This is a genomic window from Microvirgula curvata (assembly GCF_054781615.1).
Genome location: NZ_BAAGUB010000035.1, coordinates 1 through 110,003, shown reverse-complemented (window position 1 = coordinate 110,003; position 110,003 = coordinate 1). Strand labels below are relative to the sequence as shown.

At 63.2% G+C, this 110,003-nt stretch carries 116 protein-coding genes and 1 tRNA gene (1 of these 117 running past the window's edge); 31 read left to right on the top strand and 86 right to left on the bottom strand.

What is annotated here, in order from left to right:
• Positions 1 to 431 carry the 3' portion of an inositol monophosphatase family protein gene (locus ACYVG8_RS15475; protein WP_028498105.1) on the top strand. It extends 358 nt beyond the left edge of the window, so 431 of the gene's 789 nt are visible here — the last part of the coding sequence; the start codon falls outside the window, past its left edge; it ends in the stop codon at positions 429 to 431.
• A gap of 53 nt (positions 432 to 484) precedes the next feature.
• Here ACYVG8_RS15475 and ACYVG8_RS15470 read toward each other — a convergent pair whose 3' ends face one another.
• Positions 485 to 1,387 carry a LysR family transcriptional regulator gene (locus ACYVG8_RS15470; protein WP_107888824.1) on the bottom strand — a complete coding sequence of 301 codons (903 nt, stop codon included), beginning with the start codon at positions 1,385 to 1,387 and terminating at the stop codon, positions 485 to 487.
• A gap of 106 nt (positions 1,388 to 1,493) precedes the next feature.
• On the opposite strand from ACYVG8_RS15470, the gene ACYVG8_RS15465 reads away from it, so the two are divergent.
• Positions 1,494 to 2,513: a zinc-binding alcohol dehydrogenase family protein gene (locus ACYVG8_RS15465; RefSeq protein WP_107888825.1), complete on the top strand. Its 1,020-nt coding sequence runs from the start codon at positions 1,494 to 1,496 to the stop codon at positions 2,511 to 2,513.
• Here the strand turns inward: ACYVG8_RS15465 and ACYVG8_RS15460 are convergent.
• Together ACYVG8_RS15460 and ACYVG8_RS15455 are read right to left on the bottom strand one after the other, a co-directional pair.
• Positions 2,510 to 2,698, bottom strand: a complete 189-nt coding sequence (locus tag ACYVG8_RS15460; protein ID WP_460746233.1) for a helix-turn-helix transcriptional regulator — start codon at positions 2,696 to 2,698, stop codon at positions 2,510 to 2,512. The two genes, ACYVG8_RS15465 and ACYVG8_RS15460, sit on opposite strands and share 4 nt — an antisense overlap.
• Complete coding sequence (locus ACYVG8_RS15455) at positions 2,680 to 3,264, bottom strand: AraC family ligand binding domain-containing protein (RefSeq protein ID WP_460746231.1); 585 nt, start codon at positions 3,262 to 3,264, stop codon at positions 2,680 to 2,682. The genes ACYVG8_RS15460 and ACYVG8_RS15455 overlap by 19 nt, the downstream gene beginning before the upstream one ends.
• Positions 3,265 to 3,398: 134 nt before the next feature.
• Here ACYVG8_RS15455 and ACYVG8_RS15450 point away from each other — a divergent pair, with 134 nt between their 5' ends.
• The 5 genes from ACYVG8_RS15450 to ACYVG8_RS15430 all read left to right on the top strand — a co-directional run bounded on the left by ACYVG8_RS15450 (position 3,399) and on the right by ACYVG8_RS15430 (position 8,990).
• Positions 3,399 to 4,610, top strand: coding sequence for an MFS transporter (locus ACYVG8_RS15450; protein WP_036385105.1), 1,212 nt, complete (start codon positions 3,399 to 3,401; stop codon positions 4,608 to 4,610).
• A gap of 184 nt (positions 4,611 to 4,794) precedes the next feature.
• Positions 4,795 to 5,139, top strand: coding sequence for a type II toxin-antitoxin system RelE/ParE family toxin (locus ACYVG8_RS15445; protein ID WP_112691930.1), 345 nt, complete (start codon positions 4,795 to 4,797; stop codon positions 5,137 to 5,139).
• Positions 5,136 to 5,468 carry a helix-turn-helix domain-containing protein gene (locus tag ACYVG8_RS15440; RefSeq protein WP_028498111.1) on the top strand — a complete coding sequence of 111 codons (333 nt, stop codon included), beginning with the start codon at positions 5,136 to 5,138 and terminating at the stop codon, positions 5,466 to 5,468. Before ACYVG8_RS15445 ends, ACYVG8_RS15440 begins: the two co-directional genes overlap by 4 nt.
• 340 nt (positions 5,469 to 5,808) lie before the next feature.
• Complete coding sequence (gene mutS, locus ACYVG8_RS15435; protein WP_107890277.1) at positions 5,809 to 8,343, top strand: DNA mismatch repair protein MutS; 2,535 nt, start codon at positions 5,809 to 5,811, stop codon at positions 8,341 to 8,343.
• Between the two features lie 221 nt (positions 8,344 to 8,564).
• Positions 8,565 to 8,990, top strand: a complete 426-nt coding sequence (locus ACYVG8_RS15430) for a hypothetical protein (RefSeq protein WP_146744998.1) — start codon at positions 8,565 to 8,567, stop codon at positions 8,988 to 8,990.
• Between the two features lie 68 nt (positions 8,991 to 9,058).
• Here ACYVG8_RS15430 and ACYVG8_RS15425 read toward each other — a convergent pair whose 3' ends face one another.
• Positions 9,059 to 9,709 (bottom strand): pseudouridine synthase, encoded by a 651-nt coding sequence (locus tag ACYVG8_RS15425; RefSeq protein WP_460746229.1) that lies wholly within the window; start codon positions 9,707 to 9,709, stop codon positions 9,059 to 9,061.
• Positions 9,710 to 9,783: 74 nt separating this feature from the next.
• Positions 9,784 to 11,595: a bifunctional isocitrate dehydrogenase kinase/phosphatase gene (aceK, locus tag ACYVG8_RS15420; RefSeq protein ID WP_051528643.1), complete on the bottom strand. Its 1,812-nt coding sequence runs from the start codon at positions 11,593 to 11,595 to the stop codon at positions 9,784 to 9,786.
• Between the two features lie 473 nt (positions 11,596 to 12,068).
• On the opposite strand from aceK, the gene icd reads away from it, so the two are divergent.
• Positions 12,069 to 13,313 (top strand): NADP-dependent isocitrate dehydrogenase, encoded by a 1,245-nt coding sequence (gene icd, locus ACYVG8_RS15415; protein WP_028498114.1) that lies wholly within the window; start codon positions 12,069 to 12,071, stop codon positions 13,311 to 13,313.
• Between the two features lie 79 nt (positions 13,314 to 13,392).
• On the opposite strand, the gene ACYVG8_RS15410 is transcribed toward icd, so the two are convergent.
• Entirely contained in the window at positions 13,393 to 14,259 is an 867-nt protein-coding gene (locus ACYVG8_RS15410) for a DMT family transporter (protein WP_281660174.1), read from the bottom strand.
• Positions 14,260 to 14,378: 119 nt separating this feature from the next.
• Between ACYVG8_RS15410 and ACYVG8_RS15405 the strand changes: the two genes are divergently transcribed.
• Positions 14,379 to 15,761 carry an aminotransferase-like domain-containing protein gene (locus tag ACYVG8_RS15405; RefSeq protein ID WP_028498116.1) on the top strand — a complete coding sequence of 461 codons (1,383 nt, stop codon included), beginning with the start codon at positions 14,379 to 14,381 and terminating at the stop codon, positions 15,759 to 15,761.
• A gap of 93 nt (positions 15,762 to 15,854) precedes the next feature.
• Here the strand turns inward: ACYVG8_RS15405 and cspE are convergent, their stop codons facing one another.
• Positions 15,855 to 16,061, bottom strand: coding sequence for a transcription antiterminator/RNA stability regulator CspE (cspE, locus tag ACYVG8_RS15400; RefSeq protein ID WP_028498117.1), 207 nt, complete (start codon positions 16,059 to 16,061; stop codon positions 15,855 to 15,857).
• Between the two features lie 241 nt (positions 16,062 to 16,302).
• On the opposite strand from cspE, the gene clpS reads away from it, so the two are divergent.
• Positions 16,303 to 16,614, top strand: a complete 312-nt coding sequence (clpS, locus tag ACYVG8_RS15395) for an ATP-dependent Clp protease adapter ClpS (protein ID WP_460746225.1) — start codon at positions 16,303 to 16,305, stop codon at positions 16,612 to 16,614.
• Complete coding sequence (clpA, locus tag ACYVG8_RS15390; protein WP_460746223.1) at positions 16,611 to 18,920, top strand: ATP-dependent Clp protease ATP-binding subunit ClpA; 2,310 nt, start codon at positions 16,611 to 16,613, stop codon at positions 18,918 to 18,920. Before clpS ends, clpA begins: the two co-directional genes overlap by 4 nt.
• A 49-nt stretch (positions 18,921 to 18,969) precedes the next feature.
• On the opposite strand, the gene ACYVG8_RS15385 is transcribed toward clpA, so the two are convergent.
• The 6 genes from ACYVG8_RS15385 to ACYVG8_RS15360 form a co-directional block, all read right to left on the bottom strand.
• Positions 18,970 to 19,449: a methylated-DNA--[protein]-cysteine S-methyltransferase gene (locus ACYVG8_RS15385; RefSeq protein ID WP_460746221.1), complete on the bottom strand. Its 480-nt coding sequence runs from the start codon at positions 19,447 to 19,449 to the stop codon at positions 18,970 to 18,972.
• Between the two features lie 105 nt (positions 19,450 to 19,554).
• Entirely contained in the window at positions 19,555 to 19,929 is a 375-nt protein-coding gene (gene rplS / locus ACYVG8_RS15380) for a 50S ribosomal protein L19 (RefSeq protein WP_028498121.1), read from the bottom strand.
• Between the two features lie 2 nt (positions 19,930 to 19,931).
• Positions 19,932 to 20,699, bottom strand: a complete 768-nt coding sequence (gene trmD / locus ACYVG8_RS15375; RefSeq protein ID WP_028498122.1) for a tRNA (guanosine(37)-N1)-methyltransferase TrmD — start codon at positions 20,697 to 20,699, stop codon at positions 19,932 to 19,934.
• Positions 20,699 to 21,205 carry a ribosome maturation factor RimM gene (rimM, locus tag ACYVG8_RS15370; RefSeq protein WP_199489712.1) on the bottom strand — a complete coding sequence of 169 codons (507 nt, stop codon included), beginning with the start codon at positions 21,203 to 21,205 and terminating at the stop codon, positions 20,699 to 20,701. The genes trmD and rimM overlap by 1 nt, the downstream gene beginning before the upstream one ends.
• 52 nt (positions 21,206 to 21,257) lie before the next feature.
• Complete coding sequence (gene rpsP / locus ACYVG8_RS15365) at positions 21,258 to 21,503, bottom strand: 30S ribosomal protein S16 (RefSeq protein ID WP_028498124.1); 246 nt, start codon at positions 21,501 to 21,503, stop codon at positions 21,258 to 21,260.
• 93 nt (positions 21,504 to 21,596) lie between these two features.
• A complete protein-coding gene (locus ACYVG8_RS15360) occupies positions 21,597 to 24,305 on the bottom strand; it encodes a bifunctional acetate--CoA ligase family protein/GNAT family N-acetyltransferase (RefSeq protein ID WP_028498125.1) in 2,709 nt (902 codons plus the stop codon).
• 432 nt (positions 24,306 to 24,737) lie between these two features.
• Between ACYVG8_RS15360 and nadA the strand changes: the two genes are divergently transcribed.
• The 5 genes from nadA to rpoS all read left to right on the top strand — a co-directional run bounded on the left by nadA (position 24,738) and on the right by rpoS (position 29,403).
• The gene (gene nadA / locus ACYVG8_RS15355) at positions 24,738 to 25,661 is read left to right on the top strand and encodes a quinolinate synthase NadA (RefSeq protein ID WP_028498126.1); all 924 of its coding nucleotides are present in this window, start codon (positions 24,738 to 24,740) and stop codon (positions 25,659 to 25,661) included.
• 115 nt (positions 25,662 to 25,776) lie between these two features.
• On the top strand, positions 25,777 to 26,520 hold the full coding sequence (gene surE / locus ACYVG8_RS15350) for a 5'/3'-nucleotidase SurE (RefSeq protein WP_028498127.1): 744 nt from the start codon (positions 25,777 to 25,779) through the stop codon (positions 26,518 to 26,520).
• Positions 26,505 to 27,182, top strand: a complete 678-nt coding sequence (locus ACYVG8_RS15345; RefSeq protein WP_028498128.1) for a protein-L-isoaspartate(D-aspartate) O-methyltransferase — start codon at positions 26,505 to 26,507, stop codon at positions 27,180 to 27,182. Before surE ends, ACYVG8_RS15345 begins: the two co-directional genes overlap by 16 nt.
• Positions 27,183 to 27,345: 163 nt before the next feature.
• On the top strand, positions 27,346 to 28,410 hold the full coding sequence (locus ACYVG8_RS15340; RefSeq protein ID WP_460746218.1) for a peptidoglycan DD-metalloendopeptidase family protein: 1,065 nt from the start codon (positions 27,346 to 27,348) through the stop codon (positions 28,408 to 28,410).
• 51 nt (positions 28,411 to 28,461) lie between these two features.
• The gene (gene rpoS, locus ACYVG8_RS15335; protein WP_028498130.1) at positions 28,462 to 29,403 is read left to right on the top strand and encodes an RNA polymerase sigma factor RpoS; all 942 of its coding nucleotides are present in this window, start codon (positions 28,462 to 28,464) and stop codon (positions 29,401 to 29,403) included.
• Positions 29,404 to 29,493: 90 nt separating this feature from the next.
• Here rpoS and hemB read toward each other — a convergent pair whose 3' ends face one another.
• The 5 genes from hemB to ACYVG8_RS15310 form a co-directional block, all read right to left on the bottom strand.
• Entirely contained in the window at positions 29,494 to 30,504 is a 1,011-nt protein-coding gene (gene hemB / locus ACYVG8_RS15330; protein WP_107888831.1) for a porphobilinogen synthase, read from the bottom strand.
• A gap of 149 nt (positions 30,505 to 30,653) precedes the next feature.
• Positions 30,654 to 32,006, bottom strand: a complete 1,353-nt coding sequence (glmM, locus tag ACYVG8_RS15325) for a phosphoglucosamine mutase (RefSeq protein WP_028498132.1) — start codon at positions 32,004 to 32,006, stop codon at positions 30,654 to 30,656.
• 56 nt (positions 32,007 to 32,062) lie between these two features.
• Positions 32,063 to 32,896: a dihydropteroate synthase gene (gene folP, locus ACYVG8_RS15320; protein WP_107888832.1), complete on the bottom strand. Its 834-nt coding sequence runs from the start codon at positions 32,894 to 32,896 to the stop codon at positions 32,063 to 32,065.
• A 100-nt stretch (positions 32,897 to 32,996) separates the two neighbouring features.
• On the bottom strand, positions 32,997 to 34,904 hold the full coding sequence (ftsH, locus tag ACYVG8_RS15315) for an ATP-dependent zinc metalloprotease FtsH (protein ID WP_028498134.1): 1,908 nt from the start codon (positions 34,902 to 34,904) through the stop codon (positions 32,997 to 32,999).
• A gap of 82 nt (positions 34,905 to 34,986) precedes the next feature.
• Positions 34,987 to 35,604 (bottom strand): RlmE family RNA methyltransferase, encoded by a 618-nt coding sequence (locus tag ACYVG8_RS15310; protein WP_107888833.1) that lies wholly within the window; start codon positions 35,602 to 35,604, stop codon positions 34,987 to 34,989.
• A 38-nt stretch (positions 35,605 to 35,642) separates the two neighbouring features.
• Here ACYVG8_RS15310 and yhbY point away from each other — a divergent pair, with 38 nt between their 5' ends.
• On the top strand, positions 35,643 to 35,963 hold the full coding sequence (yhbY, locus tag ACYVG8_RS15305; RefSeq protein WP_028498136.1) for a ribosome assembly RNA-binding protein YhbY: 321 nt from the start codon (positions 35,643 to 35,645) through the stop codon (positions 35,961 to 35,963).
• A 93-nt stretch (positions 35,964 to 36,056) separates the two neighbouring features.
• Here yhbY and ACYVG8_RS15300 read toward each other — a convergent pair whose 3' ends face one another.
• From ACYVG8_RS15300 to ACYVG8_RS15260, 9 genes are all read right to left on the bottom strand, one after another.
• On the bottom strand, positions 36,057 to 36,497 hold the full coding sequence (locus ACYVG8_RS15300; RefSeq protein WP_051528645.1) for a DUF4149 domain-containing protein: 441 nt from the start codon (positions 36,495 to 36,497) through the stop codon (positions 36,057 to 36,059).
• A gap of 34 nt (positions 36,498 to 36,531) precedes the next feature.
• Positions 36,532 to 37,008, bottom strand: a complete 477-nt coding sequence (gene greA, locus ACYVG8_RS15295; protein ID WP_028498138.1) for a transcription elongation factor GreA — start codon at positions 37,006 to 37,008, stop codon at positions 36,532 to 36,534.
• Positions 37,009 to 37,184: 176 nt separating this feature from the next.
• Entirely contained in the window at positions 37,185 to 40,394 is a 3,210-nt protein-coding gene (carB, locus tag ACYVG8_RS15290; protein WP_028498139.1) for a carbamoyl-phosphate synthase large subunit, read from the bottom strand.
• A gap of 28 nt (positions 40,395 to 40,422) precedes the next feature.
• A complete protein-coding gene (gene leuE / locus ACYVG8_RS15285; RefSeq protein WP_107888835.1) occupies positions 40,423 to 41,079 on the bottom strand; it encodes a leucine efflux protein LeuE in 657 nt (218 codons plus the stop codon).
• Between the two features lie 23 nt (positions 41,080 to 41,102).
• Positions 41,103 to 42,233, bottom strand: a complete 1,131-nt coding sequence (carA, locus tag ACYVG8_RS15280; RefSeq protein ID WP_028498141.1) for a glutamine-hydrolyzing carbamoyl-phosphate synthase small subunit — start codon at positions 42,231 to 42,233, stop codon at positions 41,103 to 41,105.
• A gap of 229 nt (positions 42,234 to 42,462) precedes the next feature.
• Complete coding sequence (locus ACYVG8_RS15275; protein WP_028498142.1) at positions 42,463 to 44,523, bottom strand: LTA synthase family protein; 2,061 nt, start codon at positions 44,521 to 44,523, stop codon at positions 42,463 to 42,465.
• A 281-nt stretch (positions 44,524 to 44,804) separates the two neighbouring features.
• The gene (locus tag ACYVG8_RS15270; protein WP_460746215.1) at positions 44,805 to 46,589 is read right to left on the bottom strand and encodes an acyl-CoA dehydrogenase; all 1,785 of its coding nucleotides are present in this window, start codon (positions 46,587 to 46,589) and stop codon (positions 44,805 to 44,807) included.
• A gap of 169 nt (positions 46,590 to 46,758) precedes the next feature.
• Positions 46,759 to 47,697, bottom strand: a complete 939-nt coding sequence (locus ACYVG8_RS15265; RefSeq protein WP_028498144.1) for an electron transfer flavoprotein subunit alpha/FixB family protein — start codon at positions 47,695 to 47,697, stop codon at positions 46,759 to 46,761.
• A gap of 2 nt (positions 47,698 to 47,699) precedes the next feature.
• Positions 47,700 to 48,449 (bottom strand): electron transfer flavoprotein subunit beta/FixA family protein, encoded by a 750-nt coding sequence (locus ACYVG8_RS15260; protein WP_028498145.1) that lies wholly within the window; start codon positions 48,447 to 48,449, stop codon positions 47,700 to 47,702.
• 214 nt (positions 48,450 to 48,663) lie between these two features.
• Between ACYVG8_RS15260 and ACYVG8_RS15255 the strand changes: the two genes are divergently transcribed.
• A complete protein-coding gene (locus ACYVG8_RS15255) occupies positions 48,664 to 49,080 on the top strand; it encodes a MaoC family dehydratase (protein WP_028498146.1) in 417 nt (138 codons plus the stop codon).
• A gap of 2 nt (positions 49,081 to 49,082) precedes the next feature.
• Entirely contained in the window at positions 49,083 to 49,535 is a 453-nt protein-coding gene (locus ACYVG8_RS15250) for a GNAT family N-acetyltransferase (protein ID WP_107888838.1), read from the top strand.
• A gap of 76 nt (positions 49,536 to 49,611) precedes the next feature.
• Here ACYVG8_RS15250 and ACYVG8_RS15245 read toward each other — a convergent pair whose 3' ends face one another.
• The gene (locus ACYVG8_RS15245; RefSeq protein WP_112691936.1) at positions 49,612 to 51,645 is read right to left on the bottom strand and encodes a M3 family metallopeptidase; all 2,034 of its coding nucleotides are present in this window, start codon (positions 51,643 to 51,645) and stop codon (positions 49,612 to 49,614) included.
• A gap of 92 nt (positions 51,646 to 51,737) precedes the next feature.
• Between ACYVG8_RS15245 and ACYVG8_RS15240 the strand changes: the two genes are divergently transcribed.
• Together ACYVG8_RS15240 and ACYVG8_RS15235 are read left to right on the top strand one after the other, a co-directional pair.
• Complete coding sequence (locus ACYVG8_RS15240; RefSeq protein WP_036385114.1) at positions 51,738 to 52,283, top strand: gamma carbonic anhydrase family protein; 546 nt, start codon at positions 51,738 to 51,740, stop codon at positions 52,281 to 52,283.
• 3 nt (positions 52,284 to 52,286) lie between these two features.
• Positions 52,287 to 52,667, top strand: a complete 381-nt coding sequence (locus ACYVG8_RS15235) for a SirB2 family protein (protein ID WP_028498150.1) — start codon at positions 52,287 to 52,289, stop codon at positions 52,665 to 52,667.
• A gap of 16 nt (positions 52,668 to 52,683) precedes the next feature.
• Here ACYVG8_RS15235 and ACYVG8_RS15230 read toward each other — a convergent pair whose 3' ends face one another.
• From ACYVG8_RS15230 to ACYVG8_RS15215, 4 genes are all read right to left on the bottom strand, one after another.
• Complete coding sequence (locus ACYVG8_RS15230; RefSeq protein ID WP_460746213.1) at positions 52,684 to 54,834, bottom strand: methyl-accepting chemotaxis protein; 2,151 nt, start codon at positions 54,832 to 54,834, stop codon at positions 52,684 to 52,686.
• Positions 54,835 to 54,923: 89 nt separating this feature from the next.
• Entirely contained in the window at positions 54,924 to 55,307 is a 384-nt protein-coding gene (locus ACYVG8_RS15225) for a DUF1987 domain-containing protein (protein ID WP_107888840.1), read from the bottom strand.
• Positions 55,308 to 55,315: 8 nt separating this feature from the next.
• Positions 55,316 to 55,903: a SiaB family protein kinase gene (locus ACYVG8_RS15220; RefSeq protein WP_233495161.1), complete on the bottom strand. Its 588-nt coding sequence runs from the start codon at positions 55,901 to 55,903 to the stop codon at positions 55,316 to 55,318.
• Positions 55,903 to 57,120 (bottom strand): SpoIIE family protein phosphatase, encoded by a 1,218-nt coding sequence (locus ACYVG8_RS15215; RefSeq protein ID WP_460746211.1) that lies wholly within the window; start codon positions 57,118 to 57,120, stop codon positions 55,903 to 55,905. Before ACYVG8_RS15215 ends, ACYVG8_RS15220 begins: the two co-directional genes overlap by 1 nt.
• Before the next feature lie 209 nt (positions 57,121 to 57,329).
• Between ACYVG8_RS15215 and ubiU the strand changes: the two genes are divergently transcribed.
• The 3 genes from ubiU to ubiT are packed head-to-tail and all read left to right on the top strand — an operon-like array spanning position 57,330 to position 59,714.
• Entirely contained in the window at positions 57,330 to 58,337 is a 1,008-nt protein-coding gene (ubiU, locus tag ACYVG8_RS15210; RefSeq protein ID WP_028498155.1) for a ubiquinone anaerobic biosynthesis protein UbiU, read from the top strand.
• Positions 58,338 to 58,375: 38 nt separating this feature from the next.
• Positions 58,376 to 59,275: a U32 family peptidase gene (locus tag ACYVG8_RS15205; RefSeq protein WP_373280109.1), complete on the top strand. Its 900-nt coding sequence runs from the start codon at positions 58,376 to 58,378 to the stop codon at positions 59,273 to 59,275.
• Between the two features lies 1 nt (position 59,276).
• Positions 59,277 to 59,714, top strand: a complete 438-nt coding sequence (gene ubiT / locus ACYVG8_RS15200; RefSeq protein WP_028498157.1) for a ubiquinone anaerobic biosynthesis accessory factor UbiT — start codon at positions 59,277 to 59,279, stop codon at positions 59,712 to 59,714.
• A 64-nt stretch (positions 59,715 to 59,778) separates the two neighbouring features.
• On the opposite strand, the gene ACYVG8_RS15195 is transcribed toward ubiT, so the two are convergent.
• The 7 genes from ACYVG8_RS15195 to miaB all read right to left on the bottom strand — a co-directional run bounded on the left by ACYVG8_RS15195 (position 59,779) and on the right by miaB (position 67,223).
• A complete protein-coding gene (locus ACYVG8_RS15195) occupies positions 59,779 to 61,008 on the bottom strand; it encodes an MFS transporter (RefSeq protein ID WP_107888841.1) in 1,230 nt (409 codons plus the stop codon).
• Positions 61,009 to 61,071: 63 nt separating this feature from the next.
• Positions 61,072 to 61,644: a xanthine phosphoribosyltransferase gene (locus ACYVG8_RS15190; protein ID WP_028498158.1), complete on the bottom strand. Its 573-nt coding sequence runs from the start codon at positions 61,642 to 61,644 to the stop codon at positions 61,072 to 61,074.
• Positions 61,645 to 61,897: 253 nt separating this feature from the next.
• Positions 61,898 to 63,409, bottom strand: a complete 1,512-nt coding sequence (gene lnt / locus ACYVG8_RS15185) for an apolipoprotein N-acyltransferase (protein WP_233495162.1) — start codon at positions 63,407 to 63,409, stop codon at positions 61,898 to 61,900.
• A 94-nt stretch (positions 63,410 to 63,503) separates the two neighbouring features.
• Positions 63,504 to 64,367: an HlyC/CorC family transporter gene (locus ACYVG8_RS15180; RefSeq protein WP_028498159.1), complete on the bottom strand. Its 864-nt coding sequence runs from the start codon at positions 64,365 to 64,367 to the stop codon at positions 63,504 to 63,506.
• Positions 64,368 to 64,376: 9 nt separating this feature from the next.
• Positions 64,377 to 64,874, bottom strand: a complete 498-nt coding sequence (ybeY, locus tag ACYVG8_RS15175; protein WP_281661568.1) for an rRNA maturation RNase YbeY — start codon at positions 64,872 to 64,874, stop codon at positions 64,377 to 64,379.
• Positions 64,871 to 65,851 (bottom strand): PhoH family protein, encoded by a 981-nt coding sequence (locus ACYVG8_RS15170; RefSeq protein ID WP_036385123.1) that lies wholly within the window; start codon positions 65,849 to 65,851, stop codon positions 64,871 to 64,873. The genes ybeY and ACYVG8_RS15170 overlap by 4 nt, the downstream gene beginning before the upstream one ends.
• Before the next feature lie 37 nt (positions 65,852 to 65,888).
• Positions 65,889 to 67,223, bottom strand: a complete 1,335-nt coding sequence (miaB, locus tag ACYVG8_RS15165) for a tRNA (N6-isopentenyl adenosine(37)-C2)-methylthiotransferase MiaB (protein ID WP_028498161.1) — start codon at positions 67,221 to 67,223, stop codon at positions 65,889 to 65,891.
• Positions 67,224 to 67,643: 420 nt separating this feature from the next.
• On the opposite strand from miaB, the gene ACYVG8_RS15160 reads away from it, so the two are divergent.
• From ACYVG8_RS15160 to ACYVG8_RS15150, 3 genes are all read left to right on the top strand, one after another.
• The gene (locus ACYVG8_RS15160; protein WP_199489714.1) at positions 67,644 to 68,894 is read left to right on the top strand and encodes a c-type cytochrome; all 1,251 of its coding nucleotides are present in this window, start codon (positions 67,644 to 67,646) and stop codon (positions 68,892 to 68,894) included.
• A complete protein-coding gene (locus ACYVG8_RS15155; protein ID WP_199489715.1) occupies positions 68,881 to 69,744 on the top strand; it encodes a c-type cytochrome in 864 nt (287 codons plus the stop codon). Before ACYVG8_RS15160 ends, ACYVG8_RS15155 begins: the two co-directional genes overlap by 14 nt.
• Before the next feature lie 193 nt (positions 69,745 to 69,937).
• Entirely contained in the window at positions 69,938 to 71,515 is a 1,578-nt protein-coding gene (locus ACYVG8_RS15150; protein WP_158537387.1) for a methyl-accepting chemotaxis protein, read from the top strand.
• Here the strand turns inward: ACYVG8_RS15150 and ACYVG8_RS15145 are convergent, their stop codons facing one another.
• From ACYVG8_RS15145 to ACYVG8_RS15135, 3 genes are read right to left on the bottom strand one after another with little or no spacing between them, the layout of a single operon-like run.
• Positions 71,516 to 72,949, bottom strand: coding sequence for an HlyD family type I secretion periplasmic adaptor subunit (locus ACYVG8_RS15145; RefSeq protein WP_036385129.1), 1,434 nt, complete (start codon positions 72,947 to 72,949; stop codon positions 71,516 to 71,518). It lies immediately after the preceding gene.
• Positions 72,946 to 75,081 (bottom strand): type I secretion system permease/ATPase, encoded by a 2,136-nt coding sequence (locus tag ACYVG8_RS15140; protein ID WP_028498166.1) that lies wholly within the window; start codon positions 75,079 to 75,081, stop codon positions 72,946 to 72,948. Before ACYVG8_RS15140 ends, ACYVG8_RS15145 begins: the two co-directional genes overlap by 4 nt.
• A 33-nt stretch (positions 75,082 to 75,114) precedes the next feature.
• The gene (locus tag ACYVG8_RS15135; RefSeq protein ID WP_460746208.1) at positions 75,115 to 80,088 is read right to left on the bottom strand and encodes a S8 family serine peptidase; all 4,974 of its coding nucleotides are present in this window, start codon (positions 80,086 to 80,088) and stop codon (positions 75,115 to 75,117) included.
• 377 nt (positions 80,089 to 80,465) lie between these two features.
• Here ACYVG8_RS15135 and ACYVG8_RS15130 point away from each other — a divergent pair, with 377 nt between their 5' ends.
• Positions 80,466 to 81,290, top strand: a complete 825-nt coding sequence (locus tag ACYVG8_RS15130) for a hypothetical protein (protein ID WP_460746206.1) — start codon at positions 80,466 to 80,468, stop codon at positions 81,288 to 81,290.
• A gap of 846 nt (positions 81,291 to 82,136) precedes the next feature.
• Here ACYVG8_RS15130 and ACYVG8_RS15125 read toward each other — a convergent pair.
• From ACYVG8_RS15125 to ACYVG8_RS15080, 10 genes are all read right to left on the bottom strand, one after another.
• The gene (locus ACYVG8_RS15125; RefSeq protein ID WP_460746205.1) at positions 82,137 to 83,489 is read right to left on the bottom strand and encodes a type II secretion system protein GspD; all 1,353 of its coding nucleotides are present in this window, start codon (positions 83,487 to 83,489) and stop codon (positions 82,137 to 82,139) included.
• A complete protein-coding gene (locus tag ACYVG8_RS15120; protein WP_460746204.1) occupies positions 83,489 to 84,544 on the bottom strand; it encodes a zonular occludens toxin family protein in 1,056 nt (351 codons plus the stop codon). The genes ACYVG8_RS15125 and ACYVG8_RS15120 overlap by 1 nt, the downstream gene beginning before the upstream one ends.
• A 4-nt stretch (positions 84,545 to 84,548) precedes the next feature.
• Positions 84,549 to 84,842 (bottom strand): DUF2523 family protein, encoded by a 294-nt coding sequence (locus ACYVG8_RS15115; RefSeq protein ID WP_460746202.1) that lies wholly within the window; start codon positions 84,840 to 84,842, stop codon positions 84,549 to 84,551.
• A 13-nt stretch (positions 84,843 to 84,855) separates the two neighbouring features.
• Positions 84,856 to 86,445 (bottom strand): hypothetical protein, encoded by a 1,590-nt coding sequence (locus ACYVG8_RS15110; protein WP_460746201.1) that lies wholly within the window; start codon positions 86,443 to 86,445, stop codon positions 84,856 to 84,858.
• A 249-nt stretch (positions 86,446 to 86,694) separates the two neighbouring features.
• On the bottom strand, positions 86,695 to 86,907 hold the full coding sequence (locus ACYVG8_RS15105) for a hypothetical protein (RefSeq protein ID WP_460746200.1): 213 nt from the start codon (positions 86,905 to 86,907) through the stop codon (positions 86,695 to 86,697).
• A 47-nt stretch (positions 86,908 to 86,954) separates the two neighbouring features.
• A complete protein-coding gene (locus ACYVG8_RS15100) occupies positions 86,955 to 87,263 on the bottom strand; it encodes a hypothetical protein (RefSeq protein ID WP_460746199.1) in 309 nt (102 codons plus the stop codon).
• Positions 87,256 to 89,052, bottom strand: coding sequence for a replication endonuclease (locus ACYVG8_RS15095; protein ID WP_460746197.1), 1,797 nt, complete (start codon positions 89,050 to 89,052; stop codon positions 87,256 to 87,258). Before ACYVG8_RS15095 ends, ACYVG8_RS15100 begins: the two co-directional genes overlap by 8 nt.
• A gap of 2 nt (positions 89,053 to 89,054) precedes the next feature.
• A complete protein-coding gene (locus ACYVG8_RS15090) occupies positions 89,055 to 89,300 on the bottom strand; it encodes a hypothetical protein (RefSeq protein WP_460746196.1) in 246 nt (81 codons plus the stop codon).
• Positions 89,301 to 89,302: 2 nt separating this feature from the next.
• Positions 89,303 to 89,617 (bottom strand): hypothetical protein, encoded by a 315-nt coding sequence (locus ACYVG8_RS15085; protein ID WP_460746195.1) that lies wholly within the window; start codon positions 89,615 to 89,617, stop codon positions 89,303 to 89,305.
• 30 nt (positions 89,618 to 89,647) lie between these two features.
• Positions 89,648 to 89,872 carry a hypothetical protein gene (locus ACYVG8_RS15080; protein WP_460746193.1) on the bottom strand — a complete coding sequence of 75 codons (225 nt, stop codon included), beginning with the start codon at positions 89,870 to 89,872 and terminating at the stop codon, positions 89,648 to 89,650.
• 82 nt (positions 89,873 to 89,954) lie between these two features.
• Here ACYVG8_RS15080 and ACYVG8_RS15075 point away from each other — a divergent pair, with 82 nt between their 5' ends.
• Positions 89,955 to 90,683, top strand: coding sequence for a hypothetical protein (locus ACYVG8_RS15075; protein ID WP_460746192.1), 729 nt, complete (start codon positions 89,955 to 89,957; stop codon positions 90,681 to 90,683).
• Positions 90,673 to 91,665 (top strand): phage integrase, encoded by a 993-nt coding sequence (locus ACYVG8_RS15070; protein ID WP_460746191.1) that lies wholly within the window; start codon positions 90,673 to 90,675, stop codon positions 91,663 to 91,665. Before ACYVG8_RS15075 ends, ACYVG8_RS15070 begins: the two co-directional genes overlap by 11 nt.
• On the opposite strand, the gene ACYVG8_RS15065 is transcribed toward ACYVG8_RS15070, so the two are convergent.
• The 3 genes from ACYVG8_RS15065 to ACYVG8_RS15055 all read right to left on the bottom strand — a co-directional run bounded on the left by ACYVG8_RS15065 (position 91,662) and on the right by ACYVG8_RS15055 (position 94,036).
• Positions 91,662 to 92,609 carry a hypothetical protein gene (locus ACYVG8_RS15065; protein WP_460746189.1) on the bottom strand — a complete coding sequence of 316 codons (948 nt, stop codon included), beginning with the start codon at positions 92,607 to 92,609 and terminating at the stop codon, positions 91,662 to 91,664. The two genes, ACYVG8_RS15070 and ACYVG8_RS15065, sit on opposite strands and share 4 nt — an antisense overlap.
• A gap of 125 nt (positions 92,610 to 92,734) precedes the next feature.
• Positions 92,735 to 92,811, bottom strand: a tRNA-Met gene (locus ACYVG8_RS15060).
• Positions 92,812 to 92,881: 70 nt separating this feature from the next.
• On the bottom strand, positions 92,882 to 94,036 hold the full coding sequence (locus tag ACYVG8_RS15055) for a class I SAM-dependent methyltransferase (protein WP_460746188.1): 1,155 nt from the start codon (positions 94,034 to 94,036) through the stop codon (positions 92,882 to 92,884).
• A gap of 84 nt (positions 94,037 to 94,120) precedes the next feature.
• Between ACYVG8_RS15055 and ACYVG8_RS15050 the strand changes: the two genes are divergently transcribed.
• Positions 94,121 to 94,867 carry a pteridine reductase gene (locus ACYVG8_RS15050; RefSeq protein ID WP_460746187.1) on the top strand — a complete coding sequence of 249 codons (747 nt, stop codon included), beginning with the start codon at positions 94,121 to 94,123 and terminating at the stop codon, positions 94,865 to 94,867.
• Between the two features lie 36 nt (positions 94,868 to 94,903).
• On the opposite strand, the gene ACYVG8_RS15045 is transcribed toward ACYVG8_RS15050, so the two are convergent.
• The 31 genes from ACYVG8_RS15045 to ACYVG8_RS14895 form a co-directional block, all read right to left on the bottom strand.
• Positions 94,904 to 95,665, bottom strand: coding sequence for a basic amino acid ABC transporter substrate-binding protein (locus tag ACYVG8_RS15045; RefSeq protein ID WP_107888848.1), 762 nt, complete (start codon positions 95,663 to 95,665; stop codon positions 94,904 to 94,906).
• 163 nt (positions 95,666 to 95,828) lie between these two features.
• On the bottom strand, positions 95,829 to 96,224 hold the full coding sequence (gene rplQ, locus ACYVG8_RS15040) for a 50S ribosomal protein L17 (RefSeq protein ID WP_028500440.1): 396 nt from the start codon (positions 96,222 to 96,224) through the stop codon (positions 95,829 to 95,831).
• Between the two features lie 30 nt (positions 96,225 to 96,254).
• Positions 96,255 to 97,238, bottom strand: coding sequence for a DNA-directed RNA polymerase subunit alpha (locus ACYVG8_RS15035; protein WP_028500439.1), 984 nt, complete (start codon positions 97,236 to 97,238; stop codon positions 96,255 to 96,257).
• 22 nt (positions 97,239 to 97,260) lie between these two features.
• A complete protein-coding gene (rpsD, locus tag ACYVG8_RS15030) occupies positions 97,261 to 97,881 on the bottom strand; it encodes a 30S ribosomal protein S4 (RefSeq protein ID WP_028500438.1) in 621 nt (206 codons plus the stop codon).
• Positions 97,882 to 97,901: 20 nt separating this feature from the next.
• Positions 97,902 to 98,294, bottom strand: coding sequence for a 30S ribosomal protein S11 (gene rpsK / locus ACYVG8_RS15025; protein ID WP_028500437.1), 393 nt, complete (start codon positions 98,292 to 98,294; stop codon positions 97,902 to 97,904).
• A 15-nt stretch (positions 98,295 to 98,309) separates the two neighbouring features.
• Positions 98,310 to 98,672, bottom strand: coding sequence for a 30S ribosomal protein S13 (gene rpsM, locus ACYVG8_RS15020; protein WP_028500436.1), 363 nt, complete (start codon positions 98,670 to 98,672; stop codon positions 98,310 to 98,312).
• A 59-nt stretch (positions 98,673 to 98,731) separates the two neighbouring features.
• Positions 98,732 to 98,845, bottom strand: coding sequence for a 50S ribosomal protein L36 (gene rpmJ, locus ACYVG8_RS15015; RefSeq protein WP_084300338.1), 114 nt, complete (start codon positions 98,843 to 98,845; stop codon positions 98,732 to 98,734).
• A gap of 29 nt (positions 98,846 to 98,874) precedes the next feature.
• Positions 98,875 to 99,093 (bottom strand): translation initiation factor IF-1, encoded by a 219-nt coding sequence (gene infA / locus ACYVG8_RS15010; protein ID WP_028500435.1) that lies wholly within the window; start codon positions 99,091 to 99,093, stop codon positions 98,875 to 98,877.
• 18 nt (positions 99,094 to 99,111) lie between these two features.
• On the bottom strand, positions 99,112 to 100,434 hold the full coding sequence (secY, locus tag ACYVG8_RS15005; protein ID WP_028500434.1) for a preprotein translocase subunit SecY: 1,323 nt from the start codon (positions 100,432 to 100,434) through the stop codon (positions 99,112 to 99,114).
• An 18-nt stretch (positions 100,435 to 100,452) separates the two neighbouring features.
• Positions 100,453 to 100,887, bottom strand: coding sequence for a 50S ribosomal protein L15 (gene rplO, locus ACYVG8_RS15000; RefSeq protein WP_028500433.1), 435 nt, complete (start codon positions 100,885 to 100,887; stop codon positions 100,453 to 100,455).
• Position 100,888: 1 nt separating this feature from the next.
• Complete coding sequence (rpmD, locus tag ACYVG8_RS14995; protein ID WP_028500432.1) at positions 100,889 to 101,074, bottom strand: 50S ribosomal protein L30; 186 nt, start codon at positions 101,072 to 101,074, stop codon at positions 100,889 to 100,891.
• Positions 101,071 to 101,586, bottom strand: coding sequence for a 30S ribosomal protein S5 (rpsE, locus tag ACYVG8_RS14990; RefSeq protein WP_028500431.1), 516 nt, complete (start codon positions 101,584 to 101,586; stop codon positions 101,071 to 101,073). Before rpsE ends, rpmD begins: the two co-directional genes overlap by 4 nt.
• A gap of 13 nt (positions 101,587 to 101,599) precedes the next feature.
• The gene (rplR, locus tag ACYVG8_RS14985; RefSeq protein WP_028500430.1) at positions 101,600 to 101,953 is read right to left on the bottom strand and encodes a 50S ribosomal protein L18; all 354 of its coding nucleotides are present in this window, start codon (positions 101,951 to 101,953) and stop codon (positions 101,600 to 101,602) included.
• 13 nt (positions 101,954 to 101,966) lie between these two features.
• Positions 101,967 to 102,500, bottom strand: a complete 534-nt coding sequence (rplF, locus tag ACYVG8_RS14980; protein WP_028500429.1) for a 50S ribosomal protein L6 — start codon at positions 102,498 to 102,500, stop codon at positions 101,967 to 101,969.
• Positions 102,501 to 102,513: 13 nt separating this feature from the next.
• Entirely contained in the window at positions 102,514 to 102,909 is a 396-nt protein-coding gene (rpsH, locus tag ACYVG8_RS14975; protein ID WP_028500428.1) for a 30S ribosomal protein S8, read from the bottom strand.
• A gap of 14 nt (positions 102,910 to 102,923) precedes the next feature.
• Positions 102,924 to 103,229, bottom strand: coding sequence for a 30S ribosomal protein S14 (gene rpsN / locus ACYVG8_RS14970; RefSeq protein ID WP_028500427.1), 306 nt, complete (start codon positions 103,227 to 103,229; stop codon positions 102,924 to 102,926).
• Positions 103,230 to 103,233: 4 nt separating this feature from the next.
• Complete coding sequence (gene rplE / locus ACYVG8_RS14965) at positions 103,234 to 103,776, bottom strand: 50S ribosomal protein L5 (protein WP_028500426.1); 543 nt, start codon at positions 103,774 to 103,776, stop codon at positions 103,234 to 103,236.
• Positions 103,777 to 103,785: 9 nt separating this feature from the next.
• Complete coding sequence (gene rplX, locus ACYVG8_RS14960) at positions 103,786 to 104,106, bottom strand: 50S ribosomal protein L24 (protein ID WP_028500425.1); 321 nt, start codon at positions 104,104 to 104,106, stop codon at positions 103,786 to 103,788.
• Positions 104,107 to 104,118: 12 nt separating this feature from the next.
• The gene (gene rplN, locus ACYVG8_RS14955) at positions 104,119 to 104,487 is read right to left on the bottom strand and encodes a 50S ribosomal protein L14 (protein ID WP_028500424.1); all 369 of its coding nucleotides are present in this window, start codon (positions 104,485 to 104,487) and stop codon (positions 104,119 to 104,121) included.
• 181 nt (positions 104,488 to 104,668) lie between these two features.
• The gene (gene rpsQ, locus ACYVG8_RS14950; protein ID WP_028500423.1) at positions 104,669 to 104,935 is read right to left on the bottom strand and encodes a 30S ribosomal protein S17; all 267 of its coding nucleotides are present in this window, start codon (positions 104,933 to 104,935) and stop codon (positions 104,669 to 104,671) included.
• Between the two features lies 1 nt (position 104,936).
• Entirely contained in the window at positions 104,937 to 105,125 is a 189-nt protein-coding gene (gene rpmC / locus ACYVG8_RS14945; RefSeq protein ID WP_028500422.1) for a 50S ribosomal protein L29, read from the bottom strand.
• Positions 105,126 to 105,542 (bottom strand): 50S ribosomal protein L16, encoded by a 417-nt coding sequence (rplP, locus tag ACYVG8_RS14940; protein ID WP_028500421.1) that lies wholly within the window; start codon positions 105,540 to 105,542, stop codon positions 105,126 to 105,128. It lies immediately after the preceding gene.
• Positions 105,526 to 106,227 (bottom strand): 30S ribosomal protein S3, encoded by a 702-nt coding sequence (gene rpsC, locus ACYVG8_RS14935; RefSeq protein WP_028500420.1) that lies wholly within the window; start codon positions 106,225 to 106,227, stop codon positions 105,526 to 105,528. The genes rplP and rpsC overlap by 17 nt, the downstream gene beginning before the upstream one ends.
• Positions 106,228 to 106,237: 10 nt before the next feature.
• Positions 106,238 to 106,567 carry a 50S ribosomal protein L22 gene (gene rplV, locus ACYVG8_RS14930; RefSeq protein WP_028500419.1) on the bottom strand — a complete coding sequence of 110 codons (330 nt, stop codon included), beginning with the start codon at positions 106,565 to 106,567 and terminating at the stop codon, positions 106,238 to 106,240.
• Positions 106,568 to 106,576: 9 nt separating this feature from the next.
• Positions 106,577 to 106,852 carry a 30S ribosomal protein S19 gene (gene rpsS / locus ACYVG8_RS14925; protein WP_028500418.1) on the bottom strand — a complete coding sequence of 92 codons (276 nt, stop codon included), beginning with the start codon at positions 106,850 to 106,852 and terminating at the stop codon, positions 106,577 to 106,579.
• Positions 106,853 to 106,865: 13 nt separating this feature from the next.
• Complete coding sequence (rplB, locus tag ACYVG8_RS14920; RefSeq protein ID WP_028500417.1) at positions 106,866 to 107,693, bottom strand: 50S ribosomal protein L2; 828 nt, start codon at positions 107,691 to 107,693, stop codon at positions 106,866 to 106,868.
• 10 nt (positions 107,694 to 107,703) lie between these two features.
• Positions 107,704 to 108,000, bottom strand: coding sequence for a 50S ribosomal protein L23 (gene rplW / locus ACYVG8_RS14915; RefSeq protein WP_028500416.1), 297 nt, complete (start codon positions 107,998 to 108,000; stop codon positions 107,704 to 107,706).
• Entirely contained in the window at positions 107,997 to 108,617 is a 621-nt protein-coding gene (gene rplD, locus ACYVG8_RS14910) for a 50S ribosomal protein L4 (protein WP_028500415.1), read from the bottom strand. The genes rplW and rplD overlap by 4 nt, the downstream gene beginning before the upstream one ends.
• A complete protein-coding gene (gene rplC, locus ACYVG8_RS14905; protein WP_028500414.1) occupies positions 108,617 to 109,261 on the bottom strand; it encodes a 50S ribosomal protein L3 in 645 nt (214 codons plus the stop codon). Before rplC ends, rplD begins: the two co-directional genes overlap by 1 nt.
• A 193-nt stretch (positions 109,262 to 109,454) precedes the next feature.
• Positions 109,455 to 109,766 carry a 30S ribosomal protein S10 gene (gene rpsJ / locus ACYVG8_RS14900; RefSeq protein WP_028500413.1) on the bottom strand — a complete coding sequence of 104 codons (312 nt, stop codon included), beginning with the start codon at positions 109,764 to 109,766 and terminating at the stop codon, positions 109,455 to 109,457.
• A 15-nt stretch (positions 109,767 to 109,781) separates the two neighbouring features.
• The coding region (locus tag ACYVG8_RS14895) for an EF-Tu C-terminal domain-related protein (protein WP_460746182.1) at positions 109,782 to 110,003 on the bottom strand (222 nt) is incomplete at its 5' end.

Below are 110,003 nucleotides of genomic sequence, written 5' to 3'. Positions count from 1 at the left end.
ACCGCAACGACCTGTTCACCGCCAGCAAGGGCGGCGGCGCTTTCCTCAATGATCGCCGCATCCGCGTCAGCAAGCGCATCAGCCTGGCCGACAGCCTGATCTCCACCGGCTTCCCGTACACCGACGTCAGCTATCTGGACCAGTACCTGGCCATGTTCGCCGACATGATCCGCAAGACTGCCGGCGTGCGTCGTGAAGGTTCGGCCGCGCTCGACCTGTGCTACGTCGCCAGCGGCCGCGTGGACGGCTACTGGGAACTGAACCTGAAATCGTGGGACATCGCCGCAGGCAGCCTGATCGCCCAGGAAGCCGGCGCCATCGTCACCGACGTGTTCGGCGAACAGGGCTGGCTGGAATCCGGTGACGTGGTCGCCGCCAACCCGAAGGTGCTGGCGCAGATGCTGCACACGCTGGCGCCGCACGTCCGGTAATCATTTCCGGCAGTTTGCGATCCGCCCCATGGCAGACCTCCGGTCTGCCATTTTCATTTGTGGGCGGCTGCCAGCCGCTCGGCCAGCCCCCATGTCCCGACAAAATCCAGGAAGGCGCGCAGCGCGGCCGACACGTGGGTGCGGGTCGGATAGACAGCGAAATACTGGTTCGGCAACGGCGGATACGCTGCCAGCAGTTCGACCAGTTGCCCGCTGGCCAGCTCGCACCGGCACATGAACGCCGGCAGCATGGCAATACCGGCACCATGAACGGCAGCCTGCTGCAGATACATCAGACTGCTGCTGCGCATGCCCGGCGACGGCACGACCCGCTGCAGGCCATCCGCCCCCGTCAGCGGCCAGTCCGGGGCCGGATGATGAACCAGACAGGCATGAGCGGCGAGATCGGCCGGTGAAACCGGCAGGCCGGCGCGCGCCACATAGTCCGGGGCTGCCACCAGCGCGCGGCGTACCTCGCCGACATGCCGGCTGACAAAGCTCGAATCCGCCAGCCGCCCGGTACGAAACGCCAGGTCGATGCGCTCGCCGATCAGGTCGAGATGGGCATCGGTCACCAGCATGTCGACGCTGATCAGCGGGTAGCGGCGGCGAAATGCCGGCACCAGCCCGGCGAACAGCAGCGCGCCGGAGGCCTCCGGCGCAGTAATGCGCAACTGGCCGGCCGGCGCATCGCGCAGCCGGGAAACGGCCGCATCGGCGGCACGGCCGGCTTCGACCATGCGCTGGCAGTGGCCGACATACAGCTGCCCGGCGGCCGTCAGACTCAGCTTGCGCGTACTCCGCTGCAACAGCCGCACACCCAGCGAGGCTTCCAGCCTGGCCAGCTGCTGACTGACCGTGGATTTGGGCAGGCCGAGCGCCTGCGCCGCAGCAGTAAAGCTGCCGCTTTCCACCACCTGCACAAAGACTGCCATCCGGTCGAATTCCGGCGTCATTGTTCATCCTGACGGACAAAGTTTCCACATTGGGCAGTCTAATCGGCGAATCCACCGCCGACTACACTTCCGGCATCACTCATCGTCATCGCCTGGAGACACCACCATGAAAGCCGTCGGCCTGTACCGCTACCTGCCCATCGACCACGCCGAGTCGCTGCTCGACATCGAGTTGCCACTGCCGGAACCGGGACCGAATGACCTGCGCGTCGCCGTGCGCGCCATTGCCGTCAATCCGGTCGATACCAAGGTGCGCGCGCCAAAAGCACAACAGGAAAGCACGCCGCGCGTGCTTGGCTGGGATGCAGCCGGCGTGGTCGATGCCGTCGGCCGCGATGTCACGCTGTTCAAACCCGGCGACCGGGTCTACTACGCCGGCGACATCACCCGTCCCGGCTGCAACGCCGAGTTCCAGCTGGTCGATGAACGCCTGGTCGGCCCGATGCCGGCCAGCCTCGACTTTGCCGCCGCGGCCGCTCTGCCGCTGACCGCCATCACCGCCTGGGAGGCCTGCTTCACCCGTCTCGGCATCAGCCCGGACGGGCAGGATGCCGGCAAGACGATACTGATCGTCGGCGGTGCGGGAGGGGTCGGTTCGATCGGCATCCAGCTGGCCAGAACGCTCGGCCGGCTGACGGTGATCACCACCGCCTCACGAACCGAATCCGCAAGCTGGTGCCGCGAGCTCGGTGCCGATCATGTCATCGACCATCGCGGCGACCTGGTCGCACAGGTTCGGGCACTGGGGCTGGACACGGTCGACTACATCGCCTGCTTCAACGACACCGACCAGCACTTCCCGGCACTGGCCGAGCTGATCCGGCCGCAGGGCACCATCGTCACCATCGTCGAGAATGCCCGCCCGCTGCCGGTCGAGCTGCTGAAAAGCAAGAGCGCGGCCTTTGCCTGGGAGTTCATGTTCACCCGCGCCATGTTCCGCACCGACGACCGCATCGAGCAGCACCGTCTGCTGGCACGCATCGCCGACGGCATCGACGCCGGCCGGCTGCGCTCCACGCTCGGCGAAGTGCTCGGCCCGATCGACGCCACTACCCTGCGTCACGCCCACGCCCGGCTCGAGGCCGGCCACACCATCGGCAAGCTGGTACTGGAAGGCTGGTCCTAACGGAAAAACACACTCGGGGCAACACCGAACTGGCGCTTGAACATGGCGGTGAACGCACTGGGGCTGTCGTAACCGAGGCCAAGGGCGACATCGACCACCTTGCTGCCGGTGGCCAGTGCTTCCAGCGCTGCCTGCAGCCGGGCCTGTTGCCGCCACTGGCCGAAGGTCATGCCGGTCTCGCGCACAAAACGCCGGGCAATGGTGCGCGGATCGAGCGCCAGTCGCGCCGCCCACTGCGCCAGTGTGGTGGCATCGTCGGGGCTGGCCACCAGTGCCGCGCACAATTGCTGCAGGGCAGGGTCAGTTGCAACGGCAGGGTCGGAATCTCGCGCAGCTCATCCAGCAGCAACCGCATCAGCCGCCCGTCGCGAGAGTCAGACAGATAAGGTATCCGGACATCGATGGCAGCCAGGATCAGCTCGCGCAGCAGCCCGGAAATGCCGAGCACCCGGCAGCTGTCCGGCAAGTCCGGCGCGGCATCGCAGCGGATAAAGACCGTGCGCATGCGCACATCACCAACCATGCGCACCCAGTGCGAGGTGCCGGCCGGCATCCACAGCCCGCGCGTCGGCGGCACCACCCACTGTCCATGCGCGGTGCCGACCACCAGCACCCCCTGCACGGTATGGATCAGCTGTGCGTTCGGGTGACTGTGCGGCGGCGTGACATGACCGTCGGCATAATCGATCGCCATCGCAATCACCGGCACGTCACGCCGGTCGTAGGCCAGATAGCGGGGAGGGAGCTGCATCGATGACCTTTCGCTGGCATCGGTGCAGTCCACCTGCCCGATTTGCGCCAGTTGCTGCCTGATTCTCGCAGGACGGGCAGCAGGTCGCCAGTTATGATCAGTCGCTATCGCCACCCACCCTGCGCTCCGACGTCATGACCACCACCACCACTGCCCCGCCCCGGGCCGACAGCGAACGCACCGGCTTTCGCGTGCTCGGCGCCATCAGCTTCTCGCATTTCCTGAATGACATGATCCAGTCGCTGATCCTGGCGATCTATCCGCTGCTGAAAAGCAGCTTCCATCTGAGCTTTGCCCAGATCGGCCTGATCACCCTCACCTACCAGATCACCGCCTCGCTGCTGCAGCCGGTGGTCGGACTGTATACCGACAAGCGACCGCAGCCGTACTCGCTGGCCATCGGCATGGGCTGCACCCTGGTCGGCCTGCTGACGCTGGCGGCGGCGACCGATTATCCGACGCTGCTGCTGGCTGCCGCGCTGATCGGCACCGGTTCATCGATTTTCCACCCGGAATCGTCGCGCGTGGCACGCATGGCATCCGGTGGCCGCCACGGCCTGGCCCAGTCGATCTTCCAGGTCGGCGGCAATGCCGGCAGCGCAATGGGCCCGCTGCTGGCCGCCTGGATCATCATTCCGCAAGGCCAGCGCAGCGTCGCCTGGTTCTCGGCCGCCGCCCTGCTGGCCATGGTCGTGCTGTGGAAAATCGGCGGCTGGTATCGCCGCCAGCAGCGCGCCCGCAAGACCGCTGCCCGCACCGCACCCGGCCATGCGCTGTCGTCGCGCCAGGTCACACTGGCCGTCGGCGTGCTGTTGATGCTGATCTTCTCGAAGTATTTCTACCTGAGCAGCCTGACCAGCTATTACACCTTCTACCTGATCCACAAGTTCCAGCTGTCGGTGCAGTCCGCGCAGCTGTACCTGTTCGTGTTCCTGTTTGCCGTTGCCGCCGGCACCCTGCTTGGCGGCCCGATCGGCGACCGCATCGGCCGCAAGCGGGTGATCTGGGGCTCGATCCTTGGCGTGGCGCCGTTCACGCTGCTGCTGCCGCATGCCAGCCTGGCCTGGACCGGCCCGCTGACCTTCATCATCGGCTTTATCCTCGCTTCGGCCTTCTCGGCCATTCTGGTATTCGCCCAGGAACTGCTGCCGGGCAAGATCGGGGCGGTATCCGGCCTGTTCTTCGGCTTTGCCTTCGGCATGGGCGGCATCGGCGCGGCCGCCCTCGGCCGGCTGGCCGACGTGTACGGTATCGACATGGTGTACCAGCTGTGCGCATTCCTGCCGCTGATCGGCCTGCTGACCGCCTTCCTGCCCGACCTCGGCCGCCGGGCGGAAAAACGCTGAGGTCCCGCCACCCGGTCCCGGGTGGCGACCGTTCCCTCCGCCGTCTGATGCACTTTTGCGACATTGTGCCTGCAACCCTGTGGAGGGATTTGCTGCAGGCACGTCGCAGGAGGACGCTTGCCCTCTGCGGGTGACCCCACACGCGGCCACTGATCGTGGTATAAAATTTTATACATGACGTATCATGGAAATCGACAAGGAAATTCGCTGGGCAGGCTCGGCCTACACCGATTTGCTGGATTTCCCCGAGGACGCCCGCCGGCAAGCCGGCTTTCAGCTGAGCAGGGTGCAGGCAGGGCTCGACCCTGCCGACTGGAAACCGTTCGACGAGATCGGTCCCGGCACACGGGAAATACGCATCAGGGAGAGTGATGGCATCTACCGGATCATGTACGTCGCCAAGTTCGAGGAAGCGGTTTATGTCCTGCACAGTTTCCGGAAAAAAACGCGGGCGACCAGCGAGCGCGACAAGCACATCGCCAGGCTGCGTTACCGCGCCGTGGTCAATGCCAGAAAGTTCGAGCGATGAAAATTGATACCGAAATCCGCCATGTGACCAGGGCAGACGCCAACCTCTTCTCCGAACTCGGCTTTTCGCCAGAGGAGGCCGGGCGTCTGCAGGCCGCCGCCGCCAGGGAAATCAACGAGACACAGCGTCTCAAGGTGCAGTTGATGACCGAGCTGGCATCGTGGATTGAACATCATCACCTCAAGCAGACAGAAGCAGCCAGCATCCTGAGGGTTTCTCGCCCGCGCGTCTCGGATGTCATCAACAGGAAAACGTCGAAGTTCTCCATCGACACCCTGATCGAGATGCTCGGTCGCATAGGAAAACCGGTCAGGCTGGAGATTGACTGACCTCCAGACGGCTCATGAAGGCGGGCACAGCCGGTCACAGAGGCGTCGGCACACACCGACCGGCAGAAAATATCGTGAACACGGTACACCGGTGTGCACGCAATCCCTCCGCCGTCTGATGCACTTTTGCGACATTGTGCCCCCCGACGCCGGCAGATTCTGCCGGCGTTCTCGCATCCGGGGTATGTGTTCCGCGGCGCGGCATTGCACAATAGCGGTTTGCATTCACGTCCCGTCCGCCCGGTAAACCGACGGACGGTCGCTTATTGAGGACACGATGGCCGGCAAGCCGACACCCACCCCCGCAACCGATTCCGCCAGCACGCCGCAGCACACCCCGATGATGCAGCAATATCTGGGGCTGAAGGCCGACCACCCGGACAGCCTGCTGTTCTACCGCATGGGCGACTTCTACGAGATGTTCTACGACGACGCGGTCAGGGCCGCACGGCTGATGGACATCACGCTGACCGCCCGCGGCCAGTCCGGCGGCCAGCCGATTCCGATGGCCGGCGTGCCGTTCCATGCCGTCGAGCAGTACCTGGCCCGACTGGTGCGTCTCGGTGAATCGGTGGCGATCTGCGAGCAGATCGGCGACCCGGCCACCAGCAAGGGACCGGTCGAGCGCAAGGTGGTCAGGGTGGTCACCCCGGGCACGCTGACCGATGCCGCACTGCTCGACGACAAGCGCGAAAGCCGGATCGTTGCGCTGGCCTGGCGCAAGGGGCGGCTAGGCATTGCCGCGCTGTCGCTGGCCAGCGGCGATTTTCGCGTGCTCGAAACCGATGCCGAGCGGCTGACCAGCGAACTGGAACGACTGAAGCCGGCCGAAATGCTGGTCGCCGACGACAGCGCCACGCCGGCGCTGCCCGGCGGGCTGGCTGCCAGCCTGAAGCGGCTGCCACCCTGGCACTTCGACGAGAGCAGCGCCCGCCAGCGGCTGGCACGGCACTTCGCCGTGCAGGATCTGGCCGGTTTCGGCGCCGAGGACCTCGGCGTGTCGCTCGGTGCTGCCGGTGCCCTGCTCGAATATGTAAAGAATACCCAGTCGGGCGAACTGAGCCATGTCGGCGGACTGACCGTCGAGCATACCGGCCAGTATCTGGACATGGATGCGGCCACCCGCCGCAACCTGGAACTGACCGAGACCATTCGCGGCGAGTCGTCGCCGACACTGGCTTCACTGCTGGACCGCTGTGCGACCAGCATGGGCAGCCGCCTGCTGCGCGAGTGGCTGCACCACCCGCTGCGTGATCCGGCCGCCATCCGTGCACGGCTGGATGCGGTAGCTGCCCTGCAGTCATCCGGCAGCGAACTGCACGCCACGCTGGACGGCGTGGCCGATATCGAGCGCATTACCGCCCGCGTCGCCCTGCGCAGCGCCCGCCCGCGCGACCTCGCCAGCCTGCGCGAAAGCCTGCTGCGCCTGCCGGCGCTGCGGGCGCAACTGGCCGGCGGTCAGCCGGCCGCACTGCTGGCCGTGCTGCACGATGCCCTGCCGGCGCAGTCGCCGATCGCCGAACGGCTGGCACTGGCCATCAGTGCCGAACCGGCGGCCATGGTGCGCGACGGCGGCGTCATCGCCGGCGGTTTTCATCCGGAGCTCGACGAGTTGCGCAATATCCAGCACAACTGCGGCGAGTTCCTGCTGGCGCTGGAAAACCGTGAGCGCTTGCGCACCGGCATCACCACGCTGAAAGTCGAATTCAACAAGGTCCACGGTTTCTATATCGAGGTCAGCCGCGCCCAGGCCGACAAGGTGCCCGACGACTACCGTCGCCGCCAGACGCTGAAAAATGCCGAGCGCTACATCACGCCGGAACTCAAGACCTTCGAGGACAAGGCGCTGTCGGCCAACGAGCGCGCCCTGGCGCTGGAAAAACGCCTGTACGAGGCACTGCTCGACGAACTGGCCCCGCACATTCCCGAGCTGCAGCGCATTGCCCGCGCCGTTGCCACGCTCGACGTGCTGGCCAATCTGGCCGAGCGTGCCACCACCCTCGGCTACTGCAAGCCGGTGCTGACCAGCAGCAGCGTGATCGATATCCAGGCCGGTCGTCACCCGGTGGTCGAGTCCCAGGTCGAGCGTTTCATCCCGAACGACACCCGGCTGGCGGCCGACCGGAAACTGTTGCTGGTCACCGGGCCGAACATGGGCGGCAAATCGACCTACATGCGCCAGGTGGCGCACATTGCGCTGCTGGCGCATATCGGCAGCTTCGTGCCGGCGCAGCAGGCGTCGATAGGGCAGCTGAGCCGGATTTTCACCCGCATCGGTGCCTCGGACGATCTGGCCGGCGGTCGCTCGACCTTCATGGTCGAAATGACAGAAACCGCCAATATCCTGCACAACAGCGACGCAAACAGCCTGGTGCTGATGGATGAAGTCGGACGCGGCACGTCGACGTTCGACGGCCTGGCACTGGCCTGGGCCATCGCCCGCCAGCTGATCGAGAAAAATCGCGCCTATACTCTATTTGCAACCCACTATTTCGAACTGACCCGGCTGGCATCGGATTATCCGACGGTGGCCAATGTCCATCTGTCCGCCGTCGAACACAAGGATCGCATCGTATTCCTGCACCATGTCGAAGACGGGCCGGCCAGCCAGAGCTATGGTATCGAAGTCGCCAGTCTGGCCGGCGTGCCGGCCCGGGTTGTTCGTGAGGCCAGGAAAAAACTGGCCGAACTGGAAAACCAGGCAGCCAGACATGACGGGCCCGACCTGTTCTCGATGGCAACAGCGCCAGCAACGGTTCCGGAAGAGGTTTCCGCCGTGCTCGATGCCCTGTCCGACCTGGACCCGGATGCGCTGAGCCCGCGCGAGGCACTGGCGTTCCTGTTCCGAATCAAACAAAAAATAGGAAAATTCTGATTTTTCCGAAAATTCCCAGCAATTATCCAACAGTTTTCTATATTGGCTATGTCAACGGACCCGGAACCCCAGCAAAAGCGGTTTTATACTCCGTGATGACAGCGAGAAATTGACACCCATAATGGGTAGAAAACACAAAAACAAAACCCATTAGTCAACATTCATAACCATAACCCAGGGGCCCTCCCTTCCAGGTCCCTTGCACTGAAGGAAAACAGCACATGTCCGCGCAACCTGGAGCCACGGCCCCTGCCTTGCAATCCTTGCTTTGCCCCGATGACAACCATGTTGCTCCGTCGCTGGCCGAGGTACGCAGCCTTGCCCAGCGCTGTCTGGGCAAGTTTTCCCGACATGCCATGTCGCTGATCGGCGCGCACGGGATCAGCCTGCCACCGGCACTGGACCTGTTCGGCACTTCGGAAGGCAATATGGCAATCCACGGTGCTCACCCGGATGCGGACCTGATCGATGCCGTGCTGTGTTGCGATATCCAGGCAGCCCAGTATTTCAAGGAAGCCGAAGTCCTGTTCGAAACGGTCAGGACACTCGAAACCTCATCGGCCTGTGCGCCCCGTCAGGACAATGAGCGCTTCCACATCGGCCTGACGACGACCGGCCCGGTCGCCTACTTCACGACAGGTGCCTGACACCATGTCGAACCCTGTCGCGTAGCCGGAAACGGCTACGCCGACACGGCGCCCCTCCCCGATTTTCCTCATGCCTTCCCGCGCCGGCGCCAGCCGTCCTGCGCGCGTGGCATCGACGGCCGCTGCCTGTCCGCGGCCGGCTGCAGCCACGCCTGACGCCAGGCCGGCGGCAGGGCCTCCGGGCCGGCCTCGCGCCACGCCCCCGGCAGCAGGCCATCGAGACGCAGCGGCCCGATGGCTGCCCGCACCAGCCGCAATGTCGGCAGCCCGACACTGGCCGTCATCCGCCGCACCTGGCGGTTCTTGCCCTCGCTGATCACGATCTCCAGCCATGCCGTCGGCACCGACAGCCGGTGACGTACCGGCGGCACCCGCTCCCACAGTCCGTCCGGCGTGTCGATCAGCCGCGCCTGGGCTGGCGCGGTCACGAAATCGCCGAGATCCACGCCCGCCCGCAGTGCATCAAGCTGTTCCGCCGACGGCGTGCCTTCCACCTGCGCCCAATAGGTCTTGGGCGATTTGGCACGCGGATGGGCAATCACATGCTGCAGCGGACCGTGATCGGTCAGCAGCAGCAGACCTTCGCTATCGGTATCCAGCCGCCCTGCCGGATACACGCCGGCCACCGGCACCCACTGGGCCAGTGTCGCGTGCGGCGGGCTCGGGCTGAACTGGCAGATGGTGCCAAACGGTTTGTTGAGCAGGATGAGGCGCGGCATGGGCCGGCTCCTTGCAGAAACGGGAGCCGGATTGTAATCGGATTGCACGGGCAGCAAGTGACGGCGCGCGAAGACTACTTGCCGCCTTCAAGCACCGGAACGGCCACCTCGGCACCGGGAGAGACCGTCATCGGCCGCCGCCGGCGCTGGCGACTGAAGCGCATTTCCTCCGGATACGGGAAGAAATCGTCAAGGATGCCCGCCCGGATCCGGTCCTGCTTTTCACGCCAGAACTGCGGCGTCAGCAGATCGCGGTGATAGTGGAGAAAGGTGCGGCGCACCACCGGATCGCCGAGCAGGAAGCGACCGAACTCCTCCGGGAACACGTCGTTGCGGGCAACCGGATACCACGGTTCGGCCGCCATTTCCTGTTCCGGCGTCTGTGCCTCGGGAATGTCCCGGAAGCAGCAGTCGGTCATGTATTCGATTTCGTCGTAGTCGTAGAACACCACCCGCCCGTAGCGGGTCACACCGAAGTTCTTGAACAGCATGTCGCCGGGGAAAATATTGGCGGTGGCCAGGTCCTTGATCGCATTGCCGTACTCGCGCACCGCTTCGATTTTCTGCTCGTCGGCCGCCTCGTCGAGGTAGATGTTCAGCGGCTTCATCCGCCGCTCGATGTACAGGTGCTTGATGATGATCTGGCCGTCGTCCTCTTCCAGCATCGACGGCGCCAGGCGGCGGATTTCGTCCAGCAGCGCCTGGTCGAAGCGCCCGCGCGGAAAGGCCACATTGGAGAACTCCAGCGTGTCGGCCATGCGGCCGACACGGTCGTGATGCTTGACCAGCAGGTACTTCTGCTTGACCGTCGCCCGGTCGACTTCCTTGGTGCCGCCAAACACGTCCTTGATGATCTTGAACACGTACGGGAACGACGGCAGCACGAACACCAGCATGACCAGCCCGCGAATGCCCGGCGCCACGACAAAATGGTCGTCCGAGTACTGCAGGTGGTGCATGAAGTCGCGATAGAAGATGTTCTTGCCCTGCTTGCCGAGGCCCAGCATGGTGTACAGCTCGGCCGACGACTTCATCGGCAGCATGCTGCGCAGGAAGCGCACATAGGCTGACGGTACCGCCATGTCGACCAGGAAATAGGCACGGCTGAAGCTGAACAGGATGCCGATCCGCCAGACCTCGAGCAGGATGGTATCGAGGTACAGCAGTCCGTCGTCGTCATGGCGCACCGGGATCGCGAACGGCCAGCTCTGCCCGCCGTTGATGACCTTGCCGATGATGTAACCGCTCTTGTTGCGGTAGAACGCCGAGTACAGTACCTGGATCTGGTAGTTGGCTTCGAGTCGCGGCCACTGGCCGCCAAGGAAGTCCTTCGCCATCCGCAGCAGGCAGACAATGTCATGGCGCAGGTCGGCAAACGGCCGCTGCCAGCCGAAATCGGCGACGATGCGCTCGATGGTGGCACGGATGCCCGCCGCTGCCGGATAGTAGCTGCGGTAGGTCGGCGGGTCGGATTCGAGATACTCCGTGCTGATCGCCGGCCGGACAAAAATGAAGTCGTTGTTGAAGTAATCGCGATGCAGCACGCGGCAGAACACCGAGTTGAAGAAGGTCTCGGCCAGTTCCGGCTGGCGATGGTTGGTCAGCAGGCCGATATAGTTGAATTTCGCCTGCTGCCAGATATCGTCGTCGAGCAGATCGGCATGAAACTCGGTGCGCAGCCGCTGGATGGTCTCCTCGACCCGGTCGTCGTAGAACTGGATCCGGTCGCGGATGCCCTGCTGCATGCCGGCCCAGTCGCCTTCCTCGAACCAGGCGCGCGAACGGGCCGAGCTGGCGCGAAACAGGCTGTAATGCTTGTCGAAACCGTCCACCAGTGCCTGCGCGATGTCGCGGGCAACCGGATTGCTCTCCTCGGGGATGCGCATGTTCGCCTTCTCTGCCCGCCGTGCGGGGCCTGCTGTCGGATAATGACCGTGACCGGCGGGGCGCCGCCGCGGCCCGGCTTGTGCGCCGTGTCATGGGCCGGAACGCCGCCGTCATGCCGGTGTTTTCCTGCATGGTCGGGCATTTGTCGGACAGCGGCAAGCCGTCAACATGGCGCGATATTGCATCGCAACACCGCTGTTTTTCGCCGGTTGACGCCCGGCTTTTCGGATACAGACAAAGCACGGGCGCGCCTCTAGCAACCGCTCGCTTTTTTTCGGATAATGATGCTCGACGAAGAGAAGCCGAAAATAACGAAAAGATGTAAAAAACCGACTGCGGCGCTCGCCCGTTTCCTTCCGTATCCGGCCCGCGCCTGCCATTTCTCCTTCTCTGGCATTCCGTCCGTCCCGCCGAAGCCCTCCCCTGCGGCGGGGTCACTTGTCATAACCGTTCAACAAAAGATGGAGCAGGCATGAGCACGTCCCACATTCAGGTGCCACAAGGCGGTCAGAAAATCATCGCGGGTCAAGCGATCCCGAACAACCCGATCATCCCGTTCATCGAGGGTGACGGCATCGGCATCGACATCACCCCGGTGATGAAGAAGGTCGTCGACGCCGCAGTGAAGAAGGCCTATGCCGGCCAGAAGCAGATCCACTGGATGGAAATCTACGCCGGCGAGAAGTCGACCCGCGTCTATGGCGGCGACGTCTGGCTGCCGGAAGAGACCATGGCCGCCCTGCGTGACTACGTGATCTCGATCAAGGGCCCGATGACCACGCCGGTTGGCGGCGGCATCCGCTCGCTGAACGTGGCGCTGCGCCAGGAACTCGACCTGTACACCTGCCTGCGCCCGGTGCGCTACTTCACCGGCGTGCCCTCGCCGCTGAAGCGCCCGGACCTGACCGACATGGTGATCTTCCGTGAGAACACCGAAGACATCTACGCCGGCATCGAGTGGGAAGCCGAAAGCGACAGCGCGAAGAAGATCATCGCCTTCCTGCAGAACGAAATGGGCGTGAAGAAGATCCGTTTCCCGGAAACTTCGGGCATCGGCATCAAGCCGGTGTCGCGTCAGGGCACCGAGCGCCTGGTGCGCAAGGCCATCCAGTACGCGATCGACAACGGCAAGCCGTCGGTGACCATCGTGCACAAGGGCAACATCATGAAGTACACCGAAGGTGGCTTCCGTGACTGGGCCTACGCACTGGCACAAAAGGAATTCGGCGCCAAGCCGATCGACGGCGGCCCGTGGTGCTCGTTCAAGAACCCGAAGACCGGCGGCGACATCATCGTCAAGGACGCGATCGCTGATGCGTTCCTGCAACAGATCCTGCTGCGTCCGGCCGAATACAGCGTGATCGCCACGCTGAACCTGAACGGCGACTACGTGTCCGACGCGCTGGCCGCACAGGTTGGCGGCATCGGCATCGCCCCGGGCGCCAACCTGTCCGACGCCGTGGCCATGTTCGAAGCTACCCACGGTACGGCACCGAAGTACGCCGGCCAGGACAAGGTGAACCCGGGTTCGCTGATCCTGTCGGCCGAAATGATGCTGCGCCACATGGGCTGGACCGAAGCCGCCGACCTGATCATCAAGTCGATGGAAGCCGCCATTGGCGACAAGGTCGTGACCTATGACTTCGCCCGCCAGATGGAAGGCGCGCAGGAAGTGTCTTGCTCGGCCTTCGGCGACGCGATGATCGCCCGCATGTAATACCGACGGCCGGCAACTGCCGGCCGGCCCGGACAGACGCGCCCTCTCATGAGGGCGCGTTTTCGTTTCCGGGACCCTGTCAGGCCGCTGCGAACTTTCGCGCCCCCATCACGCAGGCCACGGCACCGAGCGTCACCACCAGCATCGCCCAGCTGACTGCCTCGTGCAGCAGCAGCGCGGCCAGCGCGAGACCGAAGAACGGCTGCAGCAACTGCAACTGGCCGACCGCCGCAATGCCGCCCTGCGCCAGGCCGCGATACCAGAACACGAAACCGATCAGCATGCTGAACAGGGCAACGTAGCCGAGCCCGAGCCAGGCCGGCACGCCAACCGCGTCCAGCGATGCCGGCAGCGTCCACGCGGTCATCGGCAGCATGACCGGCAGCGACAGGACCAGCGCCCAGCTGATGACCTGCCAGCCCCCGAGCCGGCGCGAGAGCCGCGCACCCTCGGCATAGCCCAGACCGCACACCCCAATCGCCGCCAGCATCAGCATGTCGCCCGGCAGCGATGCCGCAATGCCGCCCAGCAGCGCATAGCCGATGACAAAGGCACTGCCGAGCATCGAGAACAGCCAGAAGGCCGGCCGGGGACGCTCGCCACCGCGCAGCACGCCAAAGATCGCCGTGCACAGTGGCAGCAGCCCCACGAAGACCATCGAGTGCGCGGACGTCACGTGCTGCAGCGCCAGCGCGGTCAGCAGCGGAAAGCCGACCACGCAGCCCAGCGCCACCAGCACCAGCGAGGGCACATCGCCTGCCGCCGGGCGACGCTGCCGCAGGACCAGCAGCAGCGCCAGCCCGAGCAGGGCGGCGATGCTCGCCCGGGCACAGGTCAGGAACACCGGATCGAGATCCCTGACCGCGACCCGCGTCGCCGGCAATGAGCCGGCAAAAATCACCACCCCGATAAACCCGTTTATCCAGCCACTCGTCGTCTTGTCCACAGCCCGCCCCTTTCAGATTGGGCTCAAGTAGAGCATGAGGCTGCCGGCTTACCCAGATACAATCCAGTACAATTCAAAAGAACTGTTATCCCACAGCAAGCAATACAGTCAGGAATGAAATGACGCCACACAGCACCCGGATCGATGTCGTCATGCACGCGATCCGGACCGGCATCGCCTCCCGCACCTACCTGCCGGGAATGCGGTTGCCTTCCGTCCGGGCGCAGGCAAAGGCCATGCAGCTTTCGGTCTCGACCGTCGTCGAAGCCTATGAGCGCCTTGCGGCCGAAGGCATCATCTGCCCGCGGCCGGGCTCGGGATTCTATGTCACCGGGCCGGCGGCCCCGCTGGCGCTGGCGGAGATCGAACCCAGGCAGGACAGGGATGTCGATCCGCTGTGGATTTCGCGGCAATCGCTTGAAACGGATGCCGGCATACTGAAGCCCGGCTGCGGCTGGCTTCCCGCCTCGTGGATGTACGAAGCGGGAATGCGCCGCGCGCTGCGGGCCATGGCGCGCGCCGACACGGTGGAGCTTGCGGAATATGCCACGCCGCCCGGCCTGCCGGCGCTGCGCCTGTTCCTCGCCCGGCGGCTGGCCGCCACCGGCATCGACGTCCCCGCCGAGCAGATCATGCTGACCGAATCCGGGACCCATGCCATCGACCTGATCTGCCGCTTTCTGCTGGAACCGGGCGACACCGTACTGGTCGACGACCCCTGCTACTTCAATTTCCGCGCCTTGCTGAAAGCGCACCGGGTCAAGGTCGTCGGCGTGCCGTACACGCCGGCCGGGCCGGATGTCGAGGCCTTCGGCGCCGCCCTGCAGGCGCACTCGCCCCGGCTCTACATCACCAACTCCGGCATCCACAACCCTACCGGCGCCACGCTCACGGCAGTCACGGCGCACCGGTTGCTGAAGCTGGCCGACCATTCGGACCTGGTGATCGTCGAGGATGACATCTTTGCCGATCTCGAAACCAGCCCGGCACCGAGACTGGCGGCCTTCGACGGGCTCGGCCGCGTGATCCATATCGGCAGCTTCTCCAAGACCATCTCGGCTTCGTTGCGCTGCGGCTACATTGCGGCGCGGGCAGACTGGATCGACGGCCTGACCGACCTCAGGATCGCCACCAGCTTCAGTGGCGGGCGGCTGGCCGCCAACATCCTGCTGGCGGCGCTGACCGACAGCGGCTACCGCAAGCACATGGATACGGTGCGGCTGCGGCTGGCGGAAGCCATGGACCAGACCCTTCCACGGCTCGAAGCGCTCGGCATCACGCCCTGGCACGTTCCCCGGTCCGGCATGTTCCTCTGGTGCCGGCTGCCGGCCGGCGCCGAGGCGCCCGCAGTGGCCCGTGCCTGCCTGCAGGAGCAGATGGTGCTGGCACCGGGCAACGCATTCAGTCACTCGCCGGATGCCGGTCGCTACCTGCGCTTCAATGTGGCACAGTCGATGGATGGCCGGGTCTTCGAGGTACTGGCACGGGCACTGCGCGGATAGCGGGCTGCGCGTGCGCTCACGGTGGCCGGCACCGGGCGCAGGGCAACAAAAAAGCCCTGCAGCGACGCAGGGCTTTCTACATTCACCAACGACTCAGGAAGCGGCCTGGATATTGCTGGCCTGCTTGCCCTTCGGACCCTGGTTGACCTCGAAGGAGACGCGCTGGCCTTCCTTCAGGGTCTTGAACCCGTTCATGTTGATGGCCGAGAAGTGGGCGAACAGATCTTCCCCACCGTCATCCGGCGTAATGAAACCGAAACCCTTGGCGTCGTTGAACCACTTTACGGTACCAGTTGCCATCTGAAACGTTTCCTTGCTTATATGTTGCCTAACCGGGTGACGCACCCATTTACGTGTGTCATTCGAAGCCAGACATGACGGCGTTGCACGGCGTCAAGCCGATCGCTTCATCGACCACCGCTAAACTTTCTACGCGAGTACGATGTTACCGTCAAGCCATATTGCATAACTTCATCAGCGCTTGAAAAAGGTCCCCGGCGGGACAAAATTGAAAGCATAGTGCTGTGAGAAAGTCCGTCGTATGCCTAACCAGCACCAACCCGGCACAGAGCTGGCTCCCGAGCGGACCCGCCTTGCGCCTCCGCCCATGTACAAAGTGGTTTTGCTCAACGACGATTTCACGCCAATGGATTTCGTGATAATCGTACTGGAGCGCTTTTTTCATATGGACCGGGAACATGCGACCCAAGTCATGCTCAAAGTGCATACAGAAGGTCGCGGTGTGTGCGGCGTCTACAGCAAGGACGTCGCCGGTACCAAAGTGGTCCAGGTAACGGAATACGCCAAGGTGCACCAGCACCCGCTACAGTGCGTGATGGAGGAAAACCAATGATCGCCCAAGAACTCGAAGTCAGCCTCCACATGGCGTTCATGGAGGCGCGCCAGAAACGGCACGAGCTGATCAGCGTCGAGCACCTGCTGCTCGCCATGCTCGACAACCCGTCGGCCGCGGAAGTGTTGCGCGCATGCAATGCAAACATCGACCAGTTGCGTCGGCAGCTGGCCGAGTTCATCGACCAGCACACCCCGACCGTGCTCGGTACCGAGGACGTCGAAACCCAGCCCACGCTGGGCTTCCAGCGCGTGATCCAGCGCGCCATCCTGCATGTCCAGAGTTCCGGCAAGAAGGAAGTGACCGGCGCGAACATCCTGGTCGCCATCTTTGGCGAGAAGGACTCGCACGCGGTGTATTTCCTGCACCAGCAGAACATCAGCCGTCTCGACGTGGTCAACTACATCTCGCACGGCATCACCAAGAACAAGAGCAGCGACGCCACGCCGGCACGCGGCGCGGCCGCGCCTGCCCCCGAGGGCGAAGCCGAGCAGGAAGCCGAAGCGACCGCAGCCGGCGGCGCGCTGGAGAACTACACCCAGAACCTGAACCAGCTGGCCCAGGCCGGCAAGGTCGACCCGCTGATCGGCCGCGACCACGAGCTTGAGCGCGTGATCCAGATCCTGTGCCGCCGGCGCAAGAACAACCCGCTGCTGGTCGGCGAGGCCGGTGTCGGCAAGACCGCCATCGCCGAGGGGCTGGCCCGCCGCATCGTCAGGGGCGAAGTGCCGGACGTGCTGTCGCAAGCCACGGTGTACTCGCTGGACATGGGCGCGCTGCTGGCCGGCACCAAGTACCGCGGCGACTTCGAGCAGCGGCTGAAGGCAGTGATCAAGCAGCTGGCGGACGACCCGCACGCGATCCTGTTCATCGACGAAATCCATACGCTGATCGGCGCCGGTGCGGCCTCCGGCGGCACGCTCGATGCATCCAATCTGCTGAAGCCAGCGCTGTCGAACGGCAGCATGCGTTGCATCGGCGCCACGACCTACACCGAGTATCGCGGCATCTTCGAGAAGGACAATGCGCTGTCGCGCCGCTTCCAGAAGATCGACGTGGTCGAGCCGACGGTCGAGCAGACCATTCAGATCCTCAAGGGGCTGAAGTCACGCTTCGAGTCGCACCACGGCGTCAAGTACACCGTGGCGGCCCTGACGTCGGCGGCGGAGCTGGCGGCGCGCTACATCACCGACCGCCACCTGCCCGACAAGGCGATCGACGTGATCGACGAGGCCGGCGCTGCGCAGAAGATCCTGCCGAAATCCCGGCAGAAAAAGGTGATTTCCAAGCACGAGATCGAGGAAATCATCTCCAAGATCGCCCGCATCCCGGCCAAGACGGTCTCGAACGACGACCGCAATGCCCTGCGGACCCTCGACCGCGACCTGAAGAACGTCGTGTTCGGTCAGGACCAGGCCATCGATGCGCTGGCTGCGGCCATCAAGATGTCGCGCTCCGGACTCGGCAACCCGCAAAAGCCGATCGGTTCGTTCCTGTTCAGCGGCCCGACCGGCGTCGGCAAGACCGAGGTCGCGCGTCAGCTTGCCTACACACTGGGCATCGAGCTGATCCGCTTCGACATGTCCGAATACATGGAGCGCCATGCAGTCAGCCGACTGATCGGCGCCCCGCCGGGCTATGTCGGCTTCGAGCAGGGCGGCCTGATGACCGAGGCCATCAGCAAGCACCCGTACTCGGTGCTGCTGCTGGACGAAATCGAAAAGGCGCACCCGGACATCTTCAACGTGCTGCTGCAGGTGATGGACCACGGCACGCTGACCGACAACAACGGGCGCAAGGCCGATTTCCGCAACGTGATCATCATCCTGACCACCAATGCCGGCGCGGAAAACCTGAGCAAGGGCAGCATCGGCTTCACGTCGACCAAGGCGGCCGGTGACGAAATGGCCGATATCAAGCGCCTGTTCACGCCGGAGTTCCGCAACCGGCTGGATGCGATCATTTCGTTCAAGACGCTGAACGAGGACATCATCCTGCAGGTGGTGGACAAGTTCCTGATCCAGCTCGAAGCGCAACTGGCGGAGAAGAAGGTGGAAGTTCACTTCACCGAGCCGCTGAAGAAGCATCTGGCCAGCAAGGGCTTCGATCCGCTGATGGGCGCGCGGCCGATGGCGCGCCTGATCCAGGACACCATCCGCAAGGTGCTGGCCGACGAGCTGCTGTTCGGTCGCCTGGCCGACGGCGGCAGCGTCACCGTCGATCTCGACCAGGAGGGCGGCGTGGTGCTGCTGTTCGACGAACCGGAAACGAAGAAACCGCAACCGGCCCCGGCGGCAGCAATCTGATCGATCCTGCAGTGCAACAGAAAACGCCCGGCAAGCCGGGCGTTTTCGTTCACGACACCAGTGGCAGCAGATAGCCTTCATGGCCAAGCAGCCACAACTTGATGTCGAGCCGCTCGCCGTCCTGGCGATGATCGAAGCCGCCGAGCCCGCGCGCGGCCAGCACGCGATGACAGGGCACCAGCAGCAGCAGCGGGTTGCTGCCGCACGCCTGGCCGACCGCCCGCGCACTCGACCCCAGCTGCACCGCCAGCTCGCCGTAGCGCAGCACGCGGCCGGCCGGAATGGCCACCAGCGCCGCCCATACCCGCTGCTGGAACGGCGTGCCACCGCGCCGTTGCGGAACGCTGAACGTTGCTGACGGGTCGCTGAAGTAGTGTTCCAGCTCATGGCAGACCTGGATGGCCAGTTCGCCCCGTGGCGGCTGCACGGCGGTCGGCGCCGGCAGGAAATCGAGCCCGGTCAGCACGGCGCCATCGTCACGGATGCCGAGCCGGCCGCCCCAGGGAGCGGGTATCACGGCGCTGTACATGCAGGCCTCCTTCTCGCTGTGCATGGTCTGGACAAACAAAAAGCGCGAACTGAGTTCGCGCTTTTTGTTCGCTGCATCGCCATCGACGGATCGACGGCGCCGGCATTACGCCGCCGGTTGCACGCGCTTGGTCAGCTTTTCCTTGATGCGAGCCGACTTGCCCGAACGTTCGCGCAGGTAGTACAGCTTTGCACGGCGGACATCACCACGACGCTTGACGTCAACGGCGACGACCAGCGGCGAGTAGGTCTGGAACGTACGTTCCACGCCTTCGCCCGACGAGATCTTGCGCACGGTGAACGCGCTGTTCAGACCGCGGTTACGCTTGGCAATGACCACACCCTCGAACGCTTGCAGACGTTCGCGGTTGCCTTCCTTGACCTTCACTTGCACCACAACGGTGTCACCCGGGCCGAAGGCGGGAATGGTTTTGTCGAGGCGGGCGATTTCTTCCTGCTCGAGTTGCTGAATCAGATTCATGGTTAACTCCTGTTGTTTTCCGGGGCTTGTTCCTGCTGGTACTGAGCCAGCAGCCGAGCCTCCTGTTTACTGAGCTGCTTGTTCGCCATCAGGTCGGGCCGTCTTTCGAGGGTCCGCCCCAGCGACATTTTCAGTCGCCATTTGGCGATTTCGGCATGGTTGCCCGAAAGCAACACATCCGGTACGCGCTGGCCGTCGTATTCCTCGGGCCGCGTGTAGTGCGGACAATCGAGCAGTCCGGTCGCGAACGAGTCCTGCTCGGCGGATTGCGCGTCGTTCAGCACGCCGGGCAATCTGCGCACGATCGAATCGATCAGCACCATGGCGGGGAGTTCCCCGCCGGACAGTACGTAATCGCCGATCGAGATTTCCTCGTCGATTTCGCGTTGAATCAAGCGTTCGTCCACACCTTCGTAGCGACCGCACAGCAGCACGATACCCGGCGTCGCCGCCAGTTCGCACACTCTGGCATCCGTCAGCGGCCGGCCTTGCGGAGACAGGTAGATGACCCTGGGCCGCTCGACCCCCAATGCCTGCTGTCGCCGCCGCGCGGCATCGAGCGCCTGCGCCAGCGGGTCCACCAGCATGACCATGCCGGGCCCACCGCCATACGGACGGTCATCGACCGTCTTGTAATTGTCGGTGGCGTAGTCGCGCGGGTTCCAGGCCTGAAAGCCCCAGATGCCCTGCTCGACTGCCCGTCGCGTCACACCGTGCTGCGTCACCGCGTCGAACATCGGCGGAAACAGCGTGACGACATCGATCTGCATCAGTAGTCGCGTTCCCAGTCCACTGTCAGGCGCTTGCCCGGCAGGTCGACATCAAGAACATAGACGCCGACAAACGGAATCAGGTGCTTGGTATCGGTGTCGCGGACGACGATGACGGCGGACGCGCCGGTCTCGAACAGGCTTTCGACCTGCCCGAGCGACTCGCCTGCCCGGTTGAACACCGCCAGACCGACCAGGTCGTTCCAGTAGTATTCGCCGTCGGCGGGTGCGGGCAACTGCGCCCGCGGCACGGCCACCTGACAGCCGCGCAGGCCAAAGGCCACATCGCGGTCGTCAACGCCTTCGAGCTTGGCGGTAATGCCCTTGTTCTGGGCTGCGCCTTCCTCGAGGCGGTATTCGCGCCACTCGCCGTTACGTCCCAGCCACCAGACCGGGTAGTCGAACAGGCTGTCATCGAACTCGGTGTCGGCATGCACGCGCAACCAGCCGCGAATGCCGAAAACGCCGGAGACATACCCCATGACGACCAGATCTTGTGTATCCACTAATGCCGAACCTTGCTGCAATTCAATTCAATTCGAAATCAGGTTGCCTGAATCAGGCAGCCTTTTGTTGCTGGAGCAGCTTGGCGACAGCATCGCTCACTTGGGCGCCGACGCTGGTCCAGTGGTTCAGACGGTCCAGGTTCAGACGCACGCGTTCGGTGCCTTCGGTCGCGACCGGGTTGTAGAAACCCACGCGCTCGATGAAACGGCCGTCGCGGCGATTACGCGAGTCGGTAACGACCACATTGTAAAACGGACGGTCTTTGGCACCGCCACGGGCAAGACGAATCACAACCATTGAGTTGCCTCTTTCTAAAAAACCGGGTGAACGTGAAACAGCGGATTTTACTGGGTTTTTCCGCTCAGAGGCAAGCAGAAGACGTACGTGTCGTCAAGCGGTGGCTTTGGCCTTGCTGGCCTCGTCCAGCTGGACCGTGCACAGGGTCAGGGCACGATCCTCGGGATGCGGCTCGATCTTGAAGCCCAGCTTGTGCATCAGCTTCAGCATGCCCTTGTTGCTGGCAAGCACTTCGCCATACATGCTCTTGAGGCCCTGCTCGTGCGCCGCGGAGAAAATCGCCTGCATCATGATCGGCCCGATCCCGCGCCCCTGCCATGCATCGCCAACCACCAGCGCGAACTCGCAGGTCTCGTTGTCCGACTCGGTAAAGTAGCGCGATACCGCCAGTTGCTCGACTTCGCGCCCCTCGACTTCACGCATCATGACGAAGGCCAGCTCGCGGTCGTAGTCGAGCTGGGTGAAGCGGACCAGCAGCTGCTGCGACAGCTGCTTGATGCTCGACATGTAGCGGTTGTAGCGGCTCTCCTCCGACAGCCCGCGCACGAAGGTCTGCTGCATCTCGGCATCTTCCGGCCGCATCGGGCGGATGGTGACGATGGTGCCGTCGTTGAGCTTGGCGCTGTGGACGCGGTCGCTCGGATACGGCATCACCGACATGTGCGAGTAGCGGCGCGCGCGCTTGGCCTTGCGCACCACGACCCGCGCATCGAGCGCGATCACGCCGTTCTCGTCGGCAATCAGCGGATTGACGTCCATTTCGTACAGCTCGGGCAGCTCGCAGACCATTTCCGAAACGCGCAGCAGCACCTGGGTCAGTGCCATCATGTCGATCGGCGGCATGTTCTTGAACGCGCCGAGGATTTTCGACACCCGGGTGCGCGCAATCATCTGCCGCACCAGGTAGTCGTTCAGCGGCGGCAGCGCCAGGCTGGTGTCGTCCAGCACCTCGACGGCAATGCCACCCATGCCGAAGGTCACCACCGGACCGAACGACTCGTCGTGGGTCACGCCAATCATCAGTTCGCGGCCATAGCGCGGGCGGGTCATCGGCTGGACCAGAATGCCGTTGATGACCGCATCCGGCCGGTTCAGCCGCGCACGCTGCAGGATGGCATCGAACATCGCCCGCACGGCCGCTTCGGTGCGCAGGTTCAGCTCCACGCCGCCGACATCGGACTTGTAGATGATGTCCAGCGAGTCGATCTTCAGCACCACCGGATAGCCGAGCGCCTGCGCATGGGCGACGGCCTCGTCGGAGTCATGTGCCAGCCGCGCCTCGTTGACCGGAATGTTGAACGCGGCCAGCACCGCTTTCGACTGCTGTTCGGACAGCACGGTGCGGCCTTCGGCCAGCGCTTCCTGGATGATCTTGCGCGCCCGGTTCGGGTGGGTCGGTACTTGTGCCACGTATTCGAGCGGCCCCGGCGTCTGCATCAGCAGCTGCTGGTTGCGGTGGAAGGTCGCCAGCGCGCGGAACACCTCGACGGCGAACTCCGGCGCGTGGAAGTGCACGATGCGGTTCTGCACGAACAGCGCACGGCTTTCTGCCACCTTGGTGTCGCCGAGCCAGCACAGGAACAGCGGCTTGTGGATTTCTTTCTGCAGTCCGACCATCAGCTGGGCGGTGGCAAAGTGATCGGTACCGATCTGCGGTGTCAGGATGGTCAGCACGCCGTCGACGCCGGGGTCGTCCAGACAGGCCTTGACCGCCGTGCGGTAGCGGGCCGGGCTGGCGTCACCGATGATGTCGACCGGATTGCGCCGCGACCAGTTGACCGGCAGCACATCGTTCAGCAGCTTGATGGTGTCCTCGGACAGCGTGGCCAGTTCGACATGATTGGCGCGCGCGCTGTCGGCGGCGAGAATCCCCGGCCCGATGCCGTTGGTCACGATGGCCAGCCGGCCACCCTGCACCCGGTAATTGGCCGCCAGCACCCGCGCGGCGGTGAACAGCTGGGCGATGGTGTTGACCCGCAGCACGCCGGCCCGCTCCAGTGCGATGTCATAGACATCCTCGCTGGCGACCAGATGGCTGGAATGGGTGACGCCGGTCAGCGGCGCATCGTCGCGCCGCGACTTGATGACCACCACCGGCTTGGTACGCGCGGCCATGCGCAGCGCGCTCATGAAGCGGCGGGCGTCATGCAGGTGATGGACGTGCAGCAGGATGCCCTGGGTCTGCGGGTCCACCACCAGATAATCGAGGATTTCACCGAAGTCGAGGTCGACGCTGTCGCCCATCGAGATCACGCTGGTAAAGCCGATGCCCTTGGCGTCGGCCCAGTCGAGCATTGCCGCGCACAGCGCCGACGAATGCGACACCAGCGCCAGGTTGCCGCTGCGGACACGTCCGGAATAGTTGCTGGCGTTCAGGCCGATGACCGGCCGCATCAGACCGAGCATGTTCGGGCCGAGCACACGGATGCCGTAATGGCGGGCAATCGACACCGCCTCCTGCATCACTTCGCTGGACAGCGGGTCGGCGTCGGCGAACTCCTTGGCCAGCAGCACCGCCTTGACGCCTTTCTTGCCACAGTCCTTCATGATGCCCGGCCAGCTGCGCACCGCCGTGGTCACCACGGCCAGGTCGACCGGTCCCTCTATCGAGCGCACCGAACTGACGGCGGCCATGCCGCCGACCACGCGGTGGTTGAGGTTGACCGGATACAGCTTGCCCTTGAACCCGCCGGCCATCAGGTTTGTGAATACCGCCTGCCCCACCGAACCCGGCGTTTCGCTGGCCCCGATGACGGCAATGTGTTTGGGAGAGAGCAGTGGCGTGAGGTAGTGCGGCTTCATGGTGATCCTGATAGGCGGACTTGCGTTATGGGGCTCAACAGTTTCAGTGGCGTCGGGCGCCTGCCCGGCTGATTGAAAGGATCGTGAGTGTGGCGGCCTGCCTGTTTGTCCAACACTCGCCGCGTCCGGACAGGGCCTGGGCCCCGGTATCCGGACGGATGACGAACATGCACAATGCCAGCCGCCGCGACATCATGCCAGAGCATCATTACTGCAATATGGCCTGACAGCGCTTGCGCGCCGTCAATTGTCCGGCGCCCGTTCATGCATATGGGCTGCAGCGCTGTGGTTTTTTTGATAATGTTTTCCGGTTTTGTCCGTCCGGACGGCCGTGCATGGGCGCTGGCGGCGAACGTCCGCCCGGCCAGACGGTCTGACTTCTGCATTCGATTCACTAGCTGCCGGCGCCTGCGCCGGCCGGAGAGTAGCACCATGACCCGCGTTGTCACGCTGGCACACTATTACACCCAGCCCGAAGTCCAGCAGATGGCGGACAAGGTCGGCGACAGCCTGGAGCTGTCGCTGTACGCCCGTGACGCCGAAGCCGACATCATCGTGTTCGCCGGTGTCCGCTTCATGGCCGAAACCGCCAAGATCCTGAACCCCGGCGCGACCGTGATCCTGCCGGACAGCGGCTCGACCTGTTCGCTGGTCACCCAGACCGATGTCGGTGCCCTGGCGGCCTGGCGCGCGCGCTACCCGGACCACGTGCACGTGTCGTACATCAACTCGTCGGCCGAGCACAAGGCGCTGTCCGACTGGATCGTCACCAGCCGCAACGTCGACGACATCATCGCCGACCTGTACAGCCAGGGCAAAAAGGTCATTTTCTCGCCGGACCGCAATATGGGCGCCTACCTGAACTTCCAGTACGGCTACGACATGCCGCTGTGGAGTGCGGTGTGCGAGGTGCACGACAAGTTCAACGAAGCGGCGCTCGACGAGGCGTTTGCCGCCATCGACGGCAAGGGCACCCGCTTCCTGATCGCCCACCCGGAAAGCCCGCTGCCGGTGCTCAAGCGCGCCGACTACATCGGCTCGACCTCCGGCATGCTGAACTGGGTCAGGGATTACGCCGGCGACCCGTCCGCCGTGCTGTTCGTCGCCACCGAGGACGGCATTCTGTACAACATGCATCAGGCGCGCCCCGATCTGGACCTGCGCCAGGCGCCGATCTATACCGGCTGTCAGTGCAACTCCTGTCCGTACATGAAACTGAACACGGTTGACGCCGTGCGCCGCGCGCAGGCGGGCGCCGGCACGGTCATCGATTACCTGACGCCGGCACAGATGGATGCCGCCCGTCTGCCGATCGAACGCATGCTCGAATTCAGCCAGCAGCGCTACCGCGCCTGATACAGGTCATGGTGGCGCGGAACCGGGGCCGGCCCCGCGCCATCAATAGCTGCAGCGGGGGTTCTCTTGCCGGCCGGGACGGTTACAATCGGGCAAGTTCAATTCGAGGTTCCGCATGAAATTCCTGCTCAGCAATGACGACGGCTACTTTGCACCCGGTATCGAGGCACTGGCGGCGGCGTTGCGCCCGTATGGCGACGTGACCGTGGTCGCGCCGGAACGGGACAGGAGCGGGGCCAGCAACTCGCTGACACTGGACCGTCCGCTGTCCCTGCGGCGTGCCCCCAACGGTTTTTACTTCGTCAACGGCACGCCGACCGACTGTGTGCACCTGGCGGTCACCGGCATGCTCGACAGCATTCCCGACATGGTGATTTCCGGCATCAACCACGGTGCCAACATGGGCGACGATACCGTGTACTCCGGCACGGTCGCCGCGGCGACCGAAGGTTTCCTGCTCGGCGTGCCGTCGATCGCGGTGTCGCTGGTCAGCAAGCCCGGCGCCTGGCTGGACACGGCTGCCCGCGTGACCCTTGATCTGGTCGAGCGGCTGATCGAACAGCCGCTGTCCGAGCCGACGCTGCTGAATGTCAATGTGCCCGACCTGCCGTATTCGGCACTGAAGGGCATGAAGATCACCCGCCTCGGCCGCCGCCACCATGCCGAGCCGGTGGTCAGGAGCGTGAATCCGCGCGGCGACACCGTGTACTGGGTCGGCGCGGTCGGCCCGGCGCAGGATGCCGGTCCGGACACTGATTTCCACGCGGTGAAGAACGGCCATGTGTCGGTCACGCCGCTGTCCATCGATCTGACCTCGCATCGCCAACTTCCCGGACTGACCCAATGGCTGACCCGCTGAGCCTCGCCCCGGGCGGGGGCTACGGCATGACTTCCGAGCGCACCCGCCGGCGCATGATCGACCGCCTGCGCGAGAACGGCATCCGTGACGAACGCGTGCTGGCGGCCATGTACGAGATTCCCCGCCACGTCTTCGTCGATCCGGCGCTGTCGTCGCGCGCCTACGACGACACGTCGCTGCCGCTCGGTCACGGCCAGACCATTTCCCAGCCATGGACCGTGGCGCGCATGAGCGAGCTGCTGCTTGCCGACGGTCGCCAGCCGCAAAAGGTACTGGAAATCGGTACCGGCTGCGGTTACCAGACCGCCGTCCTGGCCCGGCTGATCCGCGAGGTCTACTCGGTCGAACGGATTGGTGCCCTGCTCGATCGCGCCAGAATGAACTTGCGCACCGTTAAGCTGGTCACACCCCGGTTGGTGCACAGTGATGGCCGGCTCGGTCTGATCGAGGCCGCACCGTTCGACAGCATCCTGATGGCCGCCGCCGCACCGGCGCTGTCCGAGGAACTGATCAACCAGCTTGCCCCCGGCGGCCGGATGGTCTTGCCGATCGGCAACGAGCAGGAACAGTATCTGTGGGTGGTCGACAAGACCGCACACGGGGTCAACCGGACCCGCTACGACGCGGTCAAGTTCGTCCCGCTGCTGCCAGGCAAGTCCTGAGCCTCCCACCCGCCGCGAACGGTCCGGCAGAATGCACCGGCACGGGAAAAGCCGCCATTGCTGAATCCCGATTTAGTGCTGGACATTTGCCCAATTCGCCCTTACACGTATCAGCCCAAAAGATTCTATGCACGGCGCACACCCTATTTTGAAACGAATTGCATTGATTATCGGCAGTGTCACGCTGCTGGCAGCCTGCTCGTCGATGACGCAGCCCGCCGCACCGGTCGTCCAGTACGGCGGCCGCGCGGCGACCACCAGCGCGCCGGCCCCGGCCCCGGATACCGGCGCCGGCAGCTCGGATGTCTACGCGGTCAAGCCGGCCGAGCGCATTGCACCGATCGGCGGCAGCCGCACGTCGACAATCTCCGCCCCGGCAGCGAACGCCGCCGACGTGCCGGAGTCCTATACGGTCAAGCCCGGTGACAACCTGTTCCGGATTGCATTGAACAATGGCCTCGGCTACCGCGAACTGGCCGAACTGAACGGCATTGGCAATCCGGCCGACATCAAGGTCGGCCAGGTACTGAAATTGCGTGCCTCCGAACAGGGGGCCAGCCCGACCCCGCACACGCCGGCAGCAACGGCAGCGGCCGAGGTGCCGGCAGAGACCGCCAGCGCGTCGTCAGCCCCCATCAGCAGCGGCAATGGCGAGTCCAGGCAGTACCCGAAGGCGATCAAGCTGCCGTATGGCGACAATGCCGCCACCCGGCTGGCACAGTTGAGTGAAGGCCAGAACGGCAATGGCGCGGCGGCTGTCGCCAGTGCACCGGCCAGAACGGCGCCGGAAGAACACAAGGCGGCCGACAAGCCGGCGGCAGCCACGACGCCCGCCCCGGCAGCGGCAGCGGGCGATGAACAGGTGGCCGGCGGCTGGCTGTGGCCGACCGATGGCAAGATCGCTGGCCGCTACAACGCGACCAGCAAGGGACTGGATATTACCGGCAAGAGCGGACAGACCATCGTCGCTGCGGCCGACGGCAAGGTTGTCTACAGCGGCAGCGGACTGCGCGGCTATGGCAAGCTCGTCATCATCAAGCACAACAAGACCTTCCTCTCCGCCTACGCGCACAACAGCGCGCTGTCGGTGAAGGAAGGCCAAGCCGTGAAGAAAGGGCAGAAGATCGCCGAAATGGGGAATACGGACGCCGACCAGGTGAAGCTCCACTTCGAGATTCGCCGCTACGGCAAGCCCGTAGACCCCGAAAACTATCTGGCCAAACGCTAGTAGCTGGAGACTGACCGACTCCGGACTGCGTGGCCAAATGAGGGGAAACGCATGGACAGCAACGAAACCGACCGCCTGGAAGAAAACCTGGACGACATCGCGGAAGCACAAGAAGAAGCCAGCGATGCGGACGAAGAAGAAGCCAGTACCCCCGCCTACGAGGAGATCGCCGATGTCACGCAGATCTACCTCAACGACATCGGCAATAACGCGTTACTGACGCCGGATCAGGAGCGTGCGCTTGCCCGCCGCGTGGTACAGGGCGACTTCGAGGCGCGACAGCGCATGATCGAGCACAACCTGCGCCTGGTGGTGAATATCGCCAAGCATTACATCAACCGCGGCATGGCCCTGCTCGATCTGATCGAGGAAGGCAATATCGGTTTGATGCATGCGCTGGAGAAATTCGACCCCGAGCGGGGCTTCCGCTTCTCGACCTATGCGACGTGGTGGATTCGCCAGTCGATCGAGCGCGCGATCATGAACCAGTCGCGAACCATTCGCCTGCCGGTCCATGTGATCAAGGAGCTCAACGTCTACCTGCGTGCCTCGCGCCATCTGGAGAGCCAGATCGGCCGCGAGCCGACCGTGGAAGAAATTGCCCACATGGTCGGCAAGTCGCCGGACGAGGTGCGCCGGGTGATGAGCCTGAACGAGCGCATGGCATCACTGGATGCGCCGCTGGACATCGACCCGATGCTGACCATCGGCGAGTCGATTCCGGACGAGCAGCACGAAGAGCCTGACGTCCAGCTGCACAGCAATCAGGTCACCCGCTACGTGCGGGCATGGCTGAAGCAGCTGACCGACAAGCAGCGCATGGTCATCGAGCGCCGCTACGGGCTGAACGGCTACGAGATCTGCACGCTGGAGGAACTGGCCGAAAGCCTGAACCTGACCCGGGAACGGGTGCGCCAGATCCAGATCGAAGGGCTGGAAAGCCTGCGCCGCATCCTGCGGCGCAAGGGCGTGACCAAGGACATGCTGTTCTGATTGCGTCCACGTACGTCACTCCGGGTCGCCGCCGGCCTTCAGCCAGCGGCGTTCCGGAGTGTCAGCCTGCACTGATCGCCCGCACGGCGATCAGTGATTTCCGGCCTTGATCAGGCGCGCGGCGTCCAGCGCGTAATAGGTCAGGATGCCGTCGGCACCGGCACGCTTGAAGGCCAGCAGACTCTCCATGATGCTCTTGTCACGATCGAGCCAGCCGTTGAGGATCGCCGCCTGCAGCATCGCGTACTCGCCCGATACCTGGTAGGCGAACGTCGGCACGCCGAACTGGTCCTTGACCCGGCGAATGACATCCAGATACGGCATGCCCGGCTTGACCATGACCATATCGGCACCTTCGGCCAGATCGGCAGCCACTTCCTGCAGGGCCTCGTCGCTGTTGGCCGGGTCCATCTGGTAGGTCTTCTTGTCGGCGCGTCCCAGGTTTGCCGACGAGCCCACCGCGTCGCGGAACGGGCCATAGAAACACGAAGCGTACTTGGCGGCATAACTCATGATGCGGACGTGGATATGGCCTTCGGCCTCCAGCGCCTGGCGCATCGCGCCAATGCGGCCGTCCATCATGTCGGACGGCGCGACCACGTCGACGCCGGCCGCGGCATGGCACAGTGCCTGGCGAACCAGCACTTCGGTGGTCACGTCATTGATCACGTAGCCGTTTTCGTCGATCACGCCGTCCTGGCCATGGGTGGTGTACGGGTCGAGCGCGCCATCGGTGATGATGCCCAGCTGCGGGAACTCGCGCTTCAGCGCGCGCACGACGCGCGGCACCAGCCCGTCCGGGTTGTAGGCCTCGGCACCATCCAGCGACTTGCCGTCCTCGATGACCGGGAACAGCGCCAGCGCCGGTACGCCGAGCGACACAGCCTCTTCTGCCGTGCGCAGCAGCAGGTCCAGGCTCTGGCGCTTGACGCCAGGCATCGATTCGACAGCCTGTTCGCGATTCTGGCCGTCCAGCACGAAGACCGGGTAGATCAGGTCATTGGCAGTCAGCACGTTTTCCCGCATCAGGCGACGGGAGAAATCGTCGCGGCGCATGCGGCGCGCGCGCCAGGCCGGGAACGGGCGATCGATCGGGGTCATTACGCTTTCCTCAGTTTTTTTTCAGTAAACGGATCATCGTGCACAGCGTCAGGACCAGCTTGGCGCCGATGAGCAGGATCCAGAACCAGGTGTTTTCGAATACGGTCATATCCGGTTCGCATGGCAACGAAAGTATACGCCCGGGGACCTTAAGCGGCGCTGTGGGCGGCGGTTTCGATGGCGTTCGCGATCTCGCGCGCCCAGCGGGCGGCCAGCTCGGCATCATCGGCCTCGACCATCACCCGGACGACCGGTTCGGTGCCGCTCGGCCGCAGCACGACCCGGCCGCGTCCGGCCAGCGCCTGTTCGGCTGCCGCCATCGGCGCCACGGTCGCCGGCTTCCAGTCGGTCCCCTTCTGCACCCGGACATTGATCATGGTCTGCGGGAACGGCTGCCAGTCACGGCAGATGGTCTCCAGCGACGCATCCAGCGTTTTCATCGCAGCGAACACCTGCAGCGCCGACACGATGCCGTCGCCGGTCGAGTGTTTGTCCAGGCACAGGATATGGCCGCTGGCTTCGCCGCCGAGCAGCCAGCCGCGCGCCTTCAGCATTTCCAGCACATAGCGGTCACCGACCCTGGAGCGGGCGAACTCGATGCCGCGGTTCTGCAGCGCCAGTTCCATGCCGAGGTTGGTCATCACCGTGCCGACCACGCCGCTGCCCTGCAGTTCGCCGCGCTGCATCCGCGCCCGTGCGATCACGTAGATCAGCTGGTCGCCGTCATACACGCGGCCGGCATTGTCGACCATGATCAGCCGGTCGCCGTCACCGTCCAGCGCCACGCCGATATCGGCGTCGTGCTGCAGTACGGCGGCCTGCAGATGGCGCGGGTGGGTCGCACCGCAGCCGTCGTTGATATTGAAGCCGTTCGGGGCGGCGCCGGTGGCGATGACCTGGGCGCCGAGTTCGTGGAATACCGACGGCGCGATGTGATAGGTCGCGCCGTGTGCGCAGTCAACCACGATGCGCAGCCCGCGCAGGTCGAACTCGTTCGGGAACGTGCTCTTGCAGAATTCGATATAGCGGTCGGCAGCCGTGTCGATGCGCTTGGCGCGGCCCAGTTCCCGCGACGGTTTGGTGTCCATCGGTGCATCGATCAGCGCTTCGATTTCGGCTTCCAGCGCATCGTCGAGCTTGTTGCCACCAGCGGCGAAGAACTTGATGCCGTTGTCCGAATACGGGTTGTGCGATGCCGAGATCACCACGCCGGCATCCAGGCGCAAGGCCCGGGTCAGGTAGGCGATGCCCGGCGTCGGCAGCGGGCCGGTCAGCCGGACATTGACCCCGGCCGCCGTAAACCCGGCCTGCAGTGCGGCTTCGAGCATATAGCCGGAGACCCGCGTGTCCTTGCCGATCAGCACGGTCGGATGCGGGCTGTCGGCCTTGACCAGTACCCGCCCGGCCGCATAGCCGAGCTTGAGTACGAAATCGGGGCTGATCGGGTGCTTGCCGACTTCGCCGCGAACACCATCGGTACCGAAATACTTGCGTTGCGCCATGAGTTTCTCCGGATGCGGGCTGGCCGCACGGGGGGTAAGGGAAAGTAGGAAACGACCTAGCCGGCGGCCCGGGTCGCGCGCCAGACCGCCAGCGCTTCGCAGGTTTCGCGCACGTCGTGCACGCGCAGAATGGCCGCGCCACGCCCGGCGGCGATCAGCGCCCCGGCCACGCTGGCACTGACCCGTGCCGCGGGCTCGGCAATGCCGGTGACCGCACCGAGCATGGTCTTGCGCGACAGCCCGGCCAGAACCGGCGCGATGGTCGCAAAGCGGTCCAGATGTGCCAGCAGCGCATAGTTGTGGTCGACGGTCTTGCCGAAACCGAAGCCCGGGTCGACCAGCAGCCGCTCGCGGCCGATGCCGGCAGCGATGCAGACGGCGACCCGTTCAGTCAGGTAGGCCTGCACTTCGTCGACCACGTCGCGCTGATAGGACGGATCGTGCTGCATGTTCTGCGGCTCGCCCTGCTTGTGCATCAGGCACACTGCGGCGTCGCTGCCGGCCAGCAGCGCCACGGCGCCGTCGTCCTCCAGCGCCGCCACATCGTTGATCAGATCGACACCGATCGCGAGCCCGGCCTGCATCACCACCGTGTGCCGCGTATCCAGCGACAGCGGCACGCCGATGTCGCGCAGCCGTTCCAGCAGTGGCAGCACCCGGTCCATTTCCTGCTGGACCGTTACCGGCGCCGCATCCGGCCGGGTCGATTCGCCCCCGATGTCGAGGATGTCGGCGCCGTCGCGCACCAGCTTCAGTGCATGGTCAAGCGCCTGGTCCGGAAGCGCATGGCGACCGCCGTCGGAAAAGGAATCCGGTGTGACATTGACGATGCCCATCACCAGCGGACGTTCGAGCGACAGCGTGAAGCGGCCGCAGTGCAGAGTATTCATAGGCAGTAGGGAAAGGCTAAATGAAAACGCGACAGCCAGGCTGTCGCGTCATTATCCACTGAATTTCGTACCCGGTCTCAAACCGGGCAGCCCGTCAGGACTAGATTTCCTGTGCCGGCGTGGAACTCGGCGCCGGGGTCGGGCCGGCCGGCGGCGTCGGGCTGCTGCCGCCGACACTGGCGGTCGGCTTCGGCGGCCGCGGCGGCTTGCCGTCCATGATGTCGTTGATCTGCTCGGCGTCGATGGTTTCCCATTCCAGCAGCGCCGCAGTCATCGCCTCGACCTTGTCGCGGTTCTCGTCGAGCAGCCGGCGCGCCAGCGCATACTGCTCGTCGATGATGCGGCGGATTTCCTGGTCGACCTTGCGCATCGTGTCTTCGGACATGTTCTTGTGCGTGGTCACCGAGCGGCCGAGGAACACTTCACCCTCGTTGTCGCCATAGACCATCGGGCCCAGTGCATCGGACATGCCGTAGCGGGTCACCATGTCGCGCGCCATCTGCGTTGCACGCTCGAAGTCGTTGCTGGCGCCGGTGGTCATCTGGTTCATGAACAGCTCTTCGGCGATCCGGCCCCCGAACAGGATGGCAATCCGGTCCATCAGGTAGCCACGGTCGTAGGCAAAGCGGTCCTGCTCCGGCAGCTGCATGGTCACGCCCAGCGCGCGACCGCGCGGGATGATGGTGACCTTGTGCACCGGGTCGGACTTCGGCAGCAGCTTGGCCACCACGGCGTGACCGGACTCGTGGTACGCGGTGTTCTTCTTTTCCTCGTCGGTCATGACCATGCTGCGGCGCTCGGCGCCCATCATGATCTTGTCCTTGGCGGATTCGAAGTCTTCCATGTCCACCAGTCGCTTGTTGCGACGCGCGGCAAACAGCGCGGCCTCGTTGACCAGGTTGGCCAGGTCGGCGCCGGAGAAACCCGGTGTGCCGCGGGCAATGATGTCCGGCGCCACGTCGTTGGCGATCGGCACCTTGCGCATGTGCACGTTCAGGATCTGTTCGCGGCCGCGGATGTCCGGCAGCGGCACCACCACCTGGCGGTCGAAGCGGCCCGGGCGTTGCAGCGCCGGGTCCAGCACGTCCGGCCGGTTGGTGGCGGCGATGACGATGACGGTCGAGTTGGTGTCGAAACCGTCCATCTCCACCAGCAACTGGTTAAGCGTCTGTTCGCGTTCGTCGTTGCCACCGCCGAGGCCGGCGCCACGCTGGCGACCGACCGCGTCGATTTCATCGATGAAGATGATGCACGGCGAATTCTTCTTGGCGTTCTCGAACATGTCGCGAACGCGCGCCGCACCGACACCGACGAACATTTCGACGAAGTCGGAACCCGAGATCGAGAAGAACGGCACCTTGGCTTCGCCGGCGATGGCCTTGGCCAGCAGCGTCTTGCCGGTACCCGGGCTGCCTGCCAGCAGGATGCCGCGCGGCACGCGGCCGCCGAGGCTCTGGTAGCGACTCGGGTCGCGCAGGTAGTCGACAATTTCCTTCACCTCTTCCTTGGCCTCGTCGCAACCGGCGACATCGGCGAAGGTGATGGTGTTGGTGTCCTGGTCGAGCATCTTGGCGCGGCTCTTGCCGAAGCTGAACGCGCCGCCCCGACCGCCGCCCTGCATCTGGCGCATGAAGAAGACCCAGACGCCGATCAGCAGCAGCATCGGGAACCAGCTGATGAAGATATTCATCAGCATCGACGGTTCCTCATCCGGCTTGGCCTGGAAGCGGACGTTGTTCTTGATCAGGTCGTCGACCAGTTTCGGGTCGTACGGCGCGTAGGTGGTGAACGCGCCGCCGCCGGTGAACTTGCCTTTCAGCCATTGTCCGCGCAGCGGATGGCCTTCGATGGTCACGCTCTGCACGCGCCCCGACTCCAGGTCACTGATGAACTGCGAATATTCGACCAGGTTCTGCGTGTCCTGACGCTTGCTGAACTGATTGAACACAGTCATCAGCACCAGACCGATGATCACCCAGATGGCGATGTTCTTGCCGATGTTGTTCAAGTGAAGGCTCCTTTACGCCACTGGGCGCACGCCAGCTTTCAAAGCAAAGATGATTCGATTGTAATCATGAGCTAGTGGCCTGTCAGCGCAAACCCTTGCCCAATAGGTATATTTCTGTCGATCGGTCCCGCGACGCTTTTGGCTTGCGGGACACAACCTGGGTAAAGCTGCTTCTCATTTCTGCCAGGTAAGCATTGAATTCGCTGCCCTGGAAGACTTTGACGAGGAAATGACCACCCGGTTTCAGATGCTGCCGGGCAAATTCCAGCGCCAGTTCGCACAGATACGCGGAGCGGGCCTGGTCGGTCGCACTCATCCCCGTGATGTTGGGGGCGATATCGGAAATCACAAGATCAAGCGGACGTCCGTCCAGCAACGCCTCGAAGCGTGCCAGCACCTCGTCCTCGCGAAAGTCGCCCTGGATGAAGTCTACGCCAGGAATCGCCGCCATTTCGAGGATATCCAGCGCAAAGATCCGTCCGTGATCGCCGACGATGCGGGCCGCGACCTGGGACCAGCTTCCCGGCGCGCTGCCGAGGTCGGCCACTGTCATCCCCTGCCTGAGCAGCTTGTCCTTTTCATTGATCTCCAGCAGCTTGTAGGCGGCACGCGAACGGTAGCCATCCTTCTGGGCCTGATGGACCCAGTGATCGTTGACATGCTCGTGTAGCCAGGCCGCACTGGTCTTGGATCGGGCCATACCGTAAAATCACCTTTTGAAACCGCAATTTGCAGAATATGAAAATCGAACTGACGCCGGAACAACGCCAGCATCTCAAGGGTCTGGCCCACAACCTGAACCCGGTCGTGATGATCGGCAACAACGGGTTGACCGACGCCGTGGTCCGCGAGATCGCCATCAACCTCGACGCGCACGAGCTGATCAAGATCCGCGTACTCGGCGATGAGCGCGAAGCCCGTCTCGCCATTTACGAACAGATCTGTGACGATCTCGATGCCGCGCCGGTCCAGGTCATCGGCAAGCTGCTGGTGGTCTACCGTCCGTCGGACAAACAGCGCATCGTGCTGCCGGCGGCAAAAAAGCCCCGCGGCCGCTGACTGCCGTCCGGCCTGAGCCATGCCGCAATCCGAAGGCGCAGCCTAACCGCTGCGCCTTTTATTTTGCTTAGATTTGCTTAGAAACGGGACAGCTCAGCCGTGCCGGGTCACAAAAAGCAGCCCCATCAGGCTCTGCACCAGCAGCAGCAGGCTGGAAATCGCCTGCCAGGTGCCAAAGCCGCCGCCGAACATGCCGGTCGCGGCACTGGCCGCGCTGGCCTTGACTCCGACCAGGATCGGCGCAATGGCGAAATGGTTGACCAGCGTGCAGGCAAGCATGCCGACAATCAGCCAGAAGCCGCCGTCACGCATGCCGGCCAGCCCCTGCCGCCACAGCCAGTCGATCAGCAGCACCAGGCCGCAGACCAGGCCGATCCAGCCCATCACCCCCAGCACATGCCAGGTGATCGCTCCGGCCGCTCCGCGCTCCAGGCGCGTGAACAGCACCGGCGCCACGATCAGGCCAATGGCCCAGATGCCGCCGATCCACAGGGTCTGCGCCACGCGGCGCAGCCAGTCCAGTGTTCCATCCATCGCCATCCCTCCGCTTGCGGCCAGGATCAGGACGTCAGAGGTATTTGACGTCGAGCACTTCGTATTCGCGGATGCCGCCCGGCGCGACCACTTCGGCCACGTCGCCGGCTTCCTTGCCGATCAGGGCACGCGAGATCGGCGAATTCACCGAGACCTTGCCCAGTTTGATGTCGGCTTCGTCGTCGCCGACGATCTGGTAGGTGACCTGGTCATCGCTTTCCAGGTCGACCAGCTGCACGGTGGCGCCGAACACGATGCGGCCATCGGCATCGAGCTGCGCCGGGTCGATGACCTGCGCGTTGGACAGCTTGCTTTCCAGGTCGGCGATCCGGCCCTCGATAAAGCCCTGGCGTTCCTTGGCGGCGTCGTATTCGGCGTTTTCCGACAGGTCGCCGTGGCTGCGCGCCTCGGCGATGGCGGCGATCACTTCCGGACGGGCCACGGACTTCAGGTTCTGCAGTTCGTTCCGGAGCTGCTCGGCGCCAAACTTGGTCAACGGCACTTTGATCATTTCACTCATCCTCCTTCTCGTCCGTCCGGCACCCGCGGTGCGACGGTCGCGACATAAAATGCAAGCCGCCGTCACGGGGACGGCGGCTTCTCTCGATTCAATCGGTTGCCGACGATTCTAGCGGCAAACGCCGGTCAATCCAAGCGTTTGCCAACGTCATCGTCATTGCGGCCGATTCAGCCCTTCAACTGGGTGTGCAGATCCTGCAGCGGATAGACGTCCAGCGCCTGGCTCTCGCTGAGGCCATGCGCCACGGCGCGCGCACCGGCCAGCGTGGTATAGAACGGCACCCGGCCCTGCAGGGCACTGGAACGGATCGACTGGCTGTCGATGATGGACTGGCGCTTTTCTTCCACGGTGTTGATCACCATGGCGATTTCACCATTCTTGATCATGTCGACCACGTGCGGACGACCCTCGGTCACCTTGTTGACCCGCTGCACACCCATGCCGGCGTCGGCCAGCACCCTGGCCGTGCCGCGCGTCGCGCACAGGCCGAAGCCGGCCCGCTGCAGTTCGCGCGCCACGTCGACGATGCCGTGCTTGTCGCCGTTGCGGACCGAGATGAACACCTTGCCCGATGTCGGCAGGCGGTCGCCGGCCCCCATCTGCGCCTTGACGAAGGCTTCGGCAAAGTTGCGGCCGACCCCCATCACTTCACCGGTGGACTTCATTTCCGGCCCGAGGATGGTGTCGACGCCCGGGAACTTGATGAACGGGAACACCGCCTCCTTGACCGCGGTGTACGGCGGCACCACTTCGCCGGTGATGCCCTGCTCGGCCAGCGTGATGCCGGCCATGCAGCGCGCGGCCACCTTGGCCAGATCCCGGCCGGTCACCTTGGACACGAACGGCACGGTCCGCGAGGCGCGCGGGTTCACTTCCAGCACGAAGATGGTATCGCCCTGGATCGCGAACTGCACGTTCATCAGCCCGACCACGTTCAGCGCCCTGGCCATGGCCACGGTCTGGCGGCGGATCTCGTCCTGCAGCGCCGGGAACAGGCTGTACGGCGGCAGCGAGCACGCCGAGTCGCCGGAGTGCACCCCGGCCTGCTCGATGTGCTGCATGATGCCGCCGATCACCACGTCCTTGCCGTCGCCGATCGCGTCCACGTCGACTTCGATCGCGTCGTTCAGGAAGCGGTCGAGCAGCACCGGGCTGTCGTTCGATACCTTGACTGCTTCACGCATGTAGCGTTCGAGGTCGGCCTGTTCGTGGACGATTTCCATCGCCCGGCCGCCCAGCACGTAGCTCGGGCGCACCACCAGCGGATAGCCGATCTCGGCCGCCAGCCGCAGCGCGTCCTGCGGATTGCGCGCAGTGCGGTTGGCCGGCTGCTTCAGACCGAGGTCCTGCAACAGTTTCTGGAAGCGCTCGCGGTCTTCGGCGGCGTCGATCATGTCCGGCGAGGTGCCGATGATCGGTACGCCGTTGGCTTCCAGCGCGCGCGCCAGCTTCAGCGGCGTCTGGCCACCGTACTGGACGATCACGCCCCACGGCTGCTCGACATTGACCACTTCCAGCACGTCCTCGAGCGTCAGCGGCTCGAAGTACAGCCGGTCCGACGTATCGTAGTCGGTGGACACCGTTTCCGGGTTGCAGTTGACCATGATGGTCTCGAAGCCGGATTCGCGCAGGCTCAGCGCCGCATGCACGCAGCAGTAATCGAACTCGATGCCCTGGCCGATACGGTTCGGGCCGCCGCCGAGCACCATCACCTTGCGCCGCGACGTCGGCCGCGCTTCGCACTCTTCCTCGTAGCTCGAGTACATGTAGGCGGTGCTGGTGGCGAACTCGGCCGCGCAGGTGTCGACCCGCTTGTAGACCGGACGGACGCCCAGCGCCCAGCGGTGCTGGCGCACCACGCTCTGGTCGACGCCGAACAGCGCCGCCAGGCGGCGGTCGGAGAAGCCCTTGCGCTTCAGCGCGCGCATTGCGCCGGCATCCAGCGTGCCGAGCGTGCGGCCGGCCAGTTGCTGTTCATCGCGGATCAGATCCTCGATCTGCACCAGGAACCACGGATCGATGCGGCTGATGCCGTACACCTCGTCGACCGACAGGCCGGCACGGAAGGCATCCGCGACGTACAGCAGCCGGTTCGGGCCCGGCGCGCCCATTTCGGCACGGATGGTGTCCAGGTCAGTGGTCTGCGGGTCGAAGCCGGCCAGGCCGGTTTCCAGGCCGCGCAGCGCCTTGTGCAGTGATTCCTGGATCGAACGGCCGATGGCCATCACTTCGCCGACCGACTTCATCTGCGTGGTCAGGCGGTCGTTCGCCATCGGGAACTTCTCGAAGGCGAAACGCGGAATCTTGGTGACCACGTAGTCGATGGACGGTTCGAACGAGGCCGGGGTCGCGCCACCGGTGATGTCGTTTTTCAGCTCGTCCAGCGTGTAGCCGACCGCCAGTTTGGCCGCCACCTTGGCGATCGGGAAGCCGGTCGCCTTCGACGCCAGCGCCGACGAGCGGCTGACGCGCGGGTTCATTTCGATCACGATCAGGCGGCCGGTTTCCGGCTCGACGGCAAACTGCACGTTGGAACCGCCGGTATCGACGCCGATCTCGCGCAGCACCGCGAGCGACGCGTTGCGCATGATCTGGTATTCCTTGTCGGTCAGCGTCTGCGCCGGGGCAACGGTAATCGAGTCACCGGTATGCACCCCCATCGGGTCGAGGTTCTCGATCGAGCAGATGATGATGCAGTTGTCGGCGCGGTCGCGCACGACTTCCATCTCGTATTCTTTCCAGCCGAGCATGGATTCTTCGATCAGCAGCTCGTGGGTCGGGCTGGCCTCGAAGCCGCGCTCGCAGATGGTCAGGAATTCTTCGCGGTTGTAGGCGATGCCGCCACCGGAGCCGCCCATGGTGAACGACGGGCGGATAATGGTCGGGAAGCCGAGTCCGGCCTGGATTTCCAGCGCTTCGTCCATGCTGTGGGCGACGCGGGAGCGCGAGCACTCGAGGCCGATCTTCTGCATCGCCAGCTTGAACTTGTCGCGGTCTTCCGCCTTGTCGATGGCCTCGACCGAGGCGCCGATCAGTTCGACATTGAACTGTTCCAGCACGCCGTGGCGGGCCAGTTCGAGCGCGCAGTTCAGCGCGGTCTGGCCGCCCATGGTCGGCAGCACGGCGTCAGGACGTTCCTTGTCGATGATCTTGGCCACCATCTGCCAGGTGATCGGCTCGATATAGGTGACGTCGGCCATGTTCGGGTCGGTCATGATCGTGGCCGGGTTCGAATTGACCAGGATGACCCTGTAGCCTTCTTCGCGCAGTGCCTTGCACGCCTGGGCGCCGGAATAGTCGAATTCGCACGCCTGGCCGATCACGATCGGGCCGGCGCCGATGATCAGGATGCTCTTTATGTCGGTACGTTTGGGCATGGCTGCTTCCGCTGAATCTGTAGAAATCTTAATGGATGCTCGCCGTGGCGAGCTTGGCACTGAAGCCGAGGAACATGACACCGACACCGCCGACCACGCCGGATGCCAGCCGCTGCCGGCGACGGAACGCGTCCGCCAGCCGGCTGCCGGCCAGGATCAGCACGGTCAGGTAAGTGAAACTGCATGCCTGCAGGATGGCCGCCAGCGCCAGGAAGGTGACGGCCGGATGCGGATAGGCCGGATCAACGAACTGGATGAAGAACGACAGGAAGAACAGGATGGCTTTCGGGTTCAGCAGGCTGATGACCAGCGCCTTGCGGAACGGCTGCCCGCCCTGCACGGCGGCGGCCGGCGGCGCGATCGGCGCGGCGGGCCTGCCGGCCTGCCGCCAGGCGCGCCACGCGGCGCGCAGCATGTTGCAGCCGAGCCAGGCCAGATAGCCGGCACCGACGTATTTCAGCCCCCAGAACAGCACCGGATAGGCTTTCAGCACCGCTGCCATGCCGGTCGCGGCCAGCGTCATCAGCACGGCATCGCCAACGAACACGCCCAGCGCCCCCTGATAGCCGGCGCGAATGCCGCGCGATGCGGCGACCGACAGCACGTACAGTGAGTTGGGGCCTGGCAGCAGCACGATGAAAATCGTGCCGATCAGGTAGGTGGCGGGATCGGTGATGCCGAACATGCTGTTGTCTCCCCGGGTCCGTCCTAGCGCGTACGCGCTTCGATCAGGCCGATGAATTTGTCGAACAGGTAGGCGACGTCATGCGGGCCCGGGCTGGCTTCCGGGTGCCCCTGGAAGCTGAACGCCGGCTTGTCGGTCAGGGCGATGCCCTGCACGGTGCCGTCGAACAGGCTGCGGTGGGTGACGCGCACATTGGCCGGCAGGCTGGTCTCGTCGACCTGGAAGCCGTGGTTCTGGCTGGTGATCATCACATGGCCGGAATCGAGATCCTGCACCGGGTGGTTGGCGCCGTGGTGACCGAATTTCATCTTGCTGGTCTTGCCGCCGGTGGCCAGGCCGAGCAGCTGGTGGCCGAGGCAGATGCCGAACACCGGCACGCCGCTGTCCAGCAGTTCGCGGATGGCGGCGATCGCGTAGTCGCACGGTTCCGGATCGCCAGGGCCGTTGGACAGGAACACGCCGTCCGGGTTCAGCGCCAGCACGTCGCGGGCCGGGGTCTGCGCCGGCACCACGGTGATGTCGCAGCCGCGTTCGGCCAGCATGCGCAGGATGTTGTACTTGACGCCGAAGTCGTAGGCGACGACGCGGAAACGCGGGGCAGTGCTGTCGCGATAACCGCTGCCGAGCTGCCATTCGGCCTGCTTCCACGGATACGCTTCGCTGCAGGACACGACGCGGGCCAGGTCCTGGCCGGCCATCGAGCCGAAGCCGCGCGCCAGTTCCACCGCGCGCCCGGCGTCGATGTCGCCGGCCATGATGCAGCCCGGCTGGGCGCCGCCTTCGCGCAGCAGGCGCGTCAGCCGGCGGGTATCGATATCGGCGATGGCGACGGTGCCATTGCGGGTCAGGTAGTCGCCAAGCGACTCGGTGGCGCGGAAGCTGGAATGGATCAGCGGCAGATCGCGGATGATCAGGCCGGCGGCGAACACGCCGCGCGACTCGACGTCTTCGGCGTTGGCGCCGACGTTGCCGATATGCGGGTAGGTCAGAGTGACGAGCTGGCGGGTATAGGACGGATCAGTGAGGATTTCCTGATAGCCGGTCATCGAGGTATTGAACACCACCTCGCCGACCGTGACGCCTGACGCGCCGATGGCGCGGCCGCGGAAAAGGGTACCGTCGGCAAGCGCGAGAATTGCTGGGTGATCGGACACGGGCTGCTCCTGTGTGTGATGCAGAATACGGACGCTAGATGCGCCAAACGGGACAAGCAGGCTCGTCGGCCGCTCATCCCGTTCGGTCAAACCTTCGGATTTTACTGCGTCGCAATATTTTCAATCAAGCGACATGAATGTTTCAATTTGCAAATAAGGTCTTGCGAATATTCTGCAAAACCGCTCTGCATCGATCATTCCGTCGCCATCACCCTGTCATCGCAGGCCGCTAGCGTTTCTCCGCCAGCGCCGCGCGGCGCACCCGCCAGTCCGACAGCGCCAGCCAGGCCTGGGCACGCCGGGTCTCGGCGCGCAGCGCTTCCGGCACATTGGCACCGGCCGGCTGCAACTGGTCGCCATTCCAGCGCAGATAGGCCGGCCGGGTCAGGTTCTGGGCGGCGCCATCGTCGCTGATGACGATGCCCTGCCCGCCCTCGTCCTGGATAAAGCTGACCGCCGTCGGCCGGCTGGCCGGCGCCAGCAGATTGCGACCGGCCCACCACGACGGCGCCATGCCCAGCGCCTGCGCATACAGGGTCGGGAAAATGTCGCGGTGGCTGGCCCAGGCCCGGGTGTCGACCTTGCCGTGCGGTCGCATGGCCGGCGGCAGGTACAGATAGATCGGCACGCCGTATTTCAGCGGCAGGATGCTGGAGTCCGGGTACTCGAAAATCGAGCGCGAGTTGTGGTCGCCGGTGGCGGTGACAATGGTGTGCGACGCCAGTGCGCTGCCCTTGACCCGGTCCATGAAGCCGCCGAGGCTGTCGTTCGCATACTGGTAGGTTTCCATGATGCTCTGCGCCAGCCGGGTGTCGGCCGTCCGGTGCGCCGGCAGCCGGTTCACGTCCAGCGGCCGCTTCCTGTAGTCGGCCGGCAGCCGGTACGGCGGATGATTGGTCACGCTGAGCGTGAACAGCATCAGCTTCTCGCCCTTGCGGTCGGCCTCGGCCAGCCGCTCGCTGGCGAAGCGGAACATGTAGTCGTCGTCGACGCCCCAGGTGCCGGTGGTCGCATTGGGGAAGCGCTGGAGAATGCGCTGCATGCCGTCCACTTCGTCGAAGCCCTGCACTTTCAGCGAGCGGTCCAGCCCGCGCCAGCTGGCGCTGCCGGAGGTGATGAACACCACCTTGTAGCCGGCGTCCTTGAACGGCTTGACCGCCGAGAACGGGAACGGCTTGTAGCCGTAGCCACTCTGGGTCAGCGGCGAGATCGGTGTACCGTACAGCAGGCCTTCCAGGCTGGGGAAGGTCCCGTGCTCGATGGAGATCGCGCGCGAAAAGTAATAATCCTGGTCGAAATGCGGCGCCAGCCGGCCGAGCACGTCATTGGCGACCGGGTCCTGCGTATTCAGCAGTTCGCGGCCGAACGACTCCATCAGCGCGAACACCACGTGCGGACGCGGCGCCGACAGCGACGGTTTCGCGAAGGTCGAGACCGAGCGGGCCAGTGCAGCCTCGTCGTCGCCCTGCCAGCCCAGTGCGTGTGCGGCTTCCAGCGGCGTCTTGAAGCCGAAGCGCTTCAGGCCGGCATACGGATCGCGGCCGAGGTCCATTTCCTTGCGGATGCCCCAGGCGGTATACAGCGCCTGCGGGCCGTTCGGCACCGTCGAATTGATGAAGGAGTTGGTCGATACCGCCACATCGGTTTCGCGCAGCGGGAAAGTGCCGAGGCTGCCGCGCGCCAGCAGGGTGAAGCCGAGCACGGTCAGCACCACCATCAGCGCCTGGGCGGGCTTGCCCCAGCCGGCAATGGCCGAACGGCCGCGGCTGCGGCCGGCCAGCCACAGGATCAGCGCGGTGGCGGCCAGCCAGGCCAGCGTGCCGCTGACCACCGGATAGTCGCGCCACACCGTCGACAGGATGGCGCCGGTATCGTCCTCGAACAGCCCGAACACGATCGGATTGATCGGGCTCAGATAGAAACCGAAATAGAAATGATTGACGATCGACACCAGGGTCAGGGCCGCCACCGCCAGCGGCGCATAGACCCGCACCACCAGTTGATCGAGCAGACGGCGCAGCCCGCCCGGCAACGCCTGGGCCAGCGCCAGCAGCAGCCAGGCCGGCAGCAGCGTCGAGGCGACCCATTTGGCGTCGAAGCGCAGCCCCATCAGCAGGGCATGCAGCCAGTCCTGCTTCAGCGCGGCGGTATCCGCCGGCGCATAGCCAAGCACCAGCCAGACCCGCATTCCGGTCAGGAACACCAGCAACAATACCGCCAGCAGCAGCCCCTGGCGGCAACGCCCCCAGAAACCCGCTTCGGCGGACGACTCAAATTGGTATGTGCGCATTTCCCGGACCAGCGACCAGCGGCATAAAGGCGCGAGTGTAGCAGGCCGCCGGTCGGCAGACCTTGCTCCCCGGACGAAAAAACCGCGTCACCTTGCGGTGACGCGGTTTCAGCCTGTCCATAAACCCCGCCCGCAGCGAAGCGGCGTTTCCCCTGCGGCGGCGGGGATGGAACGGGCAGGATTCAATCAGGCGGACTGCCGTTCTGGCGGCAGTTTCTGTCAGTCCGGCATGCACCGACGCCATTGCTGCCGCCGGTGCCCGCCTTTATGAGCCGACCCGCTCAGAATGCAGCGTCGTCCAGCGCCAGCGCCGAGTCGGCACCGCCAGTGATCGCAGCGGCCAGGCCCGGCACCTGCGGCAGCAGGTGTTCGCCAAAGAAGCGCGCAGTGATCTGCTTGGCGTCGATAAAGGCCGTGTCGGCATCGGCGTTCTGGCGCTGGGCGTCGACCACCAGCGCGGCACGCGCCAGTTGCCAGCCGCCAAGCAGAATGCCCATCAGCTTCAGGAACGGTACCGAGCCGGCGGCCGGGCCCTGCGGCGCGGTGGCGAAATTCGCCAGCACATAGTCGATGCACGCCTCGGCGGCAGCCACACCGGCTTCCAGATGCGCGCGGGTGGCGGCGAACGGCGCGCCCAGCGCATCGAGGCGCGCGGCGTCGCCCTTGACCGCTTCCAGCAGCGCCCGGGCGGTCGCGCCGTTTTCGCTGGCCAGCTTGCGGCCGATCAGGTCCATGGCCTGGATGCCGGTCGTGCCTTCGTAGATCGAGGTGATGCGCGCATCGCGGTAGTACTGCGCTGCGCCGGTTTCCTCGATAAAGCCCATCCCGCCATGCACCTGCACGCCGAGCGAGGTGATTTCATTCGCCTGTTCGGTGTTCCAGCCCTTGACGATCGGGATCAGGAAATTGACCAGCGCCTGGTTGCGCGCCTTTTCCGCCGCCACCGGGTGATGGGACGCACGGTCCAGCGTCGCGCCGGCCAGATAGGTCAGCAGGCGCTGCGCTTCGATCTGGGCGCGCATGGTCATCAGCATGCGGCGCACGTCCGGGTGACGGATGATCGCCGCCGGTGCCGGATTGGGGCTGCCGAGTTCGCGCGACTGCACGCGGTCACGCGCATAGTCGACCGCCTGCTGGTACGCACGCTCGGAGATCGCCATGCCTTCCACCGCCACGCCGAGGCGGGCGTGGTTCATCATGGTGAACATGTACGACAGGCCCTTGTTGGCTTCGCCAACCAGATAGCCGACCGCACCGCCCTCGTCGCCGAAGCTCATCACCGCCGTCGGCGAGCCGTGGATGCCGAGCTTGTGCTCGATCGATACACAGCGGGCGTCATTGCGCGCGCCGAGGCTGCCATCGGCATTGACCAGGAACTTCGGCACCACGAACAGCGAGATGCCCTTCACGCCGGCTGGCGCGTCCGGCAGGCGGGCCAGCACCAGATGGACGATATTGTCGGCCATGTCGTGCTCACCCCAGGTGATGAAGATTTTCTGGCCGGTGATCAGGTAGCTGCCGTCGTCGGCCGGCACGGCCCGGGTCTTGACCTGGGCCAGGTCGGAGCCGGCCTGCGGTTCGGTCAGGTTCATGGTGCCGGTCCAGATGCCGGCACACATGTTCGGCAGATAGACCGCCTGCAGTTCGGCATCGGCATGATGGGCCAGGGCCTCGATCGCGCCGAGCGTCAGCAGCGGTGCCAGGCTGAACGACAGGTTGGACGCGCACCACATTTCCTCGGTCGCCATCGCCACCAGCGCCGGCAGCCCCTGGCCACCGAATGCCTGCGGCGCGCGCAGACCGCCCCAGCCGCTGTCGCGGAACTGGGCATACGCCTCACTGAAGCCTTCGGCGGTGGTCACCGCGTAGTCGGCCCAGACGTTGCCCTTGTCGCCGGCACGGTTGATCGGGTCCAGTACGCCTTCGGCAAACTTGGCGGCTTCGTCCAGGATCGCATCGGTCAGTTCGACGTTGCAGTCCTCATAACCCGGCAGGGCGCAGACGGCGGTCAGTTCCGCCTGTTCCAGCGCGAAGCGGATCTCTTTCAGCGGGGCCTGATAGCTCATGATGTACTCCTTTGTTTCTCGTCTGTTCGGGATGCCGGCCGTAATCGGCGGCAAAAAGGCGGCGACCCGGTCCGTTACCGGACAGGGTGGCGCCGCCTCGTGAAATCGGGTGGGCAGGGCCTGAGGCCCCGTCCCGACCGGGCCGTCTGTGCGACCCTGGTCATGGTGCTTACTTCGACAGCTCGGCCATCAGCTCCGGCACGGCGGTGAACAGATCGGCCACCAGCCCGTAGTCGGCGACCTGGAAGATCGGCGCTTCTTCGTCCTTGTTGATCGCGACGATCACCTTGGAGTCCTTCATGCCGGCCAGATGCTGGATCGCACCGGAGATGCCGAGTGCCAGGTACAGTTCCGGCGCCACCACCTTGCCGGTCTGGCCGACCTGGTAGTCGTTGGGCGCGTAGCCGGCGTCGACCGCGGCGCGCGACGCACCGACGGCGGCACCGAGCTTGTCGGCCAGCGGCTCGATCACGGCCTGGAACTGCTCGGCCGAACCGAGGGCACGACCGCCGGATACCACGATCCGGGCTGCGGCGAGTTCCGGGCGATCGGACTTGGTCAGCTCCGAACCGATGTGGACCGACAGGCCGGCATCGCTGCCCGCCGCCACGGCTTCAACCGCGGCACTGCCGCCGTCGGCGACCGGCTCGAATGCCGTCGTCCGCACGGTAATGACCTTGATCGGGTCGATCGACTGCACCGTGGCCAGCACGTTGCCGGCGTAGACCGGACGCACGAAGGTGTCGGCCGATTCCACGGCAACGATGTCGGACAGCTGCGCCACGTCCAGCAGGGCGGCCACGCGCGGGGCGAGGTTCTTGCCGAAGGTGGTGGCCGGGGCCAGCACGTGGCTGTAACCGCCACGGGCGATTTCCGCCACGGCCGGGGCCAGGTTTTCCGCCAGCGCATGGGCGAAGGCGGCGTTGTCGGCCGTCAGCACCTTCTGCACGCCGGCCAGCGCGGCAGCCTGGGCGGCCACGGCGCCGACGTTCTGGCCCAGGACCAGCACGTGGATGTCGCTGCCGAGCTTCTGCGCGGCGGCGACGGTGTTGCGGGTTGCCGACTTCAGCGCGGCGGTGTCGTGTTCTGCAATAACGAGGATGGCCATGCTCACAGCACCTTTGCTTCGTTCTTCAGTTTCGCCACGAGTTCGGCAACCGAACCCACCTTGATGCCGGCGGAGCGCTTGGCCGGCTCGGCGAATTTCAGCGTCTTCAGTCGCGGGGCGACATCCACGCCCAGATCGGCCGTGGTCAGTTTTTCCAGCGGCTTCTTCTTGGCGGCCATGATGTTCGGCAGCTTGACGTAGCGCGGCTCGTTCAGGCGCAGGTCGGCGGTGATGACCGCCGGCAGACCGAACTTGACCGTTTCCAGCCCGCCGTCGATTTCGCGGGTCACGGTCACCGATTCCGCCGACAGTTCAACCCTGGAGGCGAACGTGCCCTGGCCGGCACCGATCAGCGCAGCCAGCATCTGGCCGGTCTGGTTGGCATCGTCGTCGATGGCCTGCTTGCCGAGGATCACCAGTTGCGGCGCTTCCTTCTCGACCAGTCTGGCCAGCAGCTTGGCCACGGCCAGCGGCTGCAGCTCGGCATCGGTCTCGACGTGGACGGCACGGTCGGCCCCCATCGCCAGCGCGGTGCGCAGGGTTTCCTCGCACTGCTTGACCCCGAAGGACACGGCGACGATTTCGCTGAGCTTGCCGGCTTCCTTGAGGCGCACGGCCTCTTCGACGGCGATTTCATCGAACGGATTCATCGACATCTTGACGTTGGCGATATCGACATCCGATCCGTCCGCCTTGACGCGGACCTTCACGTTGTAATCGACAACGCGCTTCACGGCGACTAGTGCTTTCATATTCCTCCAGCAGAATTCAGTGAGCGTCGACCGACAGACCGGCGCGGCTCCGCGACTCTCAAACGAGCGTTTGAATTTATACCCGACTTTTTGCTGGCCGACAATCGCATCTTGCGCTGAACGGCCACTCTGACGCATAAGTGGGTACACATGGTAATGTGCTGCATTGCAACATCGCAACTTTTGCCCGACAAACCAACAAAGGAGTAATGGAATGACCCTCTACTTTGAAGACCTGGAAATCGGCCAGTACGCCGAATTCGGCAAGACCATCACCGATGCCGACGTGCTGATGTTTGCAGCCGTTTCCGGTGACACCAACCCGATGCACCTGAATGCCGAGTATGCCGAAGCCACGCCATTCAAGTCGCGCATCGCTCACGGCATGCTGACCGCCAGCTTCGTTTCCACCATCCTCGGCACGCGTCTGCCGGGCGAAGGCACGATCTTCCTGTCAAACAGCTGCAAGTTCAAGGCGCCGGTGCGCATCGGCGACACCGTCAACACCCGCTGCACCGTCACCACCCTGGACCCGGTCAAGAAGCGCGTGACGCTGAAGACCGAATGCCGGGTCAAGGATACGGTAGTGCTTGAAGGTGAGTCACTTGTGATTGCTCCCAGCCGGGGCTGAGCATGATCGACATCATAGACGTCACCGACGCGGTCGGCGCGCTGCTGCGCCCCGATCTGCTGGCGCAGGCGGCCGATGTCCATCGCGAACTGCGCCCGGGACTGCCGGCCGACTACCCGGCGTTCATGGCCGGGCTGTTCGCTGGTGGCGGCCGCATGCTGGTGGCGCTGGATGCGGAACGGCACGTGCTCGGGCTGGCGGTGTGGCGCTGCCACATCAACACCTGGGCCAACGGGCCGTTCTTCTATGTCGATGATCTGGTCACCCGGGCCACGCAGCGCTCACAGGGGGTCGGCCAGCAGCTGATCGCCGCGCTCGAAGCCCGCGCCCTCGCCGCCGGTGCCGACACGCTGCACCTGGATTCGGCCACGCATCGCCATGATGCGCACCGTTTCTACTTCCGCGAAGGCATGCATATCGCCACCTTCCATTTCGCCAAACCATTGACGAAATAGGCTGCCGTCGCGCGGTGCAGACAAAAAAACGCCGTCCCCGATACCGGGAGACGGCGTTTTCACGCCGGCTTGCCGCTCAGGCAGTTGCCGTCATGCCGTTGTGGCGCAGCAGCGCATCCAGCGCCGGTTCGCGACCGCGGAAGGCCTTGAACGACACCATGGCCGGCCGCGAGCCGCCAACGGCCAGAATCTCGCGCCAGAATGCCGCGCCGGTTTCCGCATTGGCGCCGCCGTGTTCCTCGAACGCCGCGTAGGCATCGGCCGACAGCACTTCCGCCCACTTGTAGCTGTAGTAACCCGCCGCATAGCCGCCGGCAAAGATATGGCTGAAGCTGTTGACGAAGCGGTTGTACGCCGGCGGGAAGTTCACCGCCACTTCGCGCCGGACCTCGTCGAGCAGCGCACGCCAGTCGCCACCGACCGGGTCGAAATCACTGTGCAGCAGCATGTCGAACAGCGCGAACTCGATCTGGCGCACGGTGATCATCCCGCTCTGGAAGTTCTTCGCCGCCAGCATCTTGTCGAACAGCACGCGCGGCAGCGGCGCACCGGTCTCGACATGGGCGCTCATGCCGGACACCACATCCCATTCCCAGCAGAAGTTTTCCATGAACTGGCTCGGCAGCTCGACCGCATCCCACTCGACGCCGGAAATGCCGGCCACGCCCGGCACGTCGACCTGGGTCAGCAGGTGGTGCAGGCCGTGCCCGAATTCATGGAACAGCGTGATCACTTCGTCATGGGTGAAGGTTGCCGGCTTGCCGGCCACCGGGGCGGAGAAGTTGCAGGTCAGGTAGGCGACCGGCGTGGTCAGCGTCGCGCCCTTGCGGCGACGGCCGCGCGCATCGTCCATCCAGGCGCCGCCGCGCTTCTGTGCGCGGGCATACAGGTCGAGATAGAACTCGCCGAGCTTGCTGCCGTCCTTGCGGATCTCGAAGAAGCGCACGTCCGGATGCCAGACCTCGGCCCGGGTTTCGGCCACGTCGATGCCGTACAGGGTGCGCACCACGCCGAACAGGCCGTCCAGCACGCGGGCTTCGGGGAAGTAGGCCTTCACTTCCTGTTCGCTGAAGGCGTAGCGCTGCACGCGCAGCTTCTCGGCCGCGAACGACACGTCCCAGGCTTCCAGTGTGTCGAGGCCGAGCGTGTCGCGGGCGAACGCCTCCAGTTCCTCGCGGTCCTTGACCGCGAACGGCCTGGCGCGCGCGGCCAGATCACGCAGGAAGGTGGTGACCTGGACCGGGGTATCGGCCATCTTCGCCGCCAGCGACAGTTCGGCAAAACTGGCGAAACCGAGCATGCGGGCCTCTTCGGCACGCAGCGTCAGCATTTCGCGGATCAGCGGACCGTTGTCCCATTTTTCGTCGCCGAACTCGGACGCGCGCGTCACATAGGCACGATACAGTGTCTCGCGCAGCGCCCGATTTTCGCCATACTGCAGCAGCGGGTAGTAAAACGGGAATTGCAGGGTGATCTTGTAGCCGGCCTTGCCGTCGGTCTCGGCCGCCTCGCGGTACATGGCCTTGACGTCATCGGGCACGCCGACAATTTCGCTCTCTTCGGCGTAGTAGGCAAAGGCGTCGGTGGCATCAAGCAGGTTCTGCTCGAAGCGGGCGTCGAGGTCGGACAGTTTGAGCTGGATTTCGGTAAAGCGCGGCTTCTGCGCTTCCGGCAGCTCGGCGCCGGACAGGCGGAAGTCACGCAGTTCGTTTTCCAGCACCTTGTGCCGCGCCGGACTCAGCTTTGCATACTCCGGCGAGGCCACGAGGGCCTTGAACTTGTCGAACAGTGCCAGGTTCTGCCCGAGTTCAGTGAAGAACGCCGAAATTTTCGGCAGGTTTTCGTTGTAGGCTTCACGCAGCGGCGGCGTATTGACCACCGACTGCAGGTGCGACACCGGCCCCCATACCCGGCCGATGCGCTCGGTCGCGTCGTTCAGCGGTTCGACAAAGGTGTCCCAGTCCGGCGTCGACGTCCCGGCGGTCAGCGACGCCACCACCGCGCGGGCATCGGCCAGCACCTGCTCGACGGCAGGGGTCACGTGTTCGGGGAGAATGGCGGCGAACGGCGGCAGGTTCGGGTAGTCGATCAGCGGGTTGGGTGCGGTCATGGCGGCTTCCTGGCGACGGCGGCATGGCTTTTTTGCCGCGTCACGGTCAACATTGAGAATGATTCACTTCAGATTAGGCAAATGGGGTCCGCATGGAGAAACGCAATATCCGCCGCTTTGACGGCATCACGCCCACCGTTCCCGATAGCTGTTTCGTCGACGACACCGCGCTGGTAATCGGCGACTGCGTGCTCGGCGAGGACAGTTCGGTCTGGCCGATGGCGGTCGTGCGCGCCGACGTCAACGCGGTGCGCATCGGCAAGCGCAGCAATATCCAGGATTTCGCCATGCTGCACGAAAGCCACCGTCGCCCGCCGGAAGACCCGGAAGGCGCGCCGCTGGTGATCGGCGACGACGTCACCGTCGGCCATCATGCGACGCTGCACGGCTGCACGGTCGGCAATCGGGTGCTGATCGGCATCGGCAGCGTGGTGCTGGACCGCGCCATCATCGAGGATGACGTGATCGTCGGCGCCGGCAGCCTGGTGCCGCCGCGCAAGCGCCTGCTGTCCGGCGGTCTGTACGTCGGCAGCCCGGTCAAGCGCCTGCGCGACCTGACCGACGAGGATCGCGCCTTCCTGCCGTATTCCGCCGCCCACTATGTCCGCCTTGCGGCCAAACACCGCTCGGGGGAGTAAGCGATGGACTACCTGGCACTGAAACACGCGCACGCCGGACTCGGTTACCTGACCGCGCTGTCGTTCTTCATTCGCGGCCTGCTGATGCTGGCGGGCTCGCCATGGCGCAGTTCGCGCCTCGCCCGCATTGCGCCGCATGTCATCGACACCTTCCTGCTGGTGTTCGGCGTGATGCTGGCCTGGCAGGCGCAGTACAACCCGCTGGAACAGCCGTGGCTGATGGCCAAGATCGTGCTGCTGGTCGTCTATGTGCTGCTCGGGGTCTGGGCGCTGCGCCGCGGCCCGACCCGGTCGCAGCGCAGCATCGCCTTCGTGCTCGGCCTGTTCGTGGTGATGTGGATCATCGCCATCGCCAAGACCAAGATGGTATTGCCGTTCTTCTGACCCGGCGCGCCCCGGCCTAGCGGCCGGCGGCGCTGACCCGGAAACGGCCGGCCAGCAGTGCCAGCCAGCCGATGGTGTGCCGCGTCTGCGCGGCACTGACCGTCAGGCTGTACTGGGCCTTCTGCATCGAACCGGCCACGGTGCCGATCATGCCGGTCTCGCCGGCATGGGCGCGTCCGGATTCGGTCAGCTGGTCGATGGTCGACAGCAGCGTGCCGACAATCTGCCGGACCTCGGCATTCTCCCCTGCCGAGGCTTCAGCCAGCGCCAGCCCCTCCTCCAGGTTTTCCATGCCGACCTGCATGGTATCGACCGCATTCTGCGCCTGTCCCTGCACCCGCTCGATCATGCTGCCGATCTCGTGGGTCGACTGGCTGGTCCGTTCGGCCAGCTTGCGCACCTCATCGGCGACCACGGCGAAGCCGCGCCCGGATTCGCCGGCGCGCGCCGCTTCGATGGCGGCATTCAGCGCCAGCAGATTGGTCTGATTGGCAATGCCCTGAATCAGCTCCACTACCAGGCCAATCTCGCGCGTGCTGTCGCCGAGGGCGACGATGGTTCGTGCCGATTCGCCCACGGTTTCACGGATATGCAGGGTACGTTCGCTGACGGCGGCCAGCTGCAGGCGGGCGGCCTCGCGCTGCTGCGCCATCGCCGTTTCCATCTGCCCGGCATCACGGCTGGCCTCGTCCAGCGCAAGCAGTTGCTGGGCAATGCCGTCGCGGGTGCGCTCCACCGTGCTGAATACCTGCCCGGCCGCCACCACGGCGGCGGTGTTGTGCGCCTCCATGGCCCGGTTGTGGTGTTCCAGCACATGGCTGACCCGCACCACCTGGCCGATGGTGGTGTCGAGATGATCAATCAGGCTGTTCACCCACTGCGCCATCCCGCCGGTTTCGTCGGCCTTCAGCCGGCTGCGGTCGATGCGCAGGGTCAGGTCGCCATCGCCCTCGGCAAGATTGCGCACCATGCCGATGGTGTCTTTCAGCCGCAGCGCCAGCGGCCGGGCAATCACCTGGCGAAAACCGATTGCGCCGAACAGCAGCAGCACGCCATGCACCAGCGCCATGCCCCAGACCGACGGCGACCACTGCGCCTGCACCGCCAGGCCAATGACGGCCAGCAGCGCCTGCACCAGAATGAAGCCGCACATCAGCTGGAAGCTGATCGAACGGTAGCGGTAGACCTCTTCCAGATCGGCCTCGCACATCATGCCCCAGCGGTCGGGCGATCCCGGCAGCTGGAACACCATGCCCTTGCCAATCACCGGGATATGGCGGTAATCGGCATAGCCGGGGTAGGCCACGAACAGGTTCTGGCCGTTGCGGATGGTCTCGCGCACCCCGGGGTGCAGCCGCCCGGTCGCCGGGTCGTTGAACACCAGCTCGAATTCGGTGTGCTCGCGCACCATTACGGTGCCATAGGCGGTGCGCACGCCATCTTTCAGGTTGTCGCCGCTGCTGAAAGTGCGGTCCTCGAAGCGGGAACGCGACAGCGCCGTGCCCGGCGCAATGGCCGGATCGAAGCGCGACTCGACCATGAACAGATAGTTGTCGCCCGACTCGTGGAAGATATGCCCGGCTTCACGCTGGATCAGGTCACCCAGCACATCGTTCGGCACCCGTGCGCACAGGCAGCCGATGCACTCGCCGTCTCGCTGGACCGGACGCAGGAACAGCAGGGTCACCTCGTCGTGAAAGCGCGACGAGCGCGGCCCCAGCGCCACGGTGTCCGCATCGCAGTACGGCCCGTACAGGAACGGGCGCCCGAGCCCCTGTTCCAGTGCCTGGGCGTTCGGCCCGCTCCGGCCAGTGCGGCCGGGCGCGCTCGACGCCAGCACGCAGTTGTCGGCACCGAGCAGAAACAGCTCCGTCACGTCGGACAGCTCGGCCAGCTGGGATGACAGGGTATCGGCACACGACGCCGGCGGCAGGCTGGCCAGACGTTCGGCCGCCCCGTCCAGGTACTGCCACAGCTGCTCGGTCCACTGGGTCAGCAGGGCCACCCGGGTGCGCGAGAACGCATCGAAAGTGCTCTCGATGGCCGGACAGCGGTCGCGGTTCAGCCAGCAGGCATGGCGCATGGCCAGCTTGCCGGTCCGGCCGGACCACGGCAGCCAGCGCCGTTCGGACGCGCTCAGCGCCATGCGTTCACTGAATTGGCTCATGGCGTTCCATCCCGTTCATGCTCGATATCGTCACACCGCTATGCAATATGCGTACCAAGAATGCCCGCGGGTGAACCGCCCGGCCGGGGTCAGACGATCTCGACCAGCCGCAATTCCAGCGCGTTGAAGTCGTCGGCCAGCTCATTGCCGAACTCGACGATGGTGTCGTCTTCCGGATCATGGTGCCAGTTCAGTGACACGTCGTTGCCGGCCAGCGCTGCCTGGTTCAGGTGGTCGAACAGGCTGAACAGCAGCTTGGTGCTGGAGCTGTTGAAATAGGCCAGCGCGACATCGACGGTAATGCGCGTTTCCTGCAACTGGCCGATGTACTGCACCACGGCGTCGATCAGCGGCTGGTAGAACGAGGCGGCATTTTCCGGATACGACTCGCCGCGCAGCGACAGACGATGGGTGGAGAAGTCGAAATCGACTTGCGGCGTATAGGCCGTGGCCGGCAGATGGATGGCTTTCATGGGCAACCTCAAATGATGGCTTGCAGGTAGAACATCACATGGCCGGGATGCGCCGGGCTGGCGGCAAACCGGTACTCGATGGGTTCGGCGGCATCGCGGGCGACGGTCAGGAAGCCCAGCCCCGCGCCCTTGCTGGTCGCTTCGTTTTCCGCGCGCAGCGCCTGGCGGTACTGCGCGCGGATTTCCTCGCTGCTCATGCGTCGCAGCGGTTCCAGCCGCGCGGTCAGCCGCGGCACTTCCAGTGCGTCCATCAGGTTGCCGCAGACGATCACGTGCTGGCCGTCACGTTCGCCGACATACAGCGCCCCGTCGCGCAACTCGTGATCGCGCTGGTCAGGGCTGCCGACGCAGGCGGCCGAGTAGTGGACGATGTTCTGCGCCATCTCGATGAAGCTGGAGAACAGCTTGCGCTGGCGCACGCCGGCCGCGCCCTGCACCGTCAGCCGGGCGCGCAGTGCATCGGCCATCGCGGCGATGACCGGCTGGGAAAAGGTACCGTTGTAGAAAAACACCACCTGATGCTCGGCGGCGAGCTCACGGAAACGGGCAAAATGCTGCAGCATGATCAGTCCGTAGTGGGAAGGGGACGGCGCCATCAGGGCAGCCGGAAACCGAAGACGGTCACGTCGTCGCGGCGGGGCTCGCTGCCCTGCCAGCGGTCGAAGGTCTCGAGCAATTCCGCCTGCTGGGCCGGCAGCGGCTGATCGCGGCAGCGCAGCAGGGTTTCGCGCAGCCGGCGCTTGCCGAAGGCGATGCGCTTGCTGCCGCCGATCTGGTCGATCAGCCCGTCGGTACTCACATAGACCGTCGTGCCCGGCGCCAGCGTCACTTCGCGGTTGTCCCAGCAGTAATCGTCCGGCGTGGCCACATAGCCGACCCCCATCCGGTTGCCGTCCAGCACCTCGAACGCATCCGAGCCCGGCGTCAGCAGGAATACCGGCGTCTTGGCGCCGGCAAAGGTCATGCGCCGGGTCTGGCTGTCGACGAACAGGAAGACGGTATCCATGCCGTCATCCGACTGCTGGCTGTCGGCGGCGACGACCTCGTCCGCCTGCTGGCCCAGCGAGGCCTTGACCATGCGGTTGATCTCGCCCAGCAGCCCGGCCGGATCGCGCAGATCGGCGTGGCGCAGCACCTGGTTCAGCGCACTGGCCATGATCAGGGTCATGAACGCACCGGGCACGCCATGACCGGTGCAGTCGATCACGGCGGCAAAGAAGCCTTCCGGACGACGCACGAAGTAGTAGTAGTCGCCGCCGACCACATCGCGCGGCGCCCAGTGCATGAAGTAGTCGTCCAGCGTCGCCGCCATGTCGCGGCGCGAATGGCGCAGGAACGACTGCTGGATCACGCTGGCGTAGTGGATCGACTCCATCACCTGGCGGTTCTTTTCCGCGGTCAGGTCGGTCATGGCACGCATCAGGTCGACGCCAAGCCCGACCCCGGCATAGCGGTCGTGGTCGGTGACGATAAAGCCGTCATTCAGGGTCTTGTCGCCATTGGCCAGCGCCAGGTACGACAGGTCGGTCAGCGGCGTGTCGTGCGCTACCACCAGCGGTGTGTTGTCCATGAAGGCAATGCAGCTCTTGCGGCCGAAAATCTCGCGATGGAACGGTCGCGCCAGGTGGTTCATGAACTGGTTGCGGTTGATCAGGCCGATCGGGCGGTCATTCTCGACCACCGGCAGGCCGCTCAGGTGCGGATGGCGGGTAAAGATCGACAGGATGTCGTCGTTGGTCTGGCCCGGGGTGGCGGCCGGCGCCACCGACATCAGGGCAGCAGCGGTCTGGCGGTTGGCAGGGGTCTGGCGCATGGCTAGGTTCACTGCGGCAATGGGATGGACAGGATGGTAGGCAGCGCGTGTTAAATCGCCTTGTCCGTTCAATGACAGGCAGATGAACAGATTCGCGGCAGATACGACATCCGCAAGCCTGTTGGAATTGATGTGACTCAATGGCCCGGCGGGCCGCCTTTGCTACGCTCATTCCCATTTGCCCGCCCGGACGCCAGAACATCCCGCTTATGCGCAAAAAACCCGAACTCGTCTGCCCTGCAGGCAGTCTGCCGGCCCTGAAGGCCGCGATCGATCATGGCGCGGATACCGTGTACATGGGCCTGAAGAACAACACCAACGCGCGCAATTTCGCCGGTCTGAACTTTGACGACAAGTCGGCGCGCGACGGCATCGCCTATGCCCATGCGCGACAGCGCAAGGTGCTGATGGCCATCAATACCTATGCCCAGGCCGGAGAAATGGCCAAGTGGCACCGCGCCATCGACGAAGCGGCCGAACTCGGCATCGACGCCATCATCGTCGCCGACCTCGGCCTGCTCGACTATGCCTCGCGCCGTCATCCCGAACTGCGCCTGCACTTGTCGGTGCAGGGCTCGGCCACCAATTACGAGGCGATCAACCTTGCCCGCGAGCTGTACAACGTCCAGCGTGCGGTGCTGCCGCGCGTGCTGACGCTCGACCAGGTGCGCCACGTGATCGACCATACCGAGGTCGAGATCGAAGTATTCGGCTTCGGCAGCCTGTGCGTGATGGTCGAGGGCCGCTGCCTGCTGTCCAGCTATGCGACCGGCGAATCGCCGAACACCCACGGCGTGTGCTCGCCGGCCAAGTTCGTCAAATGGGAACGGACCGCCACCGGTACCGAAGCGCGTCTCAACGGCATCCTGATCGACCGCTACGGCAAGGACGAGGCCGCCGGCTATCCGACCCTGTGCAAGGGCCGCTTCGACGTCAACGACGAGACCTATTACGCCCTGGAAGAGCCGACCAGCCTGAACGTGCTGGAGATGCTGCCGCAGATCATGTCGATCGGCGTGTCGGCGATCAAGGTCGAGGGCCGCCAGCGCAGCCCGGCCTACGCGGCACAGGTGACCCGCGTGCTGCGCACCGCCATCGACGCCGCCTGGCAGGACGACTCGCGCTTCGTCGTGCGGCCGGCGTGGCAGACGGAGCTCGGCAAGCTGTCCGAAGGCCAGCAGCAGACGCTGGGCGCCTACAACCGCCCATGGAAATAATCGCGGCCCCGCCGCCGCGATCTCCCCAACCGGATTCGATGCCCCCCATGAAACTCTCTCTCGGCCCCCTGCTGTTCTTCTGGCCACGCGAAACGGTCATGCAGTTCTACGCCGATGTCTCGCAATGTCCCGACATCGACACCATTTACCTCGGCGAGGTGGTCTGTTCCCGCCGCCAGCAGATCCGCACCGACGACTGGCTCGGTCTGGCACGCGACCTGGCCGACGCCGGCAAGGAAGTCGTGCTGTCGGCGCAGGCACTGCTGGAAAGCGAATCCGACCTCAAGCGCCAGCGCAAATTCGTCCAGCATGGCGAGTTCGCCATCGAGGCCAATGACCTCGGCGCGCTGAAACTGGCCCGCGATGCCGGCTGCCGGGTCATCGCCGGCCCGCACCTGAATATCTACAACGAGGACACGCTGGCCCAGGTAGTCCGTCTCGGCGCCTTCCGCTGGGTGCCGCCGGTGGAAATGCCGCGCGAGCGCATCGCCGCCGTGCTGGCGACCCGGCCGGCCGGCCTTGAATGCGAGGTATTCGCCTGGGGCAAGCTGCCGCTGGCGTTCTCGGCACGCTGCTTTACCGCCCGCCACTTCAATCTGAACAAGGATGACTGCCAGTTCCGCTGTCTGGAACACCCGGACGGCATGGAACTCGATACCCGCGAAGGCCAGGACTTCCTGACCGTCAACGGCATCCAGACCCTGTCCGGCGGCGTGATGAACCTGTGCGGCGACCTGCCCGGTCTGGCCGACGCCGGTGTCGATATCGTCCGCATCAGCCCGCAATCGCGCGATACGCTGGCGGTGGCCGCCGCGTTCCGTCAGGCCATGGCGCACGGCGCCCCGGCAGCCGGCACCGATCTGGCCGCGCTGGCGCACGCCCCGCTGGTCAACGGCTACTGGCATGGCCAGGCCGGCATCATGCAATCAGGAGCCTGAGATGAGCATTCCCGACATTACCCTGCCGGCCCCGCTCGGCAAACTGGCCCGCAAGCTGCCGCAGCGCCCGCTGTCGATGGCGCTGGTCGCCGCGCTGAACCTGGCCGGCCGGCGCGGCATCCTGCCGGCCGATTCGCTGGAGCTGCTCGAAGAGCGCACCTTCGTGGTCGAGTCCAGCGATGCCGGCCTGACCGCATCGTTCACCGTCCGCAATGGCCAGTTCGTCGCCATTGCCCGGCCGGACACGCCGGACCTGCACTTCACCGCCCGCGCCTGCGACTTTGCCCGGCTGGCGCTGCGCGAGGAAGATCCGGACACGCTGTTCTTCAACCGCAAGCTCGATATCGAGGGCGATACCGAACTGGGACTGATCGTGAAGAACATGCTCGATGCGATCGACTGGAGCGGCACGCCGCTGGCGCGTTTTATCGCCGTGTAAGGGCCTGCCAGAATGAAAAAAGCGCGACAGTGTCGCGCTTTTTCATGCCTGCTGATACCTGGCCTTACTCCGCGTCGCGCCAGGTTTCCTGCATGCCCCACGCCAGCAGCGCCGCCACGACCAGCAGTGCGAAATACGGCCAGAACGCCAGCTGGTAATCAGCCAGCGACGGTTCGGTACTGGCCAGCCAGCGGTTCGGCAGCGCCATCAGCAGCCCGGCGGCAATGAACTTGGCACCGTTGGCGATGGCGGCCGAGGTGCCGATCAGTCGCGGCTCGACCAGTTCGGCCGCGGTCACGAACGACAGCATGTGTCCCCCGGTGGCCAGCCCGATGACAAAGCAGACCACGCCGGCACTGAGCGCCGTCAGCGGCAGGAACAGCAGTGCGGCCATGCCGAGCACCAGCAGCACGGTCATCAGCAGCATCGGCAGCCGGCGCGAGTGCACCGCGTCCGACCAGCGCGCGGTCAGCGGTGCACCGACGGCCAGGCCCAGCCACAACACCGATGTCGCATAGCCGGCTTCGGTCCCGCTCAGGCCATGGGCGGCCAGGATCTTCGGCGTCCACAGCACGCCAAGCGCCAGCAGCAGACCGAACAGTACCGCCCCGGCGATCACGCCGAACCAGACTTGCGGAATGCGGCATACCGACAGGATGTCGTGCAGCACGCCGGTCACGAAACCGGCGACGCCGCCACTGGAGCGAGGCTGAGGCTGCGGGTCGCGCACCACGGCCAGCGCCACCAGTGTCAGTGCGGCACCGGCGCCGGCGGCCCACCACGACATCGCCCGCCAGTCGACATGGGCGAGGGCGGCCTGCAGGCCGGCCTGGCCCAGGGTCGAGCCGATGGCGGCGATGGCCTGCACCATGGCGAACATCAGGCCGAACCTGGCAAAACCGAACCAGCGTCCGCCAAGGAAGCCGGCGCCGACGAAACCGAACGACGAACCGATCGCCACCACCGCCTGCGCCCAGGCCAGCATGGCGAACGAATCGGCCATCGCGAACAGCGCTGCGCCGAGTGCGAAGCAACCGATCGCCAGCGGCAGCATGATGCGCGCGCCAGCCCGGTCAAGCAGCGCGCCGGAGAACAGCTGGCTGACGGCGAACACCCAGGTGTAGATCGCGCCGAGCGCAACGACGTCGCCCAGTCCGAGCCCGGTATCGCGGGCAAGGTCGCTGTTGACGATGGCATAGCCGGTCTGGAAGTCGAACAGCAGCACGACGAACAGCGTGCCGACGATCCAGTTGGCCCAGGCGACGGGGCCGCCGAGGCGGGGAGTAACGGTCATGGGGAAGACTCTGGCTGGGAGAGAAAATGCAACGCGCCGGACTGGGCCGGCGCGAAAGGGGTATCAGTCGAAGTGGACGCGGTTGTCGTCGAAGCTCTTGATCACCGCAAGCGACTCGACCCGCACGCCGGCATCCTGGACCTTGCTGCGCCCGGGCTGGAAGCCCTTTTCGATGACGATGCCGACCGCGACCGGTACCGCACCGGCCTGGCGGACGATGTCGATCAGCCCGGTGGCCGCCGCGCCGTTGGCGAGGAAGTCGTCGATGATCAGCACGCGCTCGCCGGCACGCAGATAGCGCTTGGACACGCGGACCTTGTAGGTGGCCTGCTTGGTATACGAGTAGACCGACGATTCGTAGGCTTCGCCATCCAGGTTCAGACTCTGGGTCTTCTTGGCGAACACGACCGGGGCATGGTCGAAGTGCGGGCTGGCCGCCACGGCGACGGCAATGCCGGAAGCCTCGATGGTCAGGATCTTGTCGATGGCCTCGCCGTCGAAACGACGGGCGAATTCGGCGCCGATGGCGTCGAGCAGGCGGACATCGATCTGGTGGTTGAGAAAGTTGTCGACCTTGAGAATGTGGCCGTCGAGCAGGCGACCCTCGTCGAGGATCTTGCGCTTCAGGGTTTCCATGGCGGGAGTGGGAAATCGCGTAAAGCGCGCGATTTTACAGCAGCCACCGCTTTCGTGGGCAGGAATGGGATCAATGGCGGCGAAAAGGGCTCATGGCGGTGGGCACCGACAGCCACCGTGGCGTCGGCACACGCCCGACGGGCAGAACCTGTCGTGAGTACCGCAGTCTGGCGGATTGATTGCGCCCGGCCCCTTCCGGCCCCGCCGTCGCGTGGAGACTTCGCGGCGCTCGTCCGTTCTTCGCTACGCTGAATCAGCGCCGCCGCCGTCTGCCCGCAAACAGCCCCAGCACCAGCAGCGCCAGCACGATGACCGGGCCGTTGCCGAGCCGCATGTAGGGTGTCAGCCCGGTGCGGCCCTGCACCGTGCTTTCCAGCACCCCGCGCTGGAACTGCGGCAGGCTGGCGACGACACGACCGCGATGGTCGACCACGGCCGTCAGGCCGGTATTGGTCGCACGAATCATCGGTCGCCCGGTTTCCAGCGCGCGTGCCTGTGCCAGTTGCAGGTGCTGCCAGGCAGCATTCGAGTGACCGAACCACGCCATGTTGCTGACGTTGGCCAGCAGGGTCGCCTCGCGCGCCGGGCCGATCAGCTCTTCGCCGAAGCTGTCCTCGTAGCAGACGTTGAAGGCCACGCGCTGTCCGGCCAGCGTCATCGGCGCCTGGTTGGCGCCGCCCGGGGTAAAGCCGGCCAGCGGCATGTTCATGTAGCGGTACAGCCAGCCGGTCAGCCACGGCAGCGGGACGAACTCGCCAAACGGCACCAGGTGATCCTTGCTGTAGCGCTGCTGCCCGCCGGTCACGCTGACCACGCTGTTGTAGTAGCGGTCGCCATCGCCCCGGTCCGGCACGCCGGACACCAGTTCGGCCCCGCGCGACTCGACCAGCTTGCGCATCGCCTGCAGGTACTCGGGCGGCATCTGGTCGTACATCAGCGGGAAGGCGGTTTCCGGCAGCACGATCAGTTTGCCGCGCGCGGCCACCACCTGCTCCGCATAGACCTGCAGCGTCAGTTCAAACGAGGCCGGGTCCCATTTCATCGATTGCGGGATCGCACCCTGGGCCAGCGACACGGTCAGCGGCGCCCCCACCGGACGGGTCCACTCCACCCGGGCGAACGACGCGCCACCGGCCCACAGCACGGCGACCAGCCCGGTCGACAGTGCCGCCTGCCACGGCCGGCGCACCGTGGTCTGGCTGCCGCCGAGCAGCGACAGCAGCCAGCCGAGCACCGCGCCACTGGACGCCACCGCCCAGCTGACACCGAAGATGCCGAGCACCGGCGCATAACCGGCCAGCGGGCCATCGGGAATCTGCGTATAGCCGAGCGAGCCCCACGGGAAACCGGTGATGAGCCAGCCGCGTACCCACTCGAAGATCGTCCACAGCGCCGGCCAGGCCAGCAGCCAGGCGCCGCTGCGACGGCCGCTGGCCTGGGCCAGCCACGCCGCCAGCGCCGTGGCGACAGCCGGGAACAGCGCCAGCCAGGCCGGCAGCAGCAGGGTCAGCGGACCGGCAAACACCGCCGGCAGGCCGGCAATGTCGTGCAGGCTCAGATAGGTCCAGTAGAAGCTGGCGGTAAAGCCGCTCAGCGCCCACAGATAGGCCAGCACGAAGGCGCGGCCGGGACGGGCGGTGAACACCTGCGAGAACAGGATCGCCAGCAGCGGCAGGACCAGCCAGCCATGCCCGTACGGTGCGAGGGTGGCAGGATAGGCGAGACCGACAAGGCCGGTGAACAGAAAGGGCAGCAGACGCTTCACGGATGGGGTTCAAACAAAAAGGCCGCGCGGCCAGCCGCGCGGCGGATTGCAGACAGGGAATGACGGGCGGGCAAGGTACACCCCTGCCGGCCGCTCATTCGTCGGAAGAAGCCAGAAGCGACATCTGCTCGGGCAGACGCTCGACCAGCAGCACCTGTACCCGCCGGCTGTCGGCCCGCTGGACGGTGAAGCGCCAGCCGGCAAACTCGACCACTTCGCCACGCTTCGGCAGATGGCCAAACTGCGCGACCACCAGGCCACCGATGGTATCGACTTCGTCATCGGGGAAATCGGTGTGGAACGCCTCGTTGAAGTCCTCGATCTCGGTGATCGCCTTGACCCGCCAGCGCCCGTTGCGGCCGGGGACGATATAGCCCTCGGTCTCGTCGAAGTCGTATTCGTCCTCGATATCGCCGACGATCTGCTCGATCACGTCCTCAATGGTCACCACGCCGGCCACGCCGCCATACTCGTCGACGACGATGGCCATGTGGTTGCGCGTCTGGCGGAACTCGCGCAGCAGCACGTTCAGGCGCTTGGATTCGGGGATGAACACCGCCGGCCGCAGGCTGTCGCGCAGGTCGAAGCCGGCCGGATCGGCGAAGTACTGCAGCAGTTCCTTGGCCAGCAGGATGCCGATCACCTCGTCCTTGCTGTCGCCGATGACCGGGAAGCGCGAGTGCGCGCACTCGAGCACGAACGGCAGGAAGGTCTCGACCGAGTCGTCGACCTGCACCACGTCCATCTGGCTGCGCGGGATCATCACGTCGCGCACGGCCAGCTCGGACACGGCCAGCACGCCCTCGATCATCGACAGCGCTTCGGCATCGAGCAGGTTGCGCTCGAAGGCGGAATGCAGCAGCGTCACGAGTTCCTTGCGGTCCTCGGGTTCGCGCAGCAGCATGGCGGACAGGCGTTCCAGCCAGCCGGGTTTGTGACTACTACTGGGGTCGTCCATAAGCGGGGTTCAACGCTCCTCGGCGTAAGGGTCGGGGTATCCCAGGCGGGCCAGGATGCGGGTTTCGAGCGACTCCATCGCTTCCGCTTCCTCGTCCGACTGGTGGTCGTGGCCCTGCAGGTGCAGGACACCGTGCACGGTCAGGTGGGCATAATGCGCTTCGATGCTTTTGCCCTGCTCGTCGGCCTCGCGCGCCACCACCGGCGCGGTCAGCACGATATCGCCGAACAGCGGCAGGCCGGCAATGCTGTCCTCGCCCTCGTTCAGCGCAAAGGTCAGCACATTGGTCGCATAGTCCTTGTCGCGGTACTGGTGGTTCAGTGCGCGGCCTTCCTCTTCATCGACCACGCGCAGCGACAGCTGCGCACGGCGGGTGTTGCCGAGCGCGGCGCTGATCCAGCGCGCAAAGGCCGACGGCGACGGCGTGCCGGGCGGACAGACGCTGAGTCCGACATCGAGGTCGAGTTGTTTCGGGGCGGGACGGAAGCGTGTCCTGGCAAGTTTCATGCGTGTCTTTCTTCTGCTGCGTCGCCGGTTTCGTTCCAGCGGTCGTAAGCGTCGACGATCTTCTGCACCAGCGGATGGCGCACGACGTCTTCGCTGTTGAAATGGTGAAAGGCAATGCCGCGCACATTGCTGAGAATGCGTTCGACCTCGACCAGCCCGCTCTTCTGGTGCCGGGCCAGGTCGATCTGGGTCACGTCGCCGGTCACTACCGCGCGCGAGCCGAAGCCGATGCGGGTCAGGAACATTTTCATCTGTTCCGGGGTGGTGTTCTGCGCCTCGTCGAGGATGATGAAGGCGTGATTCAGCGTCCGGCCGCGCATATAGGCCAGCGGTGCAATCTCGATCAGGTTCTTCTCGAACAGCTTGGCCACCCGGTCGAAGCCCATCAGGTCATACAGCGCGTCGTACAGCGGCCGCAGATACGGGTCGACCTTCTGTGCCAGATCGCCGGGCAGGAAGCCAAGCTTCTCGCCGGCCTCGACCGCGGGACGGACCAGCACGATGCGCTTGACCGCGTCGCGCTCCATCGCGTCGACCGCACTGGCGACCGCCAGATAGGTCTTGCCGGTACCGGCCGGGCCGATGCCGAAAGTCACGTCGTGATTCTGGATGGCACGGATATAGACGTTCTGCCCCGGTGTGCGGCCGAACAGGTCGCCCTTGCGCGTCATCAGCGCCGGCGTACCGCCCTCGACCTCGGCCGTGGTCTCAGGATCCATGCCGCGCTTCAGTTCGATCAGCCCGAGCTGGATGTCCTCGACATCCAGCGCCCGCTGCGCGCGCAGGTAGAACGACTCCAGCACCTGCACCGCTTCACGGGCACGGCTGCCGGCGATCTTGAATTTCTCGTTGCGGCGCGAGATGGCAACATCGAGCGCGGTTTCGATCTGCTTGAGGTTGTCGTCCAGCGCGCCGCACAGGTTCATGAGCCGCGCGTTGTCGACCGGATTGAAGGCGATATGTTCGATATGGGGCATACGACCAGCCCCCCGCTGTGGCGAGGGAACGATGGGGTTAATCGGACTCGACGGTGAGGATTTCTCCACGCACGCTGTGAGAATAGGCTTCCGTGATGACAACTTCGATCATCGAATTCAGCAAGCGCGGATGACCGACCACATTCACCACGCGATTGTTGGCGCTGCGCGCCGCCAGCTCGTTGCCGTCGCGGCGGGATATGCCCTCGACCAGCACCCGCTGCACGGTACCCACCATGGCTTCGTTGATCGCCAGTGTATTGCGGTCCAGCACGTCCGTCAGCGCCTGCAGGCGCCGGATCTTGACCTCGTGCGGCGTCGTGTCCGGCAGGTCTGCTGCCGGCGTACCGGGGCGCGGCGAGTAGATGAACACGAAGCTGGCGTCGTAGTCCAGTTCCTCGACCAGCTTGAGGGTGCGGGCGAAGTCGTCGTCGGTCTCGCCGGGGAAGCCGACGATAAAGTCCGAACTCAGGCACAGGTCCGGACGCACTGCGCGCAGCTTGCGCACGATCGACTTGTATTCGAGCACGGTATAGCCACGCTTCATCGCCGCCAGCAGACGGTCGGAACCGGACTGGATCGGCAGGTGCAGGTGTGACACCAGCTTCGGCAGCCGCGCAAAGCAGTCGATCAGCCGGTCGGTGAATTCACGCGGGTGGCTGGTGGTAAAGCGGATGCGCTCGACGCCGGGCACCTCGTGCACACAGTCGAGCAGGAAGGCGAAGTCGGCGATTTCGCCATCGTCCATCCGCCCGCGATAGGCGTTGACGTTCTGCCCCAGCAGCGTGATTTCCTTGACGCCCTGCGCGGTCAGCCCGGCGATTTCGGCCAGCACGTCGGCCAGCGGCCGGCTGACTTCCTCGCCGCGCGTGTACGGCACGACACAGAAAGTACAGTACTTGGAACAGCCTTCCATGATCGACACGAAGGCGGCACCACCGTCGACCCGGGCCGGCGGCAGGTGATCGAATTTTTCGATTTCCGGGAACGAGATGTCGACCTGGGCCCGACCTTCGGCGCGACGGGCGGCAATCATTTCCGGCAGGCGGTGCAGGGTCTGCGGCCCGAACACCACGTCGACGAACGGTGCGCGCCGGACAATGGCGTCCCCTTCCTGCGAGGCCACGCAGCCACCGACGCCGATCACCAGATCCGGGTTCAGCTGTTTCAGGTGGCGGACGCGCCCCAGATCGGAGAACACTTTCTCCTGGGCCTTTTCCCGCACCGAACAGGTGTTGAACAGGATGATGTCCGCGTCTTCCGGCGAGTCGGTTCTGGACAGTGCCTCGCCTGCGCCGAGCACATCGGCCATCTTGTCCGAGTCATACTCGTTCATCTGGCAGCCGAAGGTCTTGATATAGAGCTTTTTCATGCGACTTTATGAAAATAAGAAGGCAAAACCGGCCAATGCCGGTTTTTGTGCCTCGAAATGAATTCGGTTACGCGAATTGTAGCATCTGCATCAACCGGGCGAAAAACCGCCGGCCGGACAATATCCCGTCTCTGGCGCGCAGCCCCGGCCCCGGCACGGTTGATCTGCAGCAAACGGCATGCATTTGTCCGCCTGCGGCGCAGAACGACGACATTTCATGAAACCGCATCAGAATCAAACAGTTGCTTCAACCCCCTGACTGGCTAGCACATTTCCGCCTACCGGACAATTGTGTTGATCGCCTAGCCGGGGTGCGCGTCTCCCCCATGCCGGCCGACGGGCCGATGGATAGATTGGCGACATTCCATAGCGATTCATCCAGGGGGTGCCATGCGACATTCAGGACTCAGCGCCGCGCTCATGCTGCTGTTGCTGCCTGCCTGCGTGCAGGCCGCGTTCAGCACGGATTCGATCCGACGCGGTCAGTACCTGGCCCGGGCCGGCGACTGTATCGCCTGCCATACCCGGCCGGGAGGCGCCGCCTACGCGGGCGGTCTGCCGTTCGACACGCCGGTCGGCCGCATCTACGCAACCAATATCACGCCCGACCGGAAAACCGGCATCGGCAACTACAGCTACGACCAGTTTGCCCGCGCGGTCCGCGAAGGCGTGGCCGCCAATGGCGACCCGCTGTACCCGGCCATGCCGTATCCGTCGTATGCCAGCGTCAGCGACGCCGACATGCGCGATCTGTACGCATTCTTCATGGCCGGCGTGCCGGCAGTCAGCCAGCCAAACCGGGGCAGCGACATCCCGTGGCCGCTGAGCATGCGCTGGCCGCTGAAGATCTGGAACTGGCTGTTCGTCGATGCGCGGCCTTACAGGGTCCAGGCGGACAGGAGTGCGGCATGGAATCGTGGCGCCTATCTGGTCGAGGGGCTGGCCCACTGCGGTTCCTGTCACACGCCACGCGGCCTCGCCTATCAGGAAAAGGCACTGAGCGCGCGCGACGGCAGCGAGTTCCTGGCCGGCAACAATATCGGCGGCTGGTTCGCCAAGAGCCTGCGCGGCGACAAGGGCCGCGGGCTCGGCGACTGGAGCGAGGCCGATATCGTCGAATTCCTGAAAACCGGCCGCAATGACAAGAGCGCGGCATTCGGTGGCATGGCCGAGGTCATCGAGCACAGCAGCAGCCATCTGGAACGGACTGATCTGGCCGCCGTGGCGACCTATCTGAAGGCCCTGCCGGCCAGTGCCGGTGCGCCAACGGTCTATTCGGCCGCCGGCGCCCATGTCACCCGGGGCCAGTTGCGCAGCGGCGACTACCGTCAGCCGGGCGCCAGTACCTATGTCGAGTTCTGCGCCAGCTGTCACCGCGATGATGGCGGCGGCTTCCCGCGCATCTATCCGGCGCTGGCCGGCAACTCGGTACTGCTGACCGACGATACGCGCTCGCTGATCCGCATCGTGCTCGAGGGCGGGCGCATGCCGCATACCGTCGCCGACACCATGGCTTTTGCCATGCCTGGCCTGCCGCAGCTCAACAACCGCGAAACCGCCGAGGTCCTGTCCTTTATCCGCTCCAGTTGGGGCAATCACGCAAGCGCGGTCAGCGAGGCCGATGTCGCCGCTGTCCGCGAATCGCTGGAGAAATCGCATGAACGCCGCTGACCGCATCTCCGTCCTCGCCGGCTGGGCCGGCGCCGCCACCCTGGCGTTCTGCCTGGCCGCGTCGCCCGCCTGGGCGCAGCCGGCCGGCGCGCGCCCGTTCTCGCCGCCGCGCGACAGCAGCATGCCGCCCGGCGAGGCCGGCGCGCAGATCCGGCTCGGACAGCGGCTGACCAATGAGACCGCGCGCCTGCTGCCGGGCAATGTCGGCAACGCGCTCAACTGTTCGAGCTGCCACCTCGGCGCCGGCAAGGTGGCGAAGGCTTCGCCATTCGTCGGCGTCTGGAACGACTATCCCGGCTACAACCCGCGCGCCGGTCGCGACGTCACGCTGACCGAACGCATCAACGGCTGTTTCCGCCGCTCGATGAACGGCAAGCCGCTGCCGCCCGATTCGCGCGAGATGCGCGCAATGCTGGCCTATATGCGCTGGCTGTCGGCCGACGTGCCGCGCGGTGACAGGACCGGTCGCGGCATCGGCAAGATCAACAAGGATCTGGTTCCCGATCCGGTACGCGGCAAGGCGGTATACGCCGCCAGTTGCGCCAGCTGTCACGGCGACGACGGGCAGGGCAGGAAGCGGGATGGCGAGTTCGTGTTCCCGCCGCTGTGGGGCCCCCAGTCCTTCAATATCGGCGCCGGCATGGCCCGGACCTATACCGCCGCGGCCTTCGTGCTGCACAACATGCCGATTGCGCACGGACTGAATGCCCCGCTGGGTCAGGGCGGCGCGCTGAGCCCGCAGGACGCCGTCGACGTGGCCGAATATTTCACCCACCAGCCGCGACCCGATTTCCCCGACCGATTGAAAGACTGGCCGAAAGGAGGCAAACCCAAAGACGCCCGCGATTGATTCTCCAGGTTTTTTTCAAGGTTACTTTTCCCGCCAGCCATGGCGGGTTTTTTTTGCCCGGCGCCCGCCCGGCGCTAAGGATTTTGCAGTGCATGGCAAAGCCGCATGCTATTGTCGTAGTTACTCCAACCGACAATGAAAGAGCGGCATGCGGCTGTCAATGAATCGGGTCGGGCCCCTGTTGAAGGGTTTCATGCTGCTCAGCATCGGTCTGATTCTGGCGCTGACCATCGTCCCGCTGCTGCGTCTGCAACAGTTGTCCGCCCTGTACGATACCAACCGCAATGTGGTCGAGCCGCTGGTCGCCGATCTGGCCGAGGTCCGCTACGACTTCGTGCAGATCCAGCAGTTCATGACCGACACCGCCGCCACTGGCAACGCCGACAGTCTGAAGGAAGCCGCCAAGGCCCGCGATGACGCACTGGCCCGCCTCGACGATATCGCCAGGCTGGCCCCGCCCCTGCGCGACGACAGCCAGGCACTCGCCAGTGCGGCCCGGCATCTGTACGACACCGGCATCCGCATGGCCGCCGCCTACCAGCAGAGCCGCGAAGCCGGCAATGCCATCATGCAGGCGCCCGATGGCTTCGATGCCCAGACCAGCGCGTCGGACCAGCGCCTGCAGGCCCTGCGCGAGAAAATTGTCACCGAAGCCCGGGACAGCGGGGCAAAACAGCTCAACGCTCTCGACATGACGCGCTACGGGCTGATCCTGCTGTGCCTGATCTCGCTGGCGGTGGTCATCATCGCCTCGTGGGGTCTGTACCGCAGCATTTTCCGCCAGCTCGGCTGCGAACCGGTCACGGCACGCAAGCTGACCCAGTCGATTGCTGATGGCGACTTTACCCACACCATCAAGACCGGCGCCTCCAGCGAGAACAGCCTGCTGACGGCACTGGTCAACATGCAGTCGCGCTGGCGCGACATTCTGTCCCGGCTGAACCAGCAGGCGCAGGTACTGCAGCGCGTCTCGGTCGATGTCGGTGCACACGCGCATTCGCTCAGCGGCAACAGCCGCCAGCAAACGCTGGCCACCGATGCCATCGCGTCGGCGACCGAGCAGTTGTCGGTCGCCATCGACACCATGCTCGACGCGACGCGCAAGGTCGAGGAAAGCGGCGAATCGGCATTGCAGGGCGAGGCCAGCATCCGCAGTGTGGTCAATCTGGTGACCCATGCTGCGACAACGGTCGGCCAGGCTGCCGACGAGATCCAGCAACTCGACGAGAAGATCGTCGAAATCGACCATATCGTGCAGTTGATCCGCGACGTGGCCGACCAGACCAATCTGCTGGCGCTGAATGCCGCCATCGAGGCGGCGCGCGCCGGCGAATCCGGTCGCGGTTTCGCCGTGGTGGCGGACGAAGTCCGCAAACTGGCCGAGCGCACGGCGACCGCGACCGAATCGATCAACCGGGTCACCATCGACGTGACCGGCCTGACCCGCCAGGCGGTCAGGAGCATTCACGACGGGGCCGAGCAGGTGCAAAGCACCGTCAGCGACGCAAACCAGGCGCTGGCCATCATGAGCGATGTCCGCCAGGACGCCGACACGGCGCGCAGCGAGCTGGGCCGCATCCTGGCCGCCCTGAGCGAAACCCGGACCGGCGCGCTCGATATCGCCAGGCGTGTCGAGCAGGTCGCCAGCATGACCGCCAACAATCACCAGGCCACGGAGAATCTGGCCAGCACCACCGACACGCTGAATGCAACGGTCGAGGCGCTGGAGCAGACCGTCGCCATCTTCCGCCTGCCGGCCAGCCACACCTGATCAGCGTTCCTGCAGGCTTTCGTCCCGGTACTGCTGCAGCGGGCTGAGGAAGAAATCGATCACCCGGCGCGTGCCGGTCCTGATCTCGGCCGAGACCGCCATGCCCGGCGCCAGCCCGACCTCGCGCCCGTCGACACGGATCGACGTCCGGTGCAGCCGGATCCGGGCCGCATAGACCAGCCCGCGCCGCTCATCGTTGATCGCATCGTGCGACACCGAAACGACCGTTGCCGGGATCGTGCCGTAGCGGGTGAACTGGAAGGTCTCCACCTTGATCTCGGCCAACTGCCCGGCATGGACGAAACCGACATCCTTGTTGGCGACAAACGCCTCCACCTCCAGCGCGCCGTCCCGCGGCACCACCAGCATCAGCGGCTGGGCCGGCGTCACCACCCCGCCGACGGTATGCACTGCCAGTTGCTGGACCGTCCCGTCCACCGGTGCGGTCAGCGTCATCCAGCGGGTTCGCATGTCGGCCTTGATGCGGTCCTGCTCCAGTGCCGCGGTTTTCTGCAGGCTGTCGTTGATGCCCTGCAGCTGAATCCGGCGCGTCTCCGTGTCCAGCTCGACCAGGCGCGCCCGCGCCTCGCCAAGCGCTTCCGTCGTTTCCTGCTGCCGGCTGCGCTGCGCCGCCAGGTCCGCCTCCAGCTCTATCCTGGCCTGCTCGCGCTCCATATAGCCATGGCGGGAGACGAACTGCCGTTCGGCCAGATCCTTGTACGATGCCTCGCGCTGACGGGCAAACGGCAGCGTCAGCTCCAGCTTGTGGACCAGGGCCTGCGAGGCTTTCAGTTCGGCCTCGCGCCGCGCCACTTCCGCCTCGATCCGCCGCCGCCGGGCAACAAACTCGTCGAACTGCCCCTGTGCCAGCCGGATGGCCTCGCTCCACAGCGCATCATCCACACCGGCAGGCCGTGCCATGGCCGGCAGACGGCCCAGCCCCAGCCCCGCCAGCATGGCCTGGCTGCGTGCGAGCTGCGCACTGACCACGGCCAGCTCGCCCCGGATCCGGTCCCGGTCGGCATGCACGCCGGTCGTGTCCAGCGCAATCAGCACCTCGCCGGCCCTGACTCGCTGCCCGTCGGCGACCCGGATCTGGCGAACGACCGCCGCCTCCATCGACTGGATGGTCTTGGTATGCCCGTTCGGAATGACCTTGCCGCCCGCCACCGCCACCACGTCGACCTGGCCGATGCAGGACCACAGCAGGGCGATCAGCAGGAATCCGATCAGCAGCCACATTGCCAGCCGCGGCAGCGGCGACACCGGGGTGTCCTGCAGGGCCAGCGCAGCGGGCAGGAATTCCCTTTCCTGTGCCAGCCGCCGTGGCGGGTCCAGCAGCTTGCGCTGGCGCCACGTCAGCCGCCAGACATCGGCATGCTGCCTCAGGACCAGCAGTGCAGCCTGCAGGCCGACACGGATCCGGCCCCTCATGTTTCCCCCTGCTGCAGGCGGTGCAGCCCGGCATACACCCCGCCGGGGATCGCCAGCAGTGCCGCATGCGCCCCCTGTTCGACGATCTCGCCGTCATCCATCACCACGATGCGGTGGGCATCGCGCACGGCGGACAGGCGGTGCGCAATGATGATGACGGTTCGTCCCTGACAGATAGCCCGCATGTTTTCCTGGACGATGCGCTCGGATTCGTAATCCAGCGCGCTGGTGGCCTCGTCCAGCACCAGGACGCGCGGCCGGCCCATCAGCGCACGGGCAATGGCAATGCGCTGCCGTTGCCCGCCGGACAGGCTCGCCCCCTGTTCGCTGACCGGCGTGTCGTATGCCTCCGGCAGCGAAGCAATGAAGTCATGCGCGCCGGCCAGCCGGCTTGCGGCCATGACGGCTTCCAGGCTGGCACCGGGGTCGGCCAGCGCAATGTTTTCCCGGATGGACCGGTTGAACAGGATGTTCTCCTGCAGCACGACACCAATCTGTCGACGCAGCGATGACGCGTCGACCAGCGCCAGATCCATGCCGTCCACCAGCACCCGGCCGCGCGACGGCACATACAGCCGCTGCACCAGCCGGGTCAGCGTGCTCTTGCCCGAGCCCGAACGGCCAACGATGCCGATGACCTCACCCGGCGCGATCGCCAGCGTGACGTTCTTCAGTACATCCGGCCCATCCGGCCCATAACGGAAGAACACCTGCTCGAAGCGGATGTCGCCACCCAGCGTCGGCATCATGGTCCTGTTGCCGGCCGCCTCGGTCGGCGCATTCAGGATGTCGCCCAGCCGCTGCATCGAAATGCCGACCTGCTGGAAATCGGTCCACAGCCGGGCCAGCCGCATGACCGGCTGTGCCACATGGCCGGCCAGCATGTTGAAGGCCACCAGTTGCCCGACGGTCAGCTGCTGCTCCAGCACCAGCCGCGCCCCGAGCCACAGCGTGGCGACGGTGACCAGCTTGCCGATCAGCCCCACCCCGGCATGCGCCAGCGTGCCGACGGCCCCGGCCCGGAAGCTGGATGTCACATAGGCGGCCAGTTGCCGGTCCCAGTGCCGGGTCAGTTGCGGCTCGACCGCCATCGACTTGATCGTCGCCACGGCGGAAACCGACTCGACCAGAAACGCCTGGTTCTCCGCGCCGCGATTGAAATTCTCGTCCAGTCTCGCGCGCAATACCGGCGTCACCAGCAGCGACAGCATGACGTAGCATGGCAACGAGGCCAGCACCACCAGTGTCAGCCAGGCGCTGTAGAACAGCATGACGACGATGAACAGCAGCGAAAAGACCAGGTCCAGGATCAGGGTGATCGCATTGCCGGTCAGAAATGCGCGGATATTTTCCAGCTCGCGCACCCGGGCCACCGAATCCCCCACCCGGCGGGCCAGAAAATAGGACAGCGGCAGTTTCAGCAGATGGCGGAACAGCACCGCGCCCAGCTCGACGTCGATGCGGCTGGCCGTATGGGCGAAGACATAATCGCGCAAGGCGCCCAGCACCGACTCGAAGATGACCACGACCAGAAACGCGGTGGCCACCACGTCGAGCGTCGACAGTCCGTTGTGCGGCAGCACCTTGTCCATCACCACCTGGAAAAACAGCGGCGTGATCAGGGCAAAGCACTGCAGCGCAACACTGACCAGCAGCGTTTCCAGCAGCAGCCGGCGGTATTTGACGATCGCCGGGATGAACCAGCTGAAATCGAAACGGCCGAGACGGGACAGCACCGACGCCCGCGAGGTGAACAGGATCAGCTCGTCGCAGCCCCGTGCCCGCAACGCCGCCAGCGACAGTCGTTCCGCCCGCGGCTGGCAAGGATCGTGGATCAGTGCGCTGTCCCGGTCAACGCGGGCCAGCAGATAGAAGCGCCCGTCCGCATCCTGGGCCAGTGCCGGCAGCGGTGTGCGCGCCAGTCTGTCGGCCGGAACCCGGACCGCGCGGGCATGCAGCGCCAGCGAGCGGGCCGCCAGCAGGATATCGGCAGTGCCGAAGCGCCCCCCGTCAGGCATGAACTGATGGGCCAGTTGCACCGGATCGGCAATCTTGCCATGCAGCCGGGCCATCATCGCCAGGCAGATCAGGCCGGTGTCGGGCAGCGCCTCGACCGCGGACTTATCCGGCATGGCGCAGCACCGGGCAGAGAGAAAGCGACGCCCTCATCGCCAGCTGCTGGCGACGAGGCTGGCCAGCACCGGATGATTGGCCATCGGCAGGCTCTGCTGTCCCATCGGCGGCGGCGCAAAGCGGGCCATGGCCTCGATCAGCTGATCGACCTGGTGGCTGAGCAACTGCTTGCCATTCTGGAGCTCGATCGCATAATCGTAGCGCACCGCCGCCGCCGCCGGCCCGGCGCCAGCCAGGGTGACGCTGTCGCCGGTACCGATCACGCCGACATTCACGTCCCCCGCGTCGCTCCGCCGGAACCAGAGCTGGTCCATGCCAATGCCCGGGCCAAAGCGCAGGATGTCATCGTCCCAGTCGAAATCGCCGATGACATCCTGCCCGTCCCCACGGCCGAACTGGAACACGTCCCCCCCCATCCCGCCGTACAGAAGGTCGTCCCCCCGACCGCCGCTCAGTCTGTCCGGCCCGTCCAGACCGTATATCCGGTCATCGCCGGCGCCGCCGGACAGCCGGTTTGCCAACGCGTTGCCGGTCAGGTTGTTGTCCAGATCATTCCCGTTGCCATCCTGCGAGGCCGACCCGCTCAGCACCAGGTCTTCGACATGCGACGGCAGGGTGAACGAGAGCGTGGCGAAAACGGTATCGTGCCCCTGCCCGGCCAGTTCGATAACCCGGTCGGCACTGTCATCGACCCGGTAGCCATCGTTCCCCTCTCCGCCAAGCAGGGTGTCGCTGCCGGCACGGCCATCCAGCAGGTTGGCGGCACCATTGCCGACCAGGCGGTTGCTGCCGGCATTGCCGGTGCCGTCGATGTCCCCGTTACCGGTCAGCTCCAGCCATTCGACCTCGTCCGGCAAGGTGAAATCGATGCGCGAACGCACCAGGTCATGGCCCCCGCCCGCCAGTTCAATCACCCTGTCGCCGGCATCATCCACGTCATAGGTGTCGTCGCCAGCACCGCCCTCCATCCGGTCGGCCCCCGGACCGCCAATCAGCCGATTGCCGCCGGCGTCACCAAGCAGCGTATCGGCAGCACCGGTGCCGGCAATGACCGGTACCGGCAATGCGGCAGGGGCGAATCGCTCAAGCAGCACAGGCGGCGCACCGACGCGCGGCGGGCCGGGGGGATGGTCGGGCGGCGGCACGGCGGTTCCGGGTGAAGCGAAGATGAAATTGCGTTCACTGAGGGCTTCCGGAGAAACGTTGTACAGATTCACTATCAGCGACTGCCCGCCCTGCTCGGCAGCCACCTGGGTCAACTGTCCATCCCAGCCAAACGTCCTGTATGCCACGCGTATGCGCAACTGTCCGATATCGTGCAGCCCGCCGAACTGGCTCAGGTCGATCGTATCGGCCTCCGGGTCGAAATCGATGATCAGGTTGGACACCCTGATGGTCACGGAGGCGAGCAGGCTGACCCACCAGTTCGGCCGTGTATTGGCCAGCACCAGAAAACGATCAGGCCCTTTTCCGCCGAGAAATGCACCGTCGCCAATCTCGCCGGTTTTATGATTGACACGTCCCCGGCGCGCATCCAGTATCCGTTCGCCCTCGATCAGTGGTGTCGCATGCCTTGTCTGTTGCCATTGCTGCAACTGCGCACGGTCGGCAAAATCGATGATTCTGCTGTCAGGCTTCATCAATCCGTCCATGATCAACAGTGTCTGGCCATTGCCCAGCTCAATCAGGGTTTCCGGTCCGGTTTCCTTCGTCCTTCGGCTGGTGTACTTCCTGCCCGCCAGCAGGTTCGGGGTGAACCCGACCAGCGCCACGATATCCCCCTCCCCAGCTTCGCTGGAGGTGAGATCCAGGATCACGTCCTGTGCATTCGCCTCCGGCTCAATGATGAACAGGTCGGCCCCGCCGCCGCCTGTCATCCGGTCGTTCCCCGGCCCGCCTTCCAGCGTATCCCCCCCGCCAGCCCCGTACAGCCGGTCATCACCACGCCCCCCGCGCAGCAGATTGGCGCCCTCGTTGCCATGAATGCTGTCGTCAAACCCGCCCGCCAGCACGTCTTCGATCTGCCGGCCGTCAATCAGGGTCAGCGCCGTACCGGCAAGCGTCGCCGTACTCCGTTTGAGATCGACCTGGCAGGCGCCGGACAAGGCGGCCAGGTTCAGCGTGTCATGCCCGCCATTGTCATCCGACAGGCGGTTGCGCAATGGATCCGATGCCAGCGCCGCATACTCGTCGGTGTACACGTAATGATCGTCCGCCAGCCCGGCAGACCCGAATACATTGAAGCTCCAGTGCTCCAGCGTGCCGGTATTCGCCGCCCCGCGGTCGCTGATTTCAAGTGTCCAGATGCCATTCGGGTCTTCGCCGCGATGGTGCGTGCTCGAAAACACGAAATCCAGATGGTTAGTGTCATTGAAGTGGCGGCTGCCGTGCTGCGTCCCTTCTCCAGGCCGCCTGCTCTTGCCAGGCCGGTCCATGAGGATCGATTCGGTCCCCGACGGTGACACCAGCTTCAGCACCAGATCGCCGGCATGCTCGTGCGTCAGCACCACCCTGACTGCCACCGTCTCGACCTGCAGGTCGAGGCCCGTCACCTGCAGGCTGTGGCGAACCCCGTTTTCCTGGTAATCGGGGATGGCCATGGCCAGCGTGCCGGAAGCCAGCGCACTGCTCATCGAGGATTCGTTGTAAGCGGTACGCTGCCTGTTCCAGGTTTCGGCCAGACGCACGGCAGCAAGGGCGTCCACCGAGCCAAAACCGTAGTCGTGGCTGACATGCATGCTGCCGCCATTCCAGCTTCGGCTGCCATTTTCCTGCCAGTCTCCCTGCCCGGTACGCCGCGCCGACAATGCCAGGATGTCCTGAACATCGCGATAGCCGAGATGCGGATTCGCCTCCAGCATCAGGGCCACCGTCCCCGCCACAATGGGGGCGGCAAAGCTGGTCCCTCTCACCGAGTCCAGCTCCGCCCCCGTAATCGAGCCATTGTCGAGCTGCACCCGGCGCTGGGCCGACACGATGCTCATGCCCGGCGCACTGACCAGCACATTGGCCCCGGGGTTGGAAAAGCGCTTGCCATCTGTCCGCAGGATGGACAGGTCGCTGGCCGGATCAAGCGCCGCCACGACGACGTTCGTCCGGCTGTTGGTCATGTTGGAGTAATTGGCATTGCCGCCGCCGGCCCAGCCATTGCCGGCCGACACCACGTTCGTCGTTCCCAGCCCGCCCCGGCCATTGCGGACCGCGGCCAGGTAATCGCTGAATATCCTGTCCACCTCCGCGGAGAAATAAGACAGGCTGAATGGCTGCCGCAGCGACCAGCTATGGTTGACCACATCGTATCCAGCCATGCTAGACAGTGACGCAAAGTCCCCCCCGGTGAGCCAGTGTCCGCCCATCGTGGCGCCATAAGCCACGCCGACACCGCCATCGCCATTGCGCGCTGCCACCATCACGCCGGCCACCTGGGTGGCGTGCCGGCTGTACTCCCCGTCGCTGCCGATCCCGGCCAGCCGGCCCGGACGCGCCTCGGCCAGCCAGACCGGATCCAGGCGGGCCCGCAGCTCCGGGTGGTGCATATCCATGATTTCCTTGCTGCGGGCATGAATGTCAGAGGGTTCGTACATGCCGATGCGCACCCCCCGGCCGGTGTAGTCGCGCCACACGGGCAGCACCCGCGCCTCTTGCAGATGCCATTGCCGGTACAGGGCCGGATCATCGGGCAGGTCCGGCGTCAGCAGCATGACCTCGGCAGCCATGCGCGCCGACTCATCGCCGGCGCCGCTCCGCAGGGTGGCGGCCCTGTGCCCCCGGGCATCCGCAATGGTGTACTTGAAGCGCATGAGGCCGCCGAAGCCGGGCTGCGGTACAAATGTCACGTCGCCATTCGGCTCCAGGCTGACCGTACCCCCGACCGCGCCGGACAGCGAACTGATCCGGAGCGCGTCCTGCTGCCAGTCGACATCGTTTCCCAGCAGTTGCCTGGCAGCCAGCACGAAGGCGCCCTGCCGCCCCAGCCGCAGGCCATCACGATCATGGGTCAGGACATCCGTGGCCGGGAGCGGGGCATCCGGCCCGCTGAGGGTCAGGTCCGGGATGTTGTTCATTCTAAAGTCGATGAAATGCAGCTTTTCGACATTCTTCAGCAGGTTGTCGCCATCCCGGCCGTTCACGGTATCAATAATGCGGATCCGCCCGGCGTCCTCCCGCGACAACCGGTACTCTGCAAACAGGCCGGACAACCGGACGATATCCTGCCCCTCGCCGCCATCAATGACATTGCAGCCCGGCCCGCCCTGCAGGATGTCGTCGCCAGCCCCGCCATACAGCCTGTCGTCGTCCAGCCCGCCATCCAGGTAGTCATGGCCCGCGCCACCATAAAGACGGTCCTGCCCCCGGTGCCCGCGCAGGATGTCGTTTCCGTCCCGGCCATGCAGCCAGTCTGCCCCTTCACCGCCGGACAGGGCATCGTTGGCCGCACCGCCATGCACCTGGTCATCACCATCACCACCGTGAACGAACAGGCTGTCCCGGTACTGATCATTGACCCACAGCACATCGGCACCGGCGCTGCCCAGTACCGCAAGTCCGGCCCCTGGGCCAACATTGCCCAGGTTCTTGCTCACGCCGGCATCACCGGTCAGCTGTACGATGCCGACATCGAGAACGGACCGGCTCGGTTCACCGGTCTGCCACAGCATGGCGTCGTGCCCCTCACTGCCGAGAAGAAACGGGGATGGCGGGAGGGGCAGCGGATTGCCGTTGTTGGGCTTCAGGCCGTCGGCCAGGATCCAGACGGCGGCGGCATGGCCGGCAAAGCGGGTCGTCGCCGACAGCCCCAGCTCCAGCCAGTCCCCATCCACAATCAGTCGCCAGCCAAAACCGCTTTCGAGCTGGCGCTGGCCCGGCCAGCCCGGCTGGTTGCGGCCGGCATAAACGTCAAATGCATTGATTACCGGAGAGGAAGGAACGTCTGGCACGCCCCCGGCCGTCTGCGCCAGACGGACCTGAATGTCGTCCGCCACTGTGCGTTCTGTCCGTTCGTTCATTGCTGCATCGCTCCTCAGTGCCACCGGCATCGTTACGCTGGAGGCATTAAAGGCCAGAGTCGTGCGGCTTTTCTATAGGACGAATCTGAAATTCGGCATAGCAGAAACTGCTTGAACCTGCGGCGAACAGACAGTGAACAGCACGAGGTCTGATATGACTCGTCCCGGCCGGGAGTAACTCTCTGTGTGCTGTTTATGAAAGGGCCTGGTCAGGGCATACTGCCCGTCCCTATTCATTCAGTATTTTCAGTATGCCAATACGCTTTCCGCAATTCCGTACTGTTTCGGCGCAGGCCATATGGGCACTGCCTCTCGTCGCCCTGCTTGTCCTGCCTGTTGCCACACTGCTGATGCAATTCGGCGATGCCAGCGGGCAAATGATGTGGTTGATGCTGCTGTGCATGGGGGCGGGTTACGGTTTGCTGGCGCTGGTCGCCCGCCGCCGTGCCTTCTACACCCGGGCCCGGCTGGTGATGGGCGGCCTGTTTCTGCTGTGGTCGGTGCTTGTCATCTCCAACCAGTTCCTGTTGCGTCAGGCATCGCTTGCGGCGCAGAAGAATCTGGCGGCGGCCAACCAGGGGGCAGCCACGGTGCCGGTGCCATTCCTTTCCCCCGTTGCGCTGACGGCACAAGACAAATGGCAGATGGCGAGCAATCAGCTGCTCAATGAACTGGCTGCGGCATTGCGCGCGATGAACAGCCAGACAAAAATGCTGGATGCCCGGATGGGCAAGATCAGTCTGGCGCAGAACATCAACCCTGCCCGTCTGAGCACGCGTGCCGGTGCGGCACAGTCCGTGGCTGACCTGAAAAGGCTCGGCGAGCTTCAGCAGCAATTTGTCCAGGCCAACCAGTCCGCCACGCTCGGGATGAAACAGATCATCGAAACCAGCCACGCACCGGAAGGCATCAAGGATGCATTGCGGATCGAGCTGCACAAGGCCATTCAGATCACGGAAGGATTCACGGTACAACAGGATCAGTTGCGGCATGACATGCTTGTCGAAGCGTCCACCATGGCCGCGCTGGCCGCGCAGCATCAGGGCCATGTCAGCCCGGACGGTCAGCAGCTGAACTTCAGCGACCCTGTCGTACAGGGCCAGTACCAGCAAGCACTGTCCCGTCTGCAGGCGCTGCTGCAACAGCATGATGCCGCGGTACGAAATGCCATTTCGGCTGCCGCCAGCGCTTCAGCACAGTAAGCCGGCCTCAGGGGGAGAGGCGTCCGGCCTTGCGTGGTTACGCCCCCTCCCCGCATTTTTCCGGCACAACGAAAAGGGGTTAGCTTGCGCTAACCCCTTGGAAATACTGGTGGCGAATCAGGGACTCGAACCCCGGACCTGCGGATTATGATTCCGCCATAAAAGCCGTACTCTGGTCGACTATGCGCGACATTTCAATGGCTTATGGAGTCATTGATCTACTGTGGTCGACTTTGCACGACTATAGCGTCGACACACAGTTGACAGTCAGCAGCCAGGCACAGGGTAAGCCTTTGGATCAAATCGGGCATGCTTCTTTACGATTACGCCCATGTCCAAGAACGGGCCAACGAAGTTTGACAGGCAGACAAGGTGGGCTTGCCCCGTCCCTCCGGACAGATCTGAACTTTAGTGGGGCTAGCCCCAAACCCCACAAACGATCGCGTTTGATCCTCGGGGGCTGGGGAGAACTGCCACCCCAGCCCTCCGAGTGAGCGTGGGGTCGCTGCGAAGCCGTCAAGGGCAAGCTTCGTGGCCTACGGCCACCCTTGACCGCCTCTCCGCTCGTGAAGGAATGTGCCTGCCGTCGGCAAGGCGAGCCAGCGCGATCTGGTGCCGGCTGTGCGCTCCTCGCGCTCACGCGCTGCGGTACGCCAGCCGGCGCCGTATCACGCAGGGTGAGCAGGCAGAAAGCCCTCGAGGGAATTATTGGTGTTTATGCGTGAACTGCCCGGACAGATCACCCATGAGCCGAGGATTGAGCATTCCCAGCCCCTCTGCACAGCAACCAGCCAGGCATTTACGCATAAACACCAATAATCCCTGTCCAGCAAGGTTCCTGTGGATCTAGCTGGCCGTCTTGGTCAGTTGCAGCATCAGCAGGATCTCGGTCTGGGTGCTGCTGCTGGACCTAGCACGTAGGAATTCAGGCAGGAAGGACAGCCCGGAGCGGCTTGCGTTGTCCTTCTCGTCACGCAGCCCACCAAGCACGACCAGCTCGCCGTCCTGGGCCGACACGTGGGTGCGAAGCTCCCGCTTGATCAGGGTCGGCGAGTCATCGACCCCGGTTTCCGTCTTCACGAAATTGCTCACCTGCTGGGATACATCCACATCAATCACGCTGTCGCGAACCCTCGGTGAAATGTTGAAAATCACCCCTGCAGATTTGTAGTCGACGGAGCGCACCGGTGTGCCACCTCCCTGAGGATAGGAAACCGAGCCCAGCACAGGTACATCCTGGCCAACAGTCAATGATGCTGCCTGCCCTGATTGCACTCTCAGATAGGGGGTTGATACGACTTTGAAGCGCGAATCACTAGCCAAAGCATCAATTGCAGCATCAATGACTGCCGTTTTAAGGGTGATCGCACTATTACCACTCGACGGTGTGTTGACCTTGACCCCCAACTTTCCTCCCAACAACGACAGCGCAAGCTGGAAACCCGAGGATTCATTGCGACCCGTTGTCACCTCATAGACAACACCCTGGACGAGCACCTCACCGGCCGGTGTATCGACCTGTGGCAGCACACGCGTCAACAGCGCAATCTCTGCAGCCGTTCCCTGGAACACCATCACATCACTGTGCTGGTCAATCTGTGCGGCGGCAGAGCTCGCAGGCGCAGCCATTGTCGCGGACTCCGCGGCCCCCGAACGCACAGCACGGCTGACTGTAAAAGATCCCGTTTTGAACAGGGGCGACAGCAGCTCAGTGAGATAGGCAAGCTCTCTGAACTTGGGTCGATACACATAGACCTCAAGTTCTGGTGGCGGCTCCACATCTGGCATCCGCAGATCAGCAACATCACTGGTAACGAAATCTACCCCGGCTCGAGACTCGATCCTCAGACCGAGAAAATGGAGGAAGTCACGCAGAAAACCGGGTAATTCGCCTTTTGTACCGTCAAATCGAAGCGATACCGGTCGCTGGTCTGCCAAAACGCGAGGATCAAGAACATACGGCTTCTTGAGCACTTCCTCGTAAATGAGCGAGACCACTTGGGATACCGTTACCCCTTGGAAATTGAACTTCGGCTCAGCCGTCTGCAATGGTTTCGCCATAGCAGTTGTCGCAGGCTTGCCCTTGGCGGCCGCATCATCAGCAGGGGACGCCAGTACTGGTACTGCAACCAGCAGAAGGAGCGCTACAAATGTTTGTCGCGTGAAAGCGAACAAAGGGGAAAAATGCAGGGTTTTCATTACGGTATCCCCAGCCCGGCAGGGCCTGGGGCTGCACTCTGTGATGACCACACGGTCACATTGGCACCATCGACAACACCAATGGTCGACATGCCACTGTTAGTGAAAACACTGGCCGACTCAACCCGCAAGCGGTTCTGCTGATTAGCAATTACCACCCAGCTCATCCCATCCACCTCATAGCGGCCAACCACTCGCCAGCGATCAGAAAAAACAGGCGAAACCGCTACAGGAGCTGGCTGTTTAACCACCTGCTGTGGATTTTGAGCTACAGCAGCGGAGGGCTGAACTTGTGGTGAGCGGTGGAAGAAGCGCCAGGTATTCCAGATACCCACACTGATAAATGCCACAACACAAAAGGCGATTAACCAAAGTTTTTTATTGGTAAGGATGTTGGCACGTTTGTCAATAGCGTTTTCCTTACCCTGCCCCCCTGCATAGGATTTATATAGCGGAAAAATTTCTGGATCATATTTTTTGTTGTGAACATCGATCTGGGTTTTTTTGTTTTGCTTCCAGCCCTCATAAATCTGCACTCGATACATCCTGGTTAGCCCAAGCGATTTAAGTTTGGTCATCAGGAATGAAAATTCAATTACATTGCGTAGATTACGATGTAACCCCGTAATATCTTGCGTCATCAGGACTACATCACAGGCCACGCCAGTTATCGGATGTGTGTAATGACGATGCATACGAAAAAATTGCATATGCTCATGGCTGAATTTGCCGCAGTCCGTGCCCCAAAAACGCCAGGCCTCATCAATGGCTACCAGATCTCCCGGCTGCACAACAGCGCAAAGATCTGGCTGTCCCTCATCAGGAAAAAACTCAGGCTCTTTCACCCTGTCATTACCGACATGAATCACATGTCCCAAGCTGTCAGGATCGGCGTCTCGCTGCTTCATCAAATAGAGATGAATTAGCTCTTCACTGATGCCGTCAATATTAGTAACGACATTACGGCCGGCGGCAATCGCCTCAATTACCACCGAACGTATAACCTCAAATGATTTACCGGATCCCTGCAGGCCCGTATAGGCATTGATCGCCATCTGATTATCCTATAACCGGAATTCGGCGAATAATGAATCGAGTGGCAACAGCGGCCAGCACAATTGGCAGTCCTTGACTGAATGCAAACAGGTCTAGAAAATACCAAACCGCGGCGGGCATACCTCCCAGTACAGTTGTAAGACTGCTGGCATTAGGAAAAATGCCTGCCACCTGTAGCACCTGAATAAACTCGGTTGTGACGAACCAAAGTGCGAAATATGTAACGAATTTAACTAAGACCGAACGAACCAGCCAGGCCAAAGCCATGTTTAGCGCGGAAAGAATAATACCGAACATAGAAAATGGAACCTCAGGCAGATAGGATAATCAGCGCGGCAATCAAGACCCAAGCAACCATCATGATGGTGTACAGCGCTTGGCGTTGCTCCTCGGCGATAATGCAGTGGCTTTCCATAATTATCGTTTTGCCGAACAGGTTGAACACAGGCTTTGGACACACGGCCTGGTGCTGAGGGGTCATGAACGTTTTAAAATCGGGCAGCAGATTAAGCAGCGGATCGAGAATCATCCGGGCCGTTGGTGCTGCCTCGAGAGCGGGCGAACCAATGCCGGGATCTGAGCCCAGATTAATCGGGGGTTGCTGTGCACCCGGATTTGTCCCGGTTGAACCTCCTGGAGTGATAGTGCCTGGATCCGTCCCAGTCCCTGGCGTACCCGTGGAGTTCGGCGGCAGAGGGGCCCATGGGGAACTGCCACCAGACCCGCCATTCCCTGTGCCGCCAGACGGCATCGGAGCGGTCATATCGCCAACGGTTGGGTAATAACTTGGATTGGCCTGCTGCCACGATTGGGCATCAGCCGTGGTAATCGGTTGGACATTGCTGTAGGGGACGCCGTCATAACCTGGCTGCTGGGCGGCCAGCTTCCACAGCTGGTTGGCGAGCGCGGCGAGCAGAACCGGATTGATCGGCCGCGATCTCTCGGAATCAGGTAGTCCATTGACCGCATCGGACAACGATTTGACCCCATCAGCACTCGAACCAGTCGAGGTTGGGGTGATGCCGAGCGAGGCGCATTTGCTGCCAACCGAGTAACTTAGAACGGGACAATCGACGGTCGCAACCGATTTAGTCACGCTATATGTGAAACTCTCACCCCTAAATTCTGACCAAACGCCATTATTGAGCAGGAATGCCGACGCATGGCCGATGCTGGCCGTCGCACCAGTGACATTGATTTTGGTCCAGGTTGTTTTCGAGCCATCACCGATTTTGTATGGCGCACTGCACTGTGGGGGATTAAATCGATTTGGATATTGATATGGGCCAGCACAGGCATACGAGGTTAGGTAGCCAAAAATCGCCGTGCCCGGATCACCGGCACAAATTGGATTTGCTGAGGACGTCAGCGCGCACCAAGCGACACCACCTTTCCGCATCGCTGCTGGTTTAAAACCGCTAGCGGAGCCCGAGGCAAATGGAATTTCATTGAACGCCATTTCACCCGGCGAGCCAGACACGGAAACGCTTCCGTCATCACCAAAAAACCATTTGACGGCGCCATCCAGGGCCAGCGACACCCCGTAGCCGACCACGGTCCCCACGGCAGCCATCGCCATCACGGAAACCCACGCGGGGGCGCTCACGCCAGCAACGACAATCGCGGCCGCTCCGCCTGCTGCAGAACTCACCGCCGCTGTACCAACCCTAGATACCGTGCTGATCACCCGGGGATCAGCATTGGCGAACCCACGTTGAACGGCATTTTGCTGCACCAGGCCAGAAATAGCCGCCCTAGCCCGCAACGAATCGACCTGTGAGGGCGGCGTCGATGCGACGTAACTGCCGACAATGTTGCCCTGGGCATCGAAAATGAGGTTGGTGGCGTAGGACTGGGTGACCATCAGGCTCAGCGCCACAGCGGCGATCGCCTTTTTCATTGGTTGAACCACCACATGGCCAGCAGGCACAGCACCAGCAACGTAGCCATGCCCCCCATCAGCCAATAGAACACTAGGTAGATTTCCAGTTCCATGTCAGCTCCTCATGCCTTGAATCACCGCCCAAGCGCAGAGTGCTCCCCAGGCGAAGATCAGCAGGTACCACAGTTGATTGATGGTCATAGCGCACCAACGAAAAGGGGGGCACAAGCCCCCCACCAGGTGAAGGGAGTGCGGTTAGGCGCCCGGTTAGGCGCCGCGGACCATGCCGATGACGATCTTGGCACCCTTGATCGCGACGTACACCCCGGCGAGCAGGCCGGCAACAGCCAGGACCGCGGTGATGACGGTGCCAAAATCCACCACCGAGGTGAGCGGGGTCAGATCCGGGCCGCTACCGGCAGCGAACGCGCCGGTGGCAATGCTCGACAGGACAGTGAGGGAAGTGATTTTTTTGAGCATGTGAAACTCCTTGGTTGAGAAAATCGGGAAAGCGCCCGGACGCATAACTAGCCACGACGAATCATGTTGAGGACTAGCGAAATACCGTGAGAGACGAGGTACAGGCCCACCACCGTGGTGAAGGAAACCCCCCACAATGCCGAGGCGTAGCCGTAATCGAACGGGCCCAAGGCGGCGTCGACGACCTGCTGCTGACCGGCATCGAGCACATAGGCTTGGCCGGCGTAGAGCTGGGTGCCAACTGGGCACAGCGCGACGGAAATACCGGCACTGTCGACTGGAGAAAGAGGGGCGAAGCCCTCCCCCGCCGCGGCACGACAGACCAAAATGGTTTGAATGCTTCCGGTATCAGGCATAGCCGGCCTCCGGAACGAGATAGGCCGGGGATCTCTGCCAGACGGGATCTGATAAATGCTCAGGCCAGAGCGTGGCCGGCGTTCCGCCGTCCAGGGCTGGCGTACAGTTATTGACACTAGTCCCAGTCTCGCTTCGCTCGCGCTCTCCTGCCTCTAGACGGCGAAACTCGACTCGCCAGACATGCAGACGGGAGCGGACCAGCTCACCATCTGTGCGGTCGATGACGCCATCGACCCTGGAAATCACCAATTCACCGTAGCGATTGGGCAGGTCGCATTGCCGCGCCATGCCCAGAGGGATATCCGCCAACGTCAAGCCAGTCCCACCGAGAACGCGGACGTATTCGGCCCAATTCCCCTCGTCTGCCGCTGCAACCGCCCTCTCCAGCAACGCTGAGTCATAGTCCATGCCTTCATTGGCGATCCGGCGCAGCTCGCGCCACAGGGTCACGGGGGCGATGCCAATCTGCTGGAACTGGCGAATACCCCACACCGATGCCCACGCCTGAACGCGCTCGGCCGCCGTTACGGCGTCGTCGCCGTCGAACGTGGTCCCGATGGATTCGCCATCTAGTCTCTTGCCATCGATGTTCTTCGCCACGTACTTGGCGACGTAGCCAGCGGCACTGCCCCGGTTCCAGTCAATGTCGATGGCCTTGAAGCGCGGGGCGGCAGTGCCGGCCGCGACCAGTTCGGCGGCGTCCTCGCGGGTGAAGTAGGCGCGAAGCACATCGACTAAGGCATCGCGGTGCCGGGCCTCGACGAACAGCAGGAAGTGCCAGTGCGGCGTCCCGTCGTGATGCGGTTCGGCAATGCGAAAGCCGTAGGGGCGAATGCCGGCCCGGTGAAGCTTGGCGCGAGCAGCGGCGAATTCGGCCGACAGTTGGCGCTGGCCGTCGCGCGGGGTGGTGTCGGCATACTTGGGATTCGGCACCGCCTTGCGCTTAGCGACCTTGCGGTAAGCGTGGAAGCGCGATGGCAAGGTGGCGGTGATGAACAGCCCGACATGGCCGCACTCGCGGGCGATGCGTTCAAACCCACTGATGCGCGTCATGGTTTCGTTGCGGCGGTTCTCGGGGTTTGAAACGCTGGCATCCCACGCTTCGCGCATGGTCAGGCTATCGCCCTGTTCGTTGATGAGGGTCAGGGCATCCATGAGCTGGTGATTGCGCAGCCGTTGCATGCGGCAGCGTTGCAGCGTGTCGTCGCTGACGTAGCAGCCGACCCCGATGTTGACGGACCCCTGCCGGATGGCTTCGGCCTCGACCTTGCGGGCGGCGTGGCGGCGCAGGACCCGACGCCAAAACTGGTCATCGCTCAGGCGGTCCAGCAGGCTGGACGCGGTGACGTTGTTGTCGCCGCGCTTGGGCAGGCGGTAGGCGTCGTCGGGGACACCCTTTTCTTCACCAAGGTGCACCCCGCGTTCGTGCAGGAACGGCAGCAGCGCGGTCAGGCGATCGTCGGGTGACAGACCGTGGAGATAGAGCAGCCGTTGCACCACCAGATCGGCGGCGCGCTTGGAGGCGAAACACAGTTCTTCATCATTGGCGGACAGGTCGACCTTGCCGCCGAGCCGGCGGATGCGGGCGCATTCGGTACGGACTAAGGTGTTGGCCTTTCGACGGGCCTCGCCATCCTGCCGGTAAGACACGTCGAAAAGCTGCTGGGTGTACGCCCGCCGCACAATCGTGCCGAACTGTCGCGGCAGACGCAGCACGTGGGATTCAACCCACGACTGGTCGAGGCGGTAGCACGAGCGACGATAGGCGGTGGACGCACTGGACAGCATGGTTAGTGTCTCCGGCCGGGAGCGGACACCATCGCAGGGCGGACGTTGAGCTGTTTGCAGATGCTCAGGAAGTCGAGGCGCTGGGCCTCATTCATCAGCAGAACATCCGGCTCAAACGAACCGATCAGCGAGGCGATAAAGGCGTGGTCGGCCACGCTCTTGACGGACCCGACCGGAGATTGCACATAGGCCGTCCGAACTTCGGCGGCTGAGCGCAACACGTCGAGCAGCTGGACGGGAGCGAGCATGGTCAGTCCTCAATGGCCGTGTAGCTGTTGACGACCGGGCGGCGGCTGAATTGCTCGCCGGTTTGCTTATCGGTGTAGTTGAAGGCGCGGCCGCGATAGCCGCCGCACTGGACTTCGACCTGTACGCTGTCGTTGCCCTGACCAATGCGTTTTTTGGAGCGGATCTCGACCGTGGCGGGGGAGCTGTATTCGTCTTGGGCCGGCAGGGTGATTTCGGTGTAAGTGAAGTCGTCGTGGCGGCGCACGGCGGTGATCTTGCCGGACAGGATGGCGGTATTGACCTTGCGGCCGGGCTTGTCTTGATTCGGGGTGGTCATTGGGTCTCTTCTACTTTCAAGTGGTTTGGACTACAGGCGGAACTCGGCTTGATCAATGCAGCGTTTAGTCAGGGCCGCGAGGTTGACCAGGCGATGACGCCCGATTTGGGTGCATGGAATGTAGCCGCGGGCGATCCAGCCCTCGACCACCCCTTCGGTGACGCCGATGGCGCGGGCGAATGAGGCGCGGTCGATTACTGGAATCGAGGCGGCCAGGGACTGCTGGATTTGTGGGAACTGGACGTTGTCGACCATAATCAGACCTCAAGGTTAAAACTGCCCTGCGCGGCGCATTAAATGCGCCAACAAGGGCATTTCTATCACTCATGGAGCTGGCATGTCAACAACATCCCTGCAGGGGCGGCTGTGGCTTGTGATCGAGTCGGAGATCTCTTCAAACAGACGGTTTAAAGAGCTGGAAGAAAGAACAGGTATTCCCTCTGATAGGTGGAAGGCGCTTTCTCTCAACCGGCAGCGCCCGACTGCAGAAATGATCGAAGCCGTCTGCAGGGAGTGGCCTCAATATGCTTTTTGGATATCAACTGGCGTATCCGATCCTGACTTCGGGCATGTAGCACCTGGTTGCGCGGGCTACCCTAGTGAAGGTTCTGCGCAGCAAAACAGCACATCAGTATTCAATAGCAACATCGAACTCAGGAAAGCTGTTGAAGCATTGGCCAGAGAATGGATAGAAGATGTATTTGGAGAAGAAGGCCTTAATGGAGAATTATTAATTACTGATCCAACAATGCGATTAGTAGAGCAGTTTCACAGCCTTGAAGGTAACAAATCGTTAATCGATATGAAGAAGAGGAAAAGCATTGCTAAACAACTTCGGCGTGCAGAAGTACTTTTGCAAGTTGAAGAGCCAATGCTCGATTATGATGACACTGAAAAATTAGTCAATTTCTTGGAAAAAGAGGCAAATAAAGCACGCGCAATAGCAGAAAAGGAAGGGTGTGAAATTAACGTAACCTCGATTGAGGAAAAACTTAATAAACTACGAGCTGATATTAATGGGTGGCATCGCAGGCAGAAGTTGCTGAGGGATTTAAGTGGCGATTAAAAAAGGCGGATCTGGATGGCTTGTTGATGTGCAGCCCGGTGGGCGGGGCAGCAAGCGGTTTAGAAAAATTTTCCCTCTTAAATCGGAGGCATTGGCGTGGGAGGCTTGGGTCAAGGCTCAAGTTGCTCAGAGCCCAGAATGGGAGCCCGAGAGAAGGGATTTGCGCACGCTGACAGAGCTGGTTGAGCTGTGGCATCAGCATCATGGTTGTAACCTAAGATCTGCGGCTGATACCCAGCGCCGCTTATTGGCAATGGCCGAGGCGATGGGAAATCCAGTCGCGGATCGGTTCTCTGCAGAGGATTTTTCTAAGTACCGCTCTCAACGTTTGGAGTCTGGAGTGACTGCAAACAACATGAATCGTGAACATGCTTACATGCGCAGTGTCTTCAACGAGCTGAAGCGTTTGGGTCTTTGGAAAAAAGAAAACCCGCTGGCCATGGTTCGCCAGTTCAAGATCCCTGAGAGGGAGCTGTCATGGCTCACAGTGGATCAGATCCAGGTACTGCTAGCTGAGTTGGAAAACTGTCGGAACAAGGATGCTCTTTTGGTAGCAAAGGTGTGCCTATCGACCGGGGCACGCTGGGGAGAAGCAGAAGGAATGAGAAAGACCCAGTTGCGCAACCAGTCCATTCAGTTCACGGGTACGAAGAGCGGCAAAAACAGAGCGGTTCCTGTCGCTGAGGGACTCTACGGCGAGTTGAAGGAAAAAGCTGCGACTAGCACAGACCGGCTGTTTCAGTATTGCTGGGGAGCGTTCAGGGATGCGGTTGAACGATGTGGCCTGGTTTTACCTGATGGTCAAATGACCCATGTCTTACGCCATACGTTTGCTTCTCATTTTGTGATGAATGGTGGCAATATTTTAGTTTTACAAAAAATATTGGGGCATCAGAGCTTAACTATGACTATTCGTTACGCTCATCTAGCCCCAGATCATTTGCAAGAGGCAAAACTGCTCAATCCATTGGTGAGTATTTAATCATTTTTTTCAAAAACAAAAGAGATGTGGTCAATGCTTAATAGTTCATCATTGATGGTGTCGTATGTCCTATCATTAAACTGACTTGGGTTGGTTTTTATATGTGGATTAGTTCCAACAAAGAAGCAACGTACCTTTTCGCCTTTATTGATAGCTTTTTCTAGTTCCAGTACTTCTGCACGAAAAAATTTCTTTCTTCGAGATTTATCTATTGTCTCTTTGGAAATATAAACCAACGCCGCATTAGGTTTTTTGTTAGGATCCCAGGGCCGGTCAGTAAATTTAATTCTAAGGGATTCTGCATTGCTATATGCCTTTAAGCTTCCAACTTCGCCGTGGTAAATGTAGCCTGGCCCGTTAGTCAGGAATTTTACTGATTTGAAGAACTTGGAAAAAGGCTTAGTTTTGTCCCCGATGGTAAAGCTATTATTCTTCGCAGACTCATTTCCATAGAGGAAGCAGTCAACTACTTGTTCAAGGTATATGGTTTTCGAGCTTGTCTTACGAAGGGCATCAGAACCTGGAGTCCCACCAGTTGATTTCGTCTCAGAACCATCTCCCCCATCTCCCCCAGTCGTTGTGCCTCCACCGCTGCCAGACTTTTTTTTCGGCGGGTCAAGAAGTAGTTCAGTAGGAAAGTCGGTGAGTTTGAAATCATCCTCTTGTTGACCTGGGACAGGGGTACGTTTCCCGCCGTGCTTGTCGTCGCAATACTCGCATTGAAGGGTGTGTGGCTCATCTGCCCTGAAGTGGAGTGCGCGCTTCGACTTCCGAGTCATGTAGATCCCAACTGGCGTCAGGTTGGCTCGACAGTCTATGTCTTCACAGAGGAACCGAAGCTTTTGCTCGAAGAACGGACTATCTTCGTCCGTGTAGAGCTCCCGGGCTTGGTAGGGAGTGACAGATTCGTTGAGTTCTGGAGAGAAGGCTCGAGCAAATTTCATACTGTGCCATGACCATAGGGATATGCTATGAGCAATAGGGTATCAAGATTTGTGAGCCGTTGACACTTCGTTGACAGTGCAGAAACGGAAAAAGGGGTTAGCCGAAGCTAACCCCTTGATAATACTGGTGGCGAATCAGGGACTCGAACCCCGGACCTGCGGATTATGATTCCGTCGCTCTAACCGACTGAGCTAATTCGCCGTTCTCTCGCTTGAGAGAGCCCGAATCTTAAAGAGGGGCTGGCAGGCTGTCAAGCCCCTACCTGCATCTTTTACAGATTGCGGCGACGATCACCAACCGCGAAGCCGCGCCAGCCGGCATCCAGTCCCCGGCTGAAACCGATGACCTTGAACAGTTCCCCCATCTCGGCCGGCGACAGCAGCTTCTGCACGGCGGTCGATTGGGGCAGGTAGTTCGCGATGTCTTCCGGGTCCAGCCGCCCCAGCAACTGGGCAATGCCGCAGTTCATCAGGAACATCGCCTGCGAGGTATAGCCGGCAAGGTCGAGTCCGGCATCGAGCCCGGCCTGGGCGATGGCGGTGAAATCAACGTGGCAGGTGATGTCGGTCAGCCCCGGCCAGCTGAACGGGTCCGGGTGGGTATGGTGGCGGTAATGGCACATCAGCGTGCCGGCACGGCGTTGCGGATGATAGAACTCGCTTTCCGGGAAGCCGTAGTCGAGCAGCAGCACCGCACCGCGTTCCAGTCGTTCACCAAGCGTACGCACAAAGGCCGATGCCGCCAGCGGCAGCTCGGACAGGTATTCGGCGCCCGGCGCCAGTGCCTCGGCGCGTGCCAGCGCCTCACCATCGGCCAGTGGCCGGTCCTGCCAGTCAAAGCCGTCGCCGGCACGGATGACGCCGCGCTGCAGCGGGGTACCCTGCGCATCCCAGTGGATCAGCTCGCACGGCATGGCGTCGAGCACCTCGTTGCCGATCAGCACGCCATCCATGCGCGCCGGCAGCGCCTCCAGCCATTCGACCCGGGACAGCAGGTGTGGCGCGGCCTGTTCGATGCGTTCGCGCTGACGGGCCGCCAGTTCGCCGGAGACTTCGATGATCCGGTAGTGCTGCGGCAATGCCTGGTCCGCTTCCAGCGCCAGCAGCAGGTCGGCAGCCAGCCGGCCGCTGCCGGCGCCGAATTCGTACAGGTCGCCGCCGGTCAGCGGCAGCAGATCGGCAATCTGCTGCGCCAGTGCAGCGGCAAAGAACGGCGAAATTTCCGGTGCGGTGACAAAGTCGCCGTCAGCCCCGAACTTGCGGCTGCCGCCCGTGTAATATCCGGTCCCCGGTGCATACAGTGCCAGGTCCATGTAACGGGAGAACGGCAGCCAGCCGTCATTGATGTCGATTTCCTGCTGGATGCGCCGGACCAGTCCGGCGCTGGCGGCGACCGCATCGCGGTCTGGTTGTGGCAGTGTGTGCATTGTGTGTGGCTATGACAGAATGGAGCAATTCTGCGGCAAAACAGGATTCGCCGGTAGCGGAGAACAGACTTGATGGAGGGAGGCATGGATCAGCTCGGCAAAACGGTACTGATCACGGGCGCGGCCAGACGCGTCGGCGCGGGCATTGCCCGCGGGCTGCACGCGCGTGGCGCCAGTGTCATGCTGCATTACCGCGGTGCAGAAGACGCCGCCCGGACACTGGCCTCGGAGCTGAACCGGCAGCGCACCGGTTCGGCCGCCACGGTCCATGCCGACCTGCTCGACATTCCGGCGTTGCCGGCGTTGATCGAGGCGACGCTGTCTGCCTTCGGCAGGCTCGACGGGCTGGTCAACAACGCCTCCAGCTTCTTTCCGACCCCGATCGGCCAGATCGACGAAGCCGCCTGGGACGACCTGATCGGCAGCAATCTGAAAGCACCGCTGTTTCTTGCCCAGGCTGCCGCCCCGGCACTCACTGCAAGCCGCGGTGCGCTGGTCGGGCTGATCGACATCCATGTCGACCGGCCAATGACCGCCCATGCGGTCTACACCGCCGCCAAGGCCGGCCACGCGGCCACACTGCGTGCGCTGGCGCGCGATCTGGCGCCACATGTCCGCGTGAACGGCGTATCGCCCGGCGTCAATCTGTGGCCGGAGGGCGACAGCGTGTTCGATCAGGACGAGCGCCGCCGCATTGAAGCAACCATTCCGCTGGCCCGTATCGGCACGCCGGACGATATCGCCCGGGCAGTGGGCTTCCTGCTGTTCGACGCCAGCTATGTGACCGGTCAGATACTGGCGGTCGATGGCGGTCGCAGCGTGGTGCTGTAAAGACATCGCCTCCTTGCGGAGGCGATGCAGTTCAGATCAGGACTTGCGACCGAAGTACTTCTCGTACAGCTTGTCGTAAGTGCCGTCCTGCTTGACCTTGGCAATGCCGGCGTTCAGCTTGGCCAGCAGCGCACTGTCACCCTTGCGCACGGCCATCCCGTAGTACTCCTTGTCGAAGTCGGCGCCGCGCACGGTGGTGAAGCCCTTGTCGGAGTTGTTCTTCACGTAGTTGGCCACCACGCCGTTGTCGCCGATCGCGGCATCGACGCCACCGCTTTCGACTTCCTTCAGCACCAGCGGCAGGCTTTCGAAGCGCTTGGTGTTCGGGCTGTTGGCGCCGAACAGCTTCTGCGCGACGGCATCGGCAGTGGTGCCGGTGGTCACGGCGATTTTCTTGCCCTGCAGGTCTTCAACCCTGGAGATGCTCTGACCACTGGTCACCAGAATCAGTTGCTCGGCCTCGAAGTACGGTTCGGAGAAGTCCATGTTCTCCTTGCGCTTGTCGGTAATGGTCACGGCCGAGGTCAGCAGGTCATTGTCGCCATTTTCCAGCGACGCGAAGATGCCTTCCCACGGCGTGTTGTTGAACTGGACCTTGATTCCCGCAGCGTCAGCCACGGCCTGGGTCAGGTCAATCTCGAAGCCGACCAGCTTGCCGGATGCGTCGACCGATTCAAACGGGGCAAAGGCGGCGTTCATGCCGACCTTGTAGACCTTCTCGGTCGGTGCGGCGGCGGCATCGGTGGCGGGGGCTTCGCTTTTGCCTCCGCAGGCGGCCAGTACGGCGGTCGTCATCATTGCTATCAGGATCCGGTGCAGCTTCACGTCAAACTCCTTGTATTTCTTTGAATGTGTCAGCCCCTGTGAGGGGCCGTGCGCAAGGTTACGCGAAGTTCGCACCGGCGCCAAAACGTAAAAAAGCCAACCCGAGGGTTGGCTTTTCCATGAACGGCTTACGCAATCAAGCAGCAGCTTGCTCTTCAGCAACAGCGTCCACTTCCGGGCGGTCCACCAGTTCGACCAGCGCCAGCGGCGCGTTATCGCCTTGACGGAAGCCGTACTTCAGGATGCGGAGGTAGCCACCATTACGGTTGGCATAGCGCGGGCCGAGAATGTCGAACAGCTTGACGACAATTTCGCGATCGCGCGTGCGGTCGAAGGCCAGACGACGGTTGGCCAGCGACGACTGCTTGCCGAGGGTGATCAGCGGCTCTGCTACGCGACGCAGTTCCTTTGCCTTCGGCAGCGTGGTCACGATAGCTTCGTGACGCAGCAGCGAGTTGGCCAGGTTGCGCAGCATGGCGAGACGATGGCTCGACGTGCGGTTGAGTTTGCGATTGGCTAGACGGTGACGCATTGTAGAGTCCTTTAACTGTGACCGAGGGCCTTAGGGCTTCTCGAGACCAGCCGGCGGCCAGTTTTCCAGCTTCATCCCCAACGTGAGACCCTTGGAAGCCAACACTTCCTTGATCTCGTTGAGCGACTTGCGGCCGAGGTTCGGCGTCTTCAGAAGCTCGGTTTCGGTACGCTGAATCAGGTCGCCGATGTAATAGATGTTTTCCGCCTTCAGGCAATTGGCCGAACGAACGGTCAATTCGAGATCGTCAACCGGACGCAACAGGATCGGATCGACCTGCGGCGCACGTTCTTCGATCACTTCGACGGTAGTGCCTTGGAGATCGGCGAAAATCGAGAGTTGATCGATCAGGATACGGGCGGCAGAACGCACAGCCTCTTCCGGTTCGACAACACCATTGGTCTCGATATCCAGCACCAGACGGTCAAGGTCAGTACGCTGCTCAACGCGGGCGCTTTCAACAGCAAAGCTGACGCGGCGAACCGGGCTGAAGGACGCATCCAGCAGAATCGTACCGATTTGCCGGTTGTCATCCTGCTTGATCCGAACCGGAGCCGGCTGATAGCCACGGCCCTTCTCGACCTTGATCTCCATGTCGATCTTGCCGCCAGCTGCCAGGTTGCAGATGACGTGGTCGGGGTTCACCACCTCGACGTCGTGCGGCAAATCGATATCGCTGGCCAGAACCGGGCCCTCGCCCTCTTTCTTGAGAGCAAGCAGAACCGACTCACGACCATGCAGTTTCAACACCACACCTTTAAGGTTCAGGAGGATGTCTACGACATCTTCCCGAACCCCGTCCAGTGCGGAGTACTCATGCAAAACGCCAGCGATAGACACTTCGGTCGGAGCGAAGCCGGGCATCGACGACAGCAGAATGCGGCGCAGGGCGTTACCGAGCGTATAGGCGTACCCACGCTCGAACGGCTCCATGGCCACACGCGCTTGCGAGGCCGAGACCGGCTGCACGTCAATCAGACGCGGCTTGAGAAATTCCGAAGCGCTGTTTTGCATAGTGGTTCCTTTTGGCTAGCGATTACTTGGAGTAGAACTCGACCACAAGTTGCTCGTTGATATCGCTAGACAGTTCGGAGCGCTCCGGTGCGTTCTTGAACGTACCTTCCAGTTTCTTGGAATCGACCGTCAGCCAGCCCGGGAAACCAATCTGTTCAGCGAGCGCGACCGCTTCGGCGATACGAGCCTGTTTCCGGGCCTTTTCGCGAACGGCAACGACGTCACCCGTCTTGACCTGGAACGAAGCGATGTTCACCACCTGGCCGTTGACCGTGATGGCCTTGTGGCTGACCAGCTGACGTGCTTCGGCACGGGTCGAACCGTAGCCCATGCGGTAGACGACGTTGTCCAGACGCGACTCAAGAATCTGGAGCAGGTTTTCGCCAGTCGAGCCCTTGCGGCGCTCGGCTTCAGCGAAGTATTTGCGGAATTGACGCTCCAGAACGCCGTAGATACGACGGATCTTTTGCTTTTCGCGCAGGTGCACACCGTAGTCGGACAGACGCGGCTGTTTAGCACCGTGTTGGCCGGGGCGGCTTTCGAGTTTGCATTTGCTGTCGATCGAACGGCGAGCACTCTTCAGGAAGAGGTCGGTGCCTTCACGACGAGCCAGTTTACATTTCGGACCAGTATAACGTGCCATGATTTCTCACATTCTCCCAATTAGATCCGGCGCTTCTTGGGCGGACGGCAGCCATTGTGCGGAATCGGCGTCACGTCAGTGATGCTGGTGATTTTAAAGCCAAGTGCGTTCAAAGCGCGTACCGACGAGTCGCGGCCCGGGCCAGGGCCCTTGATGCGAACTTCGAGGTTCTTGACACCGTATTCTTGGGCAACTTTACCAGCTGCTTCCGCTGCGACCTGCGCTGCGAAAGGCGTACTCTTGCGCGACCCCTTAAAACCAGCACCGCCCGAGGTAGCCCAAGACAGTGCATTCCCTTGGCGATCGGTGATGGTAATGATGGTGTTATTAAAGGACGCGTGAACGTGAACGATCCCTTCGGAAACGCTCTTCTTCACTTTTTTGCGTACGCGGACTGTGTTTGCTTTAGCCATTGTCAATCCTTAGATTTACTTCTTGCCGGCGATAGGCTTGCGCGGGCCCTTGCGCGTACGCGCATTGGTCCTGGTGCGCTGGCCGCGGCACGGCAACCCACGGCGATGACGGAAGCCGCGGTAGCAGCCTAGGTCCATCAAACGCTTGATGCTCATGGTGACTTCACGGCGCAGGTCACCTTCTACGGTGAACTTCGCGATTTCGTCACGCAGTTTTTCCATTTCCGCATCAGTCAGATCCTTGACCTTGGTGCTGGTCACGACACCGGTCGCCGCGCAGATGTTCTTAGCGCGGGTTGCACCGATACCGTAGATTGCCTGCAGGCCAACCCAGATATGCTGATGGTTAGGAATGTTTACCCCTGCAATACGGGCCATACATTTACCCCAAACTCGAAAAGTTGCTGATGTTACACGCAAAAAGCGCTGGCTTCAAATCAGCCTTGCTTTTGCTTGTGACGCGGGTCCGTGCAGATCACTCGCACCACACCGTGGCGGCGGATGATCTTGCAGTTGCGGCAGATCTTCTTGACCGAAGGCTGAACTCGCATGTTTTTCCTTTCAGATTCACTACGCGCCCTTACTTGGCGCGGAACACGATGCGTGCACGGGACAGGTCGTACGGCGTCAACTCCACCGTGACCCGGTCACCGGGCAGGATGCGGATGTAGTGCATCCGCATCTTGCCGGAGACATGTCCCAAGACAATATGACCGTTTTCCAGCTTGACCCGGAAAGTTGCATTCGGGAGGTTTTCAAGCACCTCCCCCTGCATCTGGATCGTATCTTCTTTCGACATGACTTCCCGGCCAACCCATCAACGCGACAGGAGACCGCCGTTCTTGAAGTTGGCCTTCTTGAGCAGGCTTTCGTACTGATGCGACAGCATGTACGACTGCACCTGCGCCATGAAGTCCATGGTCACGACGACGATGATCAACAGGGACGTGCCACCGAAGTAGAACGGTACATTCCACTTGAGGATCAGGAACTCCGGCATCAGGCACACCAGGGCGATGTAGATCGCACCGATGAGCGTCAGGCGGAGAATGATCTTCTCGATGTACCGGGAGGTCTGCTCACCCGGGCGGATGCCAGGGATGAACGCCCCACTCTTCTTCAGGTTGTCGGCCGTTTCCTTCGGGTTGAACACCAACGCCGTGTAGAAGTAGCAGAAGAAAATGATGGCTGCGGCGTACAGCAACACATAGATCGGTTGTCCCGGATGCAATGCGTTACCGATATTCTTCAGCCAACCCAGACCTTCGGTGTTGCCAAACCAGCCCACCACCGTAGCGGGGAACAGGATGATGCTCGACGCGAAGATCGGCGGAATCACACCGGCCATGTTGAGCTTGAGCGGCATGTGCGTGCTCTGGCCCTGCATGACGCGGCTGCCGACCTGGCGCTTCGCATAGTTCACCAGCACCTTGCGCTGACCGCGCTCGACGAATACGACGAGACACGTCACCGCCACCACGCCAACGAACAGCGCGATCACCAGCAGGATCGGAAGGCTGCCCTGGCTCGCCAGGGTCAGGGTCTTGCCGATCGCCGACGGCACGCCGGCGGCGATACCGGCGCAAATCAGCATCGAGATGCCGTTGCCGATACCACGTTCAGTGATCTGTTCGCCCAGCCACATCAGGAACATCGTCCCGGTGACCAGGGTCACGACCGTCGTCAGGTAAAACTCGAACTGCGAGCTCAGCACCAGGTTAGGCTGCTTGAACAGCATGACCGCGATGCCGAACGACTGGAAGGTCGCGAGCACCACAGTCGCGTAGCGCGTGTACTGAGTGATCTTGCGTCGTCCCTGTTCGCCTTCCTTCTTCAGCTGCTTGAGGCTCGGAATGACTTCGCCTGCCAGCTGCAGAATGATGGATGCCGAGATGTACGGCATGATGCCGATGGCAAATACCGTAAACCGGGACAGGGCCCCGCCCGAGAACATGTTGAACATGTCGAGGAGGCCCGTCTGCGACGACTGGAACAACTTCGCTAGTTCGGCCGGATTGATCCCGGGGACCGGGATATGCGCGCCAATGCGGTAGACGATCAGGGCGCCGATCAGGAACAGGATGCGACGCTTCAAATCGCCGAACTTGCTGGCGTTAGCCGCTAGAGAAGGAGTAGCCACGGATTGTCGTGCCTTTCGTTACTCGACGAACTTGCCGCCGGCGGCTTCGATCGCAGCCTTGGCGCCTGCAGTGGCAGCAATGCCACGCAGCGTCAGTGCACGATCGATCTTGCCGGCGAGAATCACCTTGGCCGCCTTGGCACCGGTCTTCACCAGGCCGGCTTGCGCCAGCGCCAGGAAGTCGATGTCATCGACCGGCAGACGATTCAGGTCGTCGAGACGAATTTCGACCGTCAGGCCCTTCGTCAGCGACTTGAAACCACGCTTCGGCAGGCGACGTTGCAGCGGCATTTGACCGCCTTCGAAGCCGACCTTGTGGAAGCCGCCCGAACGGGACTTCTGGCCCTTGTGACCGCGACCAGCGGTCTTGCCCAGGCCCGAGCCGATGCCACGGCCCACGCGACGCTTGGCGTGCTTGGCACCTTCGGCAGGTTTGATGGTGTTCAGAAACATCTTAACCCTCGCATTTAACCAGGTAGCAGATCTTGTTGATCATGCCGCGGTTTTCGGGGGTGTCGAGCACTTCGACGGTCTGGTTGATCTTCTTGAGACCCAGGCCGCGCGCGCAGGCACGGTGGGCTTCGATACGACCGATCAGGCTCTTCACCAGGGTGACTTTGACGGTTTTCTTGTCGCTCATTCTTCAATCCCCAGAATCTGGGCGACGGTCTTGCCACGCTTGGAGGCAATGTCGGCCGGGGTGTTGATCTTCGAGAGACCGTCCAGCGTGGCGCGAACGACGTTGTACGGGTTCGTCGAACCGTGCACCTTTGCGGACACGTTGTGGACGCCCATCGCATCGAACACTTCACGCATGGCGCCGCCCGCCTTCACGCCCGAGCCTTCCGGCGCCGGTTGCATGAACACGGTGGTCGCGCCGTGCTGACCGATAACGGCGTGCTGCAGGGTGCCGTTCTTCAGCGGGATCTTGACCATCGTGCGGCGAGCCTGGTCCATGGCCTTTTGCACGGCGACCGGAACTTCCTTCGCCTTGCCCTTGCCCATGCCGATGCTGCCATCGCCGTCACCAACCACGGTGAGTGCCGAGAAAGCCATGATACGGCCACCCTTCACCACCTTGGTCACGCGGTTCACACCGATCATTTTCTCGGTGAGACCGTCGCCACGCTCTTCAATATCGTGCTTAGCCATTGTCTACTCCAAATCAGAATACGAGGCCGTTTTCACGCGCGGCATCAGCCAGCGCCTTGATACGACCGTGGTATTGAAAACCGGAGCGGTCGAAGGCGACTTTGTCGATACCGGCAGCCTTCGCCTTTTCGGCGATCCGTTTGCCAATCAAGGTTGCAGCCGCAGCATTGCCACCGTTGGCCAGTTCCTTGCGGACTTCGGCTTCCAGCGTCGAAGCCGTAGCCAGGACCTTGCCGCCAGTCTCATCAATGATCTGGGCGTAGATATGGCAGTTGGTGCGATGCACAGAGAGACGCACCATCTTGAGCTCCGCAATCCGTGCACGGGTTTTGCGTGCGCGGCGGAGTCGAGTTTGTTTCTTATCCATGACTGAGCCTCAATTATTTCTTCTTGGTTTCTTTCAAAACCACGCGCTCGTCCGCATAGCGGACGCCCTTGCCCTTGTACGGCTCCGGGGCACGGTAAGCGCGGATTTCGGCAGCAACCTGGCCGACCTGTTGCTTGTCGACACCCTTAAGGATGACTTCGGTCTGCGACGGGGTTTCCACCTTGACGCCTTCCGGCATCTTGTGGGCGACCGGGTGCGAGAAACCAAGCGTGAGGTTCAGCGTGTCGCCAGCGGCCTGGGCACGATAGCCCACGCCAACCAGTTGCAGCTTGCGTTCGAAGCCCTTGGACACGCCGGTTGCCGCATTGGCAGCCAGAGCGCGCAGGGTGCCGGACATAGCACGCGAGAACTTGCTTTCATTTTTGGCAGCGAACTTCAGGGCGCCTTCTTCAAGACGCACATCGACTTCGCTGTTCAGCGCCAGGGCCAGTTGGCCGAGCGAACCCTTGATAACGAGTTCGTCAGCGGTGAACTTGGCTTCGACGCCAGCCGGCAGGACTACCGGATTCTTAGCTACGCGAGACATTAGTTCACCCCCATTACGCCACGATGCACAGGAGCTCACCGCCGATGCCGGCCGCACGGGCCTTGCGATCGGTCATGACACCCTTCGAAGTCGAAACGATCGAAATACCCAGACCGTTCATGACCTTCGGAATGTCTCCGGTGCTCTTGTAGATACGCAGGCCAGGGCGCGAAACGCGTTCAATGCGTTCGATGACCGGGCGGCCGGCGTAATACTTCAGTTGAATGTCGAGGACCGGTTTCTTTTCCTCACCGGCCACCGAGAATTCCTCGATGTAACCCTCATCCTTCAGCACTGCAGCGATGGCCAGCTTCAGCTTCGAAGACGGCATCGTCACGGTCGCTTTGGCAGCGCGCTGGGCGTTGCGGATGCGAGTCAGCATATCGGAGATCGGATCATGCATGCTCATAGTCGATATCCCTCTTACCAGCTCGCTTTGACAATACCCGGAATCTCGCCACGCATTGCGATTTCACGCAGTTTGTTGCGGGCCAGACCGAATTTGCGGAACACGCCACGCGGACGTCCGGTGATGGCGCAGCGATTACGCTGGCGAACCGGGCTGGCGTTGCGCGGCAGTTGTTGCAGCTGCAGGCGGGCTGCGTAGCGCTCTTCATCGGAGAGGCTCGCATTGTTGATGATGGCGAGCAGCTTTTCGCGCTTGGCAGCGAACTTCGCTGCCAGCTTGACGCGCTTCTCTTCGCGGTTGATCAGTGCAAGTTTTGCCATGTGCTTAACCCTTGAACGGGAACTTGAACGCTGCCAGCAGGGCGCGGGCTTCCTCGTCGGTCTTCGCGGTCGTGGTGACAGTAATGTTCATGCCACGCAGCGCGTCGATCTTGTCGTATTCGACTTCCGGGAAGATGATCTGCTCGCGAACGCCCATGTTGTAGTTGCCACGGCCGTCAAACGACTTGCCGTTGATACCACGGAAGTCACGAACGCGCGGCAGCGCGATGGTCACCAGGCGGTCAAGGAATTCGAACATGCGTTCGCGACGCAGCGTGACCTTGCAACCGACCGGGTAGCCTTCGCGGATCTTGAAACCGGCGATCGACTTGCGGGCGTTGGTCACGACCGGTTTTTGACCCGAGATTTTCTGCAGGTCGCCAACGGCGAAATCCATCACTTTTTTATCAGCAACCGCTTCACCGACACCCATGTTCAGGGTGATTTTTTCGATGCGCGGCACTTCCATCACGGACTTGTAGCCGAACTGCTTGACCAGCTCAGGCACAACCGTGGTCTTGTAGAACTCTTGCAAACGGGCTGCCATGATTGCTCCTTACGCGCCGATCACTTCGCCGTTCGACTTGAACACGCGAACCTTGCGACCGTCTTCCAGGGTCTTGAAACCGACACGGTCGGCCTTCTTGGAAGTCGGGTTGAAGATGGCGACGTTCGATACGTCGATCGACATGGTCTTGTCCACGATACCGCCAGGAACACCCTTCACCGGATTCGGCTTCTGATGCTTCTTGACGACATTCACGCCCTCGACCAGGAGGCGGCCTTCAACCGGGAGCACGCGCAAAACTGCGCCACGCTTGCCCTTGTCTTTGCCGGTGATGACGACGACTTCGTCGCCTTTACGAATTTTGTGCATTGAGCCTTCTCCTTACAGCACTTCCGGCGCGAGCGAGACGATCTTCATGAATCGCTCGGTACGCAGCTCGCGTGTCACCGGCCCGAAGATGCGGGTGCCGATCGGCTCAAGCTTGGTGTTCAGCAGAACGGCGGCATTGCCATCGAACTTGATGAGCGAACCGTCCGGACGACGAACGCCCTTGGCAGTACGCACAACAACGGCGTTGTAGACATCACCCTTCTTGACACGGCCTCGCGGCGCAGCATCTTTGATGCTCACCTTGATGATGTCGCCAACAGAAGCGTAGCGACGCTTGGAGCCACCGAGCACCTTGATGCACATCACTTTGCGCGCACCGGTGTTGTCAGCGACCTCCAAGATGGTCTGCATTTGAATCATCGGATTTTCCTTTTTTCGAACTTAACCCGCCATTTCGCCACAGCAATCATGACGAAACGCCGCACAATGGCTTGTGCGGCGCACGGACGGCCAGTTTTCGAGCCCGGAGGGCATTTCCACCTGGGTAGGTGGCGAAAGAAATCGCATTATACGGAAGGGTTTCCCCTTCCGCAACAGCGATTTACACCTGGCGTGCTTTCTCGACCAGAGAAGCCACTTTCCACGTCTTGGTCTTCGAGTACGGACGGCATTCCGTGATGGTCACGGTGTCGCCGGCGCCGAACTCGTTGTTCTCGTCGTGGGCGTGGTACTTCTTGGAGAGTCGGATCACTTTGCCGTAGATGGGGTGCTTGACCTTGCGCTCAACCAGCACAACCACGGTCTTGTCCATCTTGTCACTGACGATCTTGCCGGTCAGCGTACGGACGACTTTGTTGGTTTCGGTCATGTCAAGCTGCCTTCTCGTGCAAAGCGGTGCGAACGCGCGCGATATCGCGGCGCACCTTTTTCAGTTCGCTGGTCTTGCTCAGCTGCTGCGTAGCAAGCTGCATACGCAGGCCAAACTGCGCCTTCAACAGGCTCAGCAGTTCGGTCTTGAGCTCGTCAGCAGACTTGGCTCTCAGTTCGGACGCTTTCATTTATTGACCTACCTGTCTCACAACGAAAGTGGTCGGGATCGGCAGCTTCGCAGCAGCCAGCCGGAACGCTTCGCGCGCCAGTTCCTCGTTCACACCTTCCATTTCGTACAGCACCTTGCCCGGCTGGATTTCGGCAACCCAATACTCGACGCTACCCTTGCCGTTACCCATACGGACTTCGGCCGGCTTCTTCGAGATCGGTTTGTCCGGGAACACCCGGATCCAGATGCGGCCGCCACGCTTGATGTGGCGGGTCATGGCGCGACGGGCGGCTTCGATCTGGCGAGCGGTCAGACGACCACGCCCAGTGGCCTTCAGGCCGAAGTCGCCGAAGCTGATCTTGTTACCGCGGGTTGCCAGGCCGGTGTTGCGGCCCTTCTGCATCTTGCGGTACTTGAGTCTAGTTGGCTGCAGCATTGCGTCCGCCCTTTCTCATCTTCTTTTCCGGCTGGGTCGGCTCGGCCGACACTTGACCCGGCTTGAGGTCGCCCTTGTACACCCACACCTTGATGCCGATGACACCGTAGGTGGTGTGCGCTTCGCTGGTCGCGTAATCAACGTCTGCACGCAGGGTATGCAACGGCACGCGGCCTTCGCGATACCACTCGGTGCGAGCGATTTCGATACCGTTCAGGCGGCCCGACGACATGATCTTGATGCCCAGGGCACCCAGACGCATCGCGTTCTGCATCGCGCGCTTCATGGCACGACGGAACATCACGCGCTTTTCGAGCTGCGAGGCGATACCGTCGGCGATGATTTGCGAGTCGATTTCCGGCTTGCGAACTTCTTCGATGTTCACGTGAACCGGAACGCCCATGCGGCGCTGGAGTTCCTGCTTCAGCAGCTCGATGTCTTCACCCTTCTTGCCAATCACCACGCCCGGACGGGCGGTGTGAATGGTAATGCGGGCGCTTTTGGCCGGACGCTCGATGATGATGCGGCTCACCGAAGCGCTCTTCAGCTTGCCCTTCAGGAAGTCACGAACATCGATGTCTTCCTTCAGCATGCCAGCGAAGTTCTGGCTGCTTGCATACCATTTGGAAGACCAGTTGCGGGTCAACACCAAGCGGAAACCGCGTGGATCAATTTTCTGTCCCATGATCTACCCCTTAGTTACCCACGACGAGCGTGATGTGGCAGGTTTGCTTTTCAATGCGGTTGCCACGACCCTTCGCGCGTGCAGAGAAGCGCTTCAGGCTCGGGCCCTTGTCCACATAGACGGTAGCAACCTTCAGGGTGTCGATGTCGGCGCCTTCGTTGTGCTCAGCGTTGGCGATAGCCGACTCGAGCACCTTCTTCATCAGACCGGCGCTTTTCTTCGGCGTGTAGGTCAGGATGTTGATGGCTTGCTCGACGGACTTGCCACGAATCAGATCGGCCACAAGGCGAGCCTTTTGAGCCGAAACGCGGGCGTTATTCAGTACAGCGGATACTTTCATCGCGTCACCTTACCGTTTCGCCTTCTTGTCGGCCGCGTGGCCCTTGAAGGTACGAGTCAGCGAGAACTCGCCGAGCTTGTGCCCCACCATGTTTTCCGACACATAGACCGGCACGTGGGTGCGGCCATTGTGAACGGCGATGGTCAGACCGACGAAGTCCGGCAGAATGGTCGAGCGACGCGACCAGGTCTTGATCGGGCGCTTGTCGTTCGAAGCACGCGCAGCATCCACCTTCTTGATGAGATGCATGTCGACGAACGGGCCCTTTTTAATGGAACGTGCCATATTCAGCTACCCTTTATTTCGAATGACGACGGCGCACAATCATGTTGTCGGTGCGCTTGTTATTGCGAGTGCGGAAGCCCTTGGCAGGCGTACCCCACGGGCTAACAGGCACACGGCCTTCGCCAGTACGGCCTTCACCACCACCGTGCGGGTGATCCACCGGGTTCATCGCCACACCGCGAACGGTCGGGCGGATACCACGCCAGCGGGTCGCACCGGCCTTGCCGAGCTTGCGCAGGCCATGCTCTTCATTGCCCACTTCGCCGATGGTCGCGCGGCAGTCGATGTGCACCTTGCGGATTTCACCGGAGCGCAGACGCAGCTGGGCGTACGAACCTTCGCGAGCCAGCAGTTGCACCGAAGCACCAGCCGAACGTGCCAGTTGAGCGCCCTTGCCCGGTTGCATTTCGATGCAATGGACCGTGGTACCCACCGGGATGTTGCGGATCGGCAGGCAGTTGCCGGCCTTGATCGGGGCTTCAGCACCGTTCAGCAGCTCGGCGCCAACCTTCACGCCCTTCGGCGCAATGATGTAGCGGCGTTCGCCGTCGGCGTAGCACAGCAGCGCGATGTGAGCGGTGCGGTTCGGGTCGTATTCGATCCGTTCGACGCGGCCCACGATACCGTCCTTGTTGCGACGGAAGTCCATCACGCGGTAGTGATGCTTGTGACCACCGCCCTTGTGACGGGTCGTGATGTGACCGTTGTTGTTACGACCGGCATTCTGCTTCTGCTTTTCGAGCAGCGGTGCATACGGCGCACCCTTGTGCAGATCCGGCGAGACGACCTTGACGACGGCACGGCGGCCAGCGGAGGTCGGTTTAACTTTTACGAGTGCCATGGTTATCCCCTTACTCCGCAGCGGTCAGATCGATTTCCTGACCGGCAGCGAGGCACACATAAGCCTTCTTCCAGTCGCCGCGACGACCGATATTGCGGCCGAAGCGCTTGACCTTGCCCTTGACGTTCAGCATTTGCACACCGTCAACCTTGACGTTGAACAGCAGTTCGACGGCAGCCTTGACTTCCGGCTTGGTCGCATCGCTGGTCACCTTGAACACCACTTGCTGGTGCTTGTCGGCCACGAGCGTGCTCTTCTCGGAAACCACAGGGGCCAGGATGACTTGCATCAGACGTTCTTGATTCATGCCCACTGCTCCTCGAGTTGCTTCACGGCGTCGCGAGTCATCACAACTTTGTCGAAGCGAACCAGGCTGTACGGATCGGCCTGAGCGGCTTCGATCACCAGCACGTTCGGCAGGTTGCGCGACGACAGGTACAGGTTTTCGTCCAGTTCCTTGGTGATGACCAGGGCGCGTTCCAGGCCCAGCGTCTTCACCTTGGCAGCGAATTCCTTGGTCTTCGGGCTGTCAACCTTGATTTCGTCAATGATGATCAGACGTTCGCTGCGCACCAGTTCCGACAGGATGGCGGCAACGCCCGCGCGGTACATCTTGCGGTTGACCTTGTGGCTGAAGTTTTCGTCCGGGCTGTTCGGGAAAACCTTGCCACCGCCACGCCACAACGGGCTGGCTGCGCGACCCGAACGAGCGCGACCGGTGCCCTTTTGGCGCCACGGCTTGCGAGTCGACTTGTTGACTTCGCTGCGATCCTTCTGGGCGCGGTTACCGGAACGGGCGTTCGCCAGGAAGGCGGTCACGATCTGGTGGACCAGCGCTTCGTTGTACTCACGGCCGAACAGGGCGTCCGACGCAACCAGACCTTCAACGGCCTGACCTTGCTGATTGATTACTTTCAGTTCCATCACGCACCTGCCTTCACTGCCGGACGCACGACGACGTCGTTACCCTTGGCACCCGGGACAGCGCCCTTGACCAGAAGCAGGTGACGTTCGGTATCGATACGGACGATTTCGAGACTCTGCACGGTGCGCTTGACGTTGCCGTACTGGCCGGCCATGCGCTTGCCCGGGAAGACCCGACCCGGATCCTGGGCTTGACCGATCGAACCCGGCGCGCGGGTGGTCACGGAGTTACCATGGGATTCACGGTTGGAAGAGAAGTTGTGACGCTTGATCACGCCGGAGAAGCCTTTACCCTGGCTGGTACCGGTCACATCGACCAGTTGACCGACCTGGAAAACTTCAACGGTCAGGCTGTCGCCGACCTTCAGCTCGGAGAGCTTGGCTGCGTCGAGGGCGAATTCCTTCTTGCCACGACCGGCTTCAACGCCGGCCTTGGCGAAGTGACCGGCTTCCGGCTTGGAAACGCGATTCGCCTTCTTCGAGCCGTAGGTCACCTGAACGGCGGTGTAACCGTCGGTTTCGGCGGTTTTGATTTGCGTGACGCGATTGGCGGACATGTCCAGCACCGTCACCGGGATGGCTGCACCATCCTCGGCAAAGACGCGGGTCATGCCGACTTTGCGACCGACAAGACCTAAACTCATCGTTATTTCCTTCAAGAGGTGGCGGTTACGATTGACCGCCAATAACAAAACGGGCTCACCAAATGGTGAGCCCGCGAATCTAACACAGATTTTTCAATAACTGCAAGCACTTATCGCAGTAGTTTGTCTGCGCGCTAGCGGATCGCTCCGCCACACAGGCCCGCACGCCGTGCGGGCCACGCTATTGCTTGTATTACTGCAGCTTGATTTCGACGTCCACGCCAGCCGGGAGGTCCAGCTTCATCAGCGCGTCAACGGTCTTGTCCGTCGGATCGACGATGTCCATCAGGCGCAGGTGCGTACGGATTTCGAACTGGTCGCGCGACGTCTTGTTGACGTGCGGCGAACGCAGAACGTCGTAACGTTCGATCTTGGTCGGCAGCGGGACCGGACCCTTGACGACGGCGCCGGTACGCTTGGCGGTGTCAACGATTTCCTGGGCCGAGCGGTCGATCAGGTTGTAATCGAAAGCCTTGAGGCGGATACGGATCTTCTGGTTTTGCATTTGTCCGGGCTCCGATTACTTGATGATCTTGGCAACGACGCCGGCGCCGACGGTACGACCACCTTCACGGATGGCGAAACGCAGGCCGTCTTCCATCGCGATCGGGGCGATCAGCGCGACGGTGATCGCCACGTTGTCACCCGGCATCACCATTTCCACGCCTTCCGGCAGCGTCACCGCACCGGTCACGTCCGTGGTACGGAAGTAGAACTGCGGACGGTAGCCCTGGAAGAACGG

What these genes read in the sequence shown, in the direction of transcription:
- ACYVG8_RS15385 (WP_460746221.1), bottom strand. Translation starts at nt 19,449, where the DNA reads ATGTACAGCGCCGTGATACCCGCTCCCTGGGGCGGCCGGCTCGGCATC.
- ACYVG8_RS15360 (WP_028498125.1), bottom strand. Translation starts at nt 24,305, where the DNA reads ATGAAGCCGCACTACCTCACGCCACTGCTCTCTCCCAAACACATTGCC.
- ACYVG8_RS15110 (WP_460746201.1), bottom strand. Translation starts at nt 86,445, where the DNA reads ATGAAAAAGGCGATCGCCGCTGTGGCGCTGAGCCTGATGGTCACCCAG.
- surE (WP_028498127.1), top strand. Translation starts at nt 25,777, where the DNA reads ATGAAATTCCTGCTCAGCAATGACGACGGCTACTTTGCACCCGGTATC.
- ACYVG8_RS15075 (WP_460746192.1), top strand. Translation starts at nt 89,955, where the DNA reads ATGTCAACAACATCCCTGCAGGGGCGGCTGTGGCTTGTGATCGAGTCG.
- ACYVG8_RS15465 (WP_107888825.1), top strand. Translation starts at nt 1,494, where the DNA reads ATGAAAGCCGTCGGCCTGTACCGCTACCTGCCCATCGACCACGCCGAG.
- ACYVG8_RS15225 (WP_107888840.1), bottom strand. Translation starts at nt 55,307, where the DNA reads ATGAAAGCCATCCATCTGCCGGCCACGGCCTATACGCCGCAAGTCGAT.
- ACYVG8_RS15250 (WP_107888838.1), top strand. Translation starts at nt 49,083, where the DNA reads ATGATCGACATCATAGACGTCACCGACGCGGTCGGCGCGCTGCTGCGC.
- rpmJ (WP_084300338.1), bottom strand. Translation starts at nt 98,845, where the DNA reads ATGCGAGTTCAGCCTTCGGTCAAGAAGATCTGCCGCAACTGCAAGATC.
- hemB (WP_107888831.1), bottom strand. Translation starts at nt 30,504, where the DNA reads ATGACCCCGATCGATCGCCCGTTCCCGGCCTGGCGCGCGCGCCGCATG.
- ACYVG8_RS15080 (WP_460746193.1), bottom strand. Translation starts at nt 89,872, where the DNA reads ATGGTCGACAACGTCCAGTTCCCACAAATCCAGCAGTCCCTGGCCGCC.
- clpA (WP_460746223.1), top strand. Translation starts at nt 16,611, where the DNA reads ATGATCGCCCAAGAACTCGAAGTCAGCCTCCACATGGCGTTCATGGAG.
- ACYVG8_RS15130 (WP_460746206.1), top strand. Translation starts at nt 80,466, where the DNA reads ATGATGTGGTTGATGCTGCTGTGCATGGGGGCGGGTTACGGTTTGCTG.
- rplR (WP_028500430.1), bottom strand. Translation starts at nt 101,953, where the DNA reads ATGGATAAGAAACAAACTCGACTCCGCCGCGCACGCAAAACCCGTGCA.
- rpsS (WP_028500418.1), bottom strand. Translation starts at nt 106,852, where the DNA reads ATGGCACGTTCCATTAAAAAGGGCCCGTTCGTCGACATGCATCTCATC.
- ACYVG8_RS15265 (WP_028498144.1), bottom strand. Translation starts at nt 47,697, where the DNA reads ATGGCCATCCTCGTTATTGCAGAACACGACACCGCCGCGCTGAAGTCG.
- ACYVG8_RS15090 (WP_460746196.1), bottom strand. Translation starts at nt 89,300, where the DNA reads ATGCTCGCTCCCGTCCAGCTGCTCGACGTGTTGCGCTCAGCCGCCGAA.
- folP (WP_107888832.1), bottom strand. Translation starts at nt 32,896, where the DNA reads ATGAATACTCTGCACTGCGGCCGCTTCACGCTGTCGCTCGAACGTCCG.
- ACYVG8_RS15115 (WP_460746202.1), bottom strand. Translation starts at nt 84,842, where the DNA reads ATGTTCGGTATTATTCTTTCCGCGCTAAACATGGCTTTGGCCTGGCTG.
- ACYVG8_RS15125 (WP_460746205.1), bottom strand. Translation starts at nt 83,489, where the DNA reads ATGAAAACCCTGCATTTTTCCCCTTTGTTCGCTTTCACGCGACAAACA.
- ACYVG8_RS15230 (WP_460746213.1), bottom strand. Translation starts at nt 54,834, where the DNA reads ATGAGCCAATTCAGTGAACGCATGGCGCTGAGCGCGTCCGAACGGCGC.
- rpsQ (WP_028500423.1), bottom strand. Translation starts at nt 104,935, where the DNA reads ATGACCGAAACCAACAAAGTCGTCCGTACGCTGACCGGCAAGATCGTC.
- ACYVG8_RS15345 (WP_028498128.1), top strand. Translation starts at nt 26,505, where the DNA reads ATGGCTGACCCGCTGAGCCTCGCCCCGGGCGGGGGCTACGGCATGACT.
- nadA (WP_028498126.1), top strand. Translation starts at nt 24,738, where the DNA reads ATGACCCGCGTTGTCACGCTGGCACACTATTACACCCAGCCCGAAGTC.
- rplE (WP_028500426.1), bottom strand. Translation starts at nt 103,776, where the DNA reads ATGGCAGCCCGTTTGCAAGAGTTCTACAAGACCACGGTTGTGCCTGAG.
- ACYVG8_RS15050 (WP_460746187.1), top strand. Translation starts at nt 94,121, where the DNA reads ATGGATCAGCTCGGCAAAACGGTACTGATCACGGGCGCGGCCAGACGC.
- ACYVG8_RS15430 (WP_146744998.1), top strand. Translation starts at nt 8,565, where the DNA reads ATGTCCGCGCAACCTGGAGCCACGGCCCCTGCCTTGCAATCCTTGCTT.
- rplQ (WP_028500440.1), bottom strand. Translation starts at nt 96,224, where the DNA reads ATGCGTCACCGTCTAGCCAATCGCAAACTCAACCGCACGTCGAGCCAT.
- ACYVG8_RS15180 (WP_028498159.1), bottom strand. Translation starts at nt 64,367, where the DNA reads ATGGACGACCCCAGTAGTAGTCACAAACCCGGCTGGCTGGAACGCCTG.
- ACYVG8_RS15055 (WP_460746188.1), bottom strand. Translation starts at nt 94,036, where the DNA reads ATGCACACACTGCCACAACCAGACCGCGATGCGGTCGCCGCCAGCGCC.
- ACYVG8_RS15470 (WP_107888824.1), bottom strand. Translation starts at nt 1,387, where the DNA reads ATGACGCCGGAATTCGACCGGATGGCAGTCTTTGTGCAGGTGGTGGAA.
- rpsJ (WP_028500413.1), bottom strand. Translation starts at nt 109,766, where the DNA reads ATGCAAAACCAGAAGATCCGTATCCGCCTCAAGGCTTTCGATTACAAC.
- rpsH (WP_028500428.1), bottom strand. Translation starts at nt 102,909, where the DNA reads ATGAGCATGCATGATCCGATCTCCGATATGCTGACTCGCATCCGCAAC.
- icd (WP_028498114.1), top strand. Translation starts at nt 12,069, where the DNA reads ATGAGCACGTCCCACATTCAGGTGCCACAAGGCGGTCAGAAAATCATC.
- rplB (WP_028500417.1), bottom strand. Translation starts at nt 107,693, where the DNA reads ATGGCACTCGTAAAAGTTAAACCGACCTCCGCTGGCCGCCGTGCCGTC.
- rplN (WP_028500424.1), bottom strand. Translation starts at nt 104,487, where the DNA reads ATGATTCAAATGCAGACCATCTTGGAGGTCGCTGACAACACCGGTGCG.
- rpsP (WP_028498124.1), bottom strand. Translation starts at nt 21,503, where the DNA reads ATGGTTGTGATTCGTCTTGCCCGTGGCGGTGCCAAAGACCGTCCGTTT.
- ACYVG8_RS15445 (WP_112691930.1), top strand. Translation starts at nt 4,795, where the DNA reads ATGGAAATCGACAAGGAAATTCGCTGGGCAGGCTCGGCCTACACCGAT.
- ACYVG8_RS15155 (WP_199489715.1), top strand. Translation starts at nt 68,881, where the DNA reads ATGAACGCCGCTGACCGCATCTCCGTCCTCGCCGGCTGGGCCGGCGCC.
- ybeY (WP_281661568.1), bottom strand. Translation starts at nt 64,874, where the DNA reads ATGAAACTTGCCAGGACACGCTTCCGTCCCGCCCCGAAACAACTCGAC.
- ubiU (WP_028498155.1), top strand. Translation starts at nt 57,330, where the DNA reads ATGCGCAAAAAACCCGAACTCGTCTGCCCTGCAGGCAGTCTGCCGGCC.
- ACYVG8_RS15260 (WP_028498145.1), bottom strand. Translation starts at nt 48,449, where the DNA reads ATGAAAGCACTAGTCGCCGTGAAGCGCGTTGTCGATTACAACGTGAAG.
- ACYVG8_RS15275 (WP_028498142.1), bottom strand. Translation starts at nt 44,523, where the DNA reads ATGCGCACATACCAATTTGAGTCGTCCGCCGAAGCGGGTTTCTGGGGG.
- miaB (WP_028498161.1), bottom strand. Translation starts at nt 67,223, where the DNA reads ATGAAAAAGCTCTATATCAAGACCTTCGGCTGCCAGATGAACGAGTAT.
- ACYVG8_RS15135 (WP_460746208.1), bottom strand. Translation starts at nt 80,088, where the DNA reads ATGAACGAACGGACAGAACGCACAGTGGCGGACGACATTCAGGTCCGT.
- rplD (WP_028500415.1), bottom strand. Translation starts at nt 108,617, where the DNA reads ATGGAACTGAAAGTAATCAATCAGCAAGGTCAGGCCGTTGAAGGTCTG.
- glmM (WP_028498132.1), bottom strand. Translation starts at nt 32,006, where the DNA reads ATGGCGCAACGCAAGTATTTCGGTACCGATGGTGTTCGCGGCGAAGTC.
- ACYVG8_RS15085 (WP_460746195.1), bottom strand. Translation starts at nt 89,617, where the DNA reads ATGACCACCCCGAATCAAGACAAGCCCGGCCGCAAGGTCAATACCGCC.
- ACYVG8_RS15235 (WP_028498150.1), top strand. Translation starts at nt 52,287, where the DNA reads ATGGACTACCTGGCACTGAAACACGCGCACGCCGGACTCGGTTACCTG.
- cspE (WP_028498117.1), bottom strand. Translation starts at nt 16,061, where the DNA reads ATGGCAACTGGTACCGTAAAGTGGTTCAACGACGCCAAGGGTTTCGGT.
- leuE (WP_107888835.1), bottom strand. Translation starts at nt 41,079, where the DNA reads ATGTTCGGCATCACCGATCCCGCCACCTACCTGATCGGCACGATTTTC.
- rpsC (WP_028500420.1), bottom strand. Translation starts at nt 106,227, where the DNA reads ATGGGACAGAAAATTGATCCACGCGGTTTCCGCTTGGTGTTGACCCGC.
- ACYVG8_RS15205 (WP_373280109.1), top strand. Translation starts at nt 58,376, where the DNA reads ATGCCCCCCATGAAACTCTCTCTCGGCCCCCTGCTGTTCTTCTGGCCA.
- yhbY (WP_028498136.1), top strand. Translation starts at nt 35,643, where the DNA reads ATGAAAATCGAACTGACGCCGGAACAACGCCAGCATCTCAAGGGTCTG.
- aceK (WP_051528643.1), bottom strand. Translation starts at nt 11,595, where the DNA reads ATGCGCATCCCCGAGGAGAGCAATCCGGTTGCCCGCGACATCGCGCAG.
- rplC (WP_028500414.1), bottom strand. Translation starts at nt 109,261, where the DNA reads ATGAGTTTAGGTCTTGTCGGTCGCAAAGTCGGCATGACCCGCGTCTTT.
- rplX (WP_028500425.1), bottom strand. Translation starts at nt 104,106, where the DNA reads ATGCACAAAATTCGTAAAGGCGACGAAGTCGTCGTCATCACCGGCAAA.
- ACYVG8_RS15455 (WP_460746231.1), bottom strand. Translation starts at nt 3,264, where the DNA reads ATGCAGCTCCCTCCCCGCTATCTGGCCTACGACCGGCGTGACGTGCCG.
- rpmC (WP_028500422.1), bottom strand. Translation starts at nt 105,125, where the DNA reads ATGAAAGCGTCCGAACTGAGAGCCAAGTCTGCTGACGAGCTCAAGACC.
- ACYVG8_RS15270 (WP_460746215.1), bottom strand. Translation starts at nt 46,589, where the DNA reads ATGAGCTATCAGGCCCCGCTGAAAGAGATCCGCTTCGCGCTGGAACAG.
- trmD (WP_028498122.1), bottom strand. Translation starts at nt 20,699, where the DNA reads ATGCAGATCGATGTCGTCACGCTGTTTCCGCCGATGTTCGACGCGGTG.
- rpsE (WP_028500431.1), bottom strand. Translation starts at nt 101,586, where the DNA reads ATGGCTAAGCACGATATTGAAGAGCGTGGCGACGGTCTCACCGAGAAA.
- ACYVG8_RS15120 (WP_460746204.1), bottom strand. Translation starts at nt 84,544, where the DNA reads ATGGCGATCAATGCCTATACGGGCCTGCAGGGATCCGGTAAATCATTT.
- ACYVG8_RS15170 (WP_036385123.1), bottom strand. Translation starts at nt 65,851, where the DNA reads ATGCCCCATATCGAACATATCGCCTTCAATCCGGTCGACAACGCGCGG.
- ACYVG8_RS15255 (WP_028498146.1), top strand. Translation starts at nt 48,664, where the DNA reads ATGACCCTCTACTTTGAAGACCTGGAAATCGGCCAGTACGCCGAATTC.
- ACYVG8_RS15240 (WP_036385114.1), top strand. Translation starts at nt 51,738, where the DNA reads ATGGAGAAACGCAATATCCGCCGCTTTGACGGCATCACGCCCACCGTT.
- rpsK (WP_028500437.1), bottom strand. Translation starts at nt 98,294, where the DNA reads ATGGCTAAAGCAAACACAGTCCGCGTACGCAAAAAAGTGAAGAAGAGC.
- ACYVG8_RS15150 (WP_158537387.1), top strand. Translation starts at nt 69,938, where the DNA reads ATGCTGCTCAGCATCGGTCTGATTCTGGCGCTGACCATCGTCCCGCTG.
- ubiT (WP_028498157.1), top strand. Translation starts at nt 59,277, where the DNA reads ATGAGCATTCCCGACATTACCCTGCCGGCCCCGCTCGGCAAACTGGCC.
- ACYVG8_RS15245 (WP_112691936.1), bottom strand. Translation starts at nt 51,645, where the DNA reads ATGACCGCACCCAACCCGCTGATCGACTACCCGAACCTGCCGCCGTTC.
- ACYVG8_RS15190 (WP_028498158.1), bottom strand. Translation starts at nt 61,644, where the DNA reads ATGGAAACCCTGAAGCGCAAGATCCTCGACGAGGGTCGCCTGCTCGAC.
- rpsN (WP_028500427.1), bottom strand. Translation starts at nt 103,229, where the DNA reads ATGGCAAAACTTGCACTGATCAACCGCGAAGAGAAGCGCGTCAAGCTG.
- rplP (WP_028500421.1), bottom strand. Translation starts at nt 105,542, where the DNA reads ATGCTGCAGCCAACTAGACTCAAGTACCGCAAGATGCAGAAGGGCCGC.
- rplW (WP_028500416.1), bottom strand. Translation starts at nt 108,000, where the DNA reads ATGAATCAAGAACGTCTGATGCAAGTCATCCTGGCCCCTGTGGTTTCC.
- ACYVG8_RS15300 (WP_051528645.1), bottom strand. Translation starts at nt 36,497, where the DNA reads ATGGATGGAACACTGGACTGGCTGCGCCGCGTGGCGCAGACCCTGTGG.
- ACYVG8_RS15160 (WP_199489714.1), top strand. Translation starts at nt 67,644, where the DNA reads ATGCTGCTGTTGCTGCCTGCCTGCGTGCAGGCCGCGTTCAGCACGGAT.
- rpsM (WP_028500436.1), bottom strand. Translation starts at nt 98,672, where the DNA reads ATGGCCCGTATTGCAGGGGTAAACATTCCTAACCATCAGCATATCTGG.
- rplF (WP_028500429.1), bottom strand. Translation starts at nt 102,500, where the DNA reads ATGTCTCGCGTAGCTAAGAATCCGGTAGTCCTGCCGGCTGGCGTCGAA.
- rplV (WP_028500419.1), bottom strand. Translation starts at nt 106,567, where the DNA reads ATGAAAGTATCCGCTGTACTGAATAACGCCCGCGTTTCGGCTCAAAAG.
- rpmD (WP_028500432.1), bottom strand. Translation starts at nt 101,074, where the DNA reads ATGAGCGACAAGAAAACCGTCAAAGTCACCCTGGTGAAGAGCCTGATC.
- ACYVG8_RS15095 (WP_460746197.1), bottom strand. Translation starts at nt 89,052, where the DNA reads ATGCTGTCCAGTGCGTCCACCGCCTATCGTCGCTCGTGCTACCGCCTC.
- ACYVG8_RS15215 (WP_460746211.1), bottom strand. Translation starts at nt 57,120, where the DNA reads ATGCGCCAGACCCCTGCCAACCGCCAGACCGCTGCTGCCCTGATGTCG.
- ACYVG8_RS15100 (WP_460746199.1), bottom strand. Translation starts at nt 87,263, where the DNA reads ATGCCTGATACCGGAAGCATTCAAACCATTTTGGTCTGTCGTGCCGCG.
- mutS (WP_107890277.1), top strand. Translation starts at nt 5,809, where the DNA reads ATGATGCAGCAATATCTGGGGCTGAAGGCCGACCACCCGGACAGCCTG.
- ACYVG8_RS15220 (WP_233495161.1), bottom strand. Translation starts at nt 55,903, where the DNA reads ATGGCGCCGTCCCCTTCCCACTACGGACTGATCATGCTGCAGCATTTT.
- rplS (WP_028498121.1), bottom strand. Translation starts at nt 19,929, where the DNA reads ATGAATCTGATTCAGCAACTCGAGCAGGAAGAAATCGCCCGCCTCGAC.
- ACYVG8_RS15195 (WP_107888841.1), bottom strand. Translation starts at nt 61,008, where the DNA reads ATGACCGTTACTCCCCGCCTCGGCGGCCCCGTCGCCTGGGCCAACTGG.
- ACYVG8_RS15145 (WP_036385129.1), bottom strand. Translation starts at nt 72,949, where the DNA reads ATGAGGGGCCGGATCCGTGTCGGCCTGCAGGCTGCACTGCTGGTCCTG.
- ACYVG8_RS15105 (WP_460746200.1), bottom strand. Translation starts at nt 86,907, where the DNA reads ATGCTCAAAAAAATCACTTCCCTCACTGTCCTGTCGAGCATTGCCACC.
- ACYVG8_RS15310 (WP_107888833.1), bottom strand. Translation starts at nt 35,604, where the DNA reads ATGGCCCGATCCAAGACCAGTGCGGCCTGGCTACACGAGCATGTCAAC.
- ACYVG8_RS15450 (WP_036385105.1), top strand. Translation starts at nt 3,399, where the DNA reads ATGACCACCACCACCACTGCCCCGCCCCGGGCCGACAGCGAACGCACC.
- ACYVG8_RS15065 (WP_460746189.1), bottom strand. Translation starts at nt 92,609, where the DNA reads ATGAAATTTGCTCGAGCCTTCTCTCCAGAACTCAACGAATCTGTCACT.
- ACYVG8_RS15140 (WP_028498166.1), bottom strand. Translation starts at nt 75,081, where the DNA reads ATGCCGGATAAGTCCGCGGTCGAGGCGCTGCCCGACACCGGCCTGATC.
- ACYVG8_RS15405 (WP_028498116.1), top strand. Translation starts at nt 14,379, where the DNA reads ATGACGCCACACAGCACCCGGATCGATGTCGTCATGCACGCGATCCGG.
- greA (WP_028498138.1), bottom strand. Translation starts at nt 37,008, where the DNA reads ATGATCAAAGTGCCGTTGACCAAGTTTGGCGCCGAGCAGCTCCGGAAC.
- rpsD (WP_028500438.1), bottom strand. Translation starts at nt 97,881, where the DNA reads ATGGCACGTTATACTGGTCCGAAATGTAAACTGGCTCGTCGTGAAGGC.
- rpoS (WP_028498130.1), top strand. Translation starts at nt 28,462, where the DNA reads ATGGACAGCAACGAAACCGACCGCCTGGAAGAAAACCTGGACGACATC.
- clpS (WP_460746225.1), top strand. Translation starts at nt 16,303, where the DNA reads ATGCCTAACCAGCACCAACCCGGCACAGAGCTGGCTCCCGAGCGGACC.
- infA (WP_028500435.1), bottom strand. Translation starts at nt 99,093, where the DNA reads ATGTCGAAAGAAGATACGATCCAGATGCAGGGGGAGGTGCTTGAAAAC.
- ACYVG8_RS15035 (WP_028500439.1), bottom strand. Translation starts at nt 97,238, where the DNA reads ATGCAAAACAGCGCTTCGGAATTTCTCAAGCCGCGTCTGATTGACGTG.
- rplO (WP_028500433.1), bottom strand. Translation starts at nt 100,887, where the DNA reads ATGTTTCTGAACACCATCAAACCTGCCGAAGGTGCCAAGCACGCCAAG.
- carB (WP_028498139.1), bottom strand. Translation starts at nt 40,394, where the DNA reads ATGCCCAAACGTACCGACATAAAGAGCATCCTGATCATCGGCGCCGGC.
- ACYVG8_RS15045 (WP_107888848.1), bottom strand. Translation starts at nt 95,665, where the DNA reads ATGATGACGACCGCCGTACTGGCCGCCTGCGGAGGCAAAAGCGAAGCC.
- ACYVG8_RS15440 (WP_028498111.1), top strand. Translation starts at nt 5,136, where the DNA reads ATGAAAATTGATACCGAAATCCGCCATGTGACCAGGGCAGACGCCAAC.
- ACYVG8_RS15425 (WP_460746229.1), bottom strand. Translation starts at nt 9,709, where the DNA reads ATGCCGCGCCTCATCCTGCTCAACAAACCGTTTGGCACCATCTGCCAG.